The sequence below is a fragment of the Streptomyces sp. NBC_01013 genome (assembly GCF_045162765.1).
GTDB lineage: Bacteria > Actinomycetota > Actinomycetes > Streptomycetales > Streptomycetaceae > Streptomyces.
Window position 1 is genome coordinate 2,404,951 of the sequence record NZ_CP108687.1, and the last position, 115,343, is coordinate 2,520,293.

Genomic DNA, 115,343 nt, shown 5'->3' on the forward strand with positions numbered 1-115,343 from the left:
TGCCGAGGAGCGCGATGCAGACGGTGGCCCCGGCGAAGACGACGGCCCGGCCGGTCGTCGCGACGGCGTGCTGCGCCGCCTCGGGTACGGTCATGCCGCGCCGCAGCCCTCTGCGGTGCCGGGTGACGATGAAGAGCGCGTAGTCGATCCCTACGCCGAGACCAATCAGCATGCCCAGCATGGGGGCGAAGTCGGCGACGGTCATCAGGTGGCCGAGCAGCACGATGCCGGCGTACGCCGTGCCGACCGAGACGAGAGCGGTGGCGATGGGCAGCAGGCTGGCGGCGAGTGAGCCGAAGGCGAGGAAGAGCACGACGGCGGCGACGACCACCCCGACGGCCTCGCTGAGGTGCGCGGCCGGCGCTTCGGTGAGGGCTATCGCGGAGCCGCCCAGCTCGACCTGGAGGTGATCGCCCGCGGCGGCCTTCGCGGTGTCGACGACCGCCTTGGCCTGGCCGACCGGCACGTCGTCCGCCTGCCGGTCGAAGGTGACGGTGGCGTAGGCGGTGTGTCCGTCCGGGCTGATCTGCCCGGAACCGGGGTCCGCGTACGGCCCGCTGACGGCCCCCACACCCGGCAGCCGCTCGACGGCGTGCAGGGTGGCGGTCATCTTCTGCGTGACGTCGGCGGCCCGCACGGTGGAGTCGTCGGTGTGCCAGACGATCGTGTCGGTGTCGCCGCCGAGATCCGTGAAGCCGTTCTTCAGCAGCTCGGCCGCCCGCCCGGACTCGGTGCCGGGAGCCTCGTAGTCGTTGGAGTAGGCGGAACCCGCGAATCCCGCCGCGGCCGCTGTTCCGCCGAGAGTGAGCAGCCAGATGAGGACGGCGAGGAGGCGGTGCGTGACACACCAGCGGGCGATGGCAGCCAAGGGACGTACTCCCTGCGGGTTCGTGGTCTCCCCGGAGGTTCGGGCAGAACCGTCCGCGTGAGAACGCATGACCTTGAGAACCGTCACTCTGACAGCCAACTGTGATCATTTGCCCGTTTCGTGGCCTTACTCACATGGGTTGGATCCACACATGAGCGACATAAGCACCGCCGTACGGCGGGGCGCGCGAGCGGCGCGGCAGCGGTCGCGGCACCCGTCGACGCGCTCACACCGGCTGGAAGCAGCCGTGCGCCCGGAACCCGAATGCGGGAAGGGGCGGTACACACGGTGGAGAACCGGATGCACCGCCCCTTCGCGGTCGTGCGGGAGACTCAGCCCTCGACGCCCAGCTTCTCCAGGATCAGCTCACGAACCCGGGCGGCGTCCGCCTGGCCACGGGTGGCCTTCATGACGGCGCCGACGAGCGCACCGGCGGCAGCGACCTTGCCGCCGCGGATCTTGTCCGCGATGGCGGCGTTGCCCGCGATCGCCTCGTCCACGGCTGTGGACAGCGCGCCCTCGTCGGAGACGACCTTCAGGCCGCGCTTCTCGACGACGGTGTCCGGGTCGCCCTCGCCCGCGAGGACGCCCTCCAGGACCTGACGGGCCAGCTTGTCGTTGAGATCGCCGGAGGTGACTAGCTCAGCGACCCTGGCGACCTGCGCGGGGGTGACACCCAGCTCGTCGAGACCGCGGCCGGTCTCGTTGGCGTTACGGGCGAGCTCGCCCATCCACCACTTGCGGGCCTGGTCCGACGGGGCGCCCGCCTCGGTCGTGGCGACGATCAGGTCGACCGCGCCCGCGTTGAGGATGGACTGCATGTCGTGCTCGGAGACACCCCACTCCTCCTTGAGCCGTGCGCGGCGCAGCCGCGGCAGCTCGGGCAGCCCCTTGCGGAGCTCCTCGACCCACTCCCGGGCCGGAGCGACCGGCACCAGGTCGGGCTCGGGGAAGTAGCGGTAGTCCTCGGCGTTGTCCTTGATGCGGCCGGCCGTGGTGGAGCCGTCCTCCTCATGGAAGTGCCGGGTCTCCTGCACGATCGTGCCGCCCGAGTTCAGCACCGCGGCGTGACGCTGGATCTCGAAGCGGGCGGCCCGCTCGACGGAACGCAGCGAGTTCACGTTCTTCGTCTCCGAGCGGGTACCGAACGCCTCTCGGCCGTGGGGGCGCAGCGACAGGTTCACGTCGCAGCGCATCTGCCCCATCTCCATGCGGGCCTCCGAGACGCCCAGCGCCTTGATGAGCTCGCGGAGCTCGGCGACGTACGCCTTGGCGACCTCGGGGGCGCGTGCGCCCGCTCCCTCGATCGGCTTGGTGACGATCTCAATGAGCGGGATGCCCGCGCGGTTGTAGTCGAGCAGGGAGTGGGACGCGCCGTGGATGCGGCCGGTGGCACCGCCGACGTGCGTCGACTTGCCGGTGTCCTCCTCCATGTGGGCGCGCTCGATCTGCACCCGGAAGATCTCCCCGTCCTCCAGCTGGACGTCCAGATAGCCGTCGAAGGCGATCGGCTCGTCGTACTGGGAGGTCTGGAAGTTCTTCGGCATGTCCGGATAGAAGTAGTTCTTCCGGGCGAAACGGCACCACTCGGCGATCTCGCAGTTCAGCGCGAGTCCGATCTTGATGGCGGACTCGACGCCGATCTCGTTCACGACCGGCAGTGCGCCGGGCAGGCCGAGGCAGACCGGGCAGGTCTGCGAGTTGGCGTCCTGCTTGAGCTCGGTGGAGCAGCCGCAGAACATCTTGGTCTTGGTGCCGAGCTCGACATGGACTTCGAGGCCCATGACGGGGTCGTACGTCGCGAGGGCGTCCTCGTACGACTCCAGGTCAATGACAGTCACTGAAACTTTCCCTCTCAGCCCAGCAGGACGTCGTCGTCGCCGAGACGCTTGAGCTCGCGGTAAAGGATGGCGAGTCCGGTCACGATCGCGGCGGCGGATACGGCGGCGTCGATCAGACGCAGCGTGTCGTTGTCCTGGCGGGCCATCTTCACCTGCTTGAACACGCTCAGCGCGCCGAAGGCGGTGGTGCCCATGGACACGTACGCGCCGGTCTTGGACTTCTTGAAGTTCTTGGCCTTCTTAGCCATTGCGCTCATAGCGACGGAGCCTCCTCAAGCAGCGGGTGCCCCCACCTTTCCACGAAGGCGGCCTCGACGGCGGCTCCGACCTTGTACAGCCGGTCGTCCTTCATGGCGGGGGCGATGATCTGCAGCCCGACCGGCAGGCCGTCCTCCGGCGCCAGGCCGCAGGGCAGCGACATGGCGGCGTTGCCGGCCAGGTTGGTCGGAATGGTGCACAGGTCCGCGAGGTACATCGCCATCGGGTCGTCGGCACGCTCGCCGATCGGGAAGGCGGTGGTGGGCGTCGTCGGCGAGACGATGACGTCCACCTGCTCGAACGCCTTCTCGAAGTCCCGCGTGATCAGCGTGCGGACCTTCTGCGCGGAGCCGTAGTACGCGTCGTAGTAGCCGGAGCTCAGCGCGTACGTACCGAGGATGATGCGGCGCTTGACCTCGTCACCGAAGCCGGCCTCGCGGGTGAGCGCGGTGACGTCCTCCGCGGACTTCGTGCCGTCGTCGCCGACCCGCAGGCCGTAACGCATGGCGTCGAAGCGGGCGAGGTTCGAGGAGCACTCGGACGGCGCGATGAGGTAGTACGCCGAGAGGCCGAGGTCGAAGGACGGGCAGTCGAGCTCGACGACGGTGGCGCCGAGCGACTTCAGCAGCTCGACCGACTCGTTGAAGCGCTGGACCACACCGGCCTGGTAGCCCTCGCCCGAGAACTGCTTCACGACACCGACGCGCATGCCCTCTACGGAGCCGTTGCGCGCGGCCTCGACGACCGGCGGGACCGGGGCGTCGATCGAGGTCGAGTCGAGCGGGTCGTGTCCGGCGATGGCCTCGTGCAGCAGGGCCGCGTCCAGGACCGTGCGGGCGCAGGGCCCGCCCTGGTCGAGGGAGGACGAGAAGGCCACCATGCCGTAGCGGGAGACGCCGCCGTAGGTGGGCTTGACGCCGACGGTGCCGGTGACGGCGGCGGGCTGGCGGATGGAGCCGCCGGTGTCCGTGCCGATGGCGAGCGGGGCCTCGAACGACGCGAGGGCCGCCGACGAGCCGCCGCCGGAGCCGCCCGGGATGCGGGTGAGGTCCCACGGGTTGCCGGTCGGGCCGTAGGCGCTGTTCTCGGTGGAGGACCCCATGGCGAACTCGTCCATGTTGGTCTTGCCGAGGATGACGACGTCGGCGGCCTTCAGGCGCTTGGTGACGGTCGCGTCGTACGGCGGGACCCAGCCCTCGAGGATCTTCGAACCGACGGTGGTCGGCATGTCCTCGGTGGTGAAGATGTCCTTCAGCGCGAGCGGGACGCCGGCCAGCGGGCCGAGCTTCTCGCCGGCCGCCTTCTTGGCGTCGACCGCGCGGGCCTGTGCGAGCGCGCCCTCACGGTCGATGTGCAGGAAGGCGTGGACCTTCTCGTCGACGGCCTCGATCCGGGCCAGGTGGGCCTCGGTGACCTCGACGGCCGTGAGCTCGCCCGCAGCGATCTTCGCGGCGATCTCGGCAGCGGTGAGCTTGATGATGGTGCTGATGTCCGTCATGACTTTTAGTCCTCCCCCAGGATCTGCGGCACCTTGAAACGCTGCTGCTCCTGGGCCGGGGCGCCGGAGAGCGCCTGCGCGGGGGTGAGCGACGGACGGACCTCGTCCGCCCGCATGACGTTGGTCAGCGGCAGCGGGTGGGAGGTCGGCGGTACGTCTTGGTCGGCGACCTCGGAGACGCGGGCGACCGCGCCGATGATGTCGTCGAGCTGACCGGCGAAGTGATCGAGCTCTTCGCCCTTCAGCTCCAGACGCGCCAGCCGGGCGAGGTGGGCGACCTCCTCGCGCGTGATGCCAGGCATGCAGCGATCCTCAGGGGTTGGTGTGTGGTTTTGGCCGGGGCCGGCGGCAGGTGGAAATGTGCCACCGACCCCCAATCCTATGGGGTCGCCCGCACCGGCCACGGCCACCTGTGGGACACCGGGCCGCCTCCCGCAGACGAAGCGGTGACCGGGCACCGCCGAGGCCCGTTCGGCGGTGGAGGACGAAGCGGCCCCGGGGCGCCTCCGGTCACCTCACCGCAGCCCGCCCGCGATGCCTCGATGCCCGCCCTACGTCGTCGCCGGCCGTGAGTCGACCGTCCGCCCGGAAGGCCGCTGCTCCAGCTCGCCCTTTGCCGCGGCGGCCACACTCGCCGCTGCAGCGGCCGCCGCGGCAGCCGCAGCCAGCTCCGCGGGCCGCCGCCATCCGTGCTCGCCGCGCGCCCGCAGCCACGCGGTCGTCTCCTGGGGCGGCATCGCGGCCGCCACCAGCCATCCCTGCACGGCATCGCAGCGCAGGTCCCGCAACCGCTCCCACGTCTCGTCGTCCTCGACACCCTCGGCGACCACCAGCAGACCGAGCGAGTGCGCCAGGTCGATCGTGCAGCGGACGATCTCCGCGTCCTCGTGGTCGATGGCGAGCCGGGCCACGAACGACCGGTCGATCTTGAGCTCGCTCACCGGAAGCCGGCGCAGGTGGACGAGCGAGGAGTACCCCGTACCGAAGTCGTCCAGGGACATCTTCACGCCGTGGCCGGTCAGTCCGGCCAGCGTGTCCGCGGCCCGCTGCGGGTCCTCCAGCAGCACGTGCTCCGTTATCTCCAGCTGCAGGGCGCCGGCCGGGACACCGTGCCGGGCCAGCCGGGCCGCGACGCCGCCCGCGAAGCCCGGGGTGTGCACATCGCGCGGGGACACGTTGACCGCGACCGGGACGAAGAGACCCTGCGCCCGCCACCGGGCGACCTGGGCCAGGGCCGTTTCCAGGACGTACTCCGTCAGGTGCGGCATCAGCCCGGACGACTCGGCGATGGCGATGAACTCGTCCGGAGGGACCCTGCCCCGCTCCGGGTGCACCCAGCGCACCAAGGCCTCCAGGCCGGCCACCTGGCCGTCGAAGCGGACCTTCGGCTGGTAGTGGAGTTCCACTTCGCCCGCGTCCAGTGCGCGCCGCAGATCACCGAGGAGGCCGAGCCGGTCCGGGGTGTTGCTGTCGCGCTTCGACTCGTACACCTCCACGCCCGTCCGGTCACGCTTGGCCTGGTACATCGCCACGTCCGCGCGCCGCAGCAGCCCCTCCGCGTCCAGCGCGTGGTCGGGGTGGACGGCGACACCCGCGCTGGCCTCCAGCACCAGGGTGAGTCCGTCGAGGTCCAGCGGGGAGGAGAGCTCGGCCACCAGATGGCGGGCCACCCGCTGGGTGCTGGTGGTGGAGTCCGCGGTCGGCAGCAGGACGGCGAACTCGTCGCCGCCGAGTCTGGCCGCCTCCGCGCCCCGCGGCAGGGCGAGCCGCAGCCGGTCCGCTATCTGCAGCAGCAGCCGGTCCCCGGCGAGATGGCCGAGTGTGTCGTTGACCGCCCGGAAGCGGTCGAGGTCGATGAGGACGAGGCCGACACGGCTGCCGAGGTTCTCGGCCTCCTCCAGCGCCGTCCAGGTGCGCTCCAGCAGCCACTGCCGGTTCGGCAGTCCGGTCAGCGGGTCCCTCAGCTGCTCCTCCGCCCTCGCGCGGGCGATCCAGAGCGTGGAGTCCAGCGCGATCAGCGGGACCGCGAAGAGGGGCAGCAGGACGGGCATCGCCGTCGCGACGACGCAGATCAACGGTGCGATGCCGAGGAGCGCGACGGCGACAAGACCTTGCCGCAGCAACGCGGTGCGGGCGACCGTGGGCAGCCCGCCGCCCTGGGGGGACCGGGCGTACCACAGCAGGACCCGGGTGACGAGCAGATAGGTGGAGGCCGCGAGCAGGACTTCCGGGACGGCGTCGATACCCCAGTCGAGTGGCTGCCAGGGCGATTCGACGGACTGCACCTCACCGAACGCCGCGAGGACGAGTGCCGCCGCGCCCACGCCCAGGATGTCCACCGCCCCGTGCAGCAACCCCTGCCACCAGCGGTGCCGGCGGGCCACGCCGACGAGGACGACCACGACCAGGCTGACCAGGCCCGCGGGCACCCAGCCGTAGAGAAGGAGCACGGCGAGCGTGAGGGCGGCGCCCGAACCGGTGCCACCCCACCACCGGTCGCGGCCGAGCGCGACCAGATGCCCGACGACGATCCCCGTGAGGACGGCGAGCGACCAGCCGGCGCGCCCGTCCGGGAAGAGGGCGTGGCCGCTGCTCACGGTCCGGTAGAAGCCGGTCGCGAGCTGGACCGTGGCGAGGCCCACGACGACGGCACCCACTTTGGGCGTGAGGCCGGTGAAACCCTGCAGCCGCGACACCGGTGCGGCGTTCTCGGTCGGTTCCATTCCGTCCCTCTCACAGCCGGCGATGCCGATGTCACCCGATGGTTCCGTTCCGCGCCCTCACGCCCCGTCCCACGCGATGACCGGGTACCGCAGGCGCGTCTCCCAACAGTAGGCCGCCGAGGGGGTCCACGGGCAGCGGTCTACAGCTCTTGCCCGAATGCGAACCGACCATCCGTCAGCATCTGCTATGCGCCGATCGGGTGAATCCGACGGTGCGTCACACCACTCTCACGCTCCGGCACCGCTTCGCTCGCCCCCCTGCTGCTCCTCGATCGGAACGGCGGCCTCGCGCGCCGCGTCGGGCCCCTGTTCGAGCAGCACCGCGAAGCCGTCCTCGTCGAGCACGGGCACTTTCAGCTGCATCGCCTTGTCGTACTTCGACCCGGGGTTGTCGCCGACGACGACGAAGGAGGTCTTCTTCGAGACGGAACCGGTGACCTTCGCTCCGCGGCTCTGAAGGGCCTCTTTCGCGCCGTCCCTGGTGTGCGTGGCGAGGGTTCCGGTGACGACGACCGTGAGTCCTTCGAGCGGCCTGGGCCCCTCCTCCTCGCCGGCCCCCTCGTCCTCCATCCGGACCCCGGCCTCCCGCCACTTGCGCAGGATCTCGCGGTGCCACTCCTCGGCGAACCACTGCTTGACCGAGGCGGCGATGATCGGCCCGACCCCGTCGGCGTCGGACAGCTCCTGCTCGGTGGCCTCCTCGATCCGGTCCATGGACCGGAACTGACGGGCCAGCTCCTGAGCGGCGACCGGCCCCACGTGCCGGATGGAGAGCCCGGTGAGGATGCGGGCCAGCGGGGCCTCCTTCGCCGCGGCGATGGCATCCAGCATGGCGCTGGCGTTCTTCTTCGGCTCGCCCTGCTGGTTGGCGAAGACCAGGGCGGTCTTCTCCTCGCCGGTCTTCGGGTCCCGCTTGGGCAGGCCGCTGTCCGGGTCGCGGACATAGGCGCGGATGGGCAGCAGTTGCCCGACGGTCAGTCCGAAGAGGTCGCCCTCGTCCCGCAGCGGTGGATCGGCGGGCTCCAGCGGCCTGGTCAGCGCCGCGGCGGCGACAAAGCCGAAGTGGTCGATGTCCAGGCACTTGCGGCCCGCCAGGTAGGCGACCCGCTCCCGCAGCTGCGCCGGGCACGAGCGGGCGTTGGGGCACCGGACGTCTACGTCCGCCTCCTTCATGGGCTTCAGCTCCGTCCCGCACTCGGGGCAGTGCGTGGGCATGACGAACGCCCGCTCGGTGCCGTCCCGCAGGTCCACGACCGGACCGAGGATCTCCGGGATCACGTCGCCGGCCTTGCGGAGCACGACGGTGTCGCCGATCAGGACGCCCTTGGCCCGGACCACGTTCTGGTTGTGCAGCGTCGCGAACTCCACCTCGGAGCCCGCCACCTCGACCGGTTCGACCTGTGCGTACGGGGTGACGCGGCCGGTACGCCCGACGCCGACGCGGATGTTGACCAGCTTGGTGTTGACCTCCTCGGGCGCGTACTTCCAGGCGATCGCCCAGCGCGGTGCGCGGGAGGTGGAGCCGAGCCGGCCCTGGAGGGGGATCTCGTCGAGTTTGACGACGACCCCGTCGATCTCGTGCTCCACGGAGTGCCGGTGCTCACCGAAGTGGGCGATGAACTCGCGCACCCCCGCGAGTGAGTCCACCACCTTGTTGTACTTGGCGGTGGGCAGGCCCCACTCGTGGAGCAGCTCGTAGGCGTGCGAGAGACGGTCGATGTCGAAGCCCTCCCGGGCGCCGATGCCGTGGACCACCATGTGCAGCGGCCGGGTGGCGGTGACCTTGGGGTCCTTCTGGCGCAGGGAACCGGCCGCCGCGTTGCGCGGGTTGGCGAAGGGTTTGTCGTCGGCCTCCACCAGCCGGGCGTTCAGCTCCTCGAACCCCTCCATCGGGAAGAAGACCTCGCCGCGGATCTCGACGAGCTCCGGGATCCGGTCGCCCTTCAGCCGGTGCGGGATCTCCGCGATCGTACGGACGTTGGGCGTGATGTCCTCGCCGGTGCGGCCGTCGCCCCGGGTCGCGGCCCGGGTCAGCAGTCCGTGCTCGTAGGTGAGGTTGACCGCGAGGCCGTCGATCTTGAGCTCGCACAGGAAGTGGTAGCCGGTGGCGCCCACGTCCCGGGCGATCCGCTCGCCCCAGGCGGTCAGCTCCTCGTCGTCGAAGGCGTTGTCCAGGGACAGCATCCGCTCGCGGTGCGCGACGGAGGTGAATTCCGTCCGGTACGGGCCGGCGACCTTCTGGGTCGGCGAGTCGGGTGTGCGCAGTTGCGGGCGCTCGTCCTCCAGTGCCTCCAGCTCACGCATCAGCCGGTCGAACTCGGCGTCGCTGACGACCGGCTGGTCGTTCACGTAATAGCGGAAGCGGTGCTCCTCGACCTGCTCGGACAGGAGCGCGTGCCGCTCGCGCGCCTCCGCCGGCACGGCCGTCTCCTGTTCGCCTGGCAGTGACGTCTGCTGTTCGCCGGCCATCGTCCCGTCCTCCCGTTGCCCAGTACCCCGTTACTCAGGGTTGTCTGCGAGCGATTTCGCGGCCCGGGCGCAGTGGGCGAGCGCGGCACGGGCGTACGCGGGCGAGGCACCCGCGAGACCGCACGAGGGAGTGATCGCCACAGACTCGGTCAGAGTCCCCGGATTCAGCCCCAGCCTGCGCCACAGCGTCCTGACACCCATGACGCTACCGCCCGGGTCCGACAATCCGCCCGAGGCCGGGTCGGTGCCCGGCACGACCCCGAGGAACAGCTGGGTGCCACCCTCGACCGCTTCCCCGATCGCCTCCTCCTCACGCTCGGTGAGCAGGGAGAAGTCGAAGGAGATCCCGTCGGCCCCGGCCCGGCGGAGCAGGGCGAAGGGCACGTCGGGGGCGCAGGTGTGCACGACCGTGGCGGCCTCACCGGCCGCGCCCAGCGCGTCGCGCAGGGTGTCCTCCACGATCTGGCGGTCCACGGCCCGATAGGTGCGGTAGCCGCTCGCCGTCCTGATCCGCCCGAGCAGGACCCCGGTCAGCGACGGCTCGTCTAGCTGGAGGATCACGCGCGCACCGGGCATCCGGCGCCGCACCTCGGCGAGGTGGTTGCGCAGCCCCTCCGCGAGCGAGCCCGCCAGGTCGCGGCAGGCGCCCGGGTCGCCGAGGACGGCTTCGCCGCTCCGGCGTTCCAGCGCGGCGGCCAGCGTCCACGGCCCGACGGCCTGCACCTTGAGAGGGCCCTCGTACCCCTGGGTGAACTCCTCCAGCGCGTCGAGGTCCTCGCCGAGCCAGGACCGGGCCCGGCGGGTGTCGCGCCCCGGCCGGTCACTGATGCGCCAGCCGCTCGGCTCGACGTGTCCGTACATCTCGACGAGCAGCCCGATGGTCCGCCCGATCATGTCCGCGCCGGGGCCGCGCGCGGGCAGTTCCGCCAGATACGGCACGCCCTGGCCGTCGCCGAAGGAGCCGGTGACGGTCTTCGCCGCCTCCCGTGCGTCCCCTCCGGGCATCGAACCGATTCCGGTGGCCGGGCACCCGCTGAACTTGCTCTTCTCGCTCACGCGGGAAGCCTACGGCCGTTCCCGGTCCGGCCCGTCGGCGGCCGGGCGCCTCGGCAGAGGGCCGATGCCCGCCCTGACCGTCGGCGGCCGGGGCGCACCACCCCGCCGCCCGTCCGTCAGCGGCCGGGACGCACACCGCACCGCCCGGCCCGCCCGTCCGTCAGCGGCCGGGACGCACCGTGAGGTCGTTGACCTCGGCGTCGCGGGGCAGGTCGAGCGCCATCAGGATCGTGGTGGCGACCGACTCGGGGTCGATCCAGCGCGAGGCGTCGTACTCCTTGCCCTCCTGCTGGTGGACCTTGGCCTGCATGGGGCTGGCGGTGCGGCCCGGGTAGACGGACGTCACGCGGACCCCGTTCCCGTGCTCCTCGTGGCGCAGCGAGTCGGCCAGCGCCTTCAGGCCGTGCTTGCTCGCCGCGTACGCGCCCCACTCGGCGTGAGCGGCGAGCCCGGCGCCGGAGTTGACGAAGAGGACGTGGCCCTCGGCGACCCGCAGCTGCGGCAGGAGGAGGCGGGTCAGCTCGGCCGGGGCGATCAGATTGGCGTTGAGCTGGAAGTGCCATGCCTTGGGGGTGAGCTCGCCTACCCGGCCGAGCTCGACGACGCCCGCGATGTGCAGCAGTGAGTCGAGCCGCTCCGGCATCGACTGCTGGCCGAAGGCCCAGGAGAGCCGGTCCGGGTTGGACAGGTCGCCGACGATCGTGCGGGCGCCGGGGTGGAGCGCGGCCAGTTCCCTGGCGCGTCCCGCGTCGCGGGCCAGGAGGACGAGCTCGTCCCCGCGCTCCGTGAGACGGCGGGCGACGGCTGCGCCGATGCCGGACCCGGCACCGGTGATGAGGTGAGTGGACATGCCACCATCGTCGCACCCGTCGCGTCAGCGACGACGCATCACTGCAGGCCGGCCCACTCCTCCAGGTAGGCCAGAGCGCCGACCCCGTCCTTGGCGAAGAACACCAGGTCGGTCAGCGGCAGCGGCAGGAAACCCTCGTCCTCCATGCGCTGGAACTGCTGGCGCAGACCGTCGTAGAACCCCGCGGTGTTGAGCAGCACGACCGGCTTGGTGGTCTTGCCGTGCTTCTTCAGCTCCAGGATCTCGGTGGCCTCGTCGAGCGTGCCGGTGCCGCCCACCATGATCACGACGGCGTCGGACTTCTCCAGGAGGAGCGCCTTGCGCTCGGCGAGGTCCCGCGCGATCACCATCTCGTCCGCATTCGTCCGCGCCTTCGCGGCCAGGAAGTCCACGGACACCCCGACCAGCCTCCCGCCGGCCTCCTGCACGCCGTCCGCCACGACCTTCATCAGCCCGCTCTCGGAACCGCCCCAGACCAGGGTGTGCCCACCGCGGCCGATCAGCTCGGCGAACTCACGGGCAGGCACGGTGTAGCGGTCGTCGAGTTCGGCGGCTGAGAGGAAAACGCAGATGTTCATGCCTGCCACGTTAGAGCCCGGTACCGACAGTGCCGCGTCCGGGGAAGAATCCCGCGGCCCGGGGGGCTGAACACCACATGACTTCCACCCGAGGACACCGCATCACCGTCGAGCCCGGCACCGAGCACGTGCGTGTGGTCCGCGACGGAGTACTGCTCGCCGAGAGCCGGCGCCCGCTCGTCCTGCGCGAGACGGGCTGTCCGGTCCGCTACTACCTGCCGCCCGAGGACGTCCGTACAGGACTGCTGACGGCGTCGGACACCCGCACCCACTGCCCGTTCAAGGGGGACGCCTCCTACTGGTCGCGGCCGGAGGCGGCCGACCTCGTCTGGGCGTACCCGGAGCCGAAGGACGAAGTGGCCGCGATCAAGGACCACTTCTGCTTCTACGACACCGAGATCCTGCCCGGCTGACAGCCGGCGCCCCGTCAGCCCCCCTTCCAGGGAAGAGCCGTGGAGAAATTCCGAGAATTCCTCGCCGAGAGCGATGAGTTTCCCGGGAGCCCGCAGTCCACCCCCACATGGACAAGACTCTCTCCCGCGACGGCACCCTGATCGCCTACCGGCGCCGGGGCGAAGGACCACCGTTGATCCTGGTGGGCGGTGCGCTGTGCACAGCGGAGACCGAGGCCCCGCTGGCCCGCCTCCTCGCGCCGCGCTTCGAGGTGGTCACGTACGACCGGCGGGGCCGGGGCGCCAGCGGGGACGGGTCGCCGTATGCGGTGGAGCGCGAGATCGAGGATCTGGCGGCGGTCGCGGGGGCGGTGGGCGGCAGGCCCTCGGTGTTCGGTGTCGGGGCCGGCGGTGCGCTGGCCCTGGAGGCCCGGGCAGCAGGGCTCCCGGCCACCCGGCTCGCGGTGTACGAGCCGCCGTACACCCCGGGGGCCGCCGGTCTGCTGTTCAAGGCCGGCTGCACGGCCCGCCTGCACCGACTGCTGTCCGCCGGGGACCGGGGCGGGGCGGTGGAGCTGTTCCTGTCCACGACGGGGGTCGCGGCCGAGATGATCGCCAGGATGCGGAGGGCGCCGCTGTGGCGGACCCTGGAGTCCATGGCACACACCCTCGCGTACGACGACGCGGTGCTGGGCGACGGCGCGGTACCGGCCGAGCGGTTCGCCTCGGTGACCTCGCGGACCCTGGTGGTCTGCGGCGGCTTCAGCCCGGCCACCGCGAGGAGCTCGACCCGCCTGCTGGCGGACGCGCTCCCCCGGGGCCGTCACCGCACCCTGACGGGGCAGACGCGGGAGCTGGCGCCACAGGTGATCGCTCCGGTGCTGGCGGAGTTCTTCACCCGTGACGTGTACGTACGACAGGCATCCTGAACCCGGGGCGTGCGGCATGCCGGATGCCTGAGGAACACACGGGCGGGCCGGGGGGCCAGAAGCACCCCGCGCGGCCACGCCCGTACAGGGGTCGGGCGTTGCCGCGCGGGGGCCGGTCGCGGGCCGCAGCGGGCGCGCGGAGGGGCAGAGTCGGTGGACGAGGGCCACGTCCACCGACGTCATGATCGGAGGCGTGCTGCCGGAGCCGTCGGTCCACGAGATCGCCGAGGTCGCCGAGCGCTGCGGGGCCGGCGTGCGGCCTGGTTCCGGAAACGTACGGGCGGCCGTCGGCGGACCGCCCCGGGCAGCGGCCCCGTCTCCCCGCACGACCGCCGTCACCGCCTTCGCGACCGCCGGGCTGACCCGCGCCTTCGCGAAGTCGCCGTCCGGTGCGGTCGGGACGCCGCAGGACCGGCCTGAAGCCGGGTGGCCGGGCAGGCGTCGCACCGCCGCGGCCACCGGCCCTGCCTGCTGGGTCAGTTGGCGGGTGCCGCGGTCGTCGTCTCCCGCCGCACCGTCGTGGCGATCGTCGCCGACCCGACCACGCGCGTGCCGTCGTACAGCACGACCGCCTGGCCGGGGGCCACGCCCCGCACCGGCTCGGTGAAGGTGACGTGGAGCGTGCCGTCGAGCAGCTCGGCGCTCACCTCGGTCTCGCCGCCGTGGGCGCGGAGCTGGGCGGTGTACGTGCCCGGGCCCGACGGCGGCGTGCCGCACCAGCGGGGCTTGATCGCGGTCAGGGCGGTCACGTCGAGGGCCTCGACGGGGCCGACCGTCACCGTGTTGTTCACCGGCGAGATGTCCAGGACGTAGCGCGGCTTTCCGTCGGCGGCCGGGTGGCCGATGCGCAGGCCCTTGCGCTGGCCGATGGTGAAGCCGAAGGCGCCCTCGTGGGTGCCGAGCTTCGTACCGGACTCGTCGAGGATGTCGCCCTCCGCCCTGCCGCCGAGGCGGTCCGCCAGAAAGCCCTGGGTGTCGCCGTCGGCGATGAAGCAGATGTCGTGGCTGTCGGGCTTCTTGGCCACCGCGAGACCCCGGCGCTCGGCCTCGGCTCGGATCTCGTCCTTGGTGGTGAGGGTGTCGCCGAGCGGGAACATCGCGTGGGCGAGCTGGCGCTCGTCCAGGACGCCCAGGACGTAGCTCTGGTCCTTGGCCATGTCGGAGGCGCGGTGCAGCTCACGGCTGCCGTCCGCGGCGAGGACCACGGTGGCGTAGTGGCCGGTGCAGACCGCGTCGAAGCCGAGTGCCAGGGCCTTGTCGAGCAGGGCCGCGAACTTGATCTTCTCGTTGCAGCGCAGGCACGGATTGGGGGTGCGCCCCGCCTCGTACTCCGCGACGAAGTCCTCCACGACGTCCTCACGGAAGCGTTCCGCGAGGTCCCAGACGTAGAAGGGGATGCCGATGACGTCCGCGGCACGGCGGGCGTCACGGGAGTCCTCGATGGTGCAACAGCCCCGGGCCCCGGTCCTGAAGGACTGCGGGTTGGCCGACAGGGCGAGGTGCACACCGGTCACGTCGTGGCCCGCCTCGGCGGCGCGGGCCGCCGCGACGGCGGAGTCGACACCGCCCGACATGGCGGCGAGGACACGGAGGGGGCGCTGGGAAGTCTGAGTCATAGCTCCACCAGGGTACGGGTCGCCGGGAACCGAACGCTCGCGGATAAGCGTTGTCGGTCACATGGGGACCAAGGGGACGGCGGGCGCCAAGGGCCCCGCAGGATCGGGCACCGGCAGCGGCATCAGCCGGCGCGCGGTGCTGATCGGCGGTGCCGTCACGGCGGCCGGTACGGCGGCGCTGGCGCGGGACCGGCTGAAGCGGGCCTGGTGGCGGCTGCCCGGGGTGGAGAAACCGCGCAAGCCGGGTGAGGTGGATTACGCGCGGGCCTCGTGGACGGCGGCCTCCGAGTCGAACTGGCGGCGGGCGGACCGCCCCGACGACTACGGCATCGACCGGGTGGTCATCCACATCACACAGGGGAGCTTCGCCAGCGCGGTCCGGGTCTTCCGGGACCCGGGGCACGGGGCCGCCGCTCATTACGTGGTGCGCAAGGACGGCCATGTGACGCAGATGATCCGCGAGCTGGACGTGGCGTTCCACGCCGGCAACCGCTCCTACAACGAACGCAGCGTGGGCATCGAGCACGAAGGGTTCGTGGACCGCCCGCAGGGCTTCACGGCGGCGATGTACGGGGCGTCCGCCCGGCTGACCGCGGCGATATGCGCGCGGTACGACATACCGGTGGACCGCGAGCACATCATCGGGCACGTGGAGGTGCCGGGGGCCGACCACACGGACCCGGGGAAACACTGGGACTGGGACCGCTACATGAAGCTGGTACGCGCGGCGAAGGCCTGAGGGCGCCGAGGCGCGAAATCAGCTGAGCCCCGCCGTCCGAGCCCGCTCCACAGCCGGGGCGATCGCCCGCGCCACGTCCTCGACGTCCTGCTTGGTGGAGGTGTGGCCGAGGGAGAAGCGCAGGGTGCCGCGGGCCAGGTCCGGATCGGTGCCGGTGGCCAGCAGGACGTGGCTGGGCTGGGCGATCCCGGCAGTGCAGGCCGATCCGGTGGAGCATTCGATGCCCTGGGCGTCCAGCAGCAGCAGGAGCGAGTCGCCCTCGCAGCCGGGGAAGGTGAAGTGCGCGTTGGCCGGCAGGCGCCCGCCGGGTGCCGGGTCACCGCCGAGGATCGCATCGGGGACCTGCGCCAGAACAGCCGCGACCAGCTCGTCACGGAGACCGCCGATCTCCCGGGCGAAGTCCTCACGCCCGTCGGCGGCGATCCTGCCCGCGACGGCGAACGCGGCGACGCCGGGCACGTCCAGGGTGCCGGAGCGCACATGGCGTTCCTGCCCGCCACCGTGCAGCACGGGTACGGGGGTGTACTCGCGGCCGAGCAGCAGCGCGCCGACACCGAACGGACCGCCGATCTTGTGCGCGCTCACGGTCATCGCCGCCAGCCCCGACCGGGCGAAGTCGACTTCGAGCTGCCCGAAGGCCTGCACCGCGTCCGCATGCATGGGGACGTCGAACTCGCGGGCCACGTCGGCCAGTTCGCGTACCGGCATGATCGTGCCGATCTCGTTGTTCGCCCACATCACGGTGATCATCGCGACGTCGTCGGGGTTGCGGTCCAAGGCCTCGCGCAGTGCTCCGGGGTGGACACGGCCGTACGCGTCGACGGGGAGGTACTCGACGGTCGCGCCCTCGTGCTCGGCGAGCCAGTCGACGGCGTCCAGCACCGCGTGGTGCTCGACGGGGCTGGCCAGGACCCGGGTGCGGCGGGGGTCCGCGTCGCGGCGGGCCCAGTACAGGCCCTTCACCGCGAGGTTGTCCGATTCGGTGCCGCCGGAGGTGAGGACCACCTCGCTGGGGCGGGCACCGAGGGCATCGGCGAGGTTCTCTCTGGACTCCTCGACGGTACGGCGGGCCCGGCGCCCGGCGGCGTGGAGTGAGGACGCGTTGCCGGTGGCGGCGAGCTGCGCGGTCATCGCCGCGATCGCCTCCGGCAGCATCGGCGTGGTCGCGGCGTGGTCGAGGTAAGCCATGGTGGGCTCGATTCTACGAGCCTGCGGCGGGGCGTATGGCGGGCGCATGGGGTCCCGGTGCCCGCGCACCGCGGAAGGTACGGTCCGGGCCGCCCCGCTCCGGAGCCCGATCCGGTGGGGGGTGAGTCGGTTTCCGCGCTCCGTCAGCCGCCGAAATTCCAGGCGACGACGCCGTCTCCGGTGACGAGGAAAGTGAGAACGACCAGGTCGGCGACACCGAGCGCGAGCCCGAGCAGGGCGCGGCCGCGACGAGCGGTGGAGCGGGCCAGCGCGATGACCGCCATGACGATGGCCGCAGGGCCGAGCAGCAGATTCATCACCAGGAGGCCGACGAGGCCGAGGACGAAGGACGCGACGGCGAGACCGTCCGCGTCCCGGGTGGAGCGCCGGGGCGGGGCCGACGGGGTGGAACCGTGAACGGCGGGGGCCTGCGCGGCACCGGAGCCGGCCTCCTCCGCCCGTTCGGTCGCGGCGGCGGCTTCGGAGCGGCGGGTGAACGCGGTGAGGGTCATCGTGCGGACTCCTTCGGATCTGGCTGGTCTGGTCGGTCTGGACGAGAGGGACGGCCTGGCAGGCCCGGGTGGCCCGGCCGGTCTGAGTGGCCTGGTTGCTCTGGTTGAGCCGGACACGCCGAAGCGGACGGCTGGACGGTACGGAAGCCGGTCACCGAGAGCGGCGGCGTGCGCCCACCCGCTCGCGTACGGCGAAGACCAGCAGCCAGCAGCCGATGAGCGCCCCGAGCGTGAGGGACAACGGAAGGGGGATCTGGACCACTGCTCCCAGCACGATCCCCAGCAGGAGCAGGGCGGCGACGAGGACGATCATGGTCAGCCTTTCCACGGTTGGGAGTACGACTGTTCACTGACTTGTCAGTCTAGACCCCTGCCCCCCTTCCCCGACCCGGAGAACAGTTGTTTACTGAATGGCATGAGTCACATCGCCGGTATCCGCCAGACCCAGAAGCTGAAGACGCGCCAGGCCCTGCTGGATGCCGCCCTCGGGCTGCTGGAGCACCAGAGCCTGAGCAGCCTGGGTCTGCGCGAGGTGACGCGTGCCGTGGGTGTCACGCCCACGGCCTTCTACCGGCACTTCGACGACATCCCCGCACTGGGGGTGGCCCTCGTCGAGCAGACGCTGGGCAGCCTGCACGGGATGATCGGCGCGATCCTCGCCGAGACCGGCGACAGCGAGGTCCGGCTGGACCGCAGTGTCGCGCTGATAGCGCGTCACGTCCGGGAGCAGCCCGCCCACTTCCGCTTCATCGCCCGCGAGCAGCACGGTGGGGTCGGCCCGGTCCGCGAGGCCATCGCCGCCCAGCTTCAGCGGTTCGCATCGGAGGTGGCGGCGGCGCTCGCGGTCGAGCCCGAGTCGCAGGGGTGGAACGAGGAGGATCTGCTCATGCTCGGCGGCCTCTACGTCGACCACATGGTGATCACCGCATCCGCCATGCTGGACGCCGACCCGGCCGCCGACGCACAGGTGGCCCGCGTCGCCCGCCGCCGCCTGCGCCTTGTCACCCTCGGCCGTCTGCACTGGCTGGACACCCCCGCACCGGACGCCGGGGCCTGAAACGGCCGGGTGGAGCCGGGACCGCGCAGGGACACGAGGATCGAAGGGGCCGCCCCCGCGGGACAGCCCTGAGGTGCGGGACAGCCCTTAGGCTGCCGTGCATGAACGACGACGCATGGGCCCTGGATCGTACGTTCCGCAGTTCCGCCGGCGAGGTCCGCTGGACCGCCCTGGGCCGATCCGGGACGCCCCCCGTCGTGCTGGTGCACGGCACGCCCTTCTCCTCGTACGTCTGGCGCGGCGTGGCCCGGGCGCTGGCCCAGGACCACCAGGTGTTCGTCTGGGACCTGCCCGGGTACGGCGTCTCCGCGCAGTTCGAGGGCCAGGACGTCTCGCTCGGCTCCCAGGCGCGGGTCCTCACCGAGCTCCTCGCCCACTGGGAGCTGCCGGAACCGGCCCTGGTGGCGCATGACTTCGGCGGCTGCGTCGCCCTGCGCGCCCATCTGCTGCACGGCGCCGCCTACCGTCGCCTCGCCCTGGTCGACCCGGTGGCACTGGCACCCTGGGGCTCGCCCACGTACCGGCTGCTCGGCGCGCACCCGGAGGTCTTCGGGCAGTTGCCGCCTCCGTTGCACGGGGCGCTGGTGCGGGAGTACGTGACCTCCGCCAGTGCCCCCGGGCTGGACCCGGCGGTCCTGGACCGGCTCGTCGCGCCCTGGTGCACCGAGGCGGGCAGGCCTGCCTTCTACCGGCAGATCAGCCAGAACGACCAGCGGTTCACCGACGAGATCCAGCACCGGTACGGGGAGCTCGCCCTGCCGGTGCTGATCTGCTGGGGCGCCGAGGACACCTGGATCCCGGTCGCCCGGGGCCGCGAACTGGCCGCTCTCGTCCCCGGCTGCGAGCTGCGGATCATCGAAGGGGCCGGGCATCTCGTGCAGGAGGACGCCCCGGCGGAGCTGACCGCCGCGCTCACCCGCTTCCTGCGGACACCCCCGGCCCCGGCTGCTCGTACAGGGCCATGACCGCGGCCGCGTGCGCGGTGACCGCGGCGCGGGCCTCCGGCGGGGCCAGCACCTCGACGTTCGGGCCGAAGGAAAGCAGAGAGCGCGCCCACTCCACCGATTCCACGGCGAGTTCGGCCCGCACCCATTCGCCCCCGCCCTCGGGGCTCGGCTCCCCCCTGACCACACCCGCGTTCAGCCGCAGGAACAGGTCGAGGCGGGACACGTGCACCCGCACCCGCAGAGCCACCTCCCCCTGCCGTTCCTCGACCTGCCGCCGCAGCAGCTCCCAGACCCGCGCCAGTTCCACGCCGGGCCTGCGCACGACCGGCTCCTCTGTGGCAGTGACCCCCCGCACCCGGTCGGCGCGGAAGAGCCGGGGCTCCCCGTCACGGTCGGCGACCAGGTACCAGATGCCCGCCTTCACCACGAGGCCGTACGGATCGACGGTGTACGTCCGCGCGATACGCGTACCGCTGTGCCGGTAGCGCAGTTGCAGCCGTCGGTCGGCGAACACGGCGTCGTGCAGATCGGCGATGTCCACGGTGGCGCGCGGCCCGCTGCGCCAGCGCACCGGGTCCACGAGGATCCGGCGGCTGGTGAGCTCGGCGGCGGGCCGGTGCGGGGCGGGGAGCGCGGCCATCACCTTGCGCAGGGCGGAGCCGATCGCCTCGTCGAGGCCCAGCGCGGCGTGGACGCCGTCCGAGGCGAGGACGAACAGGGCGCGCGACTCGTCGGCGGTCAGCCCGGTCACATCGGTGCGGTACCCCGGCAGCAGGGTGATGCCACCGTGGCGGCCGCGTTCGGCGTAGACCGGGACGCCGGACGCGGAGAGCGCCTCGACGTCCCGGTAGATGGTGCGCACGGAGACGTCGAGGCGCTCGGCCAGCTCGGTCGCGGGCACCAGCCCACGGGTCCGGAGCAGCAGCAGGATGGAGAGCAGCCGGTCGGATTTCACGCGTCCAGCATCCCCCGGGCCGGGCCTGCGGGAGGCGTCAGCTGCGCGGTGCGCGGGCCAGCTGGCGGGACTGGGCGACCAGCCGGTCCGCGCTGTCCCAGACGTCCGCGTCCTCCTCCAGGAAGCCGCCTGCCAGGTTGCGGGTGGTGATGGAGACCCGCAGGGGGCCCGGGGCGGGGCGGCAGCGGATGTGGGTGGTGAGCTCGATGGTCGGGGTCCAGCCCTTGAGCCCGAGCTCGAAGGAGGTCGGCGGCAGGGCGTCGACGGTGAGGAGCAGGGACAGGGGGTCGGCGTCGCGGCCGTCCGCGAGGCCGAACCAGCCGCGCATCTCGCCCTTGCCGGAGGGCTGCCCGATGGCCCAGCCGATGGTCGCCGGGTCGAGCTTGATGTCGAGGCGCTCGGTGATGGCGGAGCTGCCGGGGATCGGGGCGGGGCCGTCGCCCGGGCCCAGGCAGTGTTCACGGGGCGGGATGGCCGGCGGCTTGGCCGTCGTACGGATGTCGTCGGTCAGGGCGTCCAGGTCGCCGTAGGTGGCGATGACCCGGATGCGCTCGACCTCGGTGCCGTCCTCGGCGTACTGGAAGAGTGAGGCCTGGCCGGTGGAGAGGGTGCGCCCGGTGCGGACGGTCTGGGTGCGGATCACCGCCGGGCCGGGGACGGAGGCGGTGAGGTAGTGCGCGGAGACGGAGAAGGGGTCCGTGTGGGGCAGGGCCTCACCGAGTGCCCGGCCGAGCATGGCCAGCAGATAGCCGCCGTTGACGGCGTGGATGATCGTCCAGCCCGCGGAGAGCTCGGCGTCATAGACGCCTTCCTCGCGGAGGGTGACGGCGGTGTCCCGGTCGAACTCGCTGTCCCCGATGGTCGCCTGTGCGGTCGGAGCCGCCTGCTCTGCTGCCTGTGCCATGGCATGCACCGTACACCGATTGCATTACTGGGCGGTAGCTTTTTCGGGTCGGTGAGATGTCGGAACGGGCTCAGCCCTCCTCCGGTGTCGCCGAGCGCCGGTTGTAGGCGCGCGGGGCCCGCCAGTGGTAGCGCAGCGCCAGCAGCCGCAGCGCGAACGCGGTGAGCACCGCGCAGCCGCTGGTGAGGGCGTTGAGGGCGTCGAAGCGGATGCAGAGCACGATCATGGTCGCCCCGACGATGGCGGGCACCGCGTACAGGTCGCGGTCCCAGCGCAGCAGCGACGGGACCTCGTTGGCCAGCACGTCGCGCAGCACACCGCCGCCGACCGCGGTGGTCAGGCCGAGCGCCGCCGACGCGGTGAGACCGAGGCCGTAGTCGTACGCCTTCACCGTCCCCGTGACGCAGAAGAGCCCCAGGCCGGCCGCGTCGAAGACGTTGACGCCGAGCTGGATCCGCTCGACCTGCGGATGCAGGAAGAAGACCAGGCCTGCCGCGAGCAGCGGAGTGGTGAAGTACCCGAGGTCCGTGAAGGCGGCGGGCGGCACCGCGCCGATGATCACGTCACGGAACAGCCCCCCGCCCAGCGCGGTCACCTCGGCGAGCACCGCGATGCCGAAGACATCGAAGTTCTTGCGTACGGCGAGCAGAGCGCCCGAGATCGCGAAGACGAAGATCCCGACGATGTCGAGCGCATGCTGGACGGAGGGCGTGAACAGTTCGTTGAGCACCGGGCAATTGTGCCGGTCCTACTCCTTGGGGTTGTCCTCGGAGGCTCCCGAAGGGGTCGCGGCGTCGGACTCCGCGTCGGACTGCGCCTGCGCGACCGGCTCCGCCTCCACCTCCGGCCCGGTCTCCACGTCCGGCTCCGCCTTCGCGACCGAGACCAGCTCGACCGCTTCCCGGGCCCCGGCCAGTACCTGCTCGCCCGGCGCCTGGTCCTCGGCGTTCTCCGGGTGGTGGCAGGCGACCTGGTGGCCGGTCTTCAGCGCGATGAGCGGCGGCTCCTGCGTCTTGCAGATCTCCGTCGCCTTCCAGCACCGGGTGTGGAAGCGGCAGCCACTGGGGGGCGAGATCGGCGAGGGCACATCACCCTTGAGCAGGATGCGCTCGCTCTTCACCCCGCGCCGCCGCGGGTCCGGCACCGGCACCGCGGACATCAGGGCCTTGGTGTACGGGTGCATCGGCGCCGAGTAAAGCGACTTACGGTCGGCGAGCTCGACGATCTTGCCCAGGTACATCACCGCGATGCGGTCCGACACATGGCGGATGACCGAGAGGTCGTGCGCGATGATCACGTACGTGAGCCCGAGCTCGTCCTGGAGGTCGTCCAGCAGGTTGACCACCTGCGCCTGGATCGACACGTCCAACGCCGAGACCGGCTCGTCGGCGACGACCAGCTTGGGGCGCAGGGCAAGCGCGCGGGCGATGCCGATGCGCTGGCGCTGACCGCCGGAGAACTCGTGCGGGTAGCGGTTGTAGTGCTCGGGGCTGAGCCCGACCAGCGACAGCAGCTCCTGGACGTGGCTCTTGAGCCCGCCCTCGGGCTCGACGCCCTGGAGCTTGAACGGCGCGCTCACGATCGTGCCGATCGTGTGCCGCGGGTTCAGCGAGGAGTACGGGTCCTGGAAGATCATCTGGACGTCACGGCGCATCGGCCGCATCTTCCCCATGGACAGGTGCGTGATGTCCCTGCCCTCGAACTCGACCTTGCCGCCCGTCGGCTCGATCAGCCGGGTGATGAGCCGGCCCATCGTCGACTTGCCGCAGCCGGACTCGCCGACGACCCCCAGGGTCTCCCCCGGGTACACCTCGAAGTCGATGCCGTCGACGGCCTTGACCGCGGCGGTCTGCCGCCCGAAGAGACCCTTGCGGATCGGGAAGTGCTTGACCAGGCCCTCGACCCTGAGCAGCGGCTCACGCGAGGAGGTCGCCTGCTCCGGGATCTTCGCGTCCTTCTCCAGCACCGGGGGATCCTTCTTCTCGCTCACAGCTTCGGCGCAATCTCTTCGGTCCAGATCCGGGTCCGCTCCTCCGGTGCCATGTGGCAGGCGGAGAAGTGGCCGTCACCGACCAGTTCCAGCTCGGGGCGCGTCGTGCGGGTGACGTTGTCCTTGGGGACGTCCGCGTACGGGCAGCGCGGGTTGAAGGCACAGCCGCTCGGGACGTTGATCAGCGACGGCGGCTGGCCCTTGACGGGGATGAGCCGCTCGGTCTGCTCACGGTCGATGCGCGGCATCGAGGTGAGCAGGCCCCAGGTGTACGGGTGCTGGGCCTCGTAGAAGACCTTCTCCGCCGGGCCGCGCTCGATGCACCGGCCGCCGTACATCACCAGGAGTTCGTCGGCCATCTCAGCGACGACCCCGAGGTCGTGGGTGATCATGATGACGGCAGAGCCGAACTCCTTCTGCAGATCCCGGATCAGGTCCAGGATCTGCGCCTGGACCGTGACGTCCAGGGCGGTGGTCGGCTCGTCCGCGATGAGCAGTTCCGGGTTGTTGACCAGGGCCATCGCGATCATGGCGCGCTGGCGCATGCCGCCGGAGAACTCGTGCGGATGGGCGTCGACCCGCTTGTGCGGCTCGGGGATGCCGACCCGGTCGAGCATCTCGATGGCACGGGTGCGGGCGATCTTCTTGCTGACCTTGTTGTGGACCCGGTAGGCCTCCACGATCTGCGCGCCGACCGTGAAGTACGGGTGCATCGCGGAGAGCGGGTCCTGGAAGATCATCGCCATCTTGCGGCCGCGCAGCTCGCGCACCCGGGCGTCGGACGCGCCGATCAGCTCCTCGCCGTCCAGCCAGACCTCGCCGGAGATGCGGGCGTTGGGGGCCGTGCGGTGGAGGCCGAGCACGCCGAGCGAGGTGACGGACTTGCCGGAGCCGGACTCACCCACGATGCCGAGGGTCTGTCCGGGCTTCACGTCGAAGCTGACGCCGTCGACCGACTTGACCAGCCCGTCGTCGGTCTGGAAGTGGATGCGCAGGTCCCGTACGGAGAGGAAGGCGTCATCGCCGCCGGCCCGCGCGGCGGTGGCGGGTCCGCCCGCCACCGCGGTCTGTGCCTTGGAAACCTCGGTCACGAAAGCCTCACCCTGGGGTCGATGGCGGCGTACACCAGATCCACCAGCAGATTGCATATGACGATGAAGAAGGCGGCGACGAGCGTCACGCCCATGACGATCGGCAGGTCGTTCTCCTGCACGCTCTTGATCGCGTACTGGCCGAGTCCGGGGAAGGAGAACACCGTCTCGGTGATGACGGCACCGCCGACCAGGAGACCGAAGTCCATGCCGAAGATGGTGACGATCGGGGTGAGCGCGGCCCGCAGACCGTGCTTGCCGATGACGCGGCTCTCCTTGAGGCCCTTGGCGCGGGCCGTACGGATGTAGTCCTCGCCCATCGTCTCCAGCATCCCGGCTCTGGTGATGCGGGCGTAGAGCGCGGAGTAGAGGAAGGCAAGCGAGCACCACGGGATCAGCATGTTCCACGCCCAGTCCAGCGGACTGTCCGTGAACGGGACGTAGTTGACGCCTTCCCAGACCGGCCATTGCACGGTCAGCACACCCAGCGCGAGCATGCCGGTGAAGAAGATCGGCAGGGAGACACCGGCGAGCGCGACGCCCATGAAGAAGCGGTCGAGGATCGAGCCCCGCTTTAGGGCGGAGACGACACCGATCGCCACACCACTGATCAGCCAGATCACGGCGGCACCGATGGCCAGCGAGAACGTGACCGGGATGCGCGCGGTCAGCTCGGGCCACACCTCGACGTGACGCTTGAAGGAGTAGCCGAAGCACGGCACACCACAGTGCGTGGCTTCGGGCCCGAACTGGAAGTCGGCGCCGACGAAGAGCTGCTTGAGGAAGTGCCAGTACTGGATGTACAGCGGCTGGTCGAGGCCGAGGTTCTGCTTGACCGCCAGGATGGACTGCGGATTGGCGTCCTTGCCCACGTACTGGGCCGCCAATTGGTCCATCGTCTGCCCGGCCAGTCGGGGGACGAGGAAGAAGATCGCGAAGGTGACTGCGCTGACGATCAACAGCAGCAGTACCGCGCCGAAGACGCGTCGGATGATGTACGCAGCCACAGCTATCCGGCGCCGGTATCTGCTCGCCGGGGGTTACCCGTGCGTTCGGACACCGTGCCTTCACCTGCCTTTCGGGACAATTCTGGGGGTCCGGAGGCCGCCTCCCGGGCCGCGTGCGCGGCCCGGGAGGCGGGGCCGTTCCTACTTGGCGGAACCCATCAGCACGTAGTCGTACATGCCGAGGTAGGCCTGGGTGACCGTGACGTTCGTCGCGGACTCCGGGCGGAGCAGCAGGTTCTTGCGGTAGATCAGCGGCACAGCGGTGGCGCCTTCGGCGACAGCCCTGTCGACGTTGGCCCACGCCTTGGCACGGGCGGCGTCGTCCGTGTTGGCGATGCCCTCGTTGAGCAGCTTGTTGATCTTCGGGTCGTTCAGTTCCTGGACGTTGTTACCACCGGACGGCTTGATGGCCGAGCCGTTGATGATCTGGTCGAGGAAGCCGAAGCCCGTCGGCCAGTCCGCACCCCAGGCGCTCATGATCATGCCGAGCTTGTTCGCGTGCACGTAGCTCGGGTTGCCCGCGAAGTTCTGGAAGTACTTGCCCGCCGGGAAGGTCTTGATCTCGGCGTTGACGCCGATCTTCTTGAGCGAGGCCTGCACCGCGGTGACCATGGCCATCTCGGCGGGGCGGTCGGAACGGGCCGAGATCTTGGTGTCGAAGCCCTTCGGCTTGCCACACTGCTTCAGCTCGTCCTTGGCCTTCGCCTCGTCGCCCTTGTGGCCGGCGGACTCGTACAGGTCGAACTTCTCGTAACCGTTGACCGTGGGCGGCAGCAGGGTCGTCGCGACGTCACCCTTGGGGTCGCCACCCTGGGCGGCCTGGATCGACGCCTTGTCGATGCCCCACTGCACGGCCTTGCGGCAGTGGATGTTGTCGAACGGCGCGACGTTGACGTTCAGACCGATGTACGAGGTGGCACCCGCGTACGAGTTGTCGGTCTGCTTCTTCAGCGCGGCCTTGGTGAGGACCTTCGGCTGGGTCGCCGGGGCGACGCCGGTGCCGGCACCGTCGACGGTGATGTTGTCGGAGAGCAGGTTGTTGTCGACCGTCTCCTGCTTGACCTTGAAGCGGACCGTCACCTTGTCCGGCAGCGCCGGGCGGATCGGGTCGGTCTTCGGGTCCCAGTTCGTGTTGCGCACGAGGGTCGCGCCGCGGCCCTCGTCGTACGACTCGAACTTGTACGGGCCCGAGGACACGATGTGCTTCACATAGTCGGCACCCTTGTCCTTCGCCGCCGGCACGGGGGCCGTTTGCGAGAACGTCGCCAGGTAGTCGAAGTCCGCGAAGGCGTCCTTCAGCTTGAAGACGATCGTGAGGTCGTCCGGCGTCTCGATGGAGGCGATGCCGTTCGGGTTCTTGTCCTTGTACGGACCCTTGTACTTGTCGCCACCGATGAGGTGGGCCTTGAAGTACGTCGGGCCGTTGGACAGGGCCTCCGGCGAGAAGTTGGAGCGCTCGACGGCGTACTTGACGTCCTTCGAGGTGATCGGGGTCCCGTCCTCGTACTTGAGACCCTTCTTCAGCGTGTACGTCCAGGTCTTCGCGTCCGGGCTCGCCTTGCCGAGGCCTTCGGCGAGGTCCGGGACGACCTCGAGACCGTCCTTGCCGGCGGCCGGCTTGAAGGACGTCAGGGTGCGGCCGTACAGGCGGGCGAAGTTCTGCACCCAGCCGTAGTACGTGTTGCCGGGGTCGAGCGAGTCGGGCTCGTCGGACATCTCCAGCTTGAGAGTCCCGCCCTTCTTGTCCGTCTTGTTGACGATCGAGGTCAGCGCGGCGTCAGTGGCACCCGAACCGCCGCTGCTGCCCTTGCCGCCGCCGTTGTCGTCCTTGGAGCCGTTGCACGCGGAAGCTCCGAGCATCAGGACCACAGCTGTGGCGACCACCGCTGTCGTTTTACTGGTCTTCACCTGAGGAAATCCCCCTCAATCGATGGTTGCCGTGGCTTGTCGCACGACGTTGTGACGAGCACCCGGGCACTACTTACTACGAGGATCGAGAGCATCACGCAGCCCGTCTCCCAGCAGGTTGAACGCCAGCACCGTGACGAAGATGGCCACGCCCGGCACGATCATGTACATCGGGTCGTTCTCGTAGAAGTCGATCGCGTTGGTGAGCATCCCGCCCCAAGAGGACTGGGGCGGCGCGATACCCACGCCGAGATAGCTGAGGCCCGCCTCGAAGAGGATGTTCGAGGGGATGAGCAGCGTGGAGTAGACGAGAACGGGCGCCACCAGGTTCGGCAGCAGCTCCCGGAAGAGGATGAAGGGTCCGCGGGCGCCCAACGACCTTGCGGCCTCGACGAATTCGCGATTGCGCAGGCTCATGGTCTGGGCCCGGACGATGCGGCCCATGTACGGCCAGCTGAAGAAGCCGATCACGAAGATCAGTACCGCGATCCTCAGCGGCAGCCCCTCCAGGCCGAACGCGCCGTCCTGCAGCGCCGCGGAGATGGAGATCGCGAAGAGCAGCAGCGGGAACGCCAGGAAGGTGTCCATCATGCGACTGATGACGGTGTCCACCCAGCCGCCGTAGAAGCCCGACACCACGCCGAAGAAGACGCCGATCACCACGGAGAGCAGAGTGGCTCCGACCGCGACGACCAGGGACACCCAGGAGCCCTCGATGATCCGGGACATGATGTCGCGGCCGTACTGCGGCTCGACACCGAGCGGGTGGCTCCAGCTGATACCGCCCCAGTCGCCCTTGGGGGCGAGCAGCGCGGGGTCGATGAGGTCCTGATGGAACTCGTTGGGGTCCAGGCCGAAGACGGCCTGGATCGGCTTGGAGAGCACGGCGAGCAGGATCAGCAGGATGACAACGATGCCGCCGGCCACTGCCACCTTGTCGCGCTTGAAGCGCGACCAGGCGATCTGTCCGAGCGAACGGCCTTCGATCTGGCTCTGTTTGACTCCCGTGAGTACTGCCTCCGGCTGCGCCTCGGCAGCCGAACCGGTGGTCTCGATCGGTGCGGTCACAGTGCCTCTGACCCCTCCCGCCGGCGGTGGCCGGCCCCTACTCGCCGCGGTAACGGCCTGGCGCGTGTCAGCCGCGGTGCTTGCTGCGGCTGATGTCTTCGGTGTGATGAATGCGTCGGTGAAATGACCGCCGGTGCAACCTTGTACAAAGGGCGGACGATCCCCACTAGCCGGGAGTCTTCAACGCGGTTGCGATCACCCGCCAGACCTGACGGGGAATGTTTGCTCAAACGTGATGCGGTCAGTGGGCTTCCGTTATCCGGACAGCTTGATCGAGTGAGCGGACCACTCCCCCACTAATCCACCAGAACGGACATGACGCCCAACAAGCGTTATTGGGTGGCTATTTGGGTGACGGCGGCGGAGGTCTTGTCCATCGGGGAGCCGTTTGTCCGGTCCCGGTGCCGGGCCGGGGTGAGCCTGGCTCTTGCGTCCGGATCGGGCCGGATCAGGGAGCGGGGTCCGGTGCGTGCGGCTGCACGGCGGAGGACCCTGAGCCACTGCGGAGCATGGGTGACCGACGACAACGCCGCAGCTGTGCGTGCCGGGGCCCGCGAGCCCGGCGTGGTCCGGACGAGAGGGCCGAGCCCGGCGTGGTCCGGACGAGAGGACCTAGTAGGCGCGCGGGGCAGGGCCGGGGGACTGAGGGTAGCCGTAACCGGGAGCGGCGACGGCACCCCGGCCGGCCGGAGCGTGCGGTTCGCGGTCGTAGAACGGACGGGAGTTGGCGCGCAGCCACATGGCGACCGGGTCGTGCTCGTCGGCCATCGCGACGGTGGAGACCGGGAGCCCCTCGGGGACGGCGCCGATGGACTGCTGCATCATCGCCCGCACGGCGTCGACGGAGGGCCCGCTCGTGTCGTACAGGTCGAGGCCGATGGCGAGGTACGGGACGCCGAGCGCCGGCTGCACCCAGGCGCGGCGCAGCGAGCGGATCGCGGGGGTGTGATGGGCGTTCTGCGTGAGCTGGGCGTAGAACTGCGGGATCTCCACGGCGGGGTCGCTGATGCGCAGCGGACCGGCGGGCATCCGGTCGAGGCCCGTGGCGATCCGGCGCAGGTCCAGCCAGGGGATGCCCACGCCGCCGCCCGGCGCGTGCGGGTTCAGCCAGATGCCCCAGCGGTCGGGGAACAGGGTGCGGGCAATGTCACGGCCGGCCACGACCTCGTGGTCCCGGTTCCAGCCGCTGGCGGAGAGCTCCTGGGCGGAGGTGACGCAGGGGGCGTATCCGAGGCCCTCGACCTCCATGTTGCCGTACTGGGCGTCGGGTGAGCCGGCCCGGCCGTGCCAGAGCAGCATCCAGATCCGGTCGGCCGCCAGGGCCTGGAGGAGTGCCTCGTAAGCGTCGTAGCGCCCGGGGGTCACCTGGCGCAGCAGGTGCTCGACCCTTCCCCGAGCTCCCGGCTCCGCCCGAGCAGGGGAGACCCCATCGGCCGCCCCCATGCCTGACGCACTCACCCTGGGTCCCGCCCCTCTTCGATCCAACGTGTCGGCCTGCCGCTCCCGGGGCTCTCGGGGACGGCGCGGTGCCGAGCACCAGCCATCAAACCAGCTTATGCGGCGGCCCTGACACCGACTTGACTCCTCGGGCCGCAGCCGTCCTCCCGCGGCGCCCGCGTCGTACCGCTACTCGGCCGCGCGCTGATAGAAGGGCCGCACCCGGGCCCGCATCCAGTCGGCGACGGGGTCCTGGGCCACGTCGAGCAGCACCAGATTGACCGGCCACGGCACTTCGACGCGCCCCAGCGCCCGCCCCAGAGCATCCATGGGGGCGTTGCGCCCGGCTCCGTCCCAGGTGGAGAACTCGATGCCGACGAACAGGACGGGGTCGCCGCCCTCGATGCTGGCCAGGGCGCGGCGGGCGCTGAGCACGACGCCGCTCTCCTCGAACTCCCCGGCGGCCGCGGAGAGGAAGTCGACGGGCTCCTGCTGCCAGTCCGGCTCGTACAGGCGGACGCGGCCCCCGCTGGCCGGTCCGTCCAGCGCGGTGCGACCTGTCCTGCAGAGCTCGGCGACGGCGGGCGGCGGCAGCGGCATGCCGACCGCGCCGCCCGGGTTCACCGCGATGCCGAGCTGCGGGGGCAGGCCCCGGGCGAACTCGCGGGCAGGTGCCACGGTGAAGGACATGTGGGCGCCGACGCAGCTGAGGAACTGCTGTTCGGAGCTGAACGCCGGGACGTAGGGCGCTCCCTCGATGTCCAGCGTGGGCAGATCGAGGTCGGTGGATTCCGGCGAGCCGCCGTTGGGGAGGGGCACCCAGAGGTGGCTGCGGCCCAGCACCTCCACCAGCCGGCCGCCCGCCTCGGGGCTGCCCAGCGAGGCACTCAGTACTTCTTCGAGCTCGTTGGCCGGCCATCCGCCCTGCGGATGGGTCCGGGCCGGTGCCGGAATGTCCACTGTCTCCCTCTCTCACCCCATGTCGTGCAGCAAGAGGTTAACGCCGCACCCGACGGTTGCCCGCCGGCCGCACACGGACTGTCCAGCCATCGGACAGCCCTGTCTCAGACCTCACTCTGTGCGTCTGCGAATGTGATCCGCGTCAACAGCCCCGCCGCCTGCCTGTCCAGCAGCACCGCCGAGGCGCATCCCGGCGGCAGCAGGCCCGACTCGGTGTCCCGGAGCAGCCGCCCCACGGCCCTGCGGTGGCGGGCGAACGCGTACCCGGAGACTCCGCGGCCGCGCTCACGCTGCCCCTGCCTCGCCGTCTGCGGGGTGACGTCGAGCAGCACGAGGTGCAGGGCGCGGCCGCGGCGCCGGGCGCCGCGAGCCAGCCGGCCGCGCACCCATCCCTGGGTACCGCAGTCGTGGACGACGACGGAGGCGGCGGAGCGCAGCACCCGCCACAGTCCCCAGTAATGGGCGACGCGGACGAGCGGGCGGTAGACGGCGTAGGGGAGTAACCGGGGCAGCCGGGCCTCCCAGCGGTCCCTGGTGTCCTGGGAGTCGATGGCGTGCACGGAGACGGTCCGGCCGATGAGGGTCGATTTGCCGCTGCCGGGCAGTCCGGAGACCACCACGACGTCGCCCGCCGCGAAGTGCAGGCTGCGGGGGCTGCGCCCGCCCCGCCCCCGCAGGTCCCGCACCACGGGTGCGTGCGGGCCCACCACCGTCTCCCTGGCCGGCACACCCGGCTGTGCGGGCAGTGCGCCGTGCGCGACCCCCGCGGTCGTCGCGTACCGCTGCAACGTCATCGCCCTCCCCCTGTCGGCTGACCCACACCTGCCCAAGAAGTGTAAAGAAAAGGTAATGCGGCACAAGCGTCCGACCCGCCGGAACCCGTGGGAGACCGGCATCGGTACCCGCCCCCCACTCTCCCGCAATGCGTGCGATGATGACCCCGTCAACTGCATAAAGGCCGCTCGAATCCGCGCGGGAGAGTCCCGGCCACCGTGCCGGGCGCCGAAGGAGCAAGTTCCTCCCTTGAATCTCTCAGGCCCCGTACCGCGTGGATGAGGCAGATCTGAAAAGCGAGCCGCTCCGCGGCTCCACCCAAGGTGCAAGCCGAACGAACCCCCCGGTGGGGTCTCTCGGCGAACCTCTCAGGTTCCGATGACAGATGGGGAGGGATCGTCCTCGTCGTCATGCCCTGGGAGCCTTATCCATGAGCACCGCACCCCGCCTCACAGCCCTCGATGCCCTGCACCGTTCGCTGGGCGCGACCATGACCGACTTCGCGGGCTGGGACATGCCGCTGCGGTACGCCAGCGAGCGCGACGAGCACAACGCCGTGCGCACGAAGGCCGGCCTGTTCGACCTCTCGCACATGGGCGAGATCACCGTCACCGGCCCCGAGGCCGTGGCGCTGCTGAACTTCGCGCTCGTCGGCAACATCGGCACCGTCTCCGTGGGCCGCGCCCGCTACACGATGATCTGCGCGGAGGACGGCGGCATCCTGGACGACCTGATCGTCTACCGCCTGGGTGAGACCGAGTACATGGTCGTGGCCAACGCCGGCAACGCCCAGATCGTGCTGGACGCGCTGACCGCCCGCGCCGAGGGCTTCGACGCCGAGGTGCGCGACGACCGTGACGCGTACGCGCTGCTCGCCGTCCAGGGCCCGGAGTCCCCCGCCATCCTGGCCGCCGTCACCGACGCCGACCTGGACGGCCTGAAGTACTACGCAGGCCTGCCCGGCACGGTCGCCGGGGTCCCGGCACTGATCGCCCGTACCGGTTACACGGGAGAGGACGGCTTCGAGCTTTTCGTCGCCCCCGAGCACGCCGAGCAGTTGTGGAAGGCCCTCACCGAGGCGGGCGCCTCCCGTGGACTGATCCCGTGCGGGCTCTCCTGCCGCGACACGCTGCGGCTGGAGGCGGGCATGCCGCTGTACGGGCATGAGCTGACCACGGCGCTGACGCCGTTCGACGCCGGTCTGGGCCGGGTCGTGAAGTTCGAGAAGGAGGGCGACTTCGTCGGCCGCAAGGCCCTGGAGGCCGCGGCCGAGCGGGCCGAGACCGCCCCGCCCCGCAAGCTCGTCGGCCTGGTGGCCGAGGGCCGTCGGGTGCCGCGCGCCGGATTCGCCGTCGTCGCCGACGGCCAGGTCATCGGCGAGGTCACCTCGGGCGCACCGTCGCCCACGCTCGGCAAGCCGATCGCCATGGCCTACGTCGACGCCGCGCACGCCACGCCCGGCACCGCGGGCGTCGCCGTGGACATCCGGGGCAGCCACGAGCCGTACGAGGTCGTGGCGCTGCCGTTCTACAAGCGCCAGAAGTAGAAGCGCAGGGCGCCACGGCCGCTGCGTACGTGACGCAGTCCCGTCTCACACCGTAAGACCATCGTTCATCAGCACTCCCCCGCGTACAGGAGAATTCAGGTCATGAGCAACCCCCAGCAGCTGCGGTACAGCAAGGAGCACGAGTGGCTGTCGGCCGTCGAGGACGGCGTGGCCACGATCGGCATCACGGAGTACGCGGCCAACGCGCTCGGTGACGTCGTCTACGCCCAGCTCCCCGAGGTCGGCGACACGGTGACCGCGGGCGAGACCTGCGGCGAGCTGGAGTCGACCAAGTCGGTCAGCGACCTGTACTCGCCGGTGACCGGCGAGGTCACCGCCGCGAACCAGGACGTCGTGGACGACCCGTCGCTGGTGAACTCCGCTCCGTTCGAAGGCGGCTGGCTGTTCAAGGTACGCGTCGCGGAGGAGCCGGACGACCTGCTCTCCGCCGACGAGTACACCGAGTTCTCCGGCAACTGAGACCCCAAGGGACCACCTGATGTCGCTTCTCAACTCCTCCCTCCACGAGCTGGACCCGGACGTCGCCGCCGCTGTCGACGCCGAGCTCCACCGTCAGCAGTCCACCCTCGAGATGATCGCCTCGGAGAACTTCGCTCCCGTCGCGGTCATGGAGGCCCAGGGCTCCGTCCTGACCAACAAGTACGCCGAGGGCTACCCCGGCCGCCGCTACTACGGCGGCTGCGAGCACGTCGACGTGGTCGAGCAGATCGCGATCGACCGCATCAAGGCGCTCTTCGGCGCCGAGGCCGCGAATGTGCAGCCGCACTCCGGCGCGCAGGCCAACGCCGCCGCGATGTTCGCGCTGCTGAAGCCGGGCGACACGATCATGGGCCTGAACCTGGCGCACGGTGGTCACCTGACCCACGGCATGAAGATCAACTTCTCCGGCAAGCTCTACAACGTGGTCCCGTACCACGTCGACGAGACCGGCGTCGTGGACATGGCCGAGGTCGAGCGCCTGGCCAAGGAGTCCAAGCCGAAGCTCATCGTGGCCGGCTGGTCCGCCTACCCCCGCCAGCTGGACTTCGCCGCCTTCCGCCGCATCGCGGACGAGGTCGGCGCGTACCTGATGGTCGACATGGCGCACTTCGCCGGTCTGGTCGCCGCGGGCCTGCACCCCAACCCGGTGCCGCACGCCCACGTCGTCACCACCACCACGCACAAGACCCTCGGCGGTCCGCGCGGCGGCGTGATCCTCTCCACCCAGGAGCTCGCCAAGAAGATCAACTCGGCGGTCTTCCCGGGTCAGCAGGGCGGTCCGCTGGAGCACGTGATCGCGGCCAAGGCGGTCTCGTTCAAGGTCGCCGCGACCGAGGAGTTCAAGGAGCGCCAGCAGCGCACCCTGGACGGCGCCCGCATCCTCGCCGAGCGCCTGGTGCAGCCGGACGTCACCGAGGTCGGCGTCTCCGTGCTGTCCGGCGGCACGGACGTGCACCTGGTCCTCGTCGACCTGCGCAACTCCGAGCTGGACGGCCAGCAGGCCGAGGACCGGCTCCACGAGCTGGGCATCACGGTCAACCGCAACGCCATCCCCAACGACCCGCGGCCGCCCATGGTCACCTCGGGTCTGCGGATCGGTACGCCGGCCCTGGCCACGCGCGGTTTCCAGGCGGCGGACTTCACCGAGGTCGCGGAGATCATCGCGTCCGCCCTCAAGCCGTCCTACGACGCGGACGACCTGAAGGCCCGGGTCGTCGCGCTCGCCGAGAAGTTCCCGCTGTACCCCGGTGTGAAGTAGCCGAACCGGCGCATTTGCACGTAGGGGTGGGGCACCGCGCACACTGAACAGTGAGCGCGGTGCCCCACCTCTTGTCCCCGCTCTTCGGGCCCACCCCGCCCGTACCGCACCACCCGGCAGACAACGGCGTCTACCAACCCTTAGGAGTCACCCCGTGGCCATCTCGGTCTTCGACCTGTTCTCGATCGGCATCGGCCCGTCCAGCTCCCATACGGTCGGCCCCATGCGTGCGGCCCGTATGTTCGCGCGCCGGCTGAAGAACGAGGGCCTGCTGGCCCACACCACCTCGATACGCGCCGAGCTCTACGGCTCGCTCGGGGCCACCGGCCACGGCCATGGCACCCCCAAGGCCGTCCTGCTCGGCCTGGAGGGCGAGTCCCCCCGTACCGTCGACGTCGAAACGGCGGACGACCGGGTCGACGCCATCCGCACCACCGGCCGGATCAACCTCCTCGGCATGCACGAGATCGCCTTCGACGCCGACGAGCAGCTGATCCTGCACCGCCGCAAGGCGCTGCCGTACCACGCCAACGGCATGACGGTCTTCGCGTACGACCACGAGGGCGCACTGCTCCTGGAGAAGACGTACTACTCGGTCGGCGGCGGCTTCGTCGTCGACGAGGACGCGGTGGGCGAGGACCGGATCGTCCTGGACGACACCGTCCTCAAGCACCCCTTCCGCACCGGCGACGAGCTGCTGCGCCTCGCCCGGGACACCGGCCTGTCGATCTCCTCCCTGATGCTGGAGAACGAGCGCGCCTGGCGCACCGAGGACGAGATCCGCTCCGGCCTGCTGGACATCTGGCGCGCCATGCAGGCGTGCGTCTCCCGGGGCATGTCCCGCGAGGGCATCCTGCCCGGCGGCCTCAAGGTCCGCCGCCGCGCGGCCAACACCGCCCGCCAGTTGCGCGCCGAGGGCGACCCGCAGACCCACGCGATGGAGTGGATCACCCTCTACGCGATGGCGGTCAACGAGGAGAACGCCGCGGGCGGCCGCGTCGTCACCGCCCCGACCAACGGCGCGGCCGGCATCATCCCGGCGGTGCTGCACTACTACATGAACTTCGCGGCCGGCGGCGCGACCGAGGCGGAGAAGGACGACAGCATCGTCCGTTTCCTCCTGGCGGCCGGCGCCATCGGCATGCTGTTCAAGGAGAACGCCTCGATCTCCGGCGCCGAGGTCGGCTGCCAGGGCGAGGTCGGCTCCGCCTGCTCCATGGCCGCGGGCGCCCTCGCCGAGGTCCTGGGCGGCACCCCCGAGCAGGTCGAGAACGCCGCCGAGATCGGCATGGAGCACAACCTCGGCCTGACCTGCGACCCGGTCGGCGGTCTCGTCCAGATCCCGTGCATCGAGCGCAACGGCATGGCGGCGGTGAAGGCCGTCACCGCGGCCAAGATGGCGCTGCGCGGCGACGGCAGCCACAAGGTCTCCCTCGACAAGGTCATCAAGACCATGAAGGAGACGGGCGCCGACATGAGCGTCAAGTACAAGGAGACCGCACGGGGCGGGCTCGCGGTGAACATCATCGAGTGCTGAGGGAGCCGCCCTCGACTGCTGACCCGGCGGGCCAGCCCCGTAGCAAGGGTCGAAACATTTCGAATGATTGACCGCAACTATCGGAAGGACTAGCCTGCCGCGTGGTCCGGCGGGCGCATGGATGGGGATGCCGTCCGCGTACGTGGACGCTTTGCGTTTCATCCCGATTCCCACCGCACAGAGGGAACACATCCATGAACCGAAGATCGTCACTGATCAGCCTGATCACCGCGGGAGCGTTCCTCGCCTCGGTCGCCGCCGTCTCGCCGGCGCTCGGGGCCGACGACAGGGCGGGTGCGGACCACGCGCCCGGGCCCAAGGAGCGGAACGCGCACTGGGTCGCCGCGTGGACCTCGATGCCGCAGCTGACGGAGCCCTCCAACATGCCGCCGGCGCCGTTCACCGGGGACGACTCCGTCCTGACGGACACGACCCTGCGGCAGACCGTCCACGTCTCGGTGGGCGGTGACCACATCCGGCTGCGGTTCTCCAACGCCTTCGGCGGCGCGGCGCTGCCCCTCACGAAGGTGTCCGTGGCACTGCCGCTCGACGGCCGCGCCGGTACGGGCGCCATCCGGGAGGGAACCACACGGCGGGTGACCTTCGGGGGCAGCGCATCGGTCACCGTCCCGGCCGGCGCGCAGGCCGTGTCCGATCCGCTGGACTTCCCCCTCGCACCCGGTTCCAACCTCACGGCGACGGTCTACCTGGCCGACGGGCAGGCATCCACCTCCATCACGTCGCACCCCGGTTCACGTACGACCTCGTACCTCCGGTCCGGGGACCATCTCCAGGATGCCGATCTCCCCGGGGCGGCCACCGCCGATCACTGGTACTTCCTCAGCGGAGTCGAGGCCTGGTCCCGGAGCACCACCTCGGCGACGGCGGTGCTCGGTGACTCACTGACCGACGGACGGGGGTCCACCACCAACGGGAACGACCGCTGGCCGGACGTGCTCCAGCAGCGGCTGGCAGCCGGCCTAGGCACGGCGGGGACCTCGGTCGTCAATCAGGCGGCAGGCGGGAACCGACTGCTCAACGACGGCCTCGGCCCGAACGGGCTGGCGCGGCTGGATCGCGACGTGCTGTCCCAGAGCGGTGTCGACCGTCTGATCGTCTTCGAGGGCATCAACGACATCGGGACGGCCCCCGCCACACCCGCGGCCCAGAAGCAGACGGCGCAGGACGTCATCGGGGCGTACGACCAGATCATCACCCGGGCCCACGCTCTGGGGATCCGGGTGTACGGAGCGACGCTGACCCCCTTCGGCGGCAACACCGGATACGACGACCCGGACGGTTTCCGCGAGGGGGCGCGGCAGACGGTCAACACCTGGATCCGTACCAGCGGCCGCTTCGACGGGGTGATCGACTTCGACCGCACCGCGCGCGATCCACAGAATCCCCGTGCTCTCCGCGCCTCGGTGGACGTCGGCGACCACCTCCATCTCAACCCCGCGGGCTACCGCGACCTGGCCGACGCCGTCCCCGCCCGCCTGTTCCGGCAGTCTCCGCTGCCCGCCGGCTTCGGCTACAACTGACCGCAGGGCAAGGGCGGCCCGCGCACCCGCACCCGGGGCGCGGGCCGCCCTTTTGCCGATACGGCAACAGAACTCGCGGGCACTTCGGCGGGCATCGCATGATCTTGGCCCCAGCCGGACGCCGATACGGACCGGCGCAGGCCGCCAGCCCTGGAGGAAGCATGCCGCAGCAGCCCTACCCGGTCCCGGACCTCACTCACCGCCTGGTGCCCTCGCCGGCCGGCCGGATCCACCTGGTCGAGCAGGGAAGCGGACCTCTGGTGCTGCTGGTGCACGGCTTCCCCGAGTCCTGGTACTCCTGGCGCCGTCAGCTGCCGGCACTGGCTGCCGCCGGCTACCGGGCGGTCGCCGTGGACGTGCGGGGGTACGGTCGCTCCTCCCGGCCCGGGGACGTGGCCGCGTACCGGATGCTCGAACTGGTCGAGGACAACGTGGCCGTGGTGCAGGCGCTCGGCGAGCGGAGCGCGGTGGTGGTCGGCCACGACTGGGGAGCCACGATCGCGGCGAACTCCGCCCTGGTCAGGCCGGACGTCTTCCGGGCGGTCGGACTGCTCAGCGTGCCGTACTCCCCGCGCGGCGGTCCGCGGCCCAGCGAGGTCTTCGCGGGGATGGGCGGGGACGAGGAGTTCTACGTCTCCCGTTTCCAGGAGCCCGGCCGGGTGGAGGCGGAGATCGAGCCGGATGTCCGCGGTTGGCTCGCCGGCTTCTACGCCGCCTTCTCCGCCGACACCATGCCCGCGCCCGATGCCCCGGACCCGCACTTCGCCGGCCGCGGCACGACGCTGCGCGAGCGGTTCCCCGCCGGCCGTCCCGGCTGGCTCAGTGGCGATGAACTTGACTTCTACGCAGGGGAGTTCGAGCGGACGGGACTGACCGGCGCGCTCAACCGCTACCGGAACATGGACCGGGACTGGGAGGATCTCGCCGCTTTCGACGGCGCGCCCGTCACACAGCCGTCGATCTTCCTGGGCGGCTCACTGGACGCGTCCACCACCTGGCTGGCCGACGCGCTCGCGGCGTATCCGACCACGCTGCCGGCCCTGGCCGCCTCACACATCCTGGACGGCTGCGGCCACTGGATCCAGCAGGAGCGAGCAGATGAGGTCAACCGGATCCTGACGGACTGGCTCGCTTCCCTGCCACGCTGAACCGGCCCCGCCCAGAGGCGAACCGGTCAGACTCGCCTCCGATGCCACCCGCCCCGGACGGCCCAGGAGGCACCAACTGCCCATAACAGCGCAGGCGTTCATGGCGAACACACATTTTCGGTCACCAGCGACTTCCCTCCCCCGCATACTGGGAGTTCACTGGTCGTGACGAGTGGTGACGCAATCGCCGTGCACGTCAGGCGGTCCGCTGCCCCGGGCCCGCCGGGCCCGGATCGCCGGCCCGGCCCTGCGGAGGAAAGAGGACAGCGATGACAGCCGCCACTCCCGTGACGCTTCCTCGGCGGGATCCGGCCGTCCGGACGCGTGGTCACGTTCGAAGAGCTCCACGGGTCGCCCGCTGCGACCGTCCGCCCCGCCGGCCCTGATCCGCTCCTGCGGCGGTCGCCGTCGCAGCCGGTTCATGGCCGTACGGCCCCTCCTGACGCCGGTGCGGACAGCTGTCCCCGATGACGCGGCTTCGTCGAAGCGCCGGTGGACAACGTCGCGTTCACCACCTGCCGCCCCGGCCCCGTGCGTGCGCGTTCCTTCCGCGCGTCCCCCTTCCCTGTTCATATCGTCTCGACGAGGTGCACATGAGCAAGTTGGCGCTGCCAGAGTTCCACATGCCGTTCGAGAGCGCGGGATGCCATCCGGGAGTCGAGCAGACCGGACGAGCCGCCTGGGAATGGGCGGCGGCCAGTGATCTCGTCCTGTCACCGGTGGCCCGCAAGAAGATGATCCGGACCCGGCCCGAACTCTGGATATCCCTGATATTCCCCGAGGCATCACAGGAACACCTCGACCTCTTCTGCCAGTGGCTCTTCTGGGCCTTCCTCGTCGACGACGAGTTCGACGACGGCCCGGCAGGCCGCGACCCACAGCTGTGCGAGAGCGCGATCTCCCATCTCGTGGACGTGCTCGACGGCTCACGTGCGCCGGCCGGTCCCATGGAACACGCCCTGGACGAACTGCTGGTCCGCACCTGTACCGGCCGGTCGGCGCAATGGGTCCGGCAGTTCCGCCGCGACACGGCCGCCTGGCTGTGGACGTACTACGCGGAGGCAGTCGACCGGGCCGCCGGGCACGTGCCGAGCACGGCCGACTTCGTGAAGCACCGCCGTGATTCGGTGGCCATGCAGCCGTTCCTCGACCTGCACGAGATCACGGCGGGAATCGACCTGCCGGAATCGGCCCGCAGCCTTCCCGCCTATATCGCCCTGCGCAATGCGGTGGCCGACCATTCGGGGCTCTGCAACGACATCTGCTCATTCGAGAAGGAAGCCGTCCTTGGGTACGAGCACAACACCGTCCGGCTCATCCAGCGGGATCGCGGCGGCACACTCCAGGAAGCCGTCGACGAGGCGGGAATCCTGCTGGCTCGCATTGCCGACCGGGTGCAGCGAGCCGAGAAGGAACTGGTCGAGGAAATAGAGGCGGCGGGAATCGGGGGCCTCCCGCGAGCCGCCCTGGAGCGCTGCGTCCGGGACTACCGAGGGCTGGTCCGCGGCGACTTCGACTACCACGCACGAGCGGAGCGCTACACCCGTCCGGACCTCATGGAGATCGACGAACAGGACTCCATGTCCCGCAACTTCGCGGCCTGACAGGACGTACGGCGCGGAAGCACCCCTCCACGACAGCGAGTTTCGGACAATCGTCATCGCCGGGGTGCGAGGCTTCCCGGTCGCTTCGCGGCGGCCGGAAAGCTGTGTCGCCGAAACGGCCCCCTGCGATCACCGATCCCTCGGGGCTCCGGCGCGGCGACGGTCGTCGGGTGCCGGCTGCCGGTCAGGTGCGGATCGACCAACCCGGTTAGCACCGCGGCACCGCGGCACCAGCACGGGTCCGGCCGATGGCGTGTGCCCGCAGGCCGGGGTGAGGACGCCATCAACGGGTGCCGAAGCGATACGCCGCGCGTCACGCATTCACCGCCACCCCCTGAGTGACAACCACACAAATCGCCCTCGTGTGTCCACGGTGGACAGGGGACGTTCACTCGGAAGAGGGCATTGGGGAAAGCGCGAACGTTTCTGCGTCGCCACCTGGTGGACCCTCGGGTTAGGTTCACCGACTGTCACCTCACCGACCGTCCCCACCGGCTGCATGCGGGCCCCGAGAACGTCCGGCGGGCCCTGCACTGCGAGGAGAGGCATCAATGACCCAGACGTCGGCCCCCACGGAATCCTTCGTGCAGGCCCCGCTGCCCGAGCCGTGCGGCCGGGTGTACCGCAGGGGCGGGCGCACGGTGGTGGCGCTGCGCGACGAGATCGACCTCGCGACCGCCGCCCTCATCGCACCGGCGCTGGACGGGGCGACGGCGGACGGCTCACCCCAGCTGGTGGTCGACCTGACGGAGGTGAGCTTCCTTGACTGCTCGGGACTGACGCTGCTGTGCCGCGCCCGGCGGCGTGTGCTGGACCGCGACGGGCGGTTCTGGCTCGTCTGCGGCTGCCCACGGATCCTGCGTCTGCTGCGGGCCGGCCGGCTGCACGATCTGTTCTGTCCGGTGGCCACCCCGGACGAAGCCTTCCGGGCGCCGGAGCCCGCCGGACCGGCAGCTTCCTGAGCAGCCCCGCAGGCGCGCCACGCGGCCCCCGGCCCACCGGCCGGGGGTCCTGCGGACGTCAGTTCTGCGCGGCCCAGAACTCCTCGAACGTGAGGAGCCCGTCCCCGTTCGCGTCGTGGGAGTTGATCACGGCCTGGGCGACCGTCTCGGTGACGTAGGGGTCACCCAGCTGAGCCATGACGCTCTTGTACTCGACAGCCGAAATCAGCCCGTCGCCGTTCAGGTCGTACCGCTCGAATGCCTTGCGCGCCGACTCGATGTCCGCCACTTTTCCGCCCCTTCGTATGACTGTCTGACGGAGGTCAGATTAACGGGCGCGACGGGTGGCCCTCGCGGCGGCCGGTCGTCGATCATGGGTGTCCCGTCCATCGCCCGGCGGCCGGCGGCCCTAAGGGCTGTCCCGCAGTTCCTGGTGGATCAGCGCGCGGCGTCAGATGCGGTGCATCGCAAGGCGGAGAGGCGCCCGCATACTGCATGTACTCGGGCGTTTCGACAACGCGGCGAGGTGCCGTAGCTGTCGTCGTGCGCCCGCCAGGAATTGCGGGACAGCCCTTAGCGGGGAGTCTCACGGCCGCCTCCGCGCTGCCGGGCGCGCCGGAACTGGCCCTGCGGGAGATCCACGATCCGGAGCACCCCCGGGTGACGCGGGCGCGGAAGTTCCGTGACGAGGTCCGGGTCTGGGGGGCCGGGCCGAGGGCGGTGTACTGATCCTCGGCCGCGGTGTGGCGGGCGCTGGGAGACCGCGATCGAGGTGGCCGGGGCGGCGCGCGGACAGCGGCTGGGCGAGCGGCTCGCGCGGGCGGCCCGGCATCTGGTGCCGGACGGCGTGGTGTGGGCCCAGCAGTCGCCCGGGAACGCCCGCAGTGTGCGGACGTTCCAGGTGGCGGGTTACCGGCCGGTGGGCTCGGAGGCCCTGCTGGTCGCCGGGTGAGTCACCGGCCGGTGCCGGGAGACGGGGTCAGCGGAAGACTCCGGTGTGGCCGAGCGAGTAGCGGCCCGGCTGGGGGTAGACGGCGAGGCCGTGCGGTCCGCTGCCGACCGGGATGCGGGCCAGTTGCTTGCCGGTGGCGGTGTCGATCGCGTACACCTCGGCGTTGTAACGCCCGGACAGCCACAGGACCTTGCCGTCCGCCGATACCCCGCCCATGTCCGGGCTGCCGCCGTTCGGGAGGTGCCACTTCTTCGCCAGCTTCTTCTGTGCGAAGTCGAACACGGAAACCGAGCCCTCACCGCGGTTGGAGATGTACATCTCCTTGGCGTCTCGGCTGACGTAGAGCCCATGGGTGCCCTTGCCCGTGGGCAGCAGTTCCGGAGTGGTGAACTTCTCCCCGTCCAGTACCCACATGCCGTTGGCCACCATGTCCGCGATGTAGAAGGTGCTGCCGTCGGGTGACAGCTTCACGTCCTGCGGCATGGCGCCCTGGAGCGGCAGCTTCTGCTGACCGACGACCTTCATCTTCGCCGTGTCGACCTTGAGGAGTTCGCCGGAGAACTCGCAGGAGACGATGAAGTACCGGCCGTCGGCGGAGAAGTCGGCGTGGTTGACGCCCGCGCAGCTCACCGGGACGGTCTTGGCCGTCTTCATGGTGTGCGCGTCGCGGAAGACCAGTTCGCGGTCCATCGACGCCATCACGATGGCGTACTTGCCGTTCGGGGTGAAGTAGAGGTTGTACGGGTCGGAGACATCGACCGTCTTCCCCGCCTTCCCGGTCGCCGGGTCGATGACGGTCAGGGTGTCACCGACGTCGTTGTTGACCCAGAGCGTCTTCAGGTCCCAGGACGGGACGACGTGCTGCGGCTGACGGCCGACCGGAATCGTCTCGATGACCTTGTACGTGGCGGGGTCGATCACCGAGACGGTGTCGGAGTTGGTGTTGGGCACGTACACCCGGGACGGGAAGCCCTTGACGGCCGGCGACAGCTTTCCCGGGGCGTCGGCCGCGTACACGTTCCTGGCGTCGAGCACCGGTGGCATCCCGGGCAGTCCCGGCGGCGCGGGCGGGGTCCTGTGCTTGGGCCGGGCGGGCGGAGCGGCGGCCTCGGTGGGGGCGTCGGAGGAACTCTTGTCCGCGGGGCCGGTGCCGCAGCCGGTGAGAACGGCGAGGAGCAGTCCCCCGAGCAGGGCCGCGGTGCGTGAGGTGGAGGGAGACATCAGGTCAGCAGCTCCGTGGTCGTCACCGCACGCAGTTGGCGGCGGTCGAGTTCGGTGAGGAGGAGGGGCAGTGCGGCGACCGTGTCCGCATAGCCGAAGTGCATGCTCACCACCGATCCGTTGCGGATCTCCCCGGCCACCTTGCGCGTGACGGCCGCGGCACCGGGCGAGGTGAAGTCGAGGGAGTCCACGTCGTACGAGAGGACGTGCGGGTATCCGGCCCGGGCGGCGAGCCGCTGGACGAGCGGGGTGGCGTACTGGGTGCGCGAGGGCCGGAACCAGGTACCGATGGAGCCGGTGAGCCGGCGCAGCCGCTGGGCGCAGTCGGTGATCTCGGCGTATGCCCGGGTCTCGTCCATCGAGGAGATGTCGACGTGGTGCTGGGTGTGGTTGCCGAGGTCGTGGCCGCCGTCGAGGATTCGGCGGGCCATCTCGGGGTGCTCGTCCAGCCAGCTGCCCACGGCGAGGACGGTGACCCTCGCCCCGGCGCGCTCGGCCGCACCCAGGACGGTCCGGGCGACGGCGGGATCGCCCTGGCCGTGGAAGGTGAGGGCGACCCGTGCCCGGTCGCGGGGGCCGTGGTCGATCTGGGCGGGCTGCCCGGGGATGCGGTGCGGGGCGGGCGCGGGGGCGTGCGCCCCGGAGGTGGCGGCCTGCCTCTTCGGCGCCGGGTGAGTGAGCGGCTCCGCCGGTGCACCGGCGGCTTCCGGGTCCGCGCAGCCGGTGGCGAGGGCGGCCGTGAGGGCGGCCCCGGCTCCTGCGCGCAGGGCGCTGCGGCGGTGCACCGGTCTGTCGGAGGCGTTCATGCGCAGAACATTAAGGGCGTGATGTCAGGAAAATAACAATTGACCCCATGGTGGCCCCGAAGGTCACACGGATGCGCACACCCACCCCTCGGGCGATCAATGAATCACCCCGGGAAAACCCCATGCACTCACTGTTTTCCAGGCGAGTGACCCAACACACCTGTGATTCATTGTGAGAATGTCCATGTATGTCTAATTATGCACAGAAGGCGGCTTTGGCGATGGACTCGTCCGTCTGCCATAGTCGAGGACACGACCCCCATCGACCCGGGCCAGGTCGTCATAAGCGGCCGTGAACACACCCCCCATTTCACGGCCCCCACACAGAAGCCCCCGAAGCGCCGCACCACGGCCGAACCGGGGGCTTCTGTGCATCCGCCGTCGACGGCCGCCCGGGTCAGCGGTCGGAGGTGCGCATCTCGAACCAGGTGGTCTTGCCGCGCGGCAGCAGGTCCACACCCCACCGGTCGGAGAGCTTGTCGACCAGGAAGAGCCCGCGCCCACTGATGTCCATCTCCTGGACGGGCATGAGGCACGGCAGCCCGCGCGAGGGGTCGCGCACCTCGATCCTGATCCAGCCGCGGCGCCGCACCATCCGCAGCCCGAAGACCCTGGCACCCGTGTGCCGCACGGCGTTCCCGACGAGTTCGGACACCAGCAGAACGGCGTGCTCGGCGGTCTGCGGGGAAAGCGACCACTGGCGCAGCACCACACAGGAGGTGATCCTGCGGGCGGTGGCAGCGGACTCCGGGCGAGAAGGCAGCCGGACTTCGTCCTCCGTCGGATTTCCGAACAACTCCAGCGCCTTGAACGCCTGTTCGTCCTCGACGGCCGGCATCCTCCGTGCCGCTGTCGCGCCGCTGCGCTGTTGCGGCTGCTCCACACCCTCCAGGCCCGCCATGGACACCATCATGGCTGCACAGCGGGCGTTCCGTAGCCGTTCCGCGGGAATCCCCAACCCGGAACAAGGCATTCCGCACCGGGCTAAAGGCATATGCCGGTGGCAGAATGCGGCTTCACACACCCGCGCTGACCTGCGCGGATGTCACACCTGAACGGGTTCGACGGGGCGAACGGAAGGCTGAGCCTTAAGGTTGTCTTAAGGCTCAGCTAATCCGCCCACACGGATGAACGCACGCCCGGGCGTTCCCAACTGGCGTTCGGTCAGAGGAACTTGGCCTTGCCCGGGCCCTCCTCCACAAAGCTGCGCATTCCGCGCTCCCGGTCCTCGGTGGCGAAGAGACCGGCGAACCAGGTCCGTTCGATCGTGAGGCCCGTATCGATGTCCGTCTCCAGGCCGGCGTCGACGGCCTCCTTGGCGGCGCGCAGCGCGAGTGCCGGGCCCTTCGCCAGCTTGGCGGCCCAGGCGTGCGCCTGCTCGTACACCTCGGCGGCGGGCACCACACGGTCCACCAGTCCCATGGTCAGGGCCTCGTCGGCCCGCACATGACGGCCGGTGAAGATCAGGTCCTTGGCCTTGGCCGGACCCACCAGCCGGGCGAGGCGCTGAGTGCCGCCCGCTCCCGGGATGAGTCCGAGCATGATCTCCGGCTGCCCCAGCTTGGCGTTGTCCCCGGCGATCCGGAAGTCCGCGCAGAGGGCCAGTTCGCAGCCTCCGCCGAGCGCGTAGCCGGTGACGGCGGCGACGACCGGCTTCGGGATCCTGGCCACCGCGGTGAAGGAGTCCTGAAGCGCCTTGGACCGGACGACCATCGCCGGATGGTCCATCGCCTGCATCTCCTTGATGTCCGCGCCCGCCGCGAACACCTTCTCCCCGCCGTAGATCACCACGGCACGCACGTCGTCGCGCCGGGACGCCTCTTCGGCAAGCTCACGCAGCCGGTCCTGGGTGGCGACGTCCAGGGCGTTCATCGGCGGACGGTCCAGCCGGATCGTGCCGACACCGCCGCTTACTTCAAGGGTTACGGTCATGAGAGGCAGGTTAACCGGCGCTAACGCCGGGCCGGACAGGGCCGGGTCCGGTGCCGTTCGTCACAGCCGGAAGGCCCGCGCGGCCCGGGTCCCTCGTCCCGGGCCGCGGCGTGCGGCAGCGCTCCCCGGCTCAGCCCTCGACCCAGCCGTGGTTCCTGGCGAACTGCAGCATCGCCTGGCGTACCTGAAGAATGTGCTCCGCCGTGAGTCCGGGAGCCGATTCCAGCAGTACTTCCGTGACGTCCCGCACGTACTCCTGCGAGTTGAGGACGTCGCACAACACGTCGTCCCCGTCCAGGGGCTGCCTGGTCGGTGACTCGGAGCGCCCCGGGAAGACCGGCGCCGTGGCCGCCGCCCCGTTTCCGCTGCCCGCGGCGAGTTGCACCGAGGACGCCTTCAGGCCCCGGTCGCCCTGCTCGATCTCGAACTCGACCAACAGGCCGGGCCGGAGAGATGTCTCGGGAATGCGAAGGTCGTTCACGTGCAGGAAGACGTCCTCGCCACCGTGGTCGGGAGCGATGAACCCGTAACCCTTCATGCTGTCGAAACGCACCACACGACCGATGACCATGGGAACCACCCTCTCAGCGAATCCCGGACCCGTGTCCGGGACCATCCCTGCCGCGACCGGCCGTCCGGACCTCGTACACCCACTCCGGACGCGCCTTGCGACTACCTGACCGCTACCGTCCCGGACGTCATTGCACCGCACGTGACACCCGGGCCTCTATGGCCGGCAACGGCACACCATCTTGTCAGTCCTCCGCGCCACCTACGGCCGGTGGGGCGCGGCGGAGGAGTCCCGCTGTCCCAGCGGCGGGTCCACCTCGTCGAGGAACGTCCGCATGACCTGACGGAAATGTTCCGGTTCCTCGAGGTGGGGCAGGTGGCTGGACTCCTCGAAGATTTCCCAGCGTGCTCCTGGAATGAGGTCCTGGAACGGTTGCACCGTGGCGGGGGTGGCCTCGTCGTGACGCCCGGAGATCAGCAGGGTGGGCACGTCGACATCGGGACAGAGGTCGATGACCGACCAGTCACGCAGCGTGCCGTTCACATGGAACTCGCTGGGGCCGTTCATCGCGTAGTAGACGGTGGGGTCGTTGTACACCTCGTAGAACGAGGCCAGGTAGTCACGGGGCCAGGGCGCGAGACGGCAGACGTGACGCTCGTAGAAGGTGCGCATGGCCGCGTGGTATTCGTCCGTCTCGGTGGTTCCGGCCGCCTCGTGCCGGAGCAGCGTGTCGTTGACACCGGGCGGGAGCTGGTCCCGGAGGACCTTGGCCTCCTGGAGCCAGAGCGGATAGGAGGCCGGCGAGTTGGCGATGACCAGGCCGCGCAGGCCGGCCGGACGTGCCGCGGCGTGGTGGGTGATGAGCATGCCGCCCCAGGACTGGCCGAACAGTACGTAGTTGTCGGCGATCCCGAGACCCGTGAGCAGGTTGTCGAGTTCGGCGGCGAACAGGTCCACCGTCCAGAAGTCTGCTCCCCGGTCGGGCAGATGGCTCGATCCGCCGTTCCCGATCTGGTCGTAGTGCACGACGGACCAGCCGTCTTCGGCCAGGTCGGAGAGGTTCTGCAGGTAGTCGTGGGTGGATCCCGGACCCCCGTGCACGACCACGAGCGTGGGCCGGTCTGAGCGGAGGTCGCCCGTCACCCGGTACCACGTCTCGTGCTCGCCGAACGGCAGGGTCCCCTTCGCGCTGGGTGCCACGGTCACGTCACTTCGCCTCGCTTCGTTTCGTTTCGCTTCGATTCGATTCGCACGCTGCTTGCGGGTGGAGCCGGTGGGTCACTCGGCCACTCCGGTGCCGGCCGCCGTCGCGTTCGAGGCCAGCCACTCGTCGATGACGTGCGCGGTCTCCTCGGCGCGGTCCTCGACGAGCGTGAAGTGGTTGGCGCGCACGGTCCGCAGGGTATGGGCGGCCTCCCAGGGCTCGGCACGGCCACTGGCCAGGTCGGGGGACGTGTCGTCCCCGTCCGGTACGAAGGACTGGGTGCACTGGACGAAGAGCACCGGGGCCTCGACCGGGGTGAGCGGGAGCTGCGGCACCAGTTCGACCCAGCGGCCCATCGCGGACAGCCGGCTGCTGTCGAACCGGCCGAACACCGCTTCCTTGTCGAACATGCCGAGTGCGAGGCCGTCGAGGGGGACGCCGTCGCTCCCGCCGTCGTGGACCTTGAACGTGTCCAGCAGGATGACGCCCGCCGGGCGCACCCCGTATGCCCGTTCCAGGTGTCCGGCGGTGGCGTAGGCGAGGGTGCCGCCGGAGGAGTAGCCGAGCAGAACGAAGGGCTTGCCCTCCGCCGCGTCCAGCACGCTCCGGGCGAGTGCCTGGACGGCTGCATCGGATGACGTGGGAAGGCTCTCGCCCGCAAGGAATCCGGGGACGGGCAGGGCGGATATCTTGTGCCTGCCTCCGAAGTGGGACACCAGACGCGCGTGCTGGTGGACACCGCCGGTGGCCATGGGGGTGCTGAGACAGATGAGGTGCGGCCCCTCGGAGGCGTCCGCGAGACGCACCGCGGCGGGCAGTCGGTCGATCTCGTCCAGGGAGCCGAAGCCGGGCCGGACGTCTGCGGCCGCCTGAAGGAGCGCGAATCCCTTGTCCGCGCGGCCGGAGACGACGGCGGAATAAAACAGGTCGCGGAGCGTCTCGGGCGGCCTGCCGACCGAAGGGGCCTCGGCCTCACCGGCGGCCGTCTTCTCCGCCCCGTCGGTCCCCCTGGACGCTCCCGCTTCGTCGGCCGCGAGGGGCCCTGCCGCCAGGAGCTCCGTCCGCAGCAGCCGGGCGAGCTCCGCCGGGCTCTTGCTGTCGAAGACCACCATCGGGGAGAGCCGAAGCCCGGTGTCCTTCATCAGGGCGTTACGGAGTTCCATGGCGCTGAGCGAGTCGAAACCCGCCTCCAGGAAGTCCCGCTCCGCGTCGAGGGCGTCCGCGCTGCTGTGGCCGAGGAGCGCGGCCGCCCGCTCCATGACGAGCGTCCTGAGGAGGGCCTCCTGCCCGGCCTGATCGGTCTGCGCGAATCGCTGTCGCAGAGACGTCGCATCCGCCCTGGTCACGGCAGTGCGCCGTCTGGTGGTGGGGATGAGGTCGCGGAGGAGTGCGGGGATGGTGTCGGTACGGGTGCGCAGCGCGGTGACGTCGATGGGCAACGGGACCAGCGCAGCCCGGCCCGAGGCCAGACCGGCGTCGAACAACGCCAGACCGTGTTCCGGCTCCAGCGCCGGCAAGCCCTGACGCCTCATCCGTTCCAGATCCGCCTCACCCAACCACTCACCCATCCCCGCACCCGCCCACAGCCCGTACGCGAGTGAAGTGGCCGGCAGGCCCTCCGCCCGACGCCGCACCGCCAACGCATCCAGGAACACGTTCGCCGCCGCGTAGTTCGCCTGACCCGCCGCCAGCACCGAACCACCCGCCGACGAGAACATCACGAAGAACGCCAGCTCACACCCACGCGTCAGCTCATGCAGATACCAGGCACCATCAGCCTTCGCACCCAGCACCCGATCCAACCGCGCCACATCCATCGACCCCACAAGGCCGTTGTCACCCGCACCCGCCGCATGCACCACACCAACCAGATCCGCACCCACACCCCCCACCAGACCAGCCACCGCAGCCCGGTCCGACATGTCACACGCCACCACCGACACCTCGGCACCCAAACCCCCCAACTCCGCCAGCAGCTCATCGACCCCCGGAGCCTCCGCACCACGACGCCCCGCCAGCACCAGACGCCGCACCCCACACGCCTCCACCAAATGCCGCGCCACCAAACCACCCAGACCACCCGTACCACCCGTCACCAACACAACCCCGTCACCCACACCGTCCAGGGCCTCCTGCACCACGTCACCGGCCGGCACCTCGACCAGGCGCGGAACCAGCACCTCACCCCCACGCACCGCAACCTCGGGCTCACCCGAACCCAGCACCACACCGGCAACATCCTCGAACGAACCACCCACAGGGTCCACATCCACCAACACGAACCGACCCGGATTCTCCGCCTGCGCAGCCCGCACCAACCCCCACACCGGCGCCAGACACACATCCACACCAACATCCCCACCCAGCGACACCGCACCACGCGTCACCACCACCAAAGGACCACCCGCACCCTCATCACCGACCAACCAGCGCTGAACCGCCCCCAGCGTCTCGCCCAACACCGACCGCACACCCACCACCGGATCCACACCCACCACCGGCACCGGAACCTCGAACACCACCGCTTCCGACGCACCCTCCGCCGCCCCGGCCCCCACCAACGGCCGCCACACCACCTCATGCAACCCACCACCCACACCCGCCCCGGCCAACTGCTCCACCGACACCGGACGGAGTGTCAGTCCATCGACCGACAGGACCGGTGCTCCAGCGGTGTCAGCCATCGCCAGGGACACGGTGTCGTCACTGGACCCCGTGAGGCGTACGCGCAGCGCGGTCGGACCTGAGGCGAACAGACGGACGCCCTCCCAGAAGAAGGGGAGCGCGGGGCGGTCGTCCTCCTCCGGGCCGGATGCGGAGTCGGCCGCTCGGAGCCCGAGGGCGTGCATGGTGGAGTCGAGGAGCGCGGGGTGCAGCCCGAACCGCTTGGCGTCCGCGTGTCCGGAGTCGTCGAGTTCCACCTCGGCGAAGATGTCCTCCCCGGAGATCCAGGCCGCCTTGAGCCCCTGGAACACCGGACCGTAGCCGTAGCCACGCTCGGCCAGGAGGTCGTACATGTCGGCCACCTCGACCCTGGCCGCACCGGGCGGGGGCCATGCGGTGAGGTCGAACGCCGGCACCGACTCCCCCGCACCACCACCCACCACACCCTCCGCATGCAACACCCACTCCGCACCCGCACTCTCCCGACGCGAATGCACCCGCACCGAACGACACCCCACCTCGTCCGGACCACCCACCACCACCTGCAACGCCACCCCACCACGCTCCGGAACAACCAACGGAGCCCGCAACGTCAACTCCTCCACCACCCCACAACCCACCTCATCAGCAGCCCGCACCACCAACTCCACAAACGCCGCCCCCGGCAACAACAACGAACCCAACACCACGTGATCCGCCAACCACCCCATCCCCTCCACCGACAACCGACCCGTCAACACCACACCACCCGAATCCGGCAACGCCACCGCCGCACCCAACACCGGATGATCAACCACCACCTGCCCCAAACCACCCGCATCCCCACCACCCACACACTCCAACCAAAACCGCTCACGCTGGAACGCATAGGTCGGCAGATCAACACGACGAGCACCCGAACCCTCGAAGAACCGAGACCAGTCCACCGGGACACCCCCCACATGCAGTTGACCCAGCGCCGCCACAGCCGCGGCCACCTCGGGCCGCCCCTTGCGCACCACCGGAACGAAGAGAGCTGATTCCGAGCGTGCGGACTGCTGTGCCATTCCGCTCAGGACGCCGTCGGGGCCCAGCTCGACGTAGGACGTGACGCCCTGGTCATCCAGGAAGCGGACCGCGTCCGCGAACCGCACCGCTTCCCGCACATGCCGCACCCAGTACGACGGCGTCGCGACCTCCTGCGACACCTCGCCCGTCACGTTCGAGACCACGGGAATCGACGGGTTGCCGAACGACAGCCCGGCCACCACCGCACCGAACTCGGCCAGCATCGGTTCCATCAACGGCGAGTGGAAGGCGTGAGACACCCGCAGCACGCTCGTCCTGCGGTCCTGGGCCTCGAACGTCGCGGTCAGCTCGCGAACCGCCACCTCCACACCTGAGACGACCACCGACCGAGGACCGTTCACGGCAGCCACCGCGACCCCGTCGTTCAGCAACGGAAGCACCTCCTCCTCCGTCGCCTCGATCGCCACCATCGAGCCGCCGGCAGGCAGCGCCTGCATCAACCGACCCCGTGCGACCACGAGTTCAGCGGCGTCGGTCAACGACAGCACACCCGACACATGCGCGGCCGCGATCTCACCGACCGAGTGCCCGACCAGGAAGTCCGGGCGCACACCCCAGGACTCCACCAGCCGGAACAACGCCGTCTCGACCGCGAACAACCCGGCCTGGGCGAACTTCGTCCCGTTCAGCAGGTCGGCGTCCTCACCCCACACCACCTCACGCAACGAACGCCCCAACCGGGCATCCAACTCCACCAGCACCGCATCGAACGCCGCCGCGAACACCGGGAACGCCGCATACAACTCCCGGCCCATCCCCAACCGCTGCGCACCCTGACCCGTGAACAAGAAGGCCGTGGCACCTGCCGGCCGCGCGATCCCGCGCACCACCGAAGACGACAGCTCACCCTGGGCCAGTGCGGTCAGACCACGCACCAGCTCCTCGCGGCCCGACGCCGCGACCACCGCACGATGCTCCAGCACCGCACGCGACACCACCGACGAGAAACCCACATCCAGCAGGGAGGACGAAGCCCCGATCTGCTCCAGCAGCTTCCCGGCCTGCGCCGACAGCCCCGCCTCGCTCCGCGCGGACAGCACCACCGGCACGACCGGAAGCTCAACCGCACCAACCGCCTCCGGCTCCTCCACCACCGGAGCCTGCTCCACGATCACATGCGCGTTCGTCCCACTCAGACCGAACGACGACACACCCACACGCCTCGGACGGTCCCGCTCCGGCCACGCACGCGACTCCGTCAACAGCTCCACCGCACCCGCAGCCCAGTCCACCTGCGGCGTCGGCACATCCACATGCAACGTCTTCGGCAGCACACCATGCCGAATCGCCTGCACCGCCTTGATCACACCACCCACACCCGCAGCCGCCTGCGCATGCCCCAGATTCGACTTCAGCGAACCCAGCCACAGCGGATCACCCTCCGGACGCCCCTGCCCGTACGTCGCCAGCAACGCCTGCGCCTCGATCGGATCACCCAACCGCGTCCCCGTCCCATGCGCCTCCACCAGATCGACATCGGAGTACGACAGTCCGGCGTTCTCCAGGGCCGCGCGGATCACCCGCTGCTGCGAGGGACCGTTCGGAGCCGTCATGCCATTGCTCGCCCCGTCCTGGTTGACGGCGGTCCCGCGCACCACAGCCAGGACCTCGTGCCCGAGCCGCCGGGCGTCAGACAGCCGCTCGACCAGCAGGACACCGACGCCCTCGGACCATGCGGCGCCGTCCGCGGCACCCGCGAACGACTTGCACCGGCCGTCCTTCGCCAACCCGCGCTGACGGCTGAACTCCACGAACATGTCCGGGGTGGACATCACGGCCACGCCGCCGGCCAGCGCCATCGAGCACTCGCCCGAACGCAGCGCCTGGGCCGCCAGGTGCAACGCCACCAGCGACGACGAGCACGCCGTATCGACCGTCAGGGATGGACCCTCAAGGCCCAGGGTGTAGGAGATCCGTCCGGAGACCAGGCTGCCGCCCGTGGTCGCGGCGGCCTCCGTTCCCTGGCCGTAGTCGTGGTACATCAGACCGGCGAAGACTCCCGTCCTGGTCCCCTTCAGGGAGCGGGGATCGATCGCCGCACGTTCGAGGACTTCCCATGACGCCTCCAGCAGCAGCCGCTGCTGCGGGTCCATGATCAGGGCCTCGTTCGGGCTGATACCGAAGAACGCCGGGTCGAAATCACCGGCCTCGTAGAGGAAACCGCCCTCGTTGGCGTAGGTCTTACCCGGCACGCCCGGCTCGGGGTCGTACACGCCCTCGATGTCCCAGCCCCGGTCGCGAGGGAAGCCCGACACGGCGTCGCGGCCGTCGGCGACCAGATCCCACAGGTCGTCGGGCGAGGTCACTCCGCCGGGGTAGCGGCACGCCATGCCCACGATGACGATCGGCTCGTCGTCCAGGTCGCGTCCCGCAGGTCCGCTGCTCGACTGCTCGACCTCCCGCGCTCCGCTTCCGTCGAGCTCACCGTCGATGTACCCCGCCACGGCCCGCGAGGTCGGGTAGTCGAATACCAGCGTCGCGGGGAGCCGGAGCGCGGTCGTCAGGTTCAGTTCGTTACGGAGTTCCACCGCGCTGAGCGAGTCGAAGCCGAGCTCCTGGAAGGGCCGGTCCGCCTCGATGGCCTGGGCCGACGCATGGCCCAGCACCTTGGCCACTCGGCCACGGACCATCTCCAGCAGCTTGCGGGCCCGCTCGTCGTCCGCGAGTCCCGCCAGGCTGCGCAGCAGCTCCTGCCCGTCTCCGGCCCCGGCGACCGCGCGGGCCGCGGGGCGTCTGGTGGTGGGGATGAGGTCGCGGAGGAGTGCGGGGATGGTGTCGGTACGGGTGCGCAGCGCGGTGACGTCGATGGGCAACGGGACCAGCGCAGCCCGGCCCGAGGCCAGACCCGCGTCGAACAACGCCAGACCGTGTTCCGGCTCCAGCGCCGGCAAGCCCTGACGCCTCATCCGTTCCAGATCCGCCTCACCCAACCACTCACCCATCCCCGCACCCGCCCACAGCCCGTACGCGAGGGAAGTGGCCGGCAGGCCCTCCGCCCGACGCCGCACCGCCAACGCATCCAGGAACACGTTCGCCGCCGCGTAGTTCGCCTGACCCGCCGCCAGCACCGAACCACCCGCCGACGAGAACATCACGAAGAACGCCAGCTCACACCCACGCGTCAGCTCATGCAGATACCAGGCACCATCAGCCTTCGCACCCAGCACCCGATCCAGCCGCGCCACATCCATCGACCCCACAAGGCCGTTGTCACCCGCACCCGCCGCATGCACCACACCAACCAGATCCGCACCCACACCCCCCACCAGACCAGCCACCGCAGCCCGGTCCGACATGTCACACGCCACCACCGACACCTCGGCACCCAAACCCCCCAACTCCGCCACCAGCTCCTCGACCCCCGGAGCCTCCGCACCACGACGCCCCGCCAACACCAGACGCCGCACCCCACACGCCTCCACCAGATGCCGGGCAACCAACCCACCCAGACCACCCGTACCACCCGTCACCAACACGACCCCGTCACCCACACCGTCCAGGGCCTCCTGCGCCATGTCACCGGCCGGCACCTCGACCAGGCGCGGAACCAGCACCTCACCCCCACGCACCGCAACCTCAGGCTCACCCGAACCCAGCACCACACCCGCAACATCCTCGAACGAACCACCCACAGGGTCCACATCCACCAACACGAACCGACCCGGATTCTCCGCCTGCGCAGCCCGCACCAACCCCCACACCGGCGCCAGACACACATCCACACCCACATCCCCACCCAGCGACACCGCACCACGCGTCACCACCACCAAAGGACCACCCGCACCCTCATCACCGACCAACCAGCGCTGAACCACCCCCAGCGTCTCGCCCAACACCGACCGCACACCCACCACCGGATCCACACCCACCACCGGCACCGGCACCTCGAACACCACCGCTTCCGACGCACCCTCCGCCGCCCCGGCCCCCACCAACGGCCGCCACACCACCTCATGCAACGCACCACCCACACCCGACCCGGCCAACTGCTCCACCGACACCGGCCGGGACACCAACGCACCGACGGTGAGCACGGGCCGGCCCGCCCCGTCGGCCACCAGGACCGACACGCTGTCCTGCCCGGCCGGCGCGATCCGTACGCGGAGAGCCGACGCCCCCGCCGCGTGAAGAGCCACGTTGGTCCAGGCGAAGGGCAGCACGGTCGACTCGTCGGTCCGCGAACCGTCATCGATGAGCGCCACGTGCATGGCGGCGTCGAGCAGAGCAGGGTGCAGGCCGAAACGCTGGGCGTCGTCGTGCGCCGAGTCGGGCAGAGCGACCTCCGCGTACAGCTCCTCCCCGGAAGTCCAGGCGGCCTTGAGCCCCTGGAACACCGGACCGTAGCCGTAGCCGCGCTCCGAAAGGAGGGCGTAGGCTCCCTCGACGCTGACCGCCGTAGCACCCTTCGGCGGCCACGCGGTCAGATCTGAACCAGGGGTCTGCGCACCCAGGGCGAGGATGCCTTCCGCGTGACGCGTCCACGGCCCGCGGTCTGCGCCATCGGCCCGTGAGTACATGTGGACCGAACGCCGCCCCGTCGGATCGGCTGCGCCGACCGCCACCTGAATCGCGACCCCGCCCTGTTCGGGGACCACGAGTGGCGCCTGCAACGTCAGCTCTTCCAGGAGGTCGCATCCGACCTCGTCGCCTGCTCTGACGGCCAGTTCGACGAAGGCCGTGCCGGGGAGAAGGACACTGCCCAGCACGCCGTGATCGGCTATCCAGGTCTGGGTAGCCTGCGAAAGCCGTCCGGTGAGCACCAGCTCATCGGCGTCCGCCAGAGCGACGCTCGCACCGAGGAGCGGGTGATCCGTGGTGCCCAGGCCGAACGATCCTGCGTCGTTTCCGCCGAGTTCCGCTTCCATCCAGTACCGCTCGCGCTGGAAGGCGTACGTCGGCAGATCGACGCGACGAGCACCCGAACCCTCGAAGAACCGCGACCAGTCCACCGGGACACCCGCCACGTGCAGGTGACCCAGCGCCGCCACAGCCGCGGCCACCTCGGGACGGCCCTTACGCACCACCGGAACGAAGACGGCCGCCGATTCGGCGTCCACCGACTGCTGCGCCATCCCGCTCAGCACACCATCCGGACCCACCTCCACAAACGACGTCACACCCCGCGACACCACGAACGACACCGCATCCGCGAACCGCACCGCCTCACGCACATGCCGCACCCAGTACTCCGCCGAACCCCAACCCTCCGACAGATCACCCGACACACCCGACACCACCGGAACCGACGGAACACCGAACGACAACCCGGCCACCACCGCACCGAACTCCGCCAGCATCGGCTCCATCAACGGCGAGTGGAACGCATGCGACACCCGCAACACACTCGTCCTGCGGTCCTGCGCCTCGAACGTCGCGACCAGTTCACGAACCGCCACCTCCGCACCCGAGACGACCACGGAACGCGGACCGTTGACCGCCGCGATCCCCACCACGTCATTCAGCAGGGGAAGCACCTCAGCCTCCGACGCCTCGATCGCCACCATCGAGCCGCCGGCAGGAAGCGCCTGCATCAACCGGCCCCGCGCCACCACCAGTTCAGCCGCATCCGCCAACGACAACGCACCCGACACATGCGCAGCCGCGATCTCACCGACCGAATGGCCGACCAGGAAGTCCGGGCGCACACCCCACGACTCCACCAGCCGGAACAACGCCGTCTCCACCGCGAACAACCCGGCCTGGGCGAACTTCGTCCCGTTCAGCAGGTCGGCGTCCTCACCCCACACCACCTCACGCAACGAACGCCCCAACCGGGCATCCAGCTCGGTGAGCACCGCATCGAACGCCGCCGCGAACACCGGGAACGCCGCATACAACTCCCGGCCCATACCGAGCCGCTGCGCACCCTGACCCGTGAACAGGAACGCGACCTTGCCCGCCGGCCGCACCGATCCCCGCACCACCGAGGCCCCGACACCACCGTCCGCCAGTGCGGTCAGACCCCGCACCAGCTCCTCACGGCCCGACGCCGCGACCACCGCACGATGCTCCAGCACCGCACGCGACACCACCGACGAGAAACCCACATCCAGCAGGGAGGACGAAGCCCCGATCTGCCCCAGCAGCTTCCCGGCCTGCGCCGACAGCCCCGCCTCGCTCCGCGCGGACAGCACCACCGGCACGACCGGAAGCTCAACCGCACCAACCGCCTCCGGCTCCTCCACCACCGGAGCCTGCTCCACGATCACATGCGCGTTCGTCCCACTCAGACCGAACGACGACACACCCACACGCCTCGGACGATCCCGCACAGGCCACGCACGCGACTCCGTCAACAGCTCCACCGCACCCGCAGCCCAGTCCACCTGCGGCGTCGGCACATCCACATGCAACGTCTTCGGCAGCACACCATGCCGAATCGCCTGCACCGCCTTGATCACACCACCCACACCCGCAGCCGCCTGCGCATGCCCCAGATTCGACTTCAGCGAACCCAGCCACAACGGATCACCCTCCGGACGCCCCTGCCCATACGTCGCCAGCAACGCCTGCGCCTCGATCGGATCACCCAACCGCGTCCCCGTCCCATGCGCCTCCACCAGATCGACCTGATCCGACGAAATCTGCGCATCGGCCAAAGCCGCACGAATCACCCGCTGCTGCGACGGACCATTCGGAGCCGTCAGCCCATTGCTCGCCCCGTCCTGGTTCACCGCACTGCCCCGCAACACGGCCAGGACCGGGTGTCCGTTGCTGCGAGCGTCGGAGAGCTTCTCCAGGAGCAGGACGCCGGCCCCCTCCGACCAGCTGGTGCCGTCGGTGGAACCCGCGAACGACTTGCAACGACCGTCCCTGGACAGTCCGCCCTGTCGGCTGAACTCGACGAAGACCTCAGGCGTCGACATCACCGCCACGCCGCCCGCCAGCGCCATCGAGCACTCGCCCGAACGCAGCGCCTGGGCCGCCAGGTGCAACGCCACCAGCGACGACGAGCACGCCGTGTCCAGCGTCATCGAGGGCCCCTCGAAGCCGAAGACGTACGAGACACGGCCCGACGCGATGGAACCGGTAGCGCTGTTGTGGATGTAGTCGTGGTACATCATTCCGGCGAAGACGCCGGTTTTGCTGCCCTTCAAGGTGGCGGGGTCGATTCCGGCCCGCTCGAACACCTCCCACGAGCATTCCAGCAGGAGCCGCTGCTGCGGGTCCATGATCAGGGCCTCGTTCGGGCTGATGCCGAACGGAACCGGGTCGAACGTGTCCGCGGAGTGAAGGAATCCGCCCTTGTTGACGTAGCTGGTGTTCTGTCGCTCGCCGTCCGGATCGTAGAGATCACCGAGGTTCCAGCCGCGGTTCTCCGGGAACTCGGATATGGCGTCCACACCATCGTTCACCAGCTGCCACAGAGCCTCGGGAGATTCGACACCCCCCGGAAAACGGCAGCTCATCGCGACGATGGCGATGGGCTCGCGGGCCGCTGACGACAGCTTCCTGTTGTGGGCCCGCAGACGGTCGTTCTCCTTGAGCGACGCCCGGAGCGCGGCGACCAGTTTCTCGTCAGAATTACTCATCGGGGCACTCACATTCCCTGCGTCGCGTCGTCAAGGCCGGAACCGTCGAGCGCCATGCTGATCAGGCTCTCGGCATCCATCGAGTCGATGGAGTCGGGCGAAAGCTCATCCGTGCCCGCTGCCGGATTCACCGGCTCGTCGTGAGCACCGGCGAGTTCGAAGAGGACTTCCATCAGTCCTGCGTCCCTGAGCCGGCTCAGGGGAATTCCCTGCAGAATGCGTCGGACTCGCTCTTCCCCGACGACCTCGTCGTCCGTGGGGGCGTCGGGACGCAGTTCCCCCGCGAGGTACTGGGCGAGCGCGCGCGAGTTCGGATAGTCGAAGACCAGCGTCGCCGGGGGGCGCAGTCCTGTGGCCTGGGCCAGCCCGTTACGGAATTCCACCGCGGCCAGCGAGTCGAACCCGAGCTCCTTGAACGCCCGGTCCGGCTCGATGGCCGAGGGCCCCGCATACCCGAGGATCGCGGCCGCATGGGCCCGTACGAGGTCGAGCACCTGCTCCGCTCGCTCGTCGTCGGTCAGGGAGTTCATGCGCCGGCGGAACGTAGCGGCACCGGACGTCGACGTGTCGGTGGCTCGGGGGCCACTGGGCCGTACCAGTCCGCGGAACAGGTCGGGCAGGTCGTCGGGCTCCGGGGCCCCTGGTCCGGTGAGGTCGACTCGCATGGTGACGAGTGCGGCACCACCGGAAGTCTCGGCCGCGTCGAAGAGAGCGGTTCCCTCCTCGCCCGACAGGGGTTCGATGCCGGTCCGGCGCATCCGCTGGGCGTCGGCGCTCTGCAGGCTGTCCGCCATGCCGCCATCCGCCCAGGGACCCCAGGCAAGGGACTGAGCGGGGAGCCCTTCGGCCCTGCGGTGCGTGGCCAGGGCGTCCAGGAACGCGTTCGCCGCGGCGTAATTGCCCTGCCCCGGATTGCCGAGAACACCGGCGGCCGAGGAGAAGAGGACGAAGGCGGCGAGGTCCATGTCACGCGTCAGTTCGTGCAGGTTCAGCGCCGCGTCCACCTTCGGCCGCAACACCGCCCCCACCCGATCCGGCGTCAACGAACCGATCACCCCGTCATCCAGCACCCCCGCCAGATGCACCACACCCACCAACGGGCGATCCACCGGAACCGCCCCCAACACCCGCTCCAGAGAAACCCGGTCGGCAGCATCACACGCCTCCACCACCACCTCCGCACCCCAGGCCTCAAGCTCCTCCACCAACTCCGCCACACCCTCGGCCCCAGCACCACGACGACTCGTCAACACCAACCGCCGCACCCCACGCTCCACCACCAGATGACGCGCGAACACCCGGCCCAACGTCCCCGTGCCACCCGTCAACAACACCGTCCCGGCCGAGCCGAACTCCGCCCTTCCGGTGTCTTCTGCGGACGGCAGGGCACGTGCCAGCCGACCCACGTGCGCACGGCTCCCCCGCACGACCACCTGGGACTCGCCCAGGGCCACGACCTGTGCGGCCCCGGTCAGGCCACCCACGTCATCCAGCTCACCGTCCAGCAGGACCAGTCGCCCCGGGTTCTCCGACTGCGCCGACCGCACCAACCCCCAGACGGCCGCCCCCGCCACGTCCGTCAGGCCCTCGCCCGGCAGCGCCACGGCACCCACCGTCCGCACGACCAGACGCGCATCCCCGAACCGCTCATCGCTCAGCCACTCCTGCACCACCGCCAAGGCCTCGCACACCGCATCCCGCACACCAGCAGGTGAACCAACCCCCGCCCCACCGCCACGCACCGAATCAAACACCACCACGTCCGGCACCACGTCCCGGTCCGATCCCACGAGATCGGCCCAGCACCCCACGGAAAGACCGTCGACGGCAGCCGCACCGGGCAGCGTCACCTCGGGCCACTCCACCCCGAACAGCGCCCCCGACACACCCGACTCCACCACCGCACGCCGCTGCCCGTCCACCGAACGCAACGCCAGCGAACCCACCGACGCCACCACACCACCACCGACATCGGCCAACACCACCGACACCCGGCCCTCACCCACCACCGACACCCGGACCCGCACCACCGACGCACCCACCACACCCAACGACACACCCGACCACGCAAACGGCAACGCGGCCCCCTCACCCACCGCACCCGACAACGCCACCCCATGCAACGCGGCATCGAACAGCGCCGGATGGAGTGCGTAGGTTCCCGGCTCGGTGCCTTCGGGGAGACCCACCTCGGCGAAGACGTGCTCGTCGGTCCGCCAGGCGCCGCTCAGCCCCCGGAAGGCCGGCCCGTACCGCAGGCCCGCTTCCGCCATGCCGTCGTAGAAACCGTCCAGGTCCACGGGCTCGGCGCCGGCCGGCGGCCACTGCGCCGCACTCCACGCCATGTCCTCGGCGCCGGGGGCATCAACCACGGCGGTGACCGAACCGGTGGCGTGCCGTACCCACGGCAGGTTCGTCTCCTCGCCTCGCGAGTGAACGGTGACCGCTCGCCGACCGGAATCGTCCGGAGAAGCGACGACGACCTGGAGGGCGACGCCCCCGTGGTCCGGGAGAACCAGCGGTGTTTCGAGCGTCAGCTCCTCCAGAGTGGTGCAGCCGACCTCGTGGGCTGCCCTCAGCGCCAGTTCCACGAAACCCGTGCCGGGAAAGAGTGTGGCGTCACCGACGGCGTGATCCGCGAGCCAGAGGTGTGAACTGGTCGACAGGCGACCGGTCAGCACCACACTGTCCGAGTCGGGCGAGGACACCACCGCGCTCAGCAGGGGGTGGTCGGCAGACTCCTGTCCGATGGATTCGAGGTCCGCGCCGCGCTGCTCGCCGACGATCCAGTAGTTCTGGTGCTGGAAGGCGTAGGTCGGCAGGTCGACGCGACGAGCACCCGAACCCTCGAAGAACCGGGACCAGTCCACCGGAGCCCCGGCCACGTGCAGGTGACCCAGCGCCGTGACCGCCGCGCCCACCTCGGGACGGCCCTTGCGCACCACCGGAACGAAGACGGCCGCCGATTCGGCGTCCACCGACTGCTGCGCCATCCCGCTCAGCACACCATCCGGACCCACCTCCACAAACGACGTCACACCCCGCGACACCACGAACGACACCGCATCCGCGAACCGCACCGCCTCACGCACATGCCGCACCCAGTACTCCGCCGAACCCCAACCCTCCAACAGATCACCCGACACACCCGACACCACCGGAACCGACGGAACACCGAACGACAACCCGGCCACCACCGCACCGAACTCCGCCAGCATCGGCTCCATCAACGGCGAGTGGAACGCATGCGACACCCGCAACACACTCGTACGACGCCCCTGACCGGCGAACTTCTCCACCACATCAGCAACCGCCGCCTCCCCACCCGAAACAACCACCGACCGCGGACCGTTGACCGCCGCGATCCCCACCACGTCATTCAGCAGGGGAAGCACCTCAGCCTCCGACGCCTCGATCGCCACCATCGAGCCGCCCACCGGCAACGCCTGCATCAACCGGCCTCGCGCCACCACCAGTTCAGCCGCATCCGCCAACGACAACGCACCCGACACATGCGCAGCCGCAATCTCACCGACCGAATGGCCGACCAGGAAGTCCGGGCGCACACCCCACGACTCCACCAGCCGGAACAACGCCGTCTCCACCGCGAACAACCCGGCCTGGGCGAACTTCGTCCCGTTCAGCAGGTCGGCGTCCTCACCCCACACCACCTCACGCAACGAACGCCCCAACCGGGCATCCAACTCCACCAGCACCGCATCGAACGCCGCCGCGAACACCGGGAACGCCGCATACAACTCCCGGCCCATCCCCAACCGCTGCGCACCCTGACCCGTGAACAAGAAGGCCGTGGCACCCGCCGGCCGCGCGATCCCGCGCACCACCGAAGACGACAGCTCACCCTGGGCCAGTGCGGTCAGACCACGCACCAGCTCCTCACGGCCCGACGCCGCGACCACCGCACGATGCTCCAGCACCGCACGCGACACCACCGACGAGAAACCCACATCCAGCAGGGAGGACGAAGCCCCGATCTGCTCCAGCAGCTTCCCGGCCTGCGCCGACAGCCCCGCCTCGCTCCGCGCGGACAGCACCACCGGCACGACCGGAAGCTCAACCGCACCAACCGCCTCCGGCTCCTCCACCACCGGAGCCTGCTCCACGATCACATGCGCGTTCGTCCCACTCAGACCGAACGACGACACACCCACACGCCTCGGACGGTCCCGCACAGGCCACGCACGCGACTCCGTCAACAGCTCGACCGCACCCGCAGCCCAGTCCACCTGCGGCGTCGGCACATCCACATGCAACGTCTTCGGCAGCACACCATGCCGAATCGCCTGCACCGCCTTGATCACACCACCCACACCCGCAGCCGCCTGCGCATGCCCCAGATTCGACTTCAGCGAACCCAGCCACAGCGGATCACCCTCCGGACGCCCCTGCCCGTACGTCGCCAGCAACGCCTGCGCCTCGATCGGATCACCCAACCGCGTCCCCGTCCCATGCGCCTCCACCAGATCGACCTGATCCGACGAAATCTGCGCATCGGCCAAAGCCGCACGGATCACCCGCTGCTGCGACGGACCATTCGGAGCCGTCAGCCCATTGCTCGCCCCGTCCTGGTTGACGGCGGTCCCGCGCACCACAGCCAGGACCTCGTGCCCGAGCCGCCGGGCGTCCGACAGCCGCTCGACCAGCAGGACACCGACGCCCTCGGACCACGCGGCACCATCCGCGGCACCCGCGAACGACTTGCACCGGCCGTCCTTCGCCAACCCGCGCTGACGGCTGAACTCCACGAAGACCTCGGGCTCCGACATGACGGCCACGCCGCCCGCCAGCGCGAGGGAGCACTCTCCGGAGCGCAGCGCCTGGATCGCGAGGTGGAGGGCCACCAGCGACGACGAGCATGCGGTGTCCACCGTCATCGACGGGCCCTCCAGGCCCAGTACGTAGGAGATCCGGCCGGAGGCGATACCGCCCGTGCTCGCGTTGTGGGCGTAGTCGTGGTACATCATTCCGGCGAAGACGCCGGTCCGGCTCTCCTTGAGGGAGAGCGGGTCGATGCCGGCCCGTTCGAAGGCCTCCCAGGAGGTCTCCAGCAGCAGCCGCTGCTGCGGGTCCATGATCAGGGCCTCGTTCGGGCTGATGCCGAAGAACGCCGGGTCGAAGCCGGGGGCGTCGTCGAGGAACCCGCCGCGAGCGACGTAGCTGGTGTCCGGCCGTACGCCTTCGGGGTCGTAGATCTTCCGCAGGTCCCAGCCGCGGTCGGTCGGGAAGTCGGAGATGAGGTCGGCGCCCTCGGTCACGGCCTGCCAGAGGGCTTCGGGTGAACCGACGTTGCCCGGGTAGCGGCATGCCATGCCCACGATCGCGATCGGGTCGTCGGCGTGCGCGGCAGGGTTGGTGCGCGTCACGGCGGGGACGGCCGTCGTGGGGGCGTCGGCCCCGGACACCTCGCCCAGCAGGTGGCGGGCCAGGGCCACGGGGGTGGGGTAGTCGAAGACGACCGTGGCGGGGAGACGGAGCGCGGTGGCTTCGGCCAGTGCGTTACGGAATTCCACCGCCCGCAGGGAGTCGAAGCCGAGGTCCTTGAACGCCTTCTCCGGCTCGATGGCCCGGAGGGAGCTGTAGCCGAGGACGGAGGCGACCTGTTCGAGGACGACCTCCAGCATGGCGGCCTCGCGTTCGGGCTCGGTGAGGCGCGCGAGCCGCTGCTGCAGCCCGTTCGCCTCGACGTGGCCCGTGGCCCTGCGCCGGGTGACGACCGGGACCAGGGTGCGGAAGAGTTCGCGGCTGCTGTCGCCCTGGGCCCGTACGGCGGCAAGGTCGAGTTGCACCGGAACGACCACCGGCCGGTCCATCCGCAGCGCGGCGTCGAAGAGGGCCACGCCTCCTTCCGAGGAGATCGGGAAGACGCCGCCGAAGGACGAGATACGGGAGCGTTCGGCACCGGACAGCTTGCCGGTCATCCCGCTGGCCTCGTCCCAGAAGCCCCAGGCGAGGGAGTGGGCGGGAAGTCCTTCGGCCCTGCGGTGCGTGGCCAGGGCGTCCAGGAACGCGTTCGCCGCGGCGTAATTGCCCTGCCCGGCGTTGCCGAAGGTGCCGGCCACCGAGGAGAAGAGGACGAAGGCGGCGAGGTCCATGTCACGCGTCAGTTCGTGCAGGTTCAGCGCCGCGTCCACCTTCGGCCGCAACACCGCCCCCACCCGATCCGGCGTCAACGAACCGATCACCCCGTCATCCAGCACCCCCGCCAGATGCACCACACCCACCAACGGGCGATCCACCGGAACCGCCCCCAACACCCGCTCCAGAGAAACCCGGTCGGCAGCATCACACGCCTCCACCACCACCTCCGCACCCCAGGCCTCAAGCTCCTCCACCAACTCCGCCGCACCCTCGGCCCCAGCACCACGACGACTCGTCAACACCAGCCGCCGCACCCCACGCTCCGCCACCAGATGACGCGCGAACACCCGGCCCAACGTCCCCGTGCCACCCGTCAACAACACCGTCCCGGCCGAGCCGAACTCCACGCCCTGGCCCTCTTCGGCCGGCTGCGCCGCGCGCATCAGCCGGCCCACGTGGGCACGGCCCTCGCGCATCACCACCTGCGATTCGCCGAGGTACGCCACCTGCGCGGCTTCGTCGGCCGTGGCACCCGAGGCGCTGTCCAGCAACACCAGACGTCCCGGGTTCTCCGACTGCGCCGACCGCACCAACCCCCAGACGGCCGCCCCCGCCACGTCCGTCAGGCCCTCGCCCGGCAGCGCCACGGCACCCACCGTCCGCACGACCAGACGCGCATCCCCGAACCGCTCATCGCTCAGCCACTCCTGCACCACCGCCAAGGCCTCGCACACCGCATCCCGCACACCAGCAGGTGAACCAACCCCCGCCCCACCGTCACGCACCGAATCAAACACCACCACGTCCGGCACCACGTCCCGGTCCGATCCCACGAGATCGGCCCAGCACCCCACGGAAAGACCGTCGACGGCAGCCGCACCGGGCAGCGTCACCTCGGGCCACTCCACCCCGAACAGCGCCCCCGACACACCCGACTCCACCACCGCACGCCGCTGCCCGTCCACCGAACGCAACGCCAGCGAACCCACCGACGCCACCACACCACCACCGACATCGGCCAACACCACCGACACCCGGCCCTCACCCACCACCGACACCCGGACCCGCACCACCGACGCACCCACCACACCCAACGACACACCCGACCACGCAAACGGCAACGCGGCCCCCTCACCCACCGCACCCGACAACGCCACCCCATGCAACGCGGCATCGAACAGCGCCGGATGGAGATGGAAGTCGGCCGCGGGGGTGCCGGTGGGCAGGGCGACCTCGGCGTAGACGTCGCCGTCGGCGCGCCAGGCCGCGTTCAGGCCGCGGAAGACGGGACCGTAACGCAGCCCCTCCTGCGCCATGCCGTCGTAGAAACCGTCCAGGTCCACGGGCTCGGCGCCGGCCGGCGGCCACTGCGCCGCACTCCACGCCGCGTCCTCGGCGCCGGGCATCCGGGCCGCGGTTGCGGGGGCGAGGACGCCGGTCGCGTGCCGCGTCCACGGCTGGTCGCCTTCCTCCGCGCGGGCGTGCACGGTCACCGGACGCCGGCCGTCGGAGCCGGCGGTGCCGACCGTTACGCGTACCGCCGCACCACCCCGCTCGGGCACGATGAGCGGTGCCTCCAGGGTCAGTTCGTCGATGACGGGGCAGCCGACCTGGTCGCCGGCGTACATGACGAGTTCCACGTGTCCGGTGCCGGGGAAGAACGCGGAGTCGCCCACGCGGTGGTCGCCGAGCCACGGCTGGTTGCCGAGGGACAGGCGGCCCGTCAGGCTGAGCGCGTCCGTGTCCGGAGCCGATATCCGCGCGCCGAGCAGCGGGTGGCCTGCCGGTTCGAGGCCGGCGGTCAGCACGTCGCCGGTGCCGGTGGGCGCCGTGACCCAGTAGCGCTCGCGCTGGAAGGCGTACGTCGGCAGCTCCACGTGGGCTGCGGGCGCGGCGTCGTCGTGGAAGAGGCTCCAGTCGACCGGGGCACCGTGTACGTACGCCTCGGCCAGGGACAGGGCGAACCGGGCCGGATCGCCACTGTGACGGCGCAGCGATCCGACAGCGGTGGCGGCGGACGACGTCGCGGCGACCGTCTCGCCGATGGCGATGAAGAGGCCCGGGTGGGGACTGGCCTCCACGAAGAGGGTGAACCCGTCGTCGAGCATGGCCCGGGTGGTGTCCTCGAAGCGCACGGTGCGGCGCAGGTTCTCGTACCAGTAGCCGGCGTCGAGAGCGGTGGTGTCGAGCGGACCGCCGGTCACCGTCGAGTAGAAGGTCGTGGTGGACGGGCGAGGTGTCACCTCGGCGATCTCGGCCAGGAGGCGCTCGCGTATCTCCTCGACGAACACCGAGTGCGAGGCGTAGTCCACCGGTATCCGGCGGGCCTGCACGCCCTGGGCATCCAGGTGGGTGTACAGCTCGTCGAGGGCTTCCGTCTCGCCGCAGACGACGGTGGAGGCGGGGCTGTTGACCACGGCGATCTGGAGCCGGTCGCCCCAGCCGCGCATCACCGACTCGGCCTCCGCGGAGGGCAGCGCGACCGACATCATGCCGCCGCGTCCGGCGAGGTCCTGGCGGATGATCCTGCTGCGGAGCGCGACGACGCGGGCGCCGTCCTCCAGTGAGAGGGCTCCGGCCACGCAGGCGGCCGCGATCTCTCCCTGGGAGTGACCGACGACGGCGGCGGGCTCCACACCGCAGGCGCGCCAGAGGGCCGCGAGGGAGACCATGACGGCCCACAGGACGGGCTGGACGACGTCCACCTCGTCGAAGGTGGGCGCTCCGGGGCGCTGGTGGACGACGTCGAGGAGGTCCCAGTCGGTGAAGGGGGCCAGCGCGTCGGCACACTCGCGCATCCGGTCGGCGAACACCGGTGAGGACGCGAGCAGTTCGACGGCCATGCCGACCCACTGGGAGCCCTGGCCGGGGAAGACGAAGGCGACCTGGGCGGGGCCGGTGGCGGTGCCCCGGATCACGTGCGGTGCCTTGGCGCCCTCCGCGAGCGCGTCCAGGCCGGCGAGCAGAGGGGTGGGCTCGCTGCCGTCCGCGTCCGGAGGGGTACCGGTGTCGAGGACGACGGCGCGGTGCTCGAACGCGGTGCGGGTGGCGACCAGGGCGCGACCGATGTCCTGGGGGCGAGCGGTGGCGCCGGCCCCGTCCCGCACGAAGGCGGCCAGCTGCCCCGCCTGGGCGCGCAGACCGGCGGCGCTGCGTCCGGAGACGAGGAAGGGGGCGATCGACGAGGTGAAGGGAGCGGGCCGGAGCTCCGCGGCCGGCTCGCTCGCACCGGGGGTGGCAGCGGGTTCCGTCGTGGGTTCCGGCGCCGGTGCCTCCTGGAGGATCACGTGCGCGTTGGTACCGCTGAGCCCGAACGCCGAGATGCCGGCGGTACGCGGGTGGCCGTGCTGCGCCCAGGGTTCGGCCTCGGTGAGCAGACTGACGTTGCCGGAGGTCCAGTCGACGTGGGTGGAGGGCTGCTCGACGTGCAGGGTTTTGGGCAGCAGGCCCTTGCGCAGGGCCATCACCATCTTGATGACGCCGCCCACGCCCGCCGCCGCCTGGGCGTGGCCGATGTTGGCCTTGAGGGAGCCCAGCCGCAGGGGTTGTTCGGCGGTGCGGTCCTGGCCGTACGTGGCGAGCAGGGCCTGCGCCTCGATGGGGTCGCCGAGTGTGGTGCCGGTGCCGTGGGCCTCGACGACGTCGACGTGGGCGCCGGGTACGCGCGCGTTGGCGAGGGCCTGGCGGATGACGCGCTGCTGGGACGGACCGCTGGGGGCGGTGAGTCCGTTGGAGGCACCGTCGGAGTTGATGGCCGATCCGCGGATGACGGCGAGGACGGGGTGCCCGTTGCGGCGGGCGTCGGAGAGGCGCTCCAGCAGGACGATGCCCGCGCCCTCCGACCAGCCGGTGCCGTCGGCGCTGTCGGAGAACGCCTTGCACCGTCCGTCGGGCGCGAGGCCGCGCTGCTTGCTGAAGGCGACGAAGGGGGCGGCCGTCGACATGACCATGACGCCGCCGGCGAGGGCGAGGGCGCACTCGTCCTGGCGCAGGGCCTGTGCGGCGAGGTGGAGGGCGACGAGCGACGACGAGCAGGCGGTGTCGACGGTGAAGGAGGGGCCTTCGAGGCCGAGGGTGTAGGAGATCCGGCCGGAGATCACGGAGGCGGCCCGCGCGGTGGCCATGTAGGCCTCGACGGCCTCCGGCACGCCCTCCGGGAAGTCACCGTAGTCCTGGATTCCGGATCCCATGTAGACACCGACGCGGCCGCCGCGCAGGGTCTCCGGGTCGATCCCGGCCCGTTCGAAGGTCTCCCAGGCGACTTCGAGGGTCAGGCGCTGCTGCGGGTCGGTGGCCTCCGCCTCCATGGGGCTGATACCGAAGAACCCGGCGTCGAAGTCGCCCGCGCCCTGCAGGAATCCGCCCTGGTGGACGTAGCTGGTGCCCGGCTGCGAGGCGTCCTCGCCCATGAGCTGGTCGAGGTCCCAGCCCCGGTCGTCCGGCATGCCCGATACGGCGTCACGGCCCTCGGCGACCAGGTGCCACAGTTCCTCGGGGGTGGTCACCCCGCCGGGGTAGCGGCAGCCCATGGCCACGATGGCGATGGGTTCCTGCGCGGCGGCCTCGGCGTCCTGAAGGCGGCGCCGGGTGCGGTGCAGGTCGGCGGTCACCTTTTTGAGGTAGTCGAGGATCTTCTCGTCGTTGGCCATATCGGTCTCACCGAGTCCTTTGGGTCAGATGCCGGCAGCGTGCCCTTGTCAGGCGAGGCCGAGTTCCTGGTCGATGAACGCGAGGACGTCGTCGGCGGAGGCCTCGTCGAGCGAGTCCCGCACGGCGGCCACCCCCGTTTCGCCGCTCTGGAGGGTGGTCAGGGTGTCGAGGAGGGTCTGCAGCCGTGAGGTGATGCGGCTGCTGCGGATCTCCTCGATGTCCAGCGCCCCGATCAGTTCCTCGAACCGGTCGACCTCCGCGAGGATCGGCGTCGCCGTGTCGTCGCTGTCGGGGAAGAGCCGGGTGTGCAGGTGGTCCGCGAGCGCGGTGGGCGTGGCGTAGTCGAAGACCAGCGTCGCGGGCAGCTGGGTGCCGGTGGCGGCGGTCAGGGCCTGGCGCAGTTCCACGGCGGCGACGGAGTCGAAGCCGAGGTCCTCGAAAGCGCGTTGCGGGTCGAGTTGTGAGGGTGCGTCGTAGCCGAGCAGGGTGGCGACGCGGGTGCGTACGAGGTCGAGCAGCGCCCGCCCTCTCTCGGCGACGGAGAGCCCGGCGAGCCGTGCCATCAGGGCGTCCGCGCCGGAGGCGGCGGCGTCCGGCGTGGCGGAGAGGATCTCCGTCACGTCGTCGAGTGCGTCGAGCAGCGGGCGGGGACGGGCGAGCGTGTACGTGGGGGCGAAGCGGGCCCAGTCGAACTCCGCGACGACGAGATGGCTCTCGTCGTGCTCCAGGGCCTGCTTCAGGGCGCCGATGGCGAGGTGCGGGTCCATGGCGGGTGCGCCGATGCGCTCCATCACGGCGCTGAGTTCGTCGTCGACCATGCCGCCCTGCCAGGAGCTCCAGGCCACGGACGTGGCGGTGAGTCCGCGGGCGCGGCGGCGGTGCGCGAGGGCGTCGAGGTGGGCGTTGGCGGCGGCGTAGGCGGCCTGTCCTGCACTGCCCCAGACGGCGGCGCCGGAGGAGAAGAGCACGAAGGCGTCGAGGGGGCGGTCGCCGAGGAGGTCGTCGAGGTGCTGGGCGCCGGTGACCTTCGCGTGGCCGACGGCCGCGAACTCGTCGTCGGTCAGTTCGGTGAGGGGTGCCATGCGCTGCATGGCACCGGCGGCGTGCACGACGGTGGTCAGGGGCAGTTCCTCGGGTACGGCGTCGAGGACCCGGGCCAGTGCGGCGCGGTCGGTGACGTCGCACGCGGCGAGGGTCACCCTCGTCCCGGCTGCCTCCAGTTCGGCCGCCAGTTCGCGGGCGCCGGCGGCCGCGTCGCCGTGCCGGCTGAGGAGCAGCAGGTGCGGGACACCGTCGGCGGCGAGCATGCGGGCGACGTGGGCGCCGAGGCCGCCGGTGCCGCCGGTGATCAGTGCGGTGCCGTGCGACGGGCGGGCCCGGACCGGGGTGCGGTCGCCCAAGGGGGCGCGGACCAGGCGGCGGGCGAGGATGCCGTCGGCGCGCAGGGCCACCGCGTCCTCACCGGTGGCGCCCGAGAGCACGTCGCAGAGGCGGTGCAGGTCACCGGAGCCTGGTTCGGCCGGGAGGTCGACGGTGCCGCCCCAGGTGTCGGGGTGGTCGAGGGCGAGGCCGCCACCGAGGCCCCAGAGCTGGCTCTGTGCCGGGGCGGTCAGCTCGGCGGAGCGCGAGGTGGCGACGGCTGACTGCGTGGCGCACCAGAGCCGCGGGGCGTCCGGGGTGTCGGCGAGGGCCTGCACGAGGGTGACGGTGGTGGTGAGGCCACGGGTGAGATGGGGGTGTGCGGGTTCGGGGCGGTCGTCGAGGGCGAGCAGCGACAGGACGCCCGCGGCGGGCTGTGCGGAGAGCCGGGCGGCGAGGTCGGCGCGGCTCTGTCCGGGGACGGCTTCGATGACGTGGGGCGAGGCGCCGCGTTCGATGAGTGCGGCCAGGATCGCGGTGACCGTGGGGGTGTCGGCCTGTCCTTCGGCGACGGCGACGAGCCAGGGGGCGTCGAGCGCCGGGGCCGGGGCGGCCGCCGTGGTGACGGGCTGCCAGACGACGCGGTAGCGGAGGTTGTCGAGAGCGGCCCTCTCCTGGTGGAGACGGCGCCAGCGTGCCATCGCGGGCAGTACCTCGCCGAGTGCGGTCTCCGTGACCGAGAGCCGGTCGGCGAGTGCGGAGACGTCCTGCTGGTCGACGGCCTCCCAGAACGCGGCCCCTGCCGGGTCGGCGGCACTGTCCGTGGTGCCCTGGGTCTCGGGGCGCTCCAGCCAGTGGCTGCGGCGCTGGAAGGGGTAGGTGGGGAGAGGGACGTGATGGGCGCCCCGGCCCTCGAAGAGGCCGTTCCAGTCGACGGCGCCGCCGTGCGTGTGCGCCTGGGCCACGGCGGTGATCAGGGTGCGTTCCTCGTCGCGGGCGCGGCGCAGGACGGGGACGCACAGGGTCTCGTCGGCGGGCGTCAGACAGTCCGCCGCCATGGGGGTGAGTGCCGCGTCCGGGCCGATCTCGATGAGGACGCGGACCCCTTCGCCGTGCAGGGTGCGTACGCCGTCGCGGAAGCGGACGGCTTCCCGGACGTGGCGGACCCAGTAGTCGGCCGAGGTCAGTTCGTCGGGTCCGGCGAGCCGGCCCGTCACGTTGGAGACGACGGGCAGCATGGGCGCGTGATACGTCATCCGGGCGGCGACTTCCCGGAAGGCGTCGAGCATCGGCTCCATGAGCGGTGAGTGGAAGGCGTGCGACACGCTCAGCCGCTTCGTGCGGCGCCCCAGCGCGGCGAAGTGCTCCGCGACCGCGACCGTCTCCTTCTCCGGCCCCGACACCACCACGGCCGAGGGGCCGTTCACCGCCGCCAGTGCCACCCCCTCACCGAGCAACGGCGCCACCTCGTCCTCCGACGCGGCCACCGCCACCATCACCCCGCCTGCCGGGAGCGCCTGCATCAACCGGCCCCGCGCCACGACCAGTTCCGCGGCGTCCGTCAGCGACAGCACGCCCGACACGTGCGCGGCCGTGATCTCGCCGACCGAGTGGCCGACCAGGAAGTCCGGGCGCACGCCCCACGACTCCATCAGGCGGAACAGCGCCGTCTCGACCGCGAACAGACCGGCCTGGGCGAACATCGTCCCGTTCAGCAGGTCGGCGTCCTCACCCCACACCACCTCACGCAACGAACGCCCCAACCGGGCATCCAACTCCACCAGCACCGCATCGAACGCCGCCGCGAACACCGGGAACGTCCCGTACAGCTCACGGCCCATCCCCAACCGCTGCGCACCCTGACCCGTGAACAGGAACGCGGTCAGCCCCTCCTCGGAGGAACCCGCCGAGGTCACGACATCCGTGCTCTCCCGGCCCGCCACCAGATCGGACAACGCCCGTACCACCGCCTCACGATCCGCGGCCAGCACCACCGCACGGTGATCCAGCACCGCACGCGTCGTCGCCAGCGAATAGCCCAGATCCGGCAGGGACTCGTCCGGGTGCGCCTCGACGTGCGCGAGGAGGCGGCCCGCCTGTGCGGTGAGGGCGTCGGGGGTCTTGGCGGAGAGCGGCAGCGGGATCAGTGAGGACGTCACCGTGGGCGGGGCTTCCGGTTCGCCCTCCTCGGTCTCCGGTGCCTCCTCGAGGATGACGTGGGCGTTGGTTCCGCTGAGGCCGAAGGCGGAGACGGCGGCGCGGCGGGGGCGTCCGCGGTCGGGCCAGGCGATGGCGTCGGTGAGCAGGGAGATGTTGCCCGTGCTCCAGTCGACGTTCGGCGTCGGACCGTCCACGTGCAGGGTCCGGGGCAGGACGCCGTGGCGCATGGCCTGCACCATCTTGATGATTCCGCCGACACCCGCGGCGGCCTGGGCGTGCCCGATGTTCGACTTGACCGAGCCGAGCCACAGCGGCTGGTCGGCGGGGCGGCCCTGGCCGTACGTGGCGAGCAGGGCCTGCGCCTCGATCGGGTCGCCGAGCGTGGTGCCGGTCCCGTGCGCCTCGACCGCGTCGACCTGGTCGGCGGTGAGCTGGGCGGCTGCGAGGGCCTGGTGGATGAGCCGTTGCTGGGCGGGGCCGTTGGGGGCGGTCAGGCCGTTGCTGGCCCCGTCGGAGTTGACGGCGCTGCCCCGGACGACGGCGAGCACACGGTGGCCGTTGCGCCGGGCTTCGCTGAGCCGTTCGACCACGAGCATGCCGACGCCTTCGCCCCAGCCGGTGCCGTCGGCCGCCGCGGCGAAGGATTTGCAGCGGCCGTCGGGGGCGAGGCCGCGTTCCTGGCTGAACCCGACGAAGGAGGTGGGTGTGGCCATCACGGTGACACCGCCGACCAGGGCCAGATCGCACTCGCCCGTACGCAGCGACTTGACCGCCCAGTCGAGGGCGACGAGGGAGGAGGAACAGGCGGTGTCGACGGTGACGGCCGGGCCCTGGAGCCCGAGGGTGTAGGAGACACGACCGGAGGCGACGCTGGCCAGGCCGCCGGTGCCACCGTCGGTGGCGTAGTCGTGGTAGACGACGCCGGCGAACACGCCGGTGAGGGAGCCCTTGAGGGAGAGCGGGTCCACCCCGGCGTGCTCCAGCGCCTCCCACGACGTCTCCAGCAGCAGCCGCTGCTGGGGATCGGTCTCGCGGGCGTCCTTGGGGCTCATCCTGAAGAAGTCGGCGTCGAACCGGTCGGCCTCGTGAAGGAATCCCCCCTCGCGGGCGTATGTGTGTCCGGGCGTGGCGGGTTCGGGGTCGTACAGCCCGTCCACGTCCCAGCCGCGGTTGACCGGAAAGGTCGTGATGCCGTCCCGGCCCTCGGCCACGAGGTCCCACAGCTGGTCGGGGGAGGTCACGCCGCCGGGATAGCGGCAGCTCATGCCGATGATCGCCATCGGCTCGTGTTCCCTGGCCTCGGCTTCCCGCAGACGGCGCTTGACCTGCCGCAGGTCGGCCGTGGCCCGCTGGAGGTAGTCGCGAAGCTTGTCCTGGGTTGCCATCTGTACCTCAACCAATCTCGGTGCGGGTGTCGGCCGTGCCGGCGGAACCGGTGCCGTGACCGGCGGTGGTGTGCGCGACGGGGCGGAGCGTGTCAGTGGTGGGCGCGGTGCCGGGGCGGGGCGCCGACGGGTCCGACGGTCCTGTCGGGCGCGGCTCCGGTCGGTCCGACGGGCCTGGGGATGGGGGCACTAGAGGAGTCCGATCTCCTGGTCCAGCACGTCGAACAGCTCGTCGTCGGTGACCGAGTCGAGTGCGTCGTCCTCGTCCCCGGGGCTGCCGGCGCCGATGCCGTGGGTGTCGTGCCAGCGACGCAGCAGTGCTTCCAGCCGGGAGGTGATGCGCGGGCGGTCCCCGGCGTCGGCCCGTAGGGCGGTGAGGCTCGCGTCGAGCTGGTCGAGCATCCCCAGCAGGGTCTCGGATTCATCCGGTTCGTCGGACCCGTCCCCGATCAGTCCGGCGAGGTGGGCCGCGACGGCGCGGGAGTCCGGGTGGTCGAAGACGAGGCTGGCGGGAAGGCTGAGACCGGTCGCGCTGCCGAGCCGGCGGCGCAGTTCGACGGCTGCCAGTGAGTCGAAACCGAGGTCCTGGAAGGCCCGGTCGGCGCCGACTGCCTCGGGCGTGGGGTGACCGAGCAGGGTGGCCACGTGCGAGCGGACCAGCTCCAGCAGGATGCGGCCCCGTTCGTCCTCGCTCCGTCCGGCGAGGCGTCGGTGCAGGTCGGCTGCGGCGGACAGGCCGGTGCCCGGACGGGTCCCGAGGCGGCCGTGGGTGCGGACCAGTGTGCCGAGTACGGGTGGCAGGTGGCCGTCAAGGGAGCGCAGGGCGCCCTGGTCGGGGTGGAGGGCGAGCAGGCAGGAGTGGGCCCGGGTGCGCAGCGCGTCGTCGATCAGTGCCGTGGTGCGCTCGGTGGTCAGCGGCAGGAGCCCGGTGCCCGCTTCGCGTGGGCCGTGCTCGTCCGCGGGATCGGTGGTGGCGTCCCCCGGGGTGAGTGCGAGGGCCGTGGCGGGGAGGCCGAGGGTGTGCCGGTGCCGGGCGAGGGCGTCCAGGAAGGTGTGGGCGGCAGCGTTGTGGGCCGCCCCGGCTCCATGGACGAGGCCGTGGGTCGAGGTGAGCAGGACGAAGGCCGACAGGCCGAGTCCGGCGGTGAGTTCGTGCAGGTTCCAGGCGGTGTCTGCGTGGTGGCGCAGTACCTCGTCCAGCAGGTGCGGGGTACGTTCGCCGATCGGTGCGTTCTCCCCGGCGGGGCCCGTGTGGACGACGGCGGTGAGCGGCCGGTCGTCGGGGAGGCCGGCCAGCAGGGCGGCGAGGGCGTCGCGGTCGGCGGGGTCGCAGTCGCTGACGACCAGTTCGGCGCCGGTGCCTGCGGTGAGCGCCTCGGTCGCTGCGGGTGCGGCCCCGCCGACCGCGACGACGAGGACGCGGTCCGCGCCGTGTGCGGTGACGAGGTGGCGGACCGACGCGGTGCCCGCTGCGGAGAGTCCGCCGGTGACGAGCACCGTGCCCCCGGACGGGGACAGCGCCGCGTCGGCGCCCACTTCCGCCGGGACCAGTTTCGGGACGAGTACGGTGCCGCCGCGTACGGCGAGTTCGTCGGCGCCGGTGGCGAGCGCGTCCGGCAGCGCGGCCGCCGAGGCCTCGAGCCCGTCCAGGTCGGCGAGGACGAACCGTCCGGGGTGTTCGCTCTGTGCCGCCCGGACGAGGCCCCATACGGCCGCGTGCCGGACGTCGGGCGCCTCCTCCCCCGCCGCGACGGCGTGCCGGGTGACGACGACCAGCCTGGCCGTTCCCCCGTCCGCCGCGTGGCGGAGGAATTCCTCCAGGTGCGCCAGCACTTCGGCGGTGTGGGTCCGCACGGCGTCCGGTACGGCGCCGGCCGGGGCCGGCAGGGGCAGCAGGACGAAGTCCGGTACGTCCTCGTCAAGAGCGTCGCGCGGGTCGAAGGCCGGGAAGGGGAGGCCGGTACGCGGGTCGTCGAGGGGTCCGGCGGCGGCGAGCACGGCGGTCCTGGATCCGAGGTCGGCGATGTCGACGGGCGCGGGTGCCCACTCCAGCCGGTACAGCGCGCCCGAGGGGGCGCCCGTGCTCAGTTCGGCGGGGGTGACGGGCTTCCACGCGACGTCCTCGGCCGTCAGTACGGGCCGTCCCTGGCCGTCCGCGATGTCGAACGACGCGCGGTCGGGGCCGGTCGGCCTGACCCGTATCCGCAGTTCGGTGGCGCCGGCGCGGTGCACCTGCACGCCGGTCCAGGACGCGGGGCTCAGGGGCGCGTCGCCGTCCGGCACCTCGCCGGCGGGCAGGGCTCCGAAGCGGGCCAGCTGGACGGCGCCGTCGAGCAGGGCCGGGTGCAGCGCACACTGCTCGCGGGCCGAGTTCTCGTCGAGTACGGCCTCGGCGAAGAGTTCGTCCCCGCGCCGCCATGCGGCGTCGAGGGTACGGAAGGCCGGGCCGTGTCCGTGGCCGAGGGCGAACAGACGGTCGTACAGGCTGCCCGGGTCCACCGGGGCGGCGCCGGGCGGCGGCCAGGCCGCCGCTTCCCCGGCCGGCTCCACGGCGGCGGGCGGGGCGAGGATGCCCCGGGCGTGCCGGACCCAGGCCGCGTCGTCGTCTCCCGACGGCGCACCCTTGGTCCTGGAGTGGATGTCGACCGTGCGACGGCCGTCCTCCGCGGGCGCTCCGACGGTGACGCGCAGCTCGGCGCCGGGGCCGGCCGCGAGCGGCAGCTGCGCCGTCACGCTCAGCTCGTCCAGGCGGGGGCAGCCCGCCTCCGTCCCGGCGCTCAGGGCCAGGTCGGCGAAAGCGGCTGCGGGCAGGACGGGGGTCCCGAGCAGGTCGTGGTCGTCGAGCCAGGGCACTTCGGAACGGTTCAGCCGGCCGGTCAGGAGGGCGCCGCCGCCCGGGAGCGTCACGAGCGCGCCGAGCAGCGGGTGTTCCGTCGCGCCGAGTCCGGCGGCGGCGAGGTCGGCCCCGCTCCGTTCGGGCAGCGCCCAGAACGGCTCACGGCGGAACGCGTACGTCGGCAGGTCGATGCGGTGCGCTCCGCTCCCGGCGAAGAACTCGGCCCAGTCGACCGGAACATGGCGCACGTGGGCGAGCGAGAGGGCGCCCACGATGTCCGCTGCCTCGTCGCGGTCGCGGCGGGAGAGCGGCAGGAACGCGGCGGTGCTCGTGTCGGGCAGGCAGGCGGGGCCGAGGGCGGAGAGTGCCGCGTCCGGGCCGAGCTCCAGGTACGTGGTGACACCCGCCTCGTCCAGGGTGCGCACGGCGTCGGCGAACCGTACGGCTTCCCGTACGTGCCTGACCCAGTGCTCGGGATCGGCGAGCTCGGCGGCCGTCACCGCGCGTCCGGTCAGGGTGGAGACGAGCGGAACGGACGGCTCGGCCACCGTCATCCCGGCGGCGGCGCGCGCGAAGTCGGCCAGCATGGGTTCCATCAGCGGCGAGTGGAAGGCGTGCGACACCCGCAGCGGTTTGGCCGAGCGGCCCAGCGCCGCGAAGTGGTCCGTCACGGCCCGTACGGCGGCGGCCGTGCCCGACACGACGACGGATTCGGGGCCGTTGACGGCGGCGACGGCGACATCGCCGTTGAGCAGCGGTGCCACCTCTTCCTCGCTCGCCCGCAGCGCTGCCATGGCCCCGCCCTCCGGCAGCGCCTGCATCAGCAGGCCGCGCGCGGCGACCAGGCGTGCGGCGTCCGGGAGCGACAGGGCCCCGGAGACATGGGCGGCGACCAGTTCACCGATGGAGTGGCCGGCCAGGAAGTCGGGGCGCACGCCCCAGGACTCCAGCAGCCGGAACTGGGCCACCTCGAAGGCGAACAGTGCGGCCTGCGTGTACCCGGTGCGGTTCAGGGCGGCTTCGTCCTCGCGCACGACGGCGGCGAGCGGCCGGTCGAGGTGGAGGTCGAGCGCGGCGACGGCATCGTCGAAGGCCTGCGCGAAGACCGGGTGGGTGCGGCGGAGTCGCTCGCCCATGCCGAGGCGTTGGGCGCCCTGGCCGGAGAAGAGGAACGCGGTCGGTCCGCCGCCGGTGCGTCCGGTGTCCTGCGCGGTCACGAGCGCGGCGGGGGATCCGCCCTCCGCGAGCACGGCCAGGTCGCGCAGGGCCTGCGCGCGGTCGGTGACCAGGAGCGCGGCGCGCTGTTCCAGGGGGGTGCGGGTGGTCGCCAGGGAGTGGGCGACGTCGAGTGCGGACGCGCCGGGCCGGGCCTCCAGGTGGGCCAGCAGCCGTCCGGCCTGACGGGCCAGCCCCTCGGGGTCGCGTGACGACAGGAGCCACGGCACGGGGGCGGTGTACTCGGAGGCGGCGGCCTCGGGTGTGGTCTCGCCCCCGGTCTCCGCCGCGGCACGGCGATCGGCCACCGGCGCCTCGATGATCACGTGGGCGTTGGTGCCGCTGATACCGAACGAGGAGATCCCGGCGCGGCGCGGACGGTCCGCTTCCGGCCACGGCCGCGACATCGTCAGAAGGGCGACGTCACCCGTCTCCCAGTCGACCTGGGGCGAGGGCTCGTCGAGGTGGAGGGAGGCCGGCAGGACGCCGTGCCGCATCGCTTCGACCATCTTGATCACTCCGGCGATGCCGGCGGCGGCCTGGGCGTGCCCGATGTTCGACTTGATCGAGCCGAGGTAGAGCGGCCTGCCCTCGACGCGGTCCTGACCGTAGGTGGCGAGCAGGGCCTGCGCCTCGATGGGGTCGCCGAGCGTGGTCCCGGTGCCATGGGCCTCGACGGCGTCCACGTCGGCTGCGCCGAGTCCCGCGTTCGCGAGGGCCTGCCGGATGACGCGCTGCTGGGACGGCCCGTTGGGGGCCATGAGCCCGTTACTGGCACCGTCCTGGTTGACGGCGCTGCCGCGCAGGACGGCCAGGACCGGATGACCGTTCCGGCGGGCGTCGGAGAGCCGCTCGATCACGAGCACGCCCGCGCCCTCGGACCACGCGGCGCCGTCGGCGGCCGAGGAGAACGAGCGGCACCGGCCGTCGCGGGACAGCCCGCGCTGCCGGGCGAACTCGATGAACGTCTCAGGGGTCGACATGACGGTCACTCCGCCGACCAGGGCCAGCCCGCACTCACCCGACCGCACGGCCTGGGCGGCCAGGTGCAGCGCGACCAGGGACGACGAGCACGCGGTGTCGACGGCCAACGAGGGCCCTTCGAGACCGAAGGTGTACGAGACGCGGCCGGGGCCCAGCGATCCGGCAGCGCTGTTGCCCGCATAGTCGTGGTACATCGTGCCGGTGAAGACGCCGGTCGAGGTGCCCCTGAGGGAGAGCGGATCGATCGTCGCCCGCTCCATCGCCTCCCACGCCACCTCCAGCATCAGCCGGTGCTGCGGGTCGCTGGTCAGTGCGTCGTTCGGGCTGATCCCGAAGAAGCCGGGGTCGAAGTCGGCGGCGTCGTGCAGGAATCCGCCGTGGCGCACGTAGCAGGTGCCGGGCCGCGTGGACTCCGGGTCGTAGAGCCGCTCCAGGTCCCAGCCCCGGTTGGCCGGGAACTCGGTGATGGCGTCGACACCGTCGTCGACGAGCCGCCACAGGTCTTCGGGCGAGCGCACCCCGCCCGGGTAGCGGCAGGCCATGGAGACGATGACCACGGGGTCGTCGTCGGCGGACGGCGCGGCGACCGTGGCGGCGGCGGCGGTGCTGTCGCCCGCGAGCAGGGTGTCCAGATGTCCGGCGACGGCGCGGGCGTTGGGGTGGTCGAAGACGAGGGTGGCGGGCAGCCTCAGCCCGGTCGCGGAGGCGAGCTGGTTGCGCAGCTCCATCGCGGTCAGGGAGTCGAACCCGATCTCGGTGAAGGCCCGGTCGGGCTCCACGTCGGCCGCCGACCCGTGGCCGAGTACGGAGGCCACCTGGGCCCGTACGAGGTCGAGCAGCGCGCGCATGCGCTCCTTGGGCGCCAGAGCGGCCAGGCCGGACCGGGGCTGCCGGGCGGGCGCGGCGGAAGTGGCACGCGCCTTGCGGTGCACCAGGCCGGACAGGATCGGCGACGGTGGCTCCGCCGCCCGCAGCGTCCTGAGGTCGAGGCGGACCGGGAGGACCAGCGCGTCGTCCGACTGCCCGGCCTCGTCCAGCAGGGCCAGGGCGTGGGCGGGCACGAGGGGTTCCACACCGGAGCGGCTCATGCGTCGCAGATCGGTGCCGTCCAGCCCGCTCGCCATGCCGTCGCCGTCGGCCCACAGCCCCCATGCGAGCGACTGCCCCGGCCGGCCGAGCCCCTTCCGCAGGACGGCGAGGGCGTCCAGGAAGGCGTTGCCGGCCGCGTAGTTGGCCTGCCCCGGATTGCCGAGGACGCCCGCGACGGACGAGAAGAGAACGAAAGCGGACAGGTCCAGATCGGCCGTCAGCTCGTGCAGGTTCCACGCCGCGTCGATCTTCGGCCGCAGTACGCGGGCCAGTTGGCCGGCGGTGAGCGAGCCGAGGGTGGCATCCTCCAGCACCCCCGCGCAGTGGACGACCGCTGTCGGCGGGTGCGCGGTCAGCAGGGCGCGGACGGCCTCCCGGTCGGCGAGGTCGCACGCCGCGACGGTGACCTCGGCTCCCAGGCCCACCAGTTCGGCACGCAGTTCGTCGGCCCCCGGTGCGTCGGACCCGCGGCGGCCCGTGAGCACCAGCCGCCGGACACCGTGCTCGGTGACGAGGTGACGGGCGACGAGGGCGCCGAGCGTGCCCGTACCTCCGGTGACCAGCACGGTGGCGTCGCCGCCACCGAACGGGGAGCGTTCCGTCGTGTCCCGTACCGGCGGGACACGGACCAGCCGGGGCACCCACACACCGCTTTCACGGACCGCCGATTCGGGCTCGCCGGAGGCGACCAGTGCGGCGACGTCCAAGGGGACGACGGTGTGGGTGTCCGTGTCGCCTGCGATGTCGGTGAGCAGGATGCGCCCGGGATTCTCGGTCTGAGCCGACCGCACCAGACCGGCGACGGCCGCAGCCGCCGGATGCGCGAGCGTCTCGTCCGGCAGGGCGACCGCGCCCCGGGTGACCACGAGCAGCCTGCTGCCGGCGAACCGCTCGTCCGTCAGCCACTCCTGTACGACACCGAGGGCGCCGGCGGTCAGCTCGTGGGCCCCGGTCACCATGTCACCGACGGGCGGCGGGCATTCCCAGACCAGGACGGCCGTGTCGGGCACGGGTCCGCAGTTGCGGTCGTCCCACCGCACGGTGACGGCCTCGGGGGCGGCGGTCGGCGTGAGCAGCGTCCATCGCACGCCGTACAGGGCACCGCGCTGCGCCGTCCCCGCGGTGGCCGCGACGGACACCGGCCGGGTGACGAGGGCGCCCACGGAGAACACGGGGCGTCCTTCGGTGTCCGCGCCGTCCACGGTGACGCTCTCGGCACCCGCTGGTGCGATCCTCACCCGGAGCCGGGCTGCGCCCGTGGCGTGGAGACGGACGCGCTTCCACGCGAAGGGAAGCTGCGCAGTGCCCTCGGTGCCGGACATCGCGTCGGACTCGTCGAGGAGCGAGGCGTGCAGTGCGGCATCGAGCAGGGCGGGGTGCAGGCCGTAGTGCTCGGCGTCCGGGGCCGCCCCCTCGGGCAGGGCCACCTCCGCGAAGATCTCGCCGTCGCGCCGCCAGACCGCGTCAAGCCCCTGGAACGCCGGTCCGTAGCCGTACCCCTGCTCGGCCAACCTGTCGTACACGTCGCCCAGTTCCACGGGCAAGGCGCCCACCGGCGGCCAGACGGCGGCGTCGAAGACCGGTGCCGACGCGTCCGGGAGCAGCACACCGTCGGCGTGCAGGGTCCACGGTGCGTCGCCCGCGCCGCCGTCCTCGTCCCGCGCGTGCACGGTGACGCTCCTGGCGCCTGTGCCGTCGTCGGCCCCCACCAGGACCCTGACCTGGACACCGCCGCGGGGCGGCAGCACCAGGGGGGCCTGAAGGGTCAGCTCGTCGAGCACGTCGCATCCGACCTGCGCGCCGGCGCAGAGCGCCAGCTCCACCAGCCCCGTCCCGGGGAACAGGACGGACGCGCCCATCCGGTGGTCGGCAAGCCACGGCTGACTGTCGAGCGACAGCCGGCCCGTGAGCACGGGCCCGTCCGTTCCGGGAAGGGTGACGGCGGCTCCGAGCAGGGGGTGACCGGGCCGGTCCAGCCCCAGCGAGCTCGCGTCGAGTCCGCCGAGTTCCGCTTCCATCCAGTACCGCTCGCGCTGGAAGGCGTACGTCGGCAGATCGACGCGACGAGCACCCGAACCCTCGAAGAACCGCGACCAGTCCACCGGGACACCCGCCACATGCAGGTGACCCAGCGCCGCCACAGCCGCGCCCACCTCGGGACGGCCCTTACGCACCACCGGAACGAAGACGGCCGCCGATTCGGCGTCCACCGACTGCTGCGCCATCCCGCTCAGCACACCATCCGGACCCACCTCCACAAACGACGTCACACCCCGCGACACCACGAACGACACCGCATCCGCGAACCGCACCGCCTCACGCACATGCCGCACCCAGTACTCCGCCGAACCCCAACCCTCCAACAGATCACCCGACACACCCGACACCACCGGAACCGACGGAACACCGAACAACAACCCGGCCACCACCGCACCGAACTCCGCCAGCATCGGCTCCATCAACGGCGAGTGGAACGCATGCGACACCCGCAACACACTCGTCCTGCGGTCCTGCGCCTCGAACGTCGCAACCAGTTCACGAACCGCCACCTCCGCACCCGAGACGACCACGGAACGCGGACCGTTGACCGCCGCGATCCCCACCACGTCATTCAGCAGGGGAAGCACCTCAGCCTCCGACGCCTCGATCGCCACCATCGAGCCGCCGGCAGGAAGCGCCTGCATCAACCGGCCCCGCGCCACCACCAGTTCAGCCGCATCCGCCAACGACAACGCACCCGACACATGCGCAGCCGCGATCTCACCGACCGAATGGCCGACCAGGAAGTCCGGGCGCACACCCCACGACTCCACCAGCCGGAACAACGCCGTCTCCACCGCGAACAACCCGGCCTGGGCGAACTTCGTCCCGTTCAGCAGGTCGGCGTCCTCACCCCACACCACCTCACGCAACGAACGCCCCAACCGGGCATCCAACTCCACCAGCACCGCATCGAACGCCGCCGCGAACACCGGGAACGCCGCATACAACTCCCGGCCCATCCCCAACCGCTGCGCACCCTGACCCGTGAACAGGAACGCGACCTTGCCCGCCGGCCGCACCGATCCCCGCACCACCGAGGCCCCGACACCACCGTCCGCCAGTGCGGTCAGACCCCGCACCAGCTCCTCACGGCCCGACGCCGCGACCACCGCACGATGCTCCAGCACCGCACGCGACACCACCGACGAGAAACCCACATCCAGCAGTGAGGACGAAGCCCCGATCTGCCCCAGCAGCTTCCCGGCCTGCGCCGACAGCCCCGCCTCACTCCGCGCGGACAGCACCACCGGCACGACCGGAAGCTCAACCGCACCAACCACCTCCGGCTCCTCCACCACCGGAGCCTGCTCCACGATCACATGCGCGTTCGTCCCACTCAGACCGAACGACGACACACCCACACGCCTCGGACGATCCCGCACAGGCCACGCACGCGACTCCGTCAACAGCTCCACCGCACCCGCAGCCCAGTCCACCTGCGGCGTCGGCACATCCACATGCAACGTCTTCGGCAGCACACCATGCCGAATCGCCTGCACCGCCTTGATCACACCACCCACACCCGCAGCCGCCTGGGTGTGGCCCAGGTTCGACTTCAGCGAGCCGAGCCACAGCGGGTCGTTGTCGGCCCGCCCCTGCCCGTACGTCGCCAGCAACGCCTGCGCCTCGATCGGGTCGCCCAACCGGGTCCCCGTCCCGTGCGCCTCCACCAGGTCCACGTCCGTGGCGGTCAGCCCTGCGCCCTCCAGCGCCGCACGGATCACCCGCTGCTGCGACGGGCCGTTGGGAGCCGTCATGCTGCTGGAAGCGCCGTCCTGGTTGATCGCGCTGCCCCGGACGACGGCAAGCACCGGGTGTCCGTTCCGCTGGGCGTCCGAGAGCCGTTCCAGCATGAGGACGCCGACGCCCTCCGAGCAGCCGGTGCCGTCGGCGTCGGCCGCGAAGGACTTGCAGCGGCCGTCCGCCGCCATGCCGCGCTGGTGGCTGAAGTAGAGGAACATGTCCGGTGTCGTCATCACCGTCACGCCACCGACCAGCGCCATCGAGCACTCGTCGGACCGCAGCGCCTGGGCTCCGAGGTGCAGGGCGACGAGCGACGACGAGCACGCCGTGTCCACCGTGACCGACGGGCCTTCGAGGCCAAGTGTGTAGGAGACACGTCCGGAGACGAGGCTGCCACCGGTCGTGGCGGCGGCCTCGGTGCCCAGGGCGTAGTCGTGGTACATCAGGCCGGCGAAGACGCCGGTCCGGCTGCCCTTCAGGGAGAGGGGATCGATCCCCGCACTCTCCACCGCCTCCCAGGACGCCTCCAGCAACAACCGCTGCTGCGGATCCATCCCCAACGCCTCACGCGGCGAGATCCCGAACACCCCGGCATCGAAATCAGCCGCGTCATACAGGAAACCACCCTCACGCGTCACCGTACGATTCGGCTTCCCCGGCTCCGGATCGTAAAGCCCCTCCACATCCCAACCACGGTCCACCGGAAACTCCGACACACCGTCCCGGCCCTCCACCACCAGATCCCACAACTCATCCGGAGAACCCACCCCACCCGGATAACGACACGCCATCCCCACGATCGCGATCGGCTCGCCGCTGGACTTGCGTTCAGCGGCTGCGAGCCTTTTACGCATGTCGCGCAAGTCGGCTGTCGCCCGGCGCAGATACTCGAGAAGTTTTTCCTCGTTACTCACCGAGCATGCCCTCCTGTGTCATGACGTTCAGCGGACCGCGGACCCGAGCGAATGGCGGAATGAAGAGAATGAAGAGTGGGGCCACTCGGAAAATTACGGTGCCGACGGACCTGTTGCCCACCCCTTAGTCGTGCCCGGGGTCCCCACAATCGGGCCCCTGCCCCGACCCCGGTAACCCCAGAGCCGGGTGGAGCCACCGGGTCGTCCCGGTGGGCGGCGCACCGTTGACCGGGGTGCCGGCCGACCGCCCCCACCTGCGCGGGAGGGCGCGGCCACGCGCGGCGTGCGCCGCGCCGGCAGCGGATGGCGGCTTCGGTGCGGCGCCTTCATAGGGGCAGGTAGGGGTACTGGTCCGGGCCCGCCGGGACTAGCGTCGGGGCCCGGTACCCCATTCCTGCCGGGCATGCGGGCGGTCGGTTGTCTCCCGTCTCCGTTCCGGCCCGTCCATTCGTTTCCGCACTGCCACCCGTCGGCGGTCTCCTCGGCACTTCCGTCGCAGTCCGCGGGAAGTTCCGTGCCGAGGCACCGGTGCGGTCCGGCGATCCCGGAACGACCATCCACCCCTTCGCACCTGAACCGGAGTCATCATGTGGGATGAGCAGTTCGACATTCTCCTTCGGAAGCAGCTGTCCTTCCTTCCCCCGGACGAGCCGATCACCGGGGACATGAAAATGCGCGAATTCGGTCTTGATTCGCTGGGCATGATCGAGCTGCTCGCGGGCCTCGAATCGGCGTACGACGTGCACTTCCGCGACGAGGCACTCTCCCTGGAGATATTCGAGTCCCCGGACGTTCTCTGGAACTCGCTGCAACGTCTGCGCTGAGGGCTGCGACCATGCATAGCGTCCCCGCTTTGCGTCTGCAGGAGGGCGACCGGGCCCGGCTGGAGGCGCTGACCCGCATGTCGACCGCGCCGGCCGGGCTCGTGCGGCGAGCTCGGATCGTGCTGCTCGCGGCAGGGGGCGCCTCGAACACGGAGGTGGCCACTCTGCTGCGCGTGTCCCGTCCGACCGTCCTCAAGTGGCGTGCGCGGTACGAGGAATCGGGCATCGCAGCGCTGGGTGATCTGCCCCGCCCGGGCCGCCCGACGACGGTGGACGAGGTGGCGGTCCTCGTCGCCACGCTCTGCGACCGCGGTACGCCGCCGGCCCGACTGCGGGCGCCGTACTGGTCGTCGCGGCTGCTTGCCGGCGAGTTGGGAATCGCCCACTCCACGGTTTCGCGGGTGTGGCGCAAGTGGGGGGTGCGCCCGCATCACCCGGAGACCTTCCAGCTGCCCGCCGTACCGCCCCTGCCGCCCGGCGCACACCGCGGTGTCGTCGGCGTCTGTCGCGCCTCGCCGTGGAACGCCGTGGTCCTGAGGGCGGACGACCGGACGGGGCACCGGCCCGAGGAACGGCTTCGCCCCCTGCTGCTCGACCGGGCCGGCTCGGGGGCCGACAGGGAATCGGCCCCGGCCACCTTCCTCAAGCTCCTGGACGCGGTCGCCCGGGCCCACCCCTACCCGAGGCTGCACGTGCTCCTGGACGGCAACGGAGCAGTGCGTTCCCGGGAGGTACGCGAGTGGCTCGCGAGGAACCCCCGGGTCTCCCTGCACCACGCGCCGGCCAGCCGCTCCTGGGACGACCTCACCGAGTTCCTCCTGCGGGTCGCGGCCCCGATGCCGCGTCCCGGTGCGACCGAGTCCGCCCCGGCGTCAGGCCGGTCGCCGCACGCCCCCGCCGAGATCCGCCGCGGAACCCCGTACGAGCCGCTCGGCGGTCCGGTGTCCGGCGGAGGTCTCGCGGGCATCGAGCACCGCTCCACCCCATCCATCCAACGCCATCCGGGGAACACTCATGGACCAGACGTCGGCCCACGCCCTCTATGACCGTTTCCTGCGCGGACTCGCGCTGTCCCCACGGGGGGTGGCCATCCGTGTGGGCGAGGACTCGCTGACGTACCGGGAGCTGTACGACCGGGCGCTGACCTGGGCGGGGTCGCTGCTGGCCGCGCTCCCCGAGCGGCCGGCCGCTGTGGGAGTGCTCGCGGGCAAGGGCCTCGATGCGTACACGGGCATCCTGGCCTGCCTGTTCACCGGGGTGCCGATGGTTCCCCTGCAGCCTTCCTTCCCGGTGCTCCGCACCCTCCAGATGCTCGAAGCGGCGGGGGTGGAGGCGCTGATCGTGGACGGCGAGGCGACGACGGCGCTGGAGAAGCTGCGAGCGGAGGGCGTCGCGCTTCCCGCCCTGCTGGAAGGGGCCACGGACCATGCCGACGGGGTGATCGCACCCGATCCGGCGGCACGCCTGGCGCGCCCCCACGCGGTCGCACCCGACGACATCGCCTATGTGCTCTTCACCTCCGGCTCCACGGGCCGGCCCAAGGGCGTGCCGGTCACGCACGCCAACGGCGCCCACTACTTCGGCCTGCTCGACGAGCGGTACGACTTCGGGCCGCACGACGTGTTCTCCCAGAACTTCGACCTGAACTTCGACTGCGCGATGTTCGACCTGTTCTGTGCCTGGGGTGCCGGCGGCACGCTGGTGGCCGTTCCGGCGGGCGCCTACCGGGACCTCCCCGCCTTCGTCGCCCAACAGGGCATCACGGTCTGGTTCTCCACCCCCAGCGTGATCAGCCTGATCCGTCGCACCGACCAGCTCGCGGACGGCGCCCTGGCCACGCTGCGCTGGAGCTTCTTCGCAGGTGAGGCGGTGACCTGTCAGGACGTGACGGACTGGCAGCGTGCGGCGACGGGGTCGGTCATCGAGAACCTCTACGGCCCCACCGAGCTGACGATCACCATCTCCCGGCACCGCTGGTCGCCCGAGACGTCGCCGGGGATCGCGGTCGCGGGTGTCGTTCCGATCGGGCCGGTACACGCGGGGCACGAGTGGATGCTGCTCGGCGCGGGCGGCGAACCGGACCCGGTGGAGGGCGAGTTGTGTGTCGCTGGTCCGCAACTCACCGCCGGATATCTGGATCCGGCCGATGACGCGGGCCGGTTCCTCGACCGGGACGGAGTCCGCTACTACCGGACGGGCGACCGGATCCGGCTGGGCGACGACGGGCAGTTGCTCTACCTCGGCCGCCTGGACCAGCAGGTCCAGGTCCGCGGCGTACGGATCGAACTGGCCGAGATCGACGAGGCCCTGCGCCGGTGCCCGGGGGTGGAGGACGCCGTCGCCGTACCGGTGCCGTCCGAGCAGGGCATCACGCTGGCCGCCTTCCACACCGGAGAGCCCGTGCCGCCCGTCACCCTGGCCCGCGAGCTGAGCCGCACGCTTCCACGGGCCGTACTCCCCCAGCACTTCTTCCACATCACGGATTTCCCGCTCAACCCCAATCGGAAGATCGACCGCCGGGCACTGCTGCACCGCGCGCTGGAACAGCTCGGCCGAACGCCCTGAGGCCTTGGCGCAGCAGGGCTCCGGCGCCCAGCTGCGCCACGGATGAGTACGCGACACGCCGACGCGTACCTGATACGCTCAGCGTGTTACGTACTCAGGGTCATGACGGTAGGAAGGCATGGACGTTTGCCATGACAGAAATCAAGCCCCAGGCGGGGCTCAAGGAATGGCTCGGCCTCGTGGTGATCGTCCTGGTCACCCTGCTGATCGCCATTGACATCTCCGTACTGGGCTTCGCGATCACGCCCATCAGCGAGTCACTGAAGCCCAGCGCCACCCAGCTGCTGTGGATCATGGACATCTACAGCTTCGTGCTGGCCGGTGCGCTGATCACGATGGGCTGGGTCGGTGACCGATTCGGGCGGCGGAAGCTCCTGATCATCGGCGCCCTGGTCTTCGGTGTCGCGTCCGCGCTCGCCGCGACGGCGGACACCCCCGAGATGCTCATCGGCTCGCGCGCCCTGCTGGGACTCGGCGCCGCGACGCTGACGCCGACCTCCCTGGCCCTGATCCGCAACATGTTCCATGACTCCAAACAGCGCAAGTCGGCCATCGCCGCCTGGAGCGGCACCCTCGCCACCGGGGCGGCCCTGGGCCCGGTCGTGGGCGGCCTGCTGCTGAACAACTTCTGGTGGGGCTCGGTCTTCATGATCAACACCCCCGTGATGGTGCTGGTGCTGATCCTGGCCCCGATCCTGCTGCCGGAGCGGCGCGACCCCTCGCGCGGCAAGCTGGACGTGCTCGGCGCGTTCCTGTCGATCGCGGGCATCATGCCCTTCATCTACGGCCTCAAGGAGCTGGCCGTCGACGGCTGGTCCCGCGAGTCCGCGATCTGGGCCGGTGTCGGCGCCGTCCTGCTCATCGCCTTCGTGCAGCGCCAGCGCATGACAGCCCACCCGCTCATCGACATCTCACTGTTCCGCTACGGCGGCTTCACCGGAGCGATCCTGACCAACCTGATGGTGATGTTCTCGTTCATGGGCGTCAGCATCCTCACCAACCAGTACCTCCAGATGGTGCTGGGCATGACGCCCTTCCGGGCGGCCCTGTGGTCCATGGCGGTGATGCCGGCGATCGGAATCGCGGTCGGCCTCGTCTCGGCCCTGTCCCGCAAGGTCAAGCCGGTCTATCTGGTCGCCAGCGGGATGCTGGTGATGGCCATCGGGTTCGGGGTGCTCAGCCGCCTCACGGTGGACTCGAACGTCGCCGTCCTGCTGGTGGGCGTGGGACTGATGGCGGCCGGCATGACGGCCTCGAAGACGCTCACGGCGGAGATCGTGGTCACCTCCGCACCGAAGGAGCACGCCGGTTCGTCCACGGCCACCTCGGAGACGTTCACCGAGTTCGGCAGCGCCTTCGGCTTCGCGGTGATCGGCAGCATCGGCTCCGCCATCTACCGGCACGACATGAACGCGGTGGACCCGGCCGGTCTCGGCGGTGAGGCGCTGGAAGCGGTGCGCAACACCATCGGCGGTGCCGCCACCGTCGCCGCCCAGCAGCCGGCCGCGATCGGTGCCGAGCTCCTCGCCACCAGCCGCGAGGCCTTCACCCACGGCCTCCAGGTGGCAGCGCTCTCCGGGGCCGCCGCCATGGTCGTGATGGCCGCGATCGTCGCCGTGCTGCTGCGCAGGGTACCGATCGAGACGGGCGAGCCGATCGACCCGTACGACATCGACGCACCCGCGACGGTGCCCTCCCCCAAGCGCATGCAGCCCACCGCGGGCTGAGGCGCCGGACGCGAAGGAAGGGGGCTGGTTCCCCACCCTGCCGGGTGGGGAACCAGCCCCCTTCCGCATGCGCTCCGCACTGCTGGACTGCCGTATGCGCCCGCCTGCCCCAAGGCTCCGGCATGCCCCACGTGACCTCCGGCCGGGCTTTCGCGGTCCCGGCCGGCGGCCCCGTCAGGTGAGCGGCTTCTCGCCGTTGCGGATACGGACCAGCACATCGATACCGTCCAGGACCCGCTGGAGCCCGAAGGTGAAGTCGTCCTCGGGCTCGTCGAACGCCCCCGCCTCCAACAGCTCGGCGAGAGCGGGGAACGACGCGGAGTCGGCGTACTTGGCCAGCGCGCGGCCGTAGTTGGCCATCAGGTCCGCCTCGCTGATGTCCTGGGTGACGACACCGAGCGACATCTGCACGTTGTTGCGCACGTACCCGATCATCAGCATCATCACGGAGAGCTTCTCGTCCGGCCTCAGTGCGGTGCCGCCCAGGGTGCGCAGGCCGCACTCCAGCCAACTGAGCTGGCCCGGCTCCAGAGGCGGTCCGCTGACCGAGATCTGAAGCATCCACGGGTGCCGGTGGAAGACCTCCTGGAAGGCGCGGGCCCACTGCTCCAGCCCGCCCCGCCAGTCCCCGTCGGCCGTGTCGATACGGGGCGGGGTGCCGTAGGCCATGTCGAGCATCAGCTGGCGCAGCTCGTCCTTGCTCGACACGTGGCGGTACAGCGACATGGTGCCGAAGTCGAGGCTCTTGGCGACACGGGACATGGACAGCCCGGCAAGACCGTCGGCGTCCGCCGACTCGATGGCGGCCGTCACGATGCGCTCGACACTCAGACCGGTACGCGCGGTGCGCTGTTCGCGGTTCCGCAGTTCCCAGAGCACCGCGATGCTGTTCGGCAGGCCGATGCCTCCCGAGCTCTTTCCTTCACCAGTAGTCATCTCGTGCCTGCCTTCATCGGAAGCCTTCCCATGCGTATCACGCACGCATAGAGCATCGTATACGCCTCGGGTCCGCCGTACGCGGAGCCGGTGTGAGACCGGGGGTGGGGAGACGGTACGACACCGCAGCCGGTGGCGTACCGGGCGGTTCCCGCCCGGCTCCCGATGGGGACGTCAGACAGCCGCCGCGGTGGCGGCCAGCTCCGCCGACGGCCGGCCGAGCAGCATCCGGCACTGCCGCAGGCCGCGCGCGCTGTTCCAGCCCAGCCCGCCGACGAGGATCCCGTCGCGGTGGTACGCGGCCACGAACTCCCGGTCGGCGGCGGACCCGCTGATGATCTCCGTCCGTGCGTCCGGAGGGCACCAGCCGATGGTCTGGATCTTCGCCCCGAACTGATGGGTCCAGCCGAAGGGCACAGGGGTGTAAGGCCGCGCGCCCTCGTCGCCGGCCAGCAGGTTGGCGACGACCGCCATGGCCTGCTGGGCGGCGTTCGTCCGCTGTTCGAGCCTGACCCGGGCCCCGGCCACCATCGGGTGGGGCCAGTTGGCGACGTCCCCCGCCGCCCACACCCCGGGGGCGGCCCGGCAGTAGGTGTCGCACAGGACCCCGTCCCCCAGGGGCAGTCCGGAATCGGCGAGCCAGTCCACGGCGGGGACCGAGCCGATCGCGACGACGACCAGATCGGCGTCGACGACGGTGCCGTCCGACAGCAGGACCCCGCGGACGCCTGCGCCGTCCCGAGCCATGCCCACCACATCGGCGCCGAGAACCAGCCGCACACCGTGGTCGCGGTGCAGCCCGGCCACGAGCCCGCCGATCTCGACACCCACCTGGCGCGCGAGCGGCTGGTCGTTCGTGTCGATCAGCGTCACGTCGAGCCCGGCACCGCGCGCCGTGGCGGCGATCTCCGCCCCGAGGAACCCGGCACCGATCACCGCCACCTTGGGGCCTGCCAGGAGCGCCTCGCGCAGACGGACCGCGTCATCAAGTGACCGCAGGACATGGACGCCCCGCAGTCCGTCCCCGCACGGCAGCCTGCGCGGCCGGAGTCCGGTCGCGATGATCGCCGCGTCGTAGGGCAGTTTCTCGCCGGTGGAGAGGGTGACGGTACGGGCGGCCTGGTCCAGGCCGGTGGCCCGGCAGCCGAGGCGCAGATCGACTTCGACGGCCGCCAGCACGTCCTCCTTGCGCAACCAGGTGCTCCGGGGCTCCCAGCCCTCGCCCAGCAACTCCTTGGACAGCGGCGGTCGGTCGTACGGCGGATGACGCTCGTCACCGACGAGAGTCAGCCCGCCTTCGTAGCCCTTGGCCCGCAGCGTCTCCACCGCGGTCAGTCCTGCGGCCGCCGCACCCACGACGACTATCCGGTTCAGCACTCTCGCTCCTCGTCTCCGGTCGGTACTCACGTGAACGCCTGGTGCCACTCCCGGCAGGCCCTGCCGGGAGGGCCCTACGCTTCGCCGTCGAGAATGTCGAACAGCTCGTCCGCGGTGGCCGCGCTGAGGTCATCCGCGGGGGCGTCCTCGCCGAAGAGGGTCCGGCGCAGGTGCGTGGCAAGCTCGGCGGCCGAGGGGTAGTCGAAGATCAGCGTCGGCGCCAGCCGGCAACCGGTCACCTCGTTCAGACGGTTCCTGAGCTCCAGAGCAGTCAGCGAGTCGAAGCCGACATCCAGGAATCCGCGTTCGGCCGGGACCGCCTCGGCACCCGAGTGCCCCAGAACTGCGGCGGCGTGACCGCGCACCAGGTCCAGCAGGGCCCGTTCGCGGTCCTCGGTGCTCAACCCGGTGAGACGGGCCACCAGCGCGGCGGGATCGGCACTCTTCGTGCGGCTCCGGACCACGGGGCCGGTCTCAGTGAGCACCATGTCCCGCAGAAGGGAGTGCAGCGCGCCGGGCTTCGCCTTCAGGGTCGGCACGTCGACGACGAGCGGCACCAACGCCGCCCTTCCGGAGCGCAGACCGGCGTCGAAGAGCCGGAGCGCGTCGGCCGGGGGGAGAGCGGGCAGGCCGCGTGCCGCCATGAGACGGGCGTCGTCGTCGATGGCCTCGGTCAGGCCCGTGGCGACGTCCCACAGCCCGTACGCGAGTGAAGTGGCCGGCAGGCCCTCCGCCCGACGCCGCACCGCCAACGCATCCAGGAACACGTTCGCCGCCGCGTAGTTCGCCTGACCCGCCGCCAGCACCGAACCACCCGCCGACGAGAACATCACGAAGAACGCCAGCTCACACCCATGCGTCAGCTCATGCAGATACCAGGCACCATCAGCCTTCGCACCCAGCACCCGATCCAACCGCGCCACATCCATCGACCCCACAAGGCCGTTGTCACCCGCACCCGCCGCATGCACCACACCAACCAGATCCGCACCCACACCCCCCACCAGACCAGCCACCGCAGCCCGGTCCGACATGTCACACGCCACCACCGACACCTCGGCACCCAAACCCCCCAACTCCGCCAGCAGCTCATCGACCCCCGGAGCCTCCGCACCACGACGCCCCGCCAGCACCAGACGCCGCACCCCACACGCCTCCACCAAATGCCGCGCCACCAAACCACCCAGACCACCCGTACCACCCGTCACCAACACAACCCCGTCACCCACACCGTCCAGGGCCTCCTGCACCACGTCACCAGCCGGCACCTCGACCAGGCGCGGAACCAGCACCTCACCCCCACGCACCGCAACCTCGGGCTCACCCGAACCCAGCACCACACCCGCAACATCCTCGAACGAACCACCCACAGGGTCCACATCCACCAACACGAACCGACCCGGATTCTCCGCCTGCGCAGCCCGCACCAACCCCCACACCGGCGCCAGACACACATCCACCCCAACATCCCCACCCAGCGACACCGCACCACGCGTCACCACCACCAAAGGACCACCCGCACCCTCATCACCGACCAACCAGCGCTGAACCGCCCCCAGCGTCTCGCCCAACACCGACCGCACACCCACCACCGGATCCACACCCACCACCGGCACCGGAACCTCGAACACCACCGCTTCCGACGCACCCTCCGCCGCCCCGGCCCCCACCAACGGCCGCCACACCACCTCATGCAACCCACCACCCACACCCGCCCCGGCCAACTGCTCCACCGACACCGGACGGAACATCAGTCCGCCGATCGTGGCCACAGGGGCGCCGTCCTGATCCGCCAGGCTCAGCGTGAGACTGCTGACTCCCTGGGGCGACAGGCGCACCCGCAGCGAGCGGGCGCCGGCGGCATGCAGGGACACGTTCGACCAGGTGAAGGGAAGCTCGGTCGGCTCGTCACCCGTGACGTCCTCACCGACTCCCAGTGCGTGCATGGTCGCGTCGAGCAGGGCGGGGTGAAGACCAAAGCGTTCGGCGTCCCCGTGCGCCTGCTCGGGCAGCTCGACCTCGGCGAAGACGTCGTCCCCGCGTCGCCACGCGGCCTTGAGCCCCCGGAAGACGGGGCCGTAGACGTAACCCTGCTTGTGGAGCAGCTCGTAGGCATCGTCCGTCCGTACGGCGACTGCGCCGGGCGGGGGCCATGCGGTGAGGTCGAACGCCGGCACCGACTCCCCCGCACCACCACCCACCACACCCTCCGCATGCAACACCCACTCCGCACCCGCACTCTCCCGACGCGAATGCACCCGCACCGAACGACACCCCACCTCGTCCGGACCACCCACCACCACCTGCAACGCCACCCCACCACGCTCCGGAACAACCAACGGAGCCCGCAACGTCAACTCCTCCACCACCCCACAACCCACCTCATCAGCAGCCCGCACCACCAACTCCACAAACGCCGCCCCCGGCAACAACAACGAACCCAACACCACGTGATCCGCCAACCACCCCATCCCCTCCACCGACAACCGACCCGTCAACACCACACCACCCGAATCCGGCAACGCCACCGCCGCACCCAACACCGGATGATCAACCACCACCTGCCCCAAACCACCCGCATCCCCACCACCCACACACTCCAACCAAAACCGCTCACGCTGGAACGCATAGGTCGGCAGATCAACACGACGAGCACCCGAACCCTCGAAGAACCGAGACCAGTCCACCGGGACACCCGCCACATGCAGTTGACCCAGCGCCGCCACAGCCGCGGCCACCTCGGGCCGCCCCTTGCGCACCACCGGGACGAAGACGGCCGCCGATTCGGCGTCCACCGACTGCTGCGCCATCCCGCTCAGCACACCATCCGGACCCACCTCCACAAACGACGTCACACCCCGCGACACCACGAACGACACCGCATCCGCGAACCGCACCGCCTCACGCACATGCCGCACCCAGTACTCCGCCGAACCCCAACCCTCCGACAGATCCCCAGACACACCCGACACCACCGGAACCGACGGAACACCGAACAACAACCCGGCCACCACCGCACCGAACTCCGCCAACATCGGCTCCATCAAAGGCGAGTGGAACGCATGCGACACCCGCAACACACTCGTCCTGCGGTCCTGCGCCTCGAACGTCGCGACCAGTTCACGAACCGCCGCCTCCGCACCCGAGACGACCACGGAACGCGGACCGTTGACCGCCGCGATCCCCACCACGTCATTCAGCAGGGGAAGCACTTCTGCCTCCGTCGCCTCGATCGCCACCATCGAGCCGCCGGCAGGAAGCGCCTGCATCAACCGGCCCCGCGCCACCACCAGTTCAGCCGCATCCGCCAACGACAACGCACCCGACACATGCGCAGCCGCGATCTCACCGACCGAATGCCCGACCAGGAAGTCCGGGCGCACACCCCACGACTCCACCAGCCGGAACAACGCCGTCTCCACCGCGAACAACCCGGCCTGGGCGAACTTCGTCCCGTTCAGCAGGTCGGCGTCCTCACCCCACACCACCTCACGCAACGAACGCCCCAACCGGGCATCCAACTCCACCAGCACCGCATCGAACGCCGCCGCGAACACCGGGAACGCCGCATACAACTCCCGGCCCATACCGAGCCGCTGCGCACCCTGACCCGTGAACAAGAAGGCCGTGGCACCTGCCGGCCGCGCGATCCCGCGCACCACCGAAGACGACAGCTCGCCCTCGACCAGAGCCGTCAGACCACGCACCAGCTCCTCACGGCCCGAGGCCGCGACCACCGCACGATGCTCCAGCACCGCACGCGACACCACCGACGAGAAACCCACATCCAACAACGACGGAGAGGAGTCCTCTCCCATCCGGTCCAGCAACCGCGACGCCTGTCCCGACAGCCCCGCCTCGCTCCGCGCGGACAGCACCACGGGCACGACCGGCAGCTCAACCGCACCAACCGCCTCCGGCTCCTCCACCACCGGTGCCTGCTCCACGATCACATGCGCGTTCGTCCCACTCAGACCGAACGACGACACACCCACACGCCTCGGACGATCCCGCACAGGCCACGCACGCGACTCCGTCAACAGCTCCACCGCACCGGCGTCCCAGTCCACGTGCGGCGAACGCGTCTGCGAGTGAAGGGACTTCGGCAGCACGCCGTGCCGGATCGCCTGCACCGCCTTGATCACCCCACCCACACCGGCGGCCGCCTGGGTGTGGCCCAGGTTCGACTTCAGCGAGCCGAGCCACAGCGGATCGCCCTCCGGACGCCCCTGCCCATACGTCGCCAGCAACGCCTGCGCCTCGATCGGATCACCCAGCCGGGTCCCCGTCCCGTGCGCCTCCACCAGGTCCACGTCCGTGGTCGTGATTCCGGCGTTCTCCAGGGCCGCGCGGATCACCCGCTGCTGCGAGGGACCGTTGGGCGTGGTCATCCCGCTCGACGCGCCGTCCTGGTTGATGGCGCTGCCCCGGATCACCGCAAGGATCGGGTGACCGTTCCGCCGGGCGTCCGAGAGCCGTTCGACCATGAGGACGCCGACGCCCTCCGAGCAGCCGGTGCCGTCGGCGTCGGCCGCGAAGGACTTGCAGCGGCCGTCCGCCGCCATGCCGCGCTGGTGGCTGAAGTAGAGGAACATGTCCGGTGTCGTCATCACCGTCACGCCGCCCACCAGCGCCATGGAGCAGTCGCCCCGGCGCAGCGCCTGGCCTGCCCAGTGGAGGGCCACGAGGGAGGAGGAGCAGGCGGTGTCGACGGTGACCGCGGGGCCTTCGAGACCCAGGGTGAAGGCCACTCGGCCGGTGACCAGGCTGCCGTCGCTCGTGCCCGGCCCGTAGTCGTGGTACATGACACCGGCGAAGACGCCGGTCCGGCTGCCCTTCAGGGAGAGGGGATCGATCCCCGCACTCTCCACCGCCTCCCAGGACGCCTCCAGCAACAACCGCTGCTGCGGATCCATCCCCAACGCCTCACGCGGCGAGATCCCGAACACCCCGGCATCGAAATCAGCCGCGTCATACAGGAAACCACCCTCACGCGTCACCGTACGATTCGGCTTCCCCGGCTCCGGATCGTAAAGCCCCTCCACATCCCAACCACGGTCCACCGGAAACTCCGACACACCGTCCCGGCCCTCCACCACCAGATCCCACAACTCATCCGGAGACCCCACCCCACCCGGATAACGACACGCCATCCCCACGATCGCGATCGGCTCGGTGGCGTCGCCGGTGAGGCGGTCGTTGGCCGACCGCAGGCGTTCGTTCTCGACCATGGTCGAGCGGAGGGCCGCGACCAGCTGCTCTACAGATGCTTCCATGATGTTCTCAGCCCTCGCTCGGGTTCCGGGTCGGGTCGGCGGACGCGAGCGCTGCGCGCACCAGGTCGTCGACGTCCATGGTCCTGATCGCTTCGCCGGCCTGTGCGGCCTCGTCCTGCGGGGTGCGTGTGCCGGATGCGGTGGTGGGTGCGGGTGCCGCGGGTCGGGCGGCGAGGTTCAGCAGTGCGTCCAGGAGGCCGGACTCCCGGAGGGCCTCGACCGGGATGCTCGCGAGGGTCTGCCGGATGGAGGCGTCGGTCTCCGCTGCCCCCGGCCCGCTCTGGGGCGGGGCAGTGTCGGCGGGCGCGTCCGGTGTGTTCTCGTCGAGCCCCGGCGGGAGTTCGTCGAGGAGGAAGTCGGCCAGCACCGACGGGCTGGGGTAGTCGAACATGAGGGTGGCCGGGAGTCGGAGGCCGGTGGCCTTCTGCAGCCGGTTGCGGAGATCGATGGCGGCGAGCGAGTCGAGGCCGAGCTCGGTGAAGCCCTTGGAGACGTCGATGGTGGCGGGAACGCTGTGGCTGACCCCGGCGACCTGTTCGCGCACGACGTCCAGGACGGTGCGCCTGCGTTCGGCCGCCTTCATGCCGGACAGCCGCTGTTCCAGGGTCGCTTCGGTGGTGGGGGCGGTCACCGCGGTGACCGCGGGCGCCCGCACCTCCTTGCGGGCGGCGGGCCGTTCCGGCGCACCCAGCACGTCCTTCAGCAGGTACGGCGGTTCAGCTGTGGCGCGGCCATCGCGTTCCACCCGGATCGGTACGAGCACCGGCCGGTCGATTTCCAGGGCCTCGTCGAGAAGGGCGAGGCCCTCGGCGGTCGGCAGGGCCGGCATGCCCATGGTGCGCATGCGCCGCAGGTCGGCGTGGGTGACGCCGCCTCCGAGGCCGGTCTTGGTCTCCCAGAGCCCGAACGCCAGGGACGTACCGGGAAGTCCGGCCGCGCGGCGGTGGGCGGAGAGGGCGTCCAGGAATCGGTTGGCGGCGGCGTAGTTGCCCTGACCGATGCCGACGACCAGGCCGGCACACGAGGAGAAGAGGATGAACGCCTTCAGGTCCATGCCGCGTGTCGCCTCGTGCAGGTTCCAGGCCGCGTCCACCTTGGGACGCATCACCGTGTCGACCTGCTCGGGGGTGAGGGCGGCGAGCAAGGCGTTGTCCATGACCGCGGCCGCGTGGACCACCGCTGTCAGCGGGTGTGCGGCCGGTATCGCGGTCAGCAGTTCGTCGACGGCCGCGCGGTCGGACGTGTCGCAGGCCGCGAGGGTGACATGAGCGCCGAGTCCGTGCAGTGCGTCGCGGAGTTCGGTGGCGCCGGGTGCGTCCTGGCCGCGTCGTCCGACGAGCAGGAGATGGCGTACGCCGTGCCGTTCCACCAGGTGGCGGGCGACGACTGCGCCGAGGCCGCTGGTCCCTCCGGTGATCAGTACGGTTCCCTCGGCATCCCAGGGCAGGGGCACCGTGGGCGCGGTCGCCGGCACCCGGGCCAGGCGGGGCACCCGTACCTCGGCGCCGCGCAGGATCGCCTCGGGTTCGCCGGAGGCGGCCACTGCGGGCAGCGACTCGCGGGCCGTGGCACTGCCGTCGGAGTCGACGAGGACGAACCGGCCGGGGTACTCCTCCTGGGCGGCGCGCAGCAGCCCCCACACCGGTGCCTGCGTCAGGTCCACCGCGGGGTCACCCTCCCCGGAGGGGAGGGCGTCGCGGGTGACCACCATGAGGCGGGACCCGGCGTAACGCTCGTCCGCCAGCCAGGACTGGAGCGTGGCGAGGACCTGTCCGGTCACGGAGCGGACGGCCGCCGGGACGTCGTCGTGGTCCGTGGCGGCCGGGACGGGCAGGACGACGACGTCGGGGACCGGGGCGCCGCCGGTCAGCGCGGCGCCGAGGGCGGCGAGGTCGCGGTAGGCGGTGCCGGGTCCGGCGGCGGGGGTGCCGCCGGGATCGGCGCCGAGCACGGCCCAGCGATCCGTGGCCGCTGCGACGGCCGCCCCGAGGGGCAGTTGCTGGGTGACCAGGTGGAACACGGCCTCGTGTTCACCGCCGCCACCCGCAGCGGCGGCCGCGTTGACCTTGGCCGCGGTGACGGGGCGGACCACCAGGGAGTCGATCGTGGCGACCGGGGTGCCGGCGGGGTCGGTGAGTTCGAGGCGTACCGCGTCCGACCCCTGTGACCGGTGGGATTCGACGGCGGTGATGCGCACCCGCAGCCGCGAGGAGCCCGCGGCGTGCAGGGTGACGCCGGACCAGGCGAACGGCAGCTGGGTACCTCCGACGTCCTGGGGGCGGCGCCCGTCCATGAAGTCGGTGGCGCTCAGCGCCGCGTCGAGGATCGAGGGGTGGAGACGGAAGTCCTTGCCGACGTCCAGGGAGTCCTCCGGCAGGGAGACCTCCGCGAACGTCTCCCTGCCTCGGGACCAGATGCCGCGCAGACCCCGGAACATGGGTCCGTAGCCGTAGCCCTGGCCGGTGAGGTAGTCGTACACACCGGAGATGTCGACCTCGGTCGCGCCGGTGGGCGGCCAGTCGGCCGGGGCGGGGGCGAAGATGCCGGCGGGCGGCGCCTGTCCGCTTCCCGGGGCGAGTACGCCGCTGGCGTGCTTGCTCCAGGGGGCCCCGGCCGGGGCGTCGTCGGCGCGGGAGTAGACGGCGAGTGAGCAGCGCCCGCCCGCGTCGGGTGCGTCGACGACGACCTGGACGGCGAGTCCGCCGTGGGGCGGAAGCGGCATCAGGGCCTCGATGGTGAGTTCCTCCACCACCTCGCAGCCGACTTCCTCACCGGCCCGGATGGCCAGTTCGATGTAGCCGGTGCCGGGCAGCAGCACCGTCCCGAGGACGTCGTGGTCGGCGAGCCAGGGGTGGGTGCGGACGGAGAGGCGCCCGGTGAGCACCACGCCGCCGGCCTCCGGGGAGGCGACCACGGCGCTGAGCAGCGGGTGCGCGGCGGCGGTCTGGCCGAGGCCGGTCACATCGCCGCCGACGGGGTCGGGGGCGTCGAGCCAGTACGAGGTCCGGTCGAAGGCGTACGTGGGCAGTTCGACCGTGCGCCCGCCGCGGCCGTCGAGGACGCCGGCCCAGCTGATGCCGGGTCCGGCGACGTGCAGCCGGGCAAGTGCTGCGAGCAGGGTGGCGACCTCGGGCCGGCCCTTGCGCAGGACGGGCACGCTGAGGGTGTCCGGCGAGTGGTGTGCGGTGGCCTCGGCGAGTGCGGTGAGCACCGCGTCGGGTCCGAGTTCCAAGAAGCGGGTGACGCCCTGGTCCGTGAGGTGGGCGATGCCGTCGGCGAAACGGACGGCATCGCGTACATGGCGTACCCAGTACTCGGGTGAGGTCAGTTGCCCGGCGGTCGCTTCGGTCCCGGTCACATGGGACACGACGCGCATCGAGGGAGCGGTGTACGAGAGCGTCTCGGCGACCTTCCGGAAGGCGTCGAGCATGGGTTCCATGAGCGGTGAGTGGAAGGCGTGCGAGACGCTCAGCCGCTTCGTGCGGCGCCCCAGCGCGGCGAAGTGCTCCGCGACCGCGAGCGTCTCCTGCTCCGACCCCGACACCACCACGGCCGACGGACCGTTCACCGCCGCCAGCCCCACCTCGCCGCTCAGCAGCGGAAGCACCTCGTCCTCCGACGCGGCCACCGCCACCATCACCCCGCCTGCGGGCAGCGCCTGCATCAACCGGCCGCGTGCCACGACGAGTTCAGCCGCATCCGGCAGGGAGAGCACGCCCGCGACGTGCGCGGCCGTGATCTCGCCGATCGAGTGCCCCGCCACCACGTCGGCCCGTGCACCCCAGGACTCCACCAGCCGGAACAGCGCCGTCTCGACCGCGAACAATCCCGCCTGGGCGAACATCGTCCCGTTCAGCAGACCGGCGTCCTCGCCCCACACCACCTCACGCAGGGAACGCCCCAGCCGGGCATCCAGCTCGGCGACCACCGCGTCGAACGCCTCCGCGAACACCGGGAACGCCTCGTACAGCTCCCGACCCATACCGAGCCGCTGCGCACCCTGACCGGTGAAGAGGAACGCCGTCAGACCTTCCGCGGAGGAACCCGCCGAGGTGATGACGTCCGAGCAGTCCCGGCCCGCCACGAGATCGGAGAGCGCGCGCGCCGCCGCCTCACGATCCGCGGCCAGCACCACCGCGCGGTGATCCAGCACCGCACGCGTCGTCGCCAGCGAGTGGCCGATATCCACCAGTGACTCGTCCGGACGGGCCTCCACATGGGCAAGGAGGCGGCCCGCCTGCGCCCTGAGCGCCGTGGCACTGCGCGCGGACAGCGGCAGCGGTACGACGGTCAGCGGTTCGCCGGGGACGCCGTCCGGGTCGTCCTGCGCGGTGGGCGCGGTGTCGTCCAGGGGGGCTTCCTCGATGATGACGTGGGCGTTGGTACCGCTGAGTCCGAAGGAGGAGACACCTGCCCGTCGGGGACGGTCGTGCGCCGCCCAGGTGACCGGCTCGGTCAGCAGTCGTACGCCGCCGGCCTCCCAGTCCACCTGCGGTGACGGCTCGTCGACGTGCAGGGTCCGGGGCAGCAGGCCGTGGCGCAGGGCCATCACCATCTTGATGACTCCACTGACACCGGCGGCCGCCTGGGCGTGCCCGATGTTGGACTTGACCGAGCCGAGCCACAGCGGGCGGTCGGCGGGCCGGTCCTGGCCGTACGTGGCGAGCAGGGCCTGCGCCTCGATGGGGTCGCCCAGCCGGGTGCCGGTGCCGTGCCCCTCCACCGCGTCCACCTCGGCGGGGGTGAGTCCCGCGGCCGACAGGGCCTTGCGGATGACGCGTTGCTGGGAGGGTCCGTTGGGGGCGGTCAGGCCGTTGGAGGCGCCGTCCTGGTTGATGGCGCTGCCGCGGACCACCGCGAGGACGGGGTGGCCGTTACGACGGGCGTCGGAAAGGCGTTCCACCAGCAGGAGGCCGACCCCCTCGGCCCAGCTCGTGCCGTCGGCGGCACCCGCGAAGGCCTTGGAGCGTCCGTCGGCCGCGAGTCCGCGCTGCCGGCTGAAGTCGACGAAGATCTCCGGGGTCGGCATGACGGTGACACCGCCGGCCAGGGCGAGGTCGATCTCGCCCGTACGCAGCGCCTGGCAGGCCATGTGGAGGCTGACCAGGGACGAGGAGCAGGCGGTGTCGACCGTGACGGCGGGCCCTTCGAGTCCCAGCGCGTAGGCGACGCGGCCGGAGGCGATGCTGCCCGCGCTGCCGTTGCCGAGGTATCCGGCCAGGTCGTCGGGGACGTCGGTGACCCGGCTGCCGTACTCGTGGTACATCACCCCGGCGTACACACCGGTCTGACTGCCGCGAAGGGTCTCCGGGTCGATTCCGGCGCGCTCGAACGTCTCCCACGCGGACTGGAGAAGGAGCCGTTGCTGCGGGTCCATCGCGAGGGCCTCGCGCGGCATGATGCCGAAGAACTCCGGGTCGAACTCGGCCGCGTCGTAGAGGAATCCGCCTTCGCGCACGTAGGTGCGGCCGGGGAGGCCCGGTTCGGGGTCGTACAGGGCGTCGGCGTCCCAGCCGCGGTCCGCCGGGAAGTCACCGATGGCGTCGATGCCCTCCGCGACGAGGTCCCAGAGGTCCTCGGGCGAGCGGACCCCTCCGGGGAAGCGGCAACTGATGGCCACCACCGCGATCGGGTCGTCGTCGAGGGCTGCGAGCGGGGTGGCGGCGGGGGCTGCGGTGGTGGCCGATCCGGTGAGCATGGTGTCCAGATATCCGGCCACCGCACGGGAGTTGGGGTAGTCGAAGACCAGGGTCGCGGGCAGCCGCAGCCCTGTGGAGCCGACCAGCAGGTTGCGCAGTTCCACGGCGGCGAGGGAGTCGAACCCCTGGTCGCGGAAGGCCGTGTCGGGTCCGACCGCCTCGGGGGTCGGCTGTCCGAGGACGGAGGCGACCTGGGTGCGGACCGTGTCCAGCAGGACGCGGGCCCGTTCGTCGGGCGTCGCACCGGCCAGGCGGCGTTCCAGGGCGGAGCCGGTGGCGGCCGCCCGGACGGTGCGGCGGGCGGGGGTGCGGACCCGGCCCCGCAGCAGTGCGGGCACCTCGTCGGTGCGGGCGGCGAGCGCGGCCGCGTCGATGGCGAGGGGAACGACGACGGCGTCCTCCGCCGCGAGGGCGGCGTCGAAGAGCTCCAGCCCGCGGTCGGCGGGGAGGGCGGGCAGGCCCAGCCGCCGCATGCGGTCCAGGTCGGCTTCGGTGAGGTCGCCACCGAGTCCGGTGCTGACCTCCCACATGCCGAACGCGACGGACGTCGCGGGCAGTCCGGCCGCCGCGCGGTGGGTGGCCAGGGCGTCCAGGAAGACGTTGGCCGCCGCGTAGTCGGCCTGCCCGGCGGCGAGGACGAGCCCGCCCGCCGAGGAGAACATGACGAACGCGGTGAGATCGATGTCCCTGGTCAGTTCGTGCAGGTGCCAGGCGCCCTCGGCCTTGGGCCGGAGGACGGCATCGAACCGTTCGGGCGTGAGGCTCCCGACCAGGCCGCCGTCGGCGACCGCCGCGGCGTGCACGACGGCGCGCAGCGGGCGGTCGGCGTCGATCCCGGCGAGCAGGGCGGCCAGACCGTCGCGGTCGGCCACGTCGCACGCCGCTATCTCCACCTGGGCGCCGAGGCCCGTCAGTTCCGCGGCGAGTTCCTCCGCGCCGGGTGTGCCCAGGCCTCGGCGGCCGGCCAGGAGAAGGTTGCGTACGCCGTGCTCGGTGACGAGGTGACGTGCGACGAGCGCGCCGAGGCCGCTGGTGCCTCCGGTGATCAGCACCGTGCCCGCGGTGTCCCACGGGGCGGGCCGTGCGGGCTCGGGTGCGGTGGCGCGACCCAGTCGCGGTACCCACGAATCGCCGCCGCGCAGGGCGGATTCGGGTTCGCCGGACGCGACGGCCGCCGAGAGGGCTGCCTCGGTCGCCCCGGACTCGTCCTCGATGTCGAGGAGGTGGAAGCGGCCCGGGTTCTCCGCCTGCGCGGCGCGCACCAGACCCCAGACGGGGGCCTGGGCGGGGTCCACGTCCTCGCCTGGTCGCACCGGCACGGCGCGCCGGGTGACCACCACGAGGGGGGCGGTGCCCGCCTCATGGTCGGCGAGCCGGTCGCGTATCTCGCCGAGCACGTGGTGGGTGAGGGCGCGCACGGCGCCCGGGACGTCCTGGCCGTCGGGAGACGCCGGGCAGTGCAGGACGGCGAACGCGGGGGTGGCGTCGGCCGTCGCGGCGACCGGCTCCGTCCGCTGCCAGACGATCCGGTGGAGGTCGGCGGAGGCCGCACCCGAGGCTGCCGCGATCTGTTCCGGCGAGACCGGGCGGGAGACGAGCGATTCCACGGTGGCCACCGGTGCGCCGCTCTCGTCGGCGACCATGATGGCGGACACCTCGTCGCCGCGTATCCGCTGGATGTGGACGCGCAGTGAGGGGGTCCCGGCGGCGTGCAGGGTGACGCCGTTCCAGGAGAAGGGCAGCAGAGTGGCCGCGTCGGTGGCCGGGTCCGTCAGGAGATCGGCGTGCATGGCCGCGTCGAGGAGCGCGGGGTGCAGCCCGAAGGCCGCCGCCTCGCTGCGGGCGGGGCCGTCGAGCGCCACCTCGGCGAAGACGTCCTCGCCGCGCCGCCAGGCCGCACGCAGGCCCTGGAAGGCGGGGCCGTATGCGTAGCCGCGCTCGCGCAGCCGCTCGTAGGCGGAGTCGACGTCGACCGGGGTGGCTCCGGCCGGGGGCCACTGGGTGAGGTCGAAGGCGGGTTCGGATGCGTCGCGGACGAGGGTGCCGTGGGCATGCCTGGTCCACGGAGCGTCGGGGTCCGCGGAGCCGCGCGAGTGGATGCTGACCGTGCACGCCCCGGAGGGGTCCGGCGCACCGACGACGACACGAAGGGCGACCCCTCCCCGGGCCGGGAGCGTGAGCGGCGCTTCCAGAAGCAGCTCCTCGATGCGGCCGCAGCCGACGTGGTCGCCCGCCCGGATCGCCAGCTCGACGAATCCGGTGCCCGGCAGCAGCACACTGCCCAGCACGCCGTGGTCCGCGAGCCATGGCTGGGTGCCCGTGGCGAGCCGCCCCGTGAGGACGACCCCGCCGTCGTCCGGCGTCGCCACCGCGGCGCTCAGCAGGGGGTGGGTGACCGCTTCCAGACCGACCGCGTCCAGGTCTCCCGGGGCGGTGGCCAGGTCGAGCCAGTAGCGCTGGTGCTGGAAGGCGTAGGTGGGAAGGTCCGGGCCCTGTCCGATGCCGTGGAGGCCGAAGAAGGCGTCCCACGCGACGGTGACACCACGCGTGTGCGCACGGCCGACGGCTGCCAGGAGTTCGCGGACCTCGGGCCGGTTCCGTCGCAGCGACGGGACGAACGCCGTGCCCTCCGCATCCTGGACGCAGTCCTGGCCCATCCCGCTGAGCACGGCGTCCGGGCCGAGCTCGATGTACGTGGTGACGCCGCGGTCCTCCAGGAAGCTGACCGTGTCGGCGAACCGCACCGCTTCCCGGACGTGCCGCACCCAGTACTCCGGCGAGCCCCAGCCCTGCGACAGATCCCCGGACAGACCCGACACGACAGGGATCGACGGAGCGCCGAACTCCAGCCCGGCCGCCACCGCCCCGAACTCCGCCAGCATCGGCTCCATCAACGGCGAGTGGAAGGCGTGCGACACCCGCAGCGCCCTCGTCCTGCGGCCCTGTGCCCCGAACGTCGCAACGAGCTCACGAACCGCTGCCTCCGTCCCCGAGACGACGACGGACCGCGGACCGTTGACCGCGGCGATGCCCACCTCGCCGTTCAGCAGCGGAAGCACTTCGGCCTCCGTCGCCTCCACGGCCGTCATCGCACCGCCGGCGGGGAGCGCCTGCATCAACCGACCACGCTGCACGACGAGTTCAGCCGCATCCGACAGGGACAGGGCACCCGACACGTGCGCGGCCGTGATCTCGCCGACCGAGTGGCCGACCAGGAAGTCCGGGCGCACACCCCAGGACTCCACCAGCCGGAACAGCGCCGTCTCGACCGCGAACAGACTGGCCTGGGCGAACATCGTCCCGTTCAGCAGACCGGCGTCCTCACCCCACACCACCTCACGCAACGAACGCCCCAACCGGGCATCCAACTCCACCAGCACCGCATCGAACGCCGCCGCGAACACCGGGAACGCCGCATACAACTCCCGGCCCATCCCCAACCGCTGCGCACCCTGCCCCGTGAACAGGAAAGCGACCTTGCCCTCGCTGACCACGTCCCGCACCGGCCCGCCACCGGAGGCCAGCGCCTCCAGTACTGCGGCGAGTTCCGTACGGTCGGCTCCCGCCGCGACGGCGCGGTGGTCCAGAGCGGCGCGAGTCGTCGCGAGGGCGTGACCTGTCGCGGCGAGCGCGTCGTCGGGGACGGTGGCGAGGTGACTGAGCAGACGCGCCGCCTGGGCGCTCAGGGCGTCCGGGGTCCTTGCCGAAAGCGGCCAGGCGACCGGGCCGGGCGTGGCCTCGGCCGGCTCGGGCGCCTCCTGCGGCGCGGTGACGGGCGCCTCCTCGATGATCACGTGGGCGTTGGTGCCGCTGATGCCGAACGACGACACGCCGGCGCGACGAGGGCGGCCGTGCGCGGGCCAGGCGGTGGGGCCCGTCAGCAGTGCCACGGCGCCGGAGTCCCAGTCCACCTGAGGTGACGGCTCGTCGGCGTGCAGGGTCGCGGGCAGGGTGCCGTGGCGCATCGCCTGCACCATCTTGATGATGCCCGCCACACCGGCCGCCGCCTGGGTGTGCCCCATGTTGGACTTGATGGAGCCGAGCAGCAGCGGGCTGTCAGGGGCGGGGCGCTCCTGGCCGTACGTCTCCAGCAGTGCCTGCGCCTCGATCGGGTCGCCCAGGACGGTCCCGGTGCCATGCCCCTCGACGGCGTCGACATCGGCCGGGGTGAGGCCGGCGACGCTCAGCGCCCGCCGGATGACGCGCTGTTGGGCCGGGCCATTGGGTGCCGTGAGGCCGTTGGAGGCGCCGTCGGAGTTGACCGCGGAGCCCCGGACGATGCCGAGCACGCGGTGGCCGTTGCGTTCGGCGTCGGAGAGCCGCTCCAGCAGGAGCATGCCGACGCCCTCGCCCCAGCCGGTGCCGTCGGCACCGCTGCCGAACGACTTGCACCGCCCGTCGGTGGCCAGGCCGCGCTGCCTGCTCATGTCGACGAAGGTGTCCGGGGTGGACATGACGGTGACGCCACCCGCGAGGGCGAGGGCGCAGTCGCCCCGGCGCAGGGCCTGGGCGGCCCAGTGCAGGGCGACGAGGGAGGAGGAGCAGGCGGTGTCGACGGTGACGGCGGGGCCTTCGACGCCCAGGGTGTAGGCGACCCGCCCCGACACCACACTGGCGAGGCTGCCGTTGCCGTGGTAGCCGGCCACGTGCTCGGGCAGCGGGCCGAGCCGCAGCCCCCAGTCGTGGTACATCACGCCGGCGAACACGCCGGTGTCGCTGCCGCGCAGGGCGTGCGGGTCGATGCCCGCGCGTTCGACGGTCTCCCAGGCGATCTCCAGCAGCAGCCGCTGCTGGGGGTCCATGGCCTGGGCCTCACGGGGGCTGATGCCGAAGAACTCGGCGTCGAAGTCGGCCGCCCCGTAGAGGAATCCGCCCTGGTCGGTGAGGCTCTTGCCCGGCTTGCCGGGCTCGGTGTCATGGATGTCGGTGGCCCAGCCGCGATCGGTGGGGAACGCCGAGACGACGTCGCGCCCCTCCTCGACGAGCTGCCACAGCTCCTCGGGCGAGGTCACCCCGCCGGGGTAGCGGCAGGCCATGGAGACGATGGCGATGGGGTCGTCGTCGGACGCGGTGGGGGCGGCCGGAGCGCGCCGCCCGCCCTGCTGCTCCGCGTCGCCGCCGAGCCGGGAGGCCAGGTGGTCGGCGAGGGCTCCGGGCGAGGGATAGTCGAAGACGAGCGTGGCCGTCAGCGGCAGGCCGGTGGCGGTGCTGAGCCGGTTGCGGAGTTCGACGGCCGCGAGGGAGTCGAAGCCCATCTCGTTGAACGCCCTGGTGCTGACCACGCGTTCGGGTCCCTCGTGTCCGAGGACCGCGGCCACCTGGGTACGGACCAGGTCGAGCAGGGCCTCGCCGCGCTCCGAGCGGGTCAGGCCGCCCAGGCTGCGCGCGAGGGACTGCTCGACGCTGACCCCGCCGCCGCCGACGGCGCGGCGCGGCGGACGGACCAGGGCCCTCAGGAGAGCCGGTACGTCGTCGGCGCGGGCGTTGAGCGTGCGCAGGTTCAGCCGTACGGGCACGACGGCCGGGTGGTCGCCGGTGGTGATCGCGCGGTCCAGGAGGGCGAGGTTCTCCGCGACGGACAGGGGCTGGAGGCCGAGGCGTTCGATGCGCCGCAGCGCGGCCTCGTCGAGGCTGCCGCCCATGCCGCCGGTGCCGGTCCACAGCCCCCAGGCGAGCGAGGTCGCGGGGAGGTCCAGGGCGGCACGATGGGTGGCCAGTGCGTCGAGGAAGACGTTGGCCGCGGCGTAGTTCCCCTGTCCCGCACCGTCCAGGAGGGTGGCGGTCGAGGAGAACAGGACGAACGCCGACAGGTCGCTGTCGCGGGTGAGTTCGTGCAGGTTCCAGGCCCCGTCGGCCTTGGGCCGCAGCACGGTGTCGAGGCGGGCGTCGTCGAGGGAGTCGACCAGTGCGTCGTCGAGCACCCCCGCCGCGTGCACCACGGCGCTCAGCGGCAGCCGCTCCGGTACTGCGGCCAGCACCCCGGCGAGCGCGTCGCGGTCGGCGGCGTCGCAGGCGGCGATCACGACCTCGGCACCGAGCTCGGTCAGCTCGGCGCGCAGCTCCTCGGCGCCGGGGGTGTCCGCTCCCCGGCGGCCGGTGAGCAGCAGTCCGCGTACACCGTGTGCGGTGACCAGGTGCCGGGCGACCGTGGCGCCGACACCGCCGGTGCCACCGGTGATCAGGACGGTTCCGTCGGTGCGCCAGGGAGTGGCGGCGGTGTCCGGCGCCTGAGTGGTGCGGGTCAGCCGGGGGACGTACAGCCGGCCGTCGCGCACGGCGATCTCGGGTTCGTCCGAGTCGGCGGTGAGGCGCAGCAGTTCGTCCGTGTCGAGGGAACCGTCGGTGTCGAGCAGGAGGAAGCGGCCGGGGTGTTCGGCCTGTGCCGAGCGCACCAGGCCCCAGACGGGTGCCTGGGTGAGTGCGGCCTGCTCACCGGGGGCGGCTGCGACCGCGCCCCGGGTGAGCACGGTCAGGCGCGCGGTGGCGGACTTGTCGTCGGTGAGCCAGTCGCGGACGGCCGACAGCGTGGCGCCGAGGACGGTGCGGACGTCGGCGGCGACGTCGGGGCCGGTCGGTGCGGGGCAGACGTGGACGACCGCGTCGGGGTTCGACGGGGCGGTGGCCGGGGTCGGCAGCGGGCTCCACCGGACGTGGTGGAGCGCGTCGGGGTGGGCGGTCGCGGCCAGTCCGCCGGCCGCGAGGGGCCGGACGAGGAAGGAGTCGACGGAGGCCACCGGGGCTCCGGTGGCATCAGCCAGTTCGAGGGCCACCTCGTCGGTACCGGTGGCGGTGACGCGTACCCGCAGCGTGGTCGCGCCCGCTGCGTGCAGGGTGACGCCGGTCCAGGCGAAGGGCAGCAGGATGCGGCCCTGCGGGCCGTCCGTGGCGGCCGCTGTGGCGAAGTCGGTGGCATGCAGGACGGCGTCGAGCAGGGCGGGGTGGAGCCCGTAGGCGGAGGCCGGGTCCCCGGCCGTCTCGGGCAGCCGCACCTCGGCGTACACCTCGCCCTCCCCGGCCTTCCAGACCGCTCGCAGTCCGTGGAAGGCGGGGCCGTATCCGTATCCCTGCGTGGCCAGGTCGTCGTAGAGGCCGGTGATGTCGAGGGGCTCGGCGCCGGGGGGCGGCCAGGTGCCTGCCGCGAAGTCCGTGGCCGGGCCGGCGAGGTCCCGGGGGGCGAGGCGGCCGGTGGCGTGACGGGTCCACGGGGCGTCCGCGGGGGCGTCCTCGTCGCGTGAGTAGAAGGCGACGGCGCGACGGCCATCGGCGCCGGGGGCGTCGACGACGATCTGGAGGGCGACGCCGCCCGTGGTCGGCAGGGTCAGCGGGGCCGCCATGACCAGCTCGTCGAGGCGTTCGCAGCCGGTCTGTTCGCCGGCCCGGACCGCGAGGTCGACGAACGCGGTGCCGGGCAGCAGGACATGGCCGTCGATCACGTGGTCGGCGAGCCAGGGGTGCGAGCGCAGCGAGACCCGTCCGGTGAGGACGGCGCCTCCGGTGTCCGCGAGGCCCACCACCGCGCCGAGCAGCGGGTGGTCGGCGGCCATCTGGCCGAGCGCCGTCGCGTCCCGGGCGGCGTCGGGGGCGCTGAGCCAGAACCGCTCGCGCTGGAAGGCGTAGGTGGGCAGCTCGACGCGGTGGGCGCCGGCGCCGGCGAAGAAGGCGTGCCAGTCGACGCGGGTGCCGCGTGTGTGGGCGACGGCCAGGGCGCTGAGCAGCTGGTGTGCCTCGTCGTGCCCGCGCCTCAGGAGCGGGGTGAACACGGCGGACGGGTCGGTGCTCGCACGGCCCATGGCGCAGAGAACCGGGTCGGGTCCGAGTTCGAGGAAGGTGGCGACGCCCCGGTCGGCGAGGGAGGCGACGGCGTCGTGGAAGCGTACGGGCGCGCAGATGTGCCGTACCCAGTACTCGGGGTCGGTGAGTTCCTCGGCGGTGGCGAGCCCGCCGGTGAGGGCGGAGACGACGGGGAGCTTCGGCGCGGAGTAGGTGAGGATCCGGGCGATCTGCCGGAACTCGTCGAGCATGGGTGCCATCAGCGGCGAGTGGAACGCGTGACTGACCCGGAGCCGCTTGGTGCGGTGGCCGTCGGCCTCCAGCCGGGCGGCGAGGGCGGTGACGGTGTCCTCGTCCCCGGACAGGACGACCGAGCGGGGGCCGTTGACCGCGGCGATGCTGACCGTGTCGCGGCAGTGCGCGAGGAGCGGCTCCACCGTCGCCTCGTCGGCCTCCACGGCGATCATGGCGCCGCCCTCGGGCAGGGCCTGCATCAGCCGGCCGCGCGCGGCGACGAGGGTGGCGGCGTCGTCGAGCGAGAGCACGCCGGCGACGTGCGCGGCGGTCAGCTCGCCGATGGAGTGTCCGGCCACGTAGTCGGGGTGGACGCCCCAGGACTCCAGGAGCCTGAACAGCGCGACCTCGACGGCGAAGAGGGCCGCCTGCGCGTACATGGTGCGGTCGAGCAGGGCCGCTTCGGGGGTGTCCTCATCGGCGAACAGGACGTCCCACAGGGAGCGGTCGAGCTGGAGGTCGAGATAGCCGATGGCGTTGTCGAGGGCCTTGGCGTAGACCGGGTAGGCGTCGTACAGCCGGCGTCCCATGGCGAGGCGCTGGCTGCCCTGGCCGGTGAAGAGGAAGGCGGTGCCACCGCCGGTGACCGACGTGAAGATGCCGGGGGCGTCGCGGCCGTCGGCCACGGCCCGCAGCCCGTCGAGGAGGCCCGCGCGGTCGTCGGCGAGCACCACGGCGCGGTGCGGCAGCGCGGATCGGGTCGTCGCCAGGGAGTGGGCGAGGTCGAGCGGCCGGGCGCCGGGGGTCTTCTCGACGTGTGCCAGCAGGCGTCGGGCCTGGTCGCGCAGGGCGGCGTCGCTCCTGGCCGAGAGCGTCGCCGGAAGGGCCCGCCCGTCCTCGGCCGGGGTGCCGTCACCCTCGGCGGCGGCGCTCTGCGTGCTCTCGGCCGGGGGTTCCTCGACGACGATGTGGGCGTTGGTGCCGCTGACGCCGAAGGAGGAGACGGCTGCCCGGCGGGGGCGCTCGCCCGGAGCCCACGGCACGGGTTCGGTCAGCAGCCGGACGTCGCCCGCCGACCAGTCGACGTTGGGCGAGGGGGCGTCCACGTGCAGCGTCGCGGGCAGCAGGCCGTGGCGCATCGCCATGATCATCTTGATCAGGCCGGCCGAGCCCGCCGCCGCCTGGGTGTGCCCGATGTTGGACTTCACGGAACCGAGCCAGACCGGTCCCCCGGTGCGCTCCTGCCCGTAGGTGGCGATCAGCGCCTGCGCCTCGATCGGGTCGCCGAGCGTGGTGCCGGTGCCGTGCGCCTCGACCGCGTCGACGTCGCCGACGGTGAGTCCGGCGTCCGCGAGCGCCTGGCGGATGACCTGGCGCTGGGCGCGGCCGCTCGGCGCGGTCAGGCCGTTGGACGCGCCGTCCTGGTTGATCGCCGTGCCGCGCAGGACGGCGAGGACCGGGTGGTTGTTGGCCCGTGCGTCGGAGAGGCGTTCCAGGACGAACACACCGGCGCCCTCGGCGAACGCGGTGCCGTCCGCCGCCGCGGCGAACGCCTTGACCGTGCCGTCGGGCGCGAGACCGCGCTGCCGGCTGAACGCGGTGAACACCCCGGGGCTGCCCATGACGGCGACACCGCCGGCCAGCGCGAGGGTGCACTCACCGCGCCGCAGTGACTGGACGGCGAGGTGGAGGCCGACGAGCGAACCCGAACAGGCGGTGTCGACGGTCAGCGCGGGGCCTTCGAGGCCGAGCGTGTAGGCGACCCGGCCGGAGACGACGCTGGGTGCGTTGCCGCTGAGCAGGTATCCGTCCAGGCCGTCGGGCGCCTCGTGCAGGCGCATCGCGTACTCCTGCGGCTCGGCGGCCACGAACACGCCGGTCCGGGTGGAGCGCAGGGTCTGCGCGTCGATCCCGGCCCGCTCCACCGCCTCCCACACCGTTTCCAGCACGAGGCGCTGCTGGGGGTCCATCGCGAGCGCTTCACGGGGGCTGATGGAGAAGAAGTCCGCGTCGAACTCGGCCGCACCGGACAGGAATCCGCCGTGGCGGGCGTAGGTGGTGCCGGGGGTCGTGGGGTCGTCGTCGAAGAGCCGGTCGAGGTCCCAGCCCCGGTCGGCGGGGAAGTCGTCACGGATGTGGGTCCCCTCGGCGACGAGCTGCCACAGGTCCTCGGGGGACGACACCTCACCGGGGTAGCGGCAGCCGATGCCGACGACGGCGATCGGGTCGTCGGTGGCGATGCCCGGCGCGAAGACCGGATCGGGCAGGTCCGGCAGGCCCAGGGCCTCGGTGCGCAGGTGTGCGGCGAGGGCGGCCGGTGAGGGGTGGTCGAAGGCGACGGTAGGGGGCAGCGGGAGGCCGGTGGCTGCCATCAGCCGGGCGTGCAGGGCCACCAGCGCCACGGAGTCGAGCCCCAGCTCGCGGAAGGCGCGCGCCGGGTCCACGCTCTGCGTGGTGTCCGGCCGGGTCTGCCGCAGTACCGCCGTGGTGCTCGCCCGCACCAGGTCCAGAAGCACCCGGGTCTGTTCCGAGGTGGGGAGGGATTCCAGCTCACGCACGAGTGCGGCCTGCTGCACCGTGCCCCCGTCCGGCACACCGTCGGTGCCAGAGACGAAGTTTTCCGACTCAGTCATCTGCACTCCACACAATTGTCGCCCGTCACCGGACGGAATTCACCAAGGAACCGCACCACTGCGGGTCACGCTATGAAGGCGAAAGGCCGCGCACAGCCCCTACGGCCCCCCTAAGTCTTAGGAACTCTCCTGCGATTCGCCGCCGGAGAGGGACCGGTTTCCGGCGGGTACGATGCCGGCGCCGCCATGGTCGCGGGCGCCACCGGATTCCATCGCCGTCCGGTCGAACGCCCTTTGTACGTAG

At 71.3% G+C, this 115,343-nt stretch carries 57 protein-coding genes, 2 pseudogenes and 1 riboswitch (2 of these 60 only partly in view); of the genes and pseudogenes, 18 read left to right on the forward strand and 41 right to left on the reverse strand.

Annotated features, from left to right (window positions below; genetic code table 11):
• The 10 genes from OG538_RS10205 to OG538_RS10250 form a co-directional block, all read right to left on the reverse strand.
• Positions 1–868: the 5' portion of an MMPL family transporter gene (locus OG538_RS10205; protein WP_406092259.1), read on the reverse strand. The gene continues 1,364 nt to the left of window position 1, outside the view; the window shows 868 of its 2,232 coding nt (coding positions 1–868); the start codon lies at positions 866–868; its stop codon lies off the left edge, out of view.
• Positions 869–1,200: 332 nt separating this feature from the next.
• Positions 1,201–2,709 carry an Asp-tRNA(Asn)/Glu-tRNA(Gln) amidotransferase subunit GatB gene (gene gatB, locus OG538_RS10210; protein ID WP_406092261.1) on the reverse strand — a complete coding sequence of 503 codons (1,509 nt, stop codon included), beginning with the start codon at positions 2,707–2,709 and terminating at the stop codon, positions 1,201–1,203.
• 14 nt (positions 2,710–2,723) lie between these two features.
• Positions 2,724–2,966, reverse strand: a complete 243-nt coding sequence (locus OG538_RS10215; protein ID WP_148020961.1) for a hypothetical protein — start codon at positions 2,964–2,966, stop codon at positions 2,724–2,726.
• Positions 2,963–4,465: an Asp-tRNA(Asn)/Glu-tRNA(Gln) amidotransferase subunit GatA gene (gene gatA, locus OG538_RS10220; protein WP_406092263.1), complete on the reverse strand. Its 1,503-nt coding sequence runs from the start codon at positions 4,463–4,465 to the stop codon at positions 2,963–2,965. Before gatA ends, OG538_RS10215 begins: the two co-directional genes overlap by 4 nt.
• A 5-nt stretch (positions 4,466–4,470) precedes the next feature.
• Positions 4,471–4,767, reverse strand: a complete 297-nt coding sequence (gene gatC / locus OG538_RS10225) for an Asp-tRNA(Asn)/Glu-tRNA(Gln) amidotransferase subunit GatC (protein WP_003966094.1) — start codon at positions 4,765–4,767, stop codon at positions 4,471–4,473.
• A 249-nt stretch (positions 4,768–5,016) separates the two neighbouring features.
• Positions 5,017–7,188 carry a putative bifunctional diguanylate cyclase/phosphodiesterase gene (locus tag OG538_RS10230; protein ID WP_406092265.1) on the reverse strand — a complete coding sequence of 724 codons (2,172 nt, stop codon included), beginning with the start codon at positions 7,186–7,188 and terminating at the stop codon, positions 5,017–5,019.
• 228 nt (positions 7,189–7,416) lie between these two features.
• A complete protein-coding gene (gene ligA, locus OG538_RS10235; protein ID WP_406092267.1) occupies positions 7,417–9,657 on the reverse strand; it encodes an NAD-dependent DNA ligase LigA in 2,241 nt (746 codons plus the stop codon).
• A 30-nt stretch (positions 9,658–9,687) separates the two neighbouring features.
• The gene (locus OG538_RS10240; RefSeq protein WP_406092269.1) at positions 9,688–10,713 is read right to left on the reverse strand and encodes a methionine synthase; all 1,026 of its coding nucleotides are present in this window, start codon (positions 10,711–10,713) and stop codon (positions 9,688–9,690) included.
• 160 nt (positions 10,714–10,873) lie between these two features.
• The gene (locus tag OG538_RS10245) at positions 10,874–11,563 is read right to left on the reverse strand and encodes an SDR family oxidoreductase (RefSeq protein WP_406092271.1); all 690 of its coding nucleotides are present in this window, start codon (positions 11,561–11,563) and stop codon (positions 10,874–10,876) included.
• Between the two features lie 38 nt (positions 11,564–11,601).
• Positions 11,602–12,141 carry a TIGR00730 family Rossman fold protein gene (locus tag OG538_RS10250; protein ID WP_406092273.1) on the reverse strand — a complete coding sequence of 180 codons (540 nt, stop codon included), beginning with the start codon at positions 12,139–12,141 and terminating at the stop codon, positions 11,602–11,604.
• 77 nt (positions 12,142–12,218) lie between these two features.
• On the opposite strand from OG538_RS10250, the gene OG538_RS10255 reads away from it, so the two are divergent.
• Entirely contained in the window at positions 12,219–12,554 is a 336-nt protein-coding gene (locus OG538_RS10255) for a DUF427 domain-containing protein (RefSeq protein ID WP_406092275.1), read from the forward strand.
• A 107-nt stretch (positions 12,555–12,661) separates the two neighbouring features.
• Complete coding sequence (locus tag OG538_RS10260; RefSeq protein ID WP_406092277.1) at positions 12,662–13,462, forward strand: alpha/beta fold hydrolase; 801 nt, start codon at positions 12,662–12,664, stop codon at positions 13,460–13,462.
• 476 nt (positions 13,463–13,938) lie between these two features.
• On the opposite strand, the gene mnmA is transcribed toward OG538_RS10260, so the two are convergent.
• The gene (mnmA, locus tag OG538_RS10265) at positions 13,939–15,078 is read right to left on the reverse strand and encodes a tRNA 2-thiouridine(34) synthase MnmA (protein ID WP_406092279.1); all 1,140 of its coding nucleotides are present in this window, start codon (positions 15,076–15,078) and stop codon (positions 13,939–13,941) included.
• Between the two features lie 61 nt (positions 15,079–15,139).
• Between mnmA and OG538_RS10270 the strand changes: the two genes are divergently transcribed.
• The gene (locus OG538_RS10270) at positions 15,140–15,817 is read left to right on the forward strand and encodes an N-acetylmuramoyl-L-alanine amidase (protein ID WP_406092281.1); all 678 of its coding nucleotides are present in this window, start codon (positions 15,140–15,142) and stop codon (positions 15,815–15,817) included.
• An 18-nt stretch (positions 15,818–15,835) separates the two neighbouring features.
• Here OG538_RS10270 and OG538_RS10275 read toward each other — a convergent pair whose 3' ends face one another.
• The 3 genes from OG538_RS10275 to OG538_RS10285 all read right to left on the reverse strand — a co-directional run bounded on the left by OG538_RS10275 (position 15,836) and on the right by OG538_RS10285 (position 17,845).
• A complete protein-coding gene (locus OG538_RS10275; RefSeq protein ID WP_406092283.1) occupies positions 15,836–17,005 on the reverse strand; it encodes a cysteine desulfurase family protein in 1,170 nt (389 codons plus the stop codon).
• Between the two features lie 143 nt (positions 17,006–17,148).
• Positions 17,149–17,517, reverse strand: a complete 369-nt coding sequence (locus OG538_RS10280; protein ID WP_406092285.1) for a DUF4190 domain-containing protein — start codon at positions 17,515–17,517, stop codon at positions 17,149–17,151.
• A gap of 151 nt (positions 17,518–17,668) precedes the next feature.
• Positions 17,669–17,845, reverse strand: a complete 177-nt coding sequence (locus OG538_RS10285) for a hypothetical protein (protein ID WP_406100451.1) — start codon at positions 17,843–17,845, stop codon at positions 17,669–17,671.
• An 87-nt stretch (positions 17,846–17,932) separates the two neighbouring features.
• On the opposite strand from OG538_RS10285, the gene OG538_RS10290 reads away from it, so the two are divergent.
• Positions 17,933–18,574 carry a TetR family transcriptional regulator gene (locus OG538_RS10290; RefSeq protein WP_406092287.1) on the forward strand — a complete coding sequence of 214 codons (642 nt, stop codon included), beginning with the start codon at positions 17,933–17,935 and terminating at the stop codon, positions 18,572–18,574.
• 101 nt (positions 18,575–18,675) lie between these two features.
• Entirely contained in the window at positions 18,676–19,539 is an 864-nt protein-coding gene (locus OG538_RS10295; RefSeq protein ID WP_406092289.1) for an alpha/beta fold hydrolase, read from the forward strand.
• Here OG538_RS10295 and OG538_RS10300 read toward each other — a convergent pair.
• The 11 genes from OG538_RS10300 to OG538_RS10350 form a co-directional block, all read right to left on the reverse strand.
• On the reverse strand, positions 19,487–20,476 hold the full coding sequence (locus OG538_RS10300) for a helix-turn-helix transcriptional regulator (protein ID WP_406092291.1): 990 nt from the start codon (positions 20,474–20,476) through the stop codon (positions 19,487–19,489). The two genes, OG538_RS10295 and OG538_RS10300, sit on opposite strands and share 53 nt — an antisense overlap.
• Positions 20,477–20,513: 37 nt before the next feature.
• Positions 20,514–21,380: a thioesterase family protein gene (locus OG538_RS10305; protein ID WP_406092293.1), complete on the reverse strand. Its 867-nt coding sequence runs from the start codon at positions 21,378–21,380 to the stop codon at positions 20,514–20,516.
• 70 nt (positions 21,381–21,450) lie between these two features.
• A complete protein-coding gene (locus OG538_RS10310) occupies positions 21,451–22,110 on the reverse strand; it encodes a trimeric intracellular cation channel family protein (RefSeq protein WP_406092295.1) in 660 nt (219 codons plus the stop codon).
• An 18-nt stretch (positions 22,111–22,128) separates the two neighbouring features.
• Positions 22,129–23,346 (reverse strand): ABC transporter ATP-binding protein, encoded by a 1,218-nt coding sequence (locus OG538_RS10315; protein WP_406100048.1) that lies wholly within the window; start codon positions 23,344–23,346, stop codon positions 22,129–22,131.
• Positions 23,347–23,366: 20 nt separating this feature from the next.
• On the reverse strand, positions 23,367–24,461 hold the full coding sequence (locus OG538_RS10320) for an ABC transporter ATP-binding protein (protein WP_406092297.1): 1,095 nt from the start codon (positions 24,459–24,461) through the stop codon (positions 23,367–23,369).
• Positions 24,458–25,468, reverse strand: coding sequence for an ABC transporter permease (locus OG538_RS10325; protein ID WP_406092299.1), 1,011 nt, complete (start codon positions 25,466–25,468; stop codon positions 24,458–24,460). The genes OG538_RS10320 and OG538_RS10325 overlap by 4 nt, the downstream gene beginning before the upstream one ends.
• 141 nt (positions 25,469–25,609) lie before the next feature.
• Complete coding sequence (locus OG538_RS10330) at positions 25,610–27,328, reverse strand: ABC transporter substrate-binding protein (RefSeq protein ID WP_406100050.1); 1,719 nt, start codon at positions 27,326–27,328, stop codon at positions 25,610–25,612.
• Between the two features lie 117 nt (positions 27,329–27,445).
• The gene (locus OG538_RS10335; RefSeq protein ID WP_406092301.1) at positions 27,446–28,444 is read right to left on the reverse strand and encodes an ABC transporter permease; all 999 of its coding nucleotides are present in this window, start codon (positions 28,442–28,444) and stop codon (positions 27,446–27,448) included.
• Between the two features lie 612 nt (positions 28,445–29,056).
• Positions 29,057–29,821: an enhanced serine sensitivity protein SseB C-terminal domain-containing protein gene (locus tag OG538_RS10340; RefSeq protein WP_406100051.1), complete on the reverse strand. Its 765-nt coding sequence runs from the start codon at positions 29,819–29,821 to the stop codon at positions 29,057–29,059.
• A gap of 249 nt (positions 29,822–30,070) precedes the next feature.
• Positions 30,071–30,841, reverse strand: a complete 771-nt coding sequence (locus tag OG538_RS10345; protein ID WP_406092302.1) for an enhanced serine sensitivity protein SseB — start codon at positions 30,839–30,841, stop codon at positions 30,071–30,073.
• A gap of 104 nt (positions 30,842–30,945) precedes the next feature.
• Positions 30,946–31,635: an AAA family ATPase gene (locus tag OG538_RS10350; protein WP_406092304.1), complete on the reverse strand. Its 690-nt coding sequence runs from the start codon at positions 31,633–31,635 to the stop codon at positions 30,946–30,948.
• Positions 31,636–31,804: 169 nt separating this feature from the next.
• Positions 31,805–31,898, forward strand: a riboswitch (glycine riboswitch).
• 147 nt (positions 31,899–32,045) lie between these two features.
• Here OG538_RS10350 and gcvT point away from each other — a divergent pair.
• From gcvT to OG538_RS10390, 8 genes are all read left to right on the forward strand, one after another.
• Positions 32,046–33,161 carry a glycine cleavage system aminomethyltransferase GcvT gene (gcvT, locus tag OG538_RS10355; protein ID WP_406092306.1) on the forward strand — a complete coding sequence of 372 codons (1,116 nt, stop codon included), beginning with the start codon at positions 32,046–32,048 and terminating at the stop codon, positions 33,159–33,161.
• A gap of 102 nt (positions 33,162–33,263) precedes the next feature.
• Positions 33,264–33,641: a glycine cleavage system protein GcvH gene (gcvH, locus tag OG538_RS10360; protein WP_406092308.1), complete on the forward strand. Its 378-nt coding sequence runs from the start codon at positions 33,264–33,266 to the stop codon at positions 33,639–33,641.
• 19 nt (positions 33,642–33,660) lie between these two features.
• A complete protein-coding gene (glyA, locus tag OG538_RS10365; RefSeq protein WP_406092310.1) occupies positions 33,661–34,920 on the forward strand; it encodes a serine hydroxymethyltransferase in 1,260 nt (419 codons plus the stop codon).
• A 154-nt stretch (positions 34,921–35,074) separates the two neighbouring features.
• Positions 35,075–36,457, forward strand: a complete 1,383-nt coding sequence (locus OG538_RS10370) for an L-serine ammonia-lyase (protein ID WP_406092312.1) — start codon at positions 35,075–35,077, stop codon at positions 36,455–36,457.
• 194 nt (positions 36,458–36,651) lie between these two features.
• Positions 36,652–37,998 (forward strand): SGNH/GDSL hydrolase family protein, encoded by a 1,347-nt coding sequence (locus tag OG538_RS10375; protein ID WP_406092314.1) that lies wholly within the window; start codon positions 36,652–36,654, stop codon positions 37,996–37,998.
• A 161-nt stretch (positions 37,999–38,159) separates the two neighbouring features.
• Positions 38,160–39,146 carry an alpha/beta fold hydrolase gene (locus OG538_RS10380; RefSeq protein ID WP_406092316.1) on the forward strand — a complete coding sequence of 329 codons (987 nt, stop codon included), beginning with the start codon at positions 38,160–38,162 and terminating at the stop codon, positions 39,144–39,146.
• Between the two features lie 623 nt (positions 39,147–39,769).
• Entirely contained in the window at positions 39,770–40,750 is a 981-nt protein-coding gene (locus OG538_RS10385) for a terpene synthase family protein (RefSeq protein ID WP_406100052.1), read from the forward strand.
• Positions 40,751–41,301: 551 nt separating this feature from the next.
• Positions 41,302–41,712 (forward strand): STAS domain-containing protein, encoded by a 411-nt coding sequence (locus OG538_RS10390; RefSeq protein WP_406092318.1) that lies wholly within the window; start codon positions 41,302–41,304, stop codon positions 41,710–41,712.
• A gap of 58 nt (positions 41,713–41,770) precedes the next feature.
• On the opposite strand, the gene OG538_RS10395 is transcribed toward OG538_RS10390, so the two are convergent.
• Positions 41,771–41,980: an EF-hand domain-containing protein gene (locus OG538_RS10395; protein ID WP_406092320.1), complete on the reverse strand. Its 210-nt coding sequence runs from the start codon at positions 41,978–41,980 to the stop codon at positions 41,771–41,773.
• Positions 41,981–42,276: 296 nt separating this feature from the next.
• Between OG538_RS10395 and OG538_RS10400 the strand changes: the two are divergent.
• Positions 42,277–42,643 (forward strand): annotated as a pseudogene (locus tag OG538_RS10400) (GNAT family N-acetyltransferase); the annotation flags it as partial.
• A gap of 27 nt (positions 42,644–42,670) precedes the next feature.
• Here the strand turns inward: OG538_RS10400 and OG538_RS10405 are convergent.
• The 10 genes from OG538_RS10405 to OG538_RS10450 all read right to left on the reverse strand — a co-directional run bounded on the left by OG538_RS10405 (position 42,671) and on the right by OG538_RS10450 (position 86,058).
• Positions 42,671–43,864, reverse strand: a complete 1,194-nt coding sequence (locus tag OG538_RS10405) for a hypothetical protein (protein WP_406092322.1) — start codon at positions 43,862–43,864, stop codon at positions 42,671–42,673.
• A complete protein-coding gene (locus OG538_RS10410; protein ID WP_406092323.1) occupies positions 43,864–44,670 on the reverse strand; it encodes a polysaccharide deacetylase family protein in 807 nt (268 codons plus the stop codon). Before OG538_RS10410 ends, OG538_RS10405 begins: the two co-directional genes overlap by 1 nt.
• Before the next feature lie 397 nt (positions 44,671–45,067).
• Positions 45,068–45,583, reverse strand: a complete 516-nt coding sequence (locus OG538_RS10415; protein WP_406092325.1) for an ATP-binding protein — start codon at positions 45,581–45,583, stop codon at positions 45,068–45,070.
• A 251-nt stretch (positions 45,584–45,834) separates the two neighbouring features.
• Positions 45,835–46,602, reverse strand: coding sequence for an enoyl-CoA hydratase/isomerase family protein (locus OG538_RS10420; RefSeq protein ID WP_406092327.1), 768 nt, complete (start codon positions 46,600–46,602; stop codon positions 45,835–45,837).
• Between the two features lie 130 nt (positions 46,603–46,732).
• Positions 46,733–47,173 (reverse strand): cold-shock protein, encoded by a 441-nt coding sequence (locus OG538_RS10425; protein WP_406092329.1) that lies wholly within the window; start codon positions 47,171–47,173, stop codon positions 46,733–46,735.
• A 201-nt stretch (positions 47,174–47,374) separates the two neighbouring features.
• Positions 47,375–48,319, reverse strand: coding sequence for a proline iminopeptidase-family hydrolase (locus OG538_RS10430; protein ID WP_406092331.1), 945 nt, complete (start codon positions 48,317–48,319; stop codon positions 47,375–47,377).
• 72 nt (positions 48,320–48,391) lie between these two features.
• On the reverse strand, positions 48,392–59,593 hold the full coding sequence (locus OG538_RS10435; protein ID WP_406092333.1) for a type I polyketide synthase: 11,202 nt from the start codon (positions 59,591–59,593) through the stop codon (positions 48,392–48,394).
• Complete coding sequence (locus OG538_RS10440) at positions 59,590–70,329, reverse strand: type I polyketide synthase (RefSeq protein ID WP_406092335.1); 10,740 nt, start codon at positions 70,327–70,329, stop codon at positions 59,590–59,592. Before OG538_RS10440 ends, OG538_RS10435 begins: the two co-directional genes overlap by 4 nt.
• Positions 70,330–70,377: 48 nt before the next feature.
• Entirely contained in the window at positions 70,378–75,234 is a 4,857-nt protein-coding gene (locus OG538_RS10445; protein ID WP_406092337.1) for a type I polyketide synthase, read from the reverse strand.
• 189 nt (positions 75,235–75,423) lie between these two features.
• Positions 75,424–86,058: an SDR family NAD(P)-dependent oxidoreductase gene (locus tag OG538_RS10450; RefSeq protein ID WP_406092339.1), complete on the reverse strand. Its 10,635-nt coding sequence runs from the start codon at positions 86,056–86,058 to the stop codon at positions 75,424–75,426.
• A 587-nt stretch (positions 86,059–86,645) separates the two neighbouring features.
• Here OG538_RS10450 and OG538_RS10455 point away from each other — a divergent pair.
• The 4 genes from OG538_RS10455 (at position 86,646) to OG538_RS10470 (ending at position 91,174) form a co-directional block, all read left to right on the forward strand.
• Positions 86,646–86,882 (forward strand): phosphopantetheine-binding protein, encoded by a 237-nt coding sequence (locus OG538_RS10455; protein WP_406092341.1) that lies wholly within the window; start codon positions 86,646–86,648, stop codon positions 86,880–86,882.
• 29 nt (positions 86,883–86,911) lie between these two features.
• Complete coding sequence (locus OG538_RS10460) at positions 86,912–87,928, forward strand: helix-turn-helix domain-containing protein (RefSeq protein WP_406092343.1); 1,017 nt, start codon at positions 86,912–86,914, stop codon at positions 87,926–87,928.
• Complete coding sequence (locus OG538_RS10465; protein WP_406092345.1) at positions 87,897–89,447, forward strand: AMP-binding protein; 1,551 nt, start codon at positions 87,897–87,899, stop codon at positions 89,445–89,447. Before OG538_RS10460 ends, OG538_RS10465 begins: the two co-directional genes overlap by 32 nt.
• A 131-nt stretch (positions 89,448–89,578) precedes the next feature.
• Positions 89,579–91,174: an MFS transporter gene (locus OG538_RS10470; RefSeq protein WP_406092347.1), complete on the forward strand. Its 1,596-nt coding sequence runs from the start codon at positions 89,579–89,581 to the stop codon at positions 91,172–91,174.
• 174 nt (positions 91,175–91,348) lie between these two features.
• On the opposite strand, the gene OG538_RS10475 is transcribed toward OG538_RS10470, so the two are convergent.
• From OG538_RS10475 to OG538_RS10495, 5 genes and pseudogenes are all read right to left on the reverse strand, one after another.
• Positions 91,349–92,110, reverse strand: coding sequence for a TetR/AcrR family transcriptional regulator (locus OG538_RS10475; protein ID WP_406092349.1), 762 nt, complete (start codon positions 92,108–92,110; stop codon positions 91,349–91,351).
• 174 nt (positions 92,111–92,284) lie between these two features.
• Positions 92,285–93,487, reverse strand: coding sequence for an NAD(P)/FAD-dependent oxidoreductase (locus OG538_RS10480; protein ID WP_406092351.1), 1,203 nt, complete (start codon positions 93,485–93,487; stop codon positions 92,285–92,287).
• Positions 93,488–93,561: 74 nt separating this feature from the next.
• Positions 93,562–98,664, reverse strand: a pseudogene (locus tag OG538_RS10485) (type I polyketide synthase); the annotation flags it as partial.
• Between the two features lie 106 nt (positions 98,665–98,770).
• Positions 98,771–115,099: an SDR family NAD(P)-dependent oxidoreductase gene (locus OG538_RS10490; protein WP_406092353.1), complete on the reverse strand. Its 16,329-nt coding sequence runs from the start codon at positions 115,097–115,099 to the stop codon at positions 98,771–98,773.
• Positions 115,100–115,216: 117 nt separating this feature from the next.
• On the reverse strand, positions 115,217–115,343 hold the 3' end of the coding sequence (locus OG538_RS10495; RefSeq protein WP_406092355.1) for a methylaspartate mutase. It continues 1,259 nt past the right edge of the window; 127 of the gene's 1,386 nt are visible here — the last part of the coding sequence; the start codon falls outside the window, past its right edge — the gene reads right to left on this strand; the stop codon is at positions 115,217–115,219.

What these genes read in the sequence shown, in the direction of transcription:
- OG538_RS10470 (WP_406092347.1), top strand. Translation starts at nt 89,579, where the DNA reads ATGACAGAAATCAAGCCCCAGGCGGGGCTCAAGGAATGGCTCGGCCTC.
- OG538_RS10275 (WP_406092283.1), bottom strand. Translation starts at nt 17,005, where the DNA reads ATGGCTTACCTCGACCACGCCGCGACCACGCCGATGCTGCCGGAGGCG.
- OG538_RS10440 (WP_406092335.1), bottom strand. Translation starts at nt 70,329, where the DNA reads ATGGCCAACGACGAGAAGATCCTCGACTACCTCAAAAAGGTGACCGCC.
- OG538_RS10425 (WP_406092329.1), bottom strand. Translation starts at nt 47,173, where the DNA reads ATGGTCATCGGTCGTGTGGTGCGTTTCGACAGCATGAAGGGTTACGGG.
- OG538_RS10465 (WP_406092345.1), top strand. Translation starts at nt 87,897, where the DNA reads ATGGACCAGACGTCGGCCCACGCCCTCTATGACCGTTTCCTGCGCGGA.
- OG538_RS10290 (WP_406092287.1), top strand. Translation starts at nt 17,933, where the DNA reads ATGAGTCACATCGCCGGTATCCGCCAGACCCAGAAGCTGAAGACGCGC.
- OG538_RS10295 (WP_406092289.1), top strand. Translation starts at nt 18,676, where the DNA reads ATGAACGACGACGCATGGGCCCTGGATCGTACGTTCCGCAGTTCCGCC.
- glyA (WP_406092310.1), top strand. Translation starts at nt 33,661, where the DNA reads ATGTCGCTTCTCAACTCCTCCCTCCACGAGCTGGACCCGGACGTCGCC.
- gatA (WP_406092263.1), bottom strand. Translation starts at nt 4,465, where the DNA reads ATGACGGACATCAGCACCATCATCAAGCTCACCGCTGCCGAGATCGCC.
- ligA (WP_406092267.1), bottom strand. Translation starts at nt 9,657, where the DNA reads ATGGCCGGCGAACAGCAGACGTCACTGCCAGGCGAACAGGAGACGGCC.
- OG538_RS10270 (WP_406092281.1), top strand. Translation starts at nt 15,140, where the DNA reads ATGGGGACCAAGGGGACGGCGGGCGCCAAGGGCCCCGCAGGATCGGGC.
- OG538_RS10415 (WP_406092325.1), bottom strand. Translation starts at nt 45,583, where the DNA reads ATGATGGTGTCCATGGCGGGCCTGGAGGGTGTGGAGCAGCCGCAACAG.
- OG538_RS10455 (WP_406092341.1), top strand. Translation starts at nt 86,646, where the DNA reads ATGTGGGATGAGCAGTTCGACATTCTCCTTCGGAAGCAGCTGTCCTTC.
- OG538_RS10475 (WP_406092349.1), bottom strand. Translation starts at nt 92,110, where the DNA reads ATGACTACTGGTGAAGGAAAGAGCTCGGGAGGCATCGGCCTGCCGAAC.
- OG538_RS10490 (WP_406092353.1), bottom strand. Translation starts at nt 115,099, where the DNA reads ATGACTGAGTCGGAAAACTTCGTCTCTGGCACCGACGGTGTGCCGGAC.
- OG538_RS10215 (WP_148020961.1), bottom strand. Translation starts at nt 2,966, where the DNA reads ATGAGCGCAATGGCTAAGAAGGCCAAGAACTTCAAGAAGTCCAAGACC.
- OG538_RS10330 (WP_406100050.1), bottom strand. Translation starts at nt 27,328, where the DNA reads ATGCTCGGAGCTTCCGCGTGCAACGGCTCCAAGGACGACAACGGCGGC.
- gcvH (WP_406092308.1), top strand. Translation starts at nt 33,264, where the DNA reads ATGAGCAACCCCCAGCAGCTGCGGTACAGCAAGGAGCACGAGTGGCTG.
- gcvT (WP_406092306.1), top strand. Translation starts at nt 32,046, where the DNA reads ATGAGCACCGCACCCCGCCTCACAGCCCTCGATGCCCTGCACCGTTCG.
- OG538_RS10260 (WP_406092277.1), top strand. Translation starts at nt 12,662, where the DNA reads ATGGACAAGACTCTCTCCCGCGACGGCACCCTGATCGCCTACCGGCGC.
- OG538_RS10245 (WP_406092271.1), bottom strand. Translation starts at nt 11,563, where the DNA reads ATGTCCACTCACCTCATCACCGGTGCCGGGTCCGGCATCGGCGCAGCC.
- OG538_RS10250 (WP_406092273.1), bottom strand. Translation starts at nt 12,141, where the DNA reads ATGAACATCTGCGTTTTCCTCTCAGCCGCCGAACTCGACGACCGCTAC.
- OG538_RS10390 (WP_406092318.1), top strand. Translation starts at nt 41,302, where the DNA reads ATGACCCAGACGTCGGCCCCCACGGAATCCTTCGTGCAGGCCCCGCTG.
- OG538_RS10380 (WP_406092316.1), top strand. Translation starts at nt 38,160, where the DNA reads ATGCCGCAGCAGCCCTACCCGGTCCCGGACCTCACTCACCGCCTGGTG.
- OG538_RS10445 (WP_406092337.1), bottom strand. Translation starts at nt 75,234, where the DNA reads ATGGCAACCCAGGACAAGCTTCGCGACTACCTCCAGCGGGCCACGGCC.
- OG538_RS10350 (WP_406092304.1), bottom strand. Translation starts at nt 31,635, where the DNA reads ATGACGTTGCAGCGGTACGCGACGACCGCGGGGGTCGCGCACGGCGCA.
- gatC (WP_003966094.1), bottom strand. Translation starts at nt 4,767, where the DNA reads ATGCCTGGCATCACGCGCGAGGAGGTCGCCCACCTCGCCCGGCTGGCG.
- OG538_RS10385 (WP_406100052.1), top strand. Translation starts at nt 39,770, where the DNA reads ATGCCGTTCGAGAGCGCGGGATGCCATCCGGGAGTCGAGCAGACCGGA.
- mnmA (WP_406092279.1), bottom strand. Translation starts at nt 15,078, where the DNA reads ATGACTCAGACTTCCCAGCGCCCCCTCCGTGTCCTCGCCGCCATGTCG.
- OG538_RS10420 (WP_406092327.1), bottom strand. Translation starts at nt 46,602, where the DNA reads ATGACCGTAACCCTTGAAGTAAGCGGCGGTGTCGGCACGATCCGGCTG.
- OG538_RS10410 (WP_406092323.1), bottom strand. Translation starts at nt 44,670, where the DNA reads ATGAACGCCTCCGACAGACCGGTGCACCGCCGCAGCGCCCTGCGCGCA.
- OG538_RS10375 (WP_406092314.1), top strand. Translation starts at nt 36,652, where the DNA reads ATGAACCGAAGATCGTCACTGATCAGCCTGATCACCGCGGGAGCGTTC.
- OG538_RS10230 (WP_406092265.1), bottom strand. Translation starts at nt 7,188, where the DNA reads ATGGAACCGACCGAGAACGCCGCACCGGTGTCGCGGCTGCAGGGTTTC.
- OG538_RS10255 (WP_406092275.1), top strand. Translation starts at nt 12,219, where the DNA reads ATGACTTCCACCCGAGGACACCGCATCACCGTCGAGCCCGGCACCGAG.
- OG538_RS10305 (WP_406092293.1), bottom strand. Translation starts at nt 21,380, where the DNA reads ATGGCACAGGCAGCAGAGCAGGCGGCTCCGACCGCACAGGCGACCATC.
- OG538_RS10405 (WP_406092322.1), bottom strand. Translation starts at nt 43,864, where the DNA reads ATGTCTCCCTCCACCTCACGCACCGCGGCCCTGCTCGGGGGACTGCTC.
- OG538_RS10280 (WP_406092285.1), bottom strand. Translation starts at nt 17,517, where the DNA reads ATGACCCTCACCGCGTTCACCCGCCGCTCCGAAGCCGCCGCCGCGACC.